We start from the raw sequence: 115,343 nt of genomic DNA on the forward strand, positions 1-115,343 counted from the left end.
TGTACGACAGTGTAATCGCTAAGGGTGCTTTGATAATCGTGCGGCGGCATTTCGCGAAGTTTGACGTACAGTCGCATACGCGCCATGAACGTTCGCGATTTACGAATATCTGTAGGATCACCAGAGCAAATTTTATTTTGCCATCCCATAGCGATAATTTGCTCTGGCGTATACATGTCAATTTTTTTACTGTCGATACATTGGTTAGTATCGATACGGCTTTTTCCGAGGCTGGCGTCATAATCAGCGCCGTTATAGGTTACACCGAGCTGATAGTACCGATCCTGCATGCCGGGGTAAGGGTTTACCCAAGCGTACACATGCTCACTTTCGAAATCACCGTTGGTATTGTTATCACAATAGACGGGGATTTTAATATCATCGGATTCCCAGATTTTATCTCCCGGTTTGGCGTTAGCCGGGACGGCGAATGGCATAATCGTTTCTGATTTTTCCACTGCGCCGCCTGAGGCGCCAAAATAACAGTCCAGCGCCAACGCGTTTTTTAAGGGCAGAAATAACAAGCAGGCAATGAGTAACAGTCCTTTGCTTATACTCATTGTTTATCCTCCACCACGCGCTGCATTTTGCATTGCCCCTGACAGTTGAGCGTCGTCATACGTAACGCGCCATAGTCATCCATATAGCCAAGATAAAACTGGTTGCCGTTATAGTTACCCGTACTGGCGATTGCCGAAGCAAAAGGCGCTATGAGCGTACTTTTAAAGCCGGGCAGAATGCCTTTTTGATCGCGGCCAAGATAGGCGATGGTCAGGTAATAAGGGGTCGGGTTTTTCAGGGTAAGCTGATTATTCTGCTGGCTGACCTGTAACTGTAATTCCACATGCTCGCCCGATTTTTTGCGTAATCCGGCGGGCCGCCAGAACAACTTTATACGGCTCTGGATAGCAACCTGAAGAATGGCATGACCGGTTGCTTTTTCCGGGGCAGGGGGGATCTCGCGCAGATTATAGTAAAACAGCGACTCACGATCGGTCGGCAATTGGCTGGTGGAAGATTGCTTGACAATACGCGCCTGCGATGTCGCTTTCGCTTCCAGACGTTGGATTGGCGGCAAGGCTACGAGGAAATCATCGCTTTTATCCCCTTTGTCATTTTCTATCCATGAGTATGCGAGATAGGGAAGTTTATCGCTGCGATTTTCTATCCGCAGGCTGGTCGCTTTATCTTTGGCGTTAAACACGATACGAGTGCGATCGGGCTGTAAGGCGGCATTGCTGCATAAGCTCGCGATCAGCAGAATAAGGGGCATTCCTTTAAAAATTGTCATTGTCTTTTCCTTAATTAATGACAGGGGAGAATCAAACGTTTACTCATATCTTCCAGGTGCTGAGGAAGCTGAATTAAACAACGCTGTTTATCACCCCAAAGTATTGTGAATCGCTGACTTTCACCCACACCACTTAACCAGGCGTGGCCATCTTCCCCCACCATTCCGACGCTGATTCCGCTTCCTTCTTGCCGGATATCGGCGCCGAGTGGCGGGAAATGACCGCTGGAGTCGCGGATGATGACGTTGACATCTTTTCCAGAACGTGAAGCCAGCGCTTTATAGCCGATTGCTCCTTCCGTCCAGGTTTCTTTGACCACGTTTTCGGATACTGTCACGCCGTCGGGCAAGTCGTTCATATTGACCGCGACAGTCGAGGGTTGGTAGCTGGAGACAAACGGTACGACCGCAATGCCAAAGCGGTTGGTGTAGTCGAGATTACCCTGAATCGGAATGTCGGCAACACCGTCTGTACTAACCATAAGACGAGGTTCGTTGGTGGAGCTACGGCGATGAAACGCAGCGCCAAAGCGTGTAGCAGTAAAGGAACCACTCCAGCTGGTGCTGGCAGAGCTGTAATCATTAGCGGCGTACGTGCCAGACAGATCCCACTCGCCCGCAGAACTAAGATGCTGATAATTGCCGCTAACCTGTGCGCCATTGTCAGGGCGGTCAGATTGCAGGCCGGTTGATATTCCCCAACTGTTACGGTCATCCAGGGTATCGTTCCACGACATGCGGTGCGAGGTGCTATTTTTACTGTCCTGCATGTCATAACCAATGCGGCCACCGTTACCAATAGGCAATGAAATGGACAGGTAAATCTGGTTATCACGAGCTTTGTCTTCGTAATGCGTGGTGTTAAATGAGGTTGAGACGGAAATATCTTTCCAGTCACCGATATCGACGTTGAAGCCAGCGGTAATATTGGCGGTGGTGGAAGACTCCGCATTCCACCAGGTTTGACGCAACACGTTGACGTACAGGTTGAGATTCAGCGGTGTAATGGGTTGCCCGGCGGAAAGGCTGATTGTCTTTTTTTCATCCTGAGCATCAGCGTCATTGTATTTATGGTCGATATAATTGGCGTAGCTATGGAAATGGCGATCGGAGAAACGATACGCCGCTATCGAAAGAAGACTGTCGGTGGCATCTATCCGTTTACTGTAGTTGAAGCGATAACTGTAACCTTTCTCGTCCGGTTGATTATCAAAACGACTTTTAGCCCAGGTGACGTCAAAGGAGAGCGCCCCCAGCCACAGCATATTTTGCCCGATACCCAGCGCGCCAGAATGATAATCGTCCCCGGCGAGAATCAACCCGCCATACAGTGAAGTATTGGAGAGCATCCCCCAGGAAACTTCATTACTTAAAAACGTTTCGTTTTCAGTATGATGAGACAAAGAAGGACGCGGACGACCCGCAGCAAGTTTATAACGTACCTGCCCCTGGCGGGTCAGAAAAGGCGTTGACGCTGCGGATACCTGGAAATTATTAACCCGGCCATCTTCCTCCGTCACTTTGACATCCAGTGTGCCTTGAACTGACTGATTCAGGTCATCAATGATAAACGGGCCTGGCGGGACTTTTTTCTGATAAATAACGCGTCCGGTATGGCTTATGGTGACGGTGGCGTTAGTTTGCGCCACGCCGCTAATTTGTGGTGCGTATCCGCGTAATTCCCAGGGAAGCATTCGGTCATCGCTGGTCAGGGCTGCACCGGTATACGAAAAACCGTCAAAAATATTGGAGCTGAGATCGGTTTCGCCAAGGGTTAATCTGGAGCCTATTTGTGGTAGCGGGCGAAACAGATAGGTTCGGGAAATAGCTCCGGATTGATTGTGCACATCACCATTGTCGGACTGGTTGAGCTGGTAATCGCTACGCAACCGCCATGCTCCGACGTTAATACCCGTTGTACCGTAAGCATTCAGATTGGTATTACTGCTCCCTTCCTGCGGGCGATAAGTACTGGCAAACAGGTTGTAGTCCAGCAAGATACCCGAAACTCCGGCATCCCATGTTTCAGGCGGCGCCCAGTTGTCGGAATGCCATGCCAGCCAGGCTTGTGGAATCGTGATGTTAAGTTGTTGGTTGGTCTGATCAAAAGTAAAGTTGATTTCCGGCAGGTCGCTAAAATCGAAACACTGATTAACCTGCGGCAATGTCTGGCGGATTTTTTCTTTAAGGCCAAATTTACCCAACAGGGAATCATTGATACAAGGAATTGTTTTGTCATTGGCTTTTTGCCAGTGAATAGTTTGCCCACTGCTGATTTGAATATTATTAACAACGACGCTAACAAAATAATCACCGGGAACGATAGCGCCTTTTTCATTGAGCAGAGAAATATCAACGCTATCGCGCATCGATTTATCAAGGACATTAAGGTTAAACTCCACTGCCAATGCAGAGGGGATAGCCATTGTCAGGCAGGATAAAACAGTAAGTCGGTAAATATTCACGGCATCCATACCTGGTAAATATTTGAAGAAAGGCGGCTAACTTGCCGCCGTAATACATTTAATCACTCAAGCAGTCATATGCATAGATTAAAATATGACGACACTATGATTATTTATAATCCAGAACATAGGTTGCGTTAGCGGTGACTTCACCAGCAGTCACAGGAGTACCGTTATCAATCTGCTCCATCCAGGCGAAGAAGTTCAGGGTTTGTTCTGTGGCTGTTGGTTCCAGCCCAATATCTGGACTTGCTGTGCCGAGGACAATAGGGGATTGATCTTTGTTCATTAAGCGTACGCCAACACCTGTGGCTTCACCAGCGCTGGTGTTACTGAGCATCGGGGAGGCTCCCGTGGTTTTCGCCGAACTATCAAAGGTTACTGCGACTTTTGATATCGGGGAACCTGAACCGTTATCTGAGTTAGGCAGGTCACAGTTAACTAAATGAATATCGACGGGCGTCAATGCGCTGTGATGATCCTGGTTGATGCGGTTTTTGGTCACCTCACCAAGATTTACTTGTTTATCAAGGTCTTCCTGTTTAATTTCACAAGGCGCTTCAATAACTTCGCCTTTAAAGTGAATTTCACCAGAGCCTTCATCGGCAGCATAAACAGGCGCAGTGAACAGCAGAGATACGGCCAATGCGGCCAGTGTTTTTTGTCCTTTAAACATAACAGAGTCCTTTAAGGTAATAGAAAAATAGTATAGCTCTACCAGATTATCTGATTTTGCGTGCGGAATGTTTTTAGTTTTGCTTAAAAATATATTTAGTTTTATTAAATGCAAATGCAATTAATTGGTGCGGTGAATTAATAAGGCGTAGAAAACAGAAGTGAATTATGGATATGCATAATATTCAGTGAATTATAAACAGGGCGGAGAGGCTAATTATTATTAAAAAGATATTCCATTGGTTGCTATTTGAGCTGTTTGTTTTTTATTCTGTTTCCGGTTTTTGATTTTATTTTTACAATTTTTTATGCTTAAACCAACAAAAAATAACCCGCCATATAAAAGGCGGGTTAAATGATTTACTGCTCAGCAATCAACGATTAACGCTTGATATCGCTTTTAAAGTCGCGTTTTTCATAACCGGTGTAAAGCTGACGCGGACGTGCAATCTTCATGCCGTCACTGTGCATTTCGCTCCAGTGAGCGATCCAGCCGACGGTACGGGCCATAGCGAAGATGACGGTGAACATGGAAGACGGAATGCCCATCGCTTTCAGAATGATACCAGAGTAGAAATCGACGTTCGGGTAGAGTTTCTTCTCGATAAAGTACGGGTCGTTCAGCGCGATGTTTTCCAACTCCATGGCCACTTCCAGCAGGTCATCTTTGGTGCCCAGCTCTTTCAGGACTTCATGGCAGGTTTCACGCATTACGGTGGCGCGCGGGTCGTAATTTTTGTATACGCGGTGACCGAAGCCCATCAGACGGAAAGAGTCATTTTTATCTTTCGCACGACGAACAAATTCCGGAATGTGTTTAACCGAGCTGATTTCTTCCAGCATTTTCAGTGCAGCTTCGTTGGCGCCGCCGTGAGCTGGCCCCCACAGCGAAGCAATACCTGCTGCGATACAAGCAAACGGGTTTGCGCCCGAAGAACCTGCGGTACGTACGGTAGAAGTAGAGGCGTTCTGTTCGTGGTCAGCGTGCAGGATCAGAATGCGGTCCATTGCACGTTCCAGAATTGGATTGACTTCATACGGCTCGCACGGCGTGGAGAACATCATGTGCAGGAAGTTACCGGCGTAGGAGAGGTCATTACGCGGGTAAACAAATGGCTGCCCGATGGAGTATTTGTAGCACATTGCTGCCATTGTCGGCATTTTCGACAACAGGCGGAACGCGGCGATTTCACGATGGCGCGGGTTATTGACGTCCAGAGAGTCATGATAAAACGCCGCCAGCGCACCGGTAATACCGCACATTACCGCCATCGGATGCGAGTCACGACGGAAAGCGTGGAACAGACGGGTGATCTGTTCGTGGATCATGGTATGACGAGTTACTGTAGTTTTGAATTCGTCATACTGTTCCTGGGTTGGTTTTTCACCATTCAACAGGATGTAGCAAACTTCCAGGTAGTTAGAATCGGTTGCCAGCTGATCGATCGGGAAGCCACGATGCAGCAAAATACCTTCATCACCATCAATAAAAGTAATTTTAGATTCGCAGGATGCGGTTGAAGTGAAACCAGGGTCAAAGGTGAATACGCCTTTTGAGCCAAGCGTACGGATATCGATAACATCTTGACCTAGCGTGCCTTTCAGCACATCCAGTTCAACAGCTGTGTTCCCATTGAGGGTGAGTTTTGCTTTTGTATCAGCCATTTAAGGTCTCCTTAGCGCCTTATTGCATAAGACTGCCGGAACTTAAATTTGCCTTCGCACATCAACCTGGCTTTACCCGTTTGTTATTTGGCTCGCCGCTCTGTGGGAGAGAGGAAACCTGGGTACAGAGCTCTGGGCGCTTGCAGGTAAAGAATTCATTGATGACGAATAAACGGCGAATCAAGCACTTAGCAATCCGAATTGTTAAACCTGTCTATCACTAATAACTGTCTCGAATGGATTGGTCAATACTTCCACACTGTTACATAAGTTAATCTTCGGTGAAATAGTGACCCCATAACTTTTACGCATTATATGCTTTTCCTAGTAATGTTTGTAACAACTTTGTTGAATGATTGTCAAATACGATGGTTAAAAATTAAATAAATGTTGTTATCGTGACCCAGATCACTGTTCTGGATAAAACCAGACAAACTATATGTAGGTTAATTGTAATGATTTTGTGAACAGCCTATACTGCCGCCAGGTCTCCGGAACACCCTGCAATCCCGAGCCACCCAGCGTTGTAACGTGTCGTTTTCGCATCTGGAAGCAGTGTTTTGCATGACGCGCAGTTATAGAAAGGACGCTGTCTGACCCGCAAGCAGACCGGAGGAAGGAAATCCCGACGTCTCCAGGTAACAGAAAGTTATCCTCTGTACCCGTAGTCCCCAGGGAATAATAAGAACAGCATGTGGGCGTTATTCATGATAAGAAATGTGAAAAAACAAAGACCTGTTAATCTGGACCTACAGACCATCCGGTTCCCCATCACGGCGATAGCGTCCATTCTTCATCGCGTTTCCGGTGTGATTACGTTTGTTGCAGTGGGCATCCTGCTGTGGCTTCTGGGTACCAGCCTCTCTTCCCCTGAAGGTTTCGAGCAAGCTTCCGCCATTATGGGCAGCTTCTTCGTGAAATTTATCATGTGGGGCATCCTTACCGCTCTGGCATATCACGTCGTCGTAGGTATTCGCCACATGATGATGGATTTTGGCTATCTGGAAGAAACATTCGAAGCGGGTAAACGCTCTGCCAAAGTCTCTTTTGTCATTACTGTCGTGCTTTCAATTCTTGCAGGAGTCCTCGTATGGTAAGCAACGCTTCCGCATTAGGACGCAATGGCGTACATGATTTCATCCTCGTTCGCGCTACTGCTATCGTCCTGACGCTTTACATCATTTATATGGTCGGTTTTTTTGCTATCAGTGGCGAACTGACATATGACGTCTGGATTGGTTTCTTTGCCTCTGCGTTCACTAAAGTCTTCACTCTGCTGGCACTGTTTTCGATTTTGATCCATGCCTGGATCGGCATGTGGCAGGTGTTGACCGACTACGTTAAACCATTGGCCGTGCGCCTGATTCTGCAACTGGTAATTGTCGTTGCACTGGTGGTTTACGTGATTTATGGATTCGTTGTGGTGTGGGGTGTGTGATGAAATTGCCAGTCAGAGAATTTGATGCAGTTGTGATTGGTGCCGGCGGCGCAGGTATGCGCGCGGCGCTACAAATTTCCCAGAGCGGCCAGACCTGTGCGCTGCTCTCTAAAGTTTTCCCGACCCGTTCCCATACCGTTTCTGCGCAAGGTGGTATTACCGTGGCGCTGGGTAATACCCATGAAGATAACTGGGAATGGCATATGTACGACACCGTAAAAGGGTCGGACTATATCGGTGACCAGGACGCGATTGAATATATGTGTAAAACCGGGCCGGAAGCGATTCTGGAACTGGAACACATGGGCCTGCCATTCTCGCGCCTTGATGATGGTCGTATCTATCAACGTCCGTTTGGCGGCCAGTCGAAAAACTTCGGCGGCGAGCAGGCGGCACGTACTGCGGCGGCTGCCGACCGTACCGGTCACGCACTGCTGCACACGCTTTATCAGCAGAACCTGAAAAACCACACCACTATTTTCTCCGAATGGTATGCGCTGGATCTGGTGAAAAACGCCGATGGCGCGGTGGTCGGTTGTACCGCACTGTGCATCGAAACTGGTGAAGTGGTTTACTTTAAAGCTCGCGCGACTGTGCTGGCGACTGGCGGGGCAGGGCGTATTTATCAGTCCACCACCAACGCCCACATTAACACTGGCGACGGTGTCGGCATGGCTATCCGTGCAGGCGTACCTGTGCAGGATATGGAAATGTGGCAGTTCCACCCGACCGGTATTGCCGGTGCGGGCGTACTGGTCACCGAAGGTTGCCGTGGTGAAGGCGGTTATCTGCTGAACAAACATGGCGAACGCTTTATGGAGCGTTATGCGCCGAACGCCAAAGACCTGGCGGGCCGTGACGTGGTGGCGCGTTCCATCATGATCGAAATCCGTGAAGGTCGCGGTTGTGATGGTCCGTGGGGGCCACACGCAAAACTGAAACTCGACCACCTGGGTAAAGAAGTTCTTGAATCCCGTCTGCCGGGTATCCTTGAACTCTCCCGCACCTTCGCTCACGTTGATCCGGTGAAAGAGCCGATTCCGGTAATCCCAACCTGTCACTACATGATGGGCGGTATTCCGACTAAAGTAACCGGTCAGGCGCTGACCGTGAACGAGAAAGGCGAAGATGTGGTGATCCCTGGGCTGTTCGCGGTAGGTGAAATTGCCTGCGTATCCGTACACGGCGCAAACCGTCTGGGCGGCAACTCGCTGCTGGACCTGGTGGTCTTTGGTCGTGCGGCAGGTCTGCATCTGCAAGAGTCTATTGCCGAGCAGGGCGTACTGCGCGATGCCAGCGAGTCTGATGTTGAAGCTTCTCTCGATCGCCTGAACCGCTGGAACAACAACCGTAACGGTGAAGATCCGGTGGCGATCCGTAAAGCACTGCAAGAATGTATGCAGCATAACTTCTCGGTCTTCCGTGAAGGTGATGCGATGGCGAAAGGGCTTGAGCAGTTGAAAGTGATCCGCGAGCGTCTGAAAAATGCCCGTCTGGATGATACTTCAAGTGAGTTCAACACCCAGCGCGTTGAGTGCCTAGAACTGGATAACCTGATGGAAACGGCGTATGCAACGGCTGTTTCTGCCAACTTCCGTACCGAAAGCCGTGGCGCGCATAGCCGCTTCGACTTCCCGGATCGCGATGATGAAAACTGGCTGTGCCACTCCCTGTATCTGCCAGAGTCGGAATCCATGACGCGCCGAAGCGTCAACATGGAACCGAAACTGCGCCCGGCATTCCCGCCGAAGATTCGTACTTACTAATGCGGAGACAGGAAAATGAGACTCGAGTTTTCAATTTATCGCTATAACCCGGATGTTGATGATGCTCCGCGTATGCAGGATTACACCCTGGAAGCGGATGAAGGTCGCGACATGATGCTACTGGATGCGCTTATCCAGTTGAAAGAGAAAGATCCCAGCCTGTCGTTCCGCCGCTCCTGCCGTGAAGGGGTATGTGGTTCCGACGGTCTGAACATGAACGGTAAGAATGGTCTGGCCTGTATTACCCCAATTTCGGCACTCAACCAGCCGGGTAAGAAAATTGTAATTCGCCCGTTACCTGGTTTACCGGTTGTCCGCGATTTGGTGGTAGACATGGGACAATTCTATGCGCAATATGAGAAAATCAAACCTTACCTGTTGAATAATGGGCAAAATCCGCCAGCTCGTGAGCATTTGCAGATGCCTGAGCAGCGCGAAAAACTCGACGGGCTGTATGAATGTATTCTCTGCGCATGTTGTTCAACCTCTTGTCCGTCTTTCTGGTGGAATCCCGATAAGTTCATCGGTCCGGCAGGCTTGTTAGCGGCATATCGTTTCCTGATCGATAGCCGTGATACCGAGACTGACAGCCGCCTTGACGGTTTGAGTGATGCATTCAGTGTATTCCGCTGTCACAGCATCATGAACTGCGTCAGTGTATGTCCGAAAGGGCTGAACCCGACGCGCGCCATCGGCCATATCAAGTCGATGTTATTGCAGCGTAATGCGTAAGTAAAAACGCCTTATCCGGTGCAAAGTGCCGGATGCGGCGTAAACGCCTTATCCGGCCTACAAGTCATTACCCGTAGGCCTGATAAGCGCAGCGCATCAGGCGTAATAAAAAAATGCAGGAAATCTTTAAAAACTGCCCCTGACACTAAGACAGTTTTTAAAGGTTCCTTAGCGGACGCAGAAAACACGACAAGTCCGCAACAAGTGAACCCCGGCACGCACATCTGATGTGAAATGTGCGTGGTAGTATCCACGGCGAAGTAAGCATAAAAAAGATGCTTAAGGGATCACGATGCAGAACAGCGCTTTGAAAGCCTGGTTGGACTCTTCTTACCTCTCTGGCGCAAACCAGAGCTGGATAGAACAGCTCTATGAAGACTTCTTAACCGATCCTGACTCGGTTGACGCTAACTGGCGTTCGACGTTCCAGCAGTTACCTGGTACGGGAGTCAAACCGGATCAATTCCACTCTCAAACGCGTGAATATTTCCGCCGCCTGGCGAAAGACGCTTCACGTTACTCTTCAACGATCTCCGACCCTGACACCAATGTGAAGCAGGTTAAAGTCCTGCAGCTCATTAACGCATACCGCTTCCGTGGTCACCAGCATGCGAATCTCGATCCGCTGGGACTGTGGCAGCAAGATAAAGTGGCCGATCTGGATCCGTCTTTCCACGATCTGACCGAAGCAGACTTCCAGGAGACCTTCAACGTCGGTTCATTTGCCAGCGGCAAAGAAACCATGAAACTCGGCGAGCTGCTGGAAGCTCTCAAGCAAACCTACTGCGGCCCGATTGGCGCCGAGTATATGCACATTACCAGCACCGAAGAAAAACGCTGGATCCAACAGCGTATCGAGTCTGGTCGCGCGACTTTCAATAGCGAAGAGAAAAAACGCTTCTTAAGCGAACTGACCGCCGCTGAAGGCCTTGAACGTTACCTCGGCGCAAAATTCCCTGGCGCAAAACGCTTCTCGCTGGAAGGCGGTGACGCGTTAATCCCGATGCTTAAAGAGATGATCCGCCACGCTGGCAACAGCGGCACTCGCGAAGTGGTTCTCGGGATGGCGCACCGTGGTCGTCTGAACGTGCTGGTGAACGTGCTGGGTAAAAAACCGCAAGACTTGTTCGACGAGTTTGCCGGTAAACATAAAGAACACCTCGGCACGGGCGACGTGAAATACCACATGGGCTTCTCGTCTGACTTCCAGACCGATGGCGGCCTGGTGCACCTGGCGCTGGCGTTTAACCCGTCTCACCTTGAGATTGTAAGCCCGGTAGTTATCGGCTCTGTTCGCGCTCGTCTGGACAGACTTGATGAGCCAAGCAGCAACAAAGTGCTGCCAATCACCATCCACGGTGACGCCGCAGTAACCGGGCAGGGCGTGGTTCAGGAAACCCTGAACATGTCGAAAGCGCGTGGTTATGAAGTTGGCGGTACGGTACGTATCGTTATCAACAACCAGGTTGGCTTTACTACCTCTAACCCGCTGGATGCCCGTTCGACGCCGTACTGTACTGATATCGGTAAGATGGTTCAGGCACCGATTTTCCACGTTAACGCGGATGATCCGGAAGCCGTTGCCTTTGTGACCCGTCTGGCGCTTGATTTCCGTAACACCTTTAAACGTGATGTCTTCATCGACCTGGTGTGCTACCGCCGTCACGGCCATAACGAAGCCGACGAACCGAGCGCAACCCAGCCGCTGATGTATCAGAAAATCAAAAAACATCCGACGCCGCGCAAAATCTACGCTGACAAGCTGGAGCAGGAAAAAGTCGCGACGCTGGAAGATGCTACTGAGATGGTTAACCTGTACCGCGATGCGCTGGATGCTGGCGATTGCGTAGTGGCAGAGTGGCGTCCGATGAACATGCACTCTTTCACCTGGTCGCCGTACCTCAACCACGAATGGGACGAAGAGTACCCGAACAAAGTTGAGATGAAGCGCCTGCAGGAACTGGCTAAACGCATCAGCACGGTGCCGGAAGCCATTGAGATGCAGTCTCGCGTTGCCAAGATTTATGGCGACCGCCAGGCGATGGCTGCCGGTGAAAAACTGTTTGACTGGGGCGGCGCGGAAAACCTCGCTTACGCCACGCTGGTTGACGAAGGCATTCCGGTTCGCCTGTCGGGTGAAGACTCCGGTCGCGGTACCTTCTTCCACCGCCACGCGGTGATCCACAACCAGTCTAACGGTTCAACTTACACGCCGCTGCAACATATCCATAACGGCCAGGGCGCGTTCCGCGTCTGGGACTCCGTACTGTCTGAAGAAGCCGTACTGGCGTTTGAATACGGTTATGCCACCGCAGAACCACGCACTCTGACTATCTGGGAAGCACAGTTCGGTGACTTCGCCAACGGTGCGCAGGTGGTTATCGACCAGTTCATCTCCTCTGGCGAGCAGAAATGGGGCCGGATGTGTGGCCTGGTGATGTTGCTGCCGCACGGTTACGAAGGGCAGGGGCCGGAGCACTCCTCCGCGCGTCTGGAACGTTATCTGCAACTTTGTGCTGAGCAAAACATGCAGGTGTGCGTACCGTCTACCCCGGCACAGGTTTACCACATGCTGCGTCGTCAGGCGCTGCGCGGGATGCGTCGTCCGCTGGTCGTGATGTCGCCGAAATCCCTGCTGCGTCATCCGCTGGCGGTTTCCAGCCTCGAAGAACTGGCGAACGGCACCTTCCTGCCAGCCATCGGTGAAATCGACGAGCTTGATCCGAAGGGCGTGAAGCGCGTAGTGATGTGTTCTGGTAAGGTTTATTACGACCTGCTGGAACAACGTCGTAAGAACAATCAACACGATGTCGCCATTGTGCGTATCGAGCAACTCTACCCGTTCCCGCATAAAGCGATGCAGGAAGTGTTGCAGCAGTTTGCTCACGTCAAGGATTTTGTCTGGTGCCAGGAAGAGCCGCTCAACCAGGGCGCATGGTACTGCAGCCAGCATCATTTCCGTGAAGTGATTCCATTTGGGGCTTCTCTGCGTTACGCAGGCCGCCCGGCCTCCGCCTCTCCGGCGGTAGGGTATATGTCCGTTCACCAGAAACAGCAACAAGATCTGGTTAATGACGCGCTGAACGTCGAATAAATAAAGGATACACAATGAGTAGCGTAGATATTCTGGTCCCTGACCTGCCTGAATCCGTAGCCGATGCCACCGTCGCAACCTGGCATAAAAAACCCGGCGACGCAGTCGTACGTGATGAAGTGCTGGTAGAAATCGAAACTGACAAAGTGGTACTGGAAGTACCGGCATCAGCAGACGGCATTCTGGATGCGGTTCTGGAAGATGAAGGTACAACCGTAACGTCTCGTCAGATCCTCGGTCGCCTGCGTGAAGGCAACAGCGCCGGTAAAGAAACCAGCGCCAAATCTGAAGAGAAAGCGTCCACTCCGGCGCAACGCCAGCAGGCGTCTCTGGAAGAGCAAAACAACGATGCGTTAAGCCCGGCGATCCGTCGCCTGCTGGCTGAACACAACCTCGACGCCAGCGCCATTAAAGGCACCGGTGTGGGTGGTCGTCTGACCCGTGAAGATGTGGAAAAACATCTGGCGAAAGCCCCGGCGAAAGAGTCTGCTCCGGCCGCTGCTGCTCCGGTGGCTCAACCGGCTCTGGCTGCACGTAGCGAAAAACGTGTCCCGATGACTCGCCTGCGTAAACGTGTGGCAGAGCGTCTGCTGGAAGCGAAAAACTCCACCGCCATGCTGACCACGTTCAACGAAGTCAACATGAAGCCGATTATGGATCTGCGTAAGCAGTACGGTGAAGCGTTTGAAAAACGCCACGGCATCCGTCTGGGCTTTATGTCCTTCTACGTGAAAGCGGTGGTTGAAGCCCTGAAACGTTACCCGGAAGTGAACGCGTCTATCGACGGCGATGATGTGGTTTACCACAACTATTTCGACGTCAGCATGGCGGTTTCTACGCCGCGCGGCCTGGTGACGCCGGTTCTGCGTGATGTCGATACCCTCGGCATGGCAGACATCGAGAAGAAAATCAAAGAGCTGGCTGTTAAAGGCCGTGACGGCAAGCTGACGGTTGAAGATCTGACTGGTGGTAACTTCACCATCACCAACGGTGGTGTGTTCGGTTCCCTGATGTCTACGCCTATCATCAACCCGCCGCAGAGCGCAATTCTGGGTATGCACGCTATCAAAGATCGCCCGATGGCGGTGAATGGTCAGGTTGAGATCCTGCCGATGATGTACCTGGCGCTGTCCTACGATCACCGTCTGATCGATGGTCGCGAATCCGTGGGCTTCCTGGTAACGATCAAAGAGTTGCTGGAAGATCCGACGCGTCTGCTGCTGGACGTGTAGTAGTTTAAGCCTCACCTGCACTGTAGAACGGATAAGGCGCTTGCGCCGCATCCGACAAGCGATGCCTGATGCGACGCTTAACGCGTCTTATCAGGCCTACGGGGATCACCGATGTAGGTCGGATAAGGCGCTCGCGCCGCATCCGACAAGCGATGCCTGATGCGACGCTTAACGCGTCTTATCAGGCCTACAGGTGACCGACAATGCCCGGAAGCGATACGTCACATTCGGTCTACGGTTTAAAAGATAACGATTACTAAAGGATGGACAGAACACATGAACTTACATGAATACCAGGCAAAACAACTTTTTGCCCGCTATGGCTTACCGGCGCCAGTGGGTTATGCCTGTACTACTCCGCGCGAAGCAGAAGAAGCCGCTTCAAAAATCGGTGCCGGTCCGTGGGTAGTGAAATGTCAGGTTCACGCTGGTGGCCGTGGTAAAGCGGGCGGTGTGAAAGTTGTAAACAGCAAAGAAGACATCCGTGCTTTTGCAGAAAACTGGCTGGGCAAGCGTCTGGTAACGTATCAAACAGATGCCAATGGCCAACCGGTTAACCAGATTCTGGTTGAAGCGGCGACTGATATCGCTAAAGAGCTGTATCTCGGTGCCGTTGTAGACCGTAGTTCCCGTCGTGTGGTCTTTATGGCCTCCACCGAAGGCGGCGTGGAAATCGAAAAAGTGGCGGAAGAAACGCCGCACCTGATCCACAAAGTTGCGCTTGATCCGCTGACTGGCCCGATGCCGTATCAGGGACGCGAGCTGGCGTTCAAACTGGGTCTGGAAGGTAAACTGGTTCAGCAGTTCACCAAAATCTTTATGGGTCTGGCGACCATTTTCCTGGAGCGCGACCTGGCGCTGATCGAAATCAACCCGCTGGTCATCACCAAACAGGGCGACCTGATTTGCCTTGATGGCAAACTGGGCGCTGACGGCAACGCATTGTTCCGCCAGCCTGATCTGCGCGAAATGCGCGACCAGTCGCAGGAAGATCCGCGTGAAGCACAGGCTGCACAGTGGGAACTGAACTACGTTGCGCTGGACGGCAACATCGGTTGTATGGTTAACGGCGCAGGTCTGGCGATGGGTACGATGGACATCGTTAAACTGCACGGCGGCGAACCGGCTAACTTCCTGGATGTTGGCGGCGGCGCAACCAAAGAACGTGTAACCGAAGCGTTCAAAATCATCCTCTCTGACGACAAAGTGAAAGCCGTTCTGGTTAACATCTTCGGCGGTATCGTTCGTTGCGACCTGATCGCTGACGGTATCATCGGCGCGGTAGCGGAAGTGGGTGTTAACGTACCGGTCGTGGTACGTCTGGAAGGTAACAACGCCGAACTCGGCGCGAAGAAACTGGCTGACAGCGGCCTGAATATTATTGCAGCAAAAGGTCTGACGGATGCAGCTCAGCAGGTTGTTGCCGCAGTGGAGGGGAAATAATGTCCATTTTAATTGATAAAAACACCAAGGTTATCTGCCAGGGCTTTACCGGTAGCCAGGGGACTTTCCACTCTGAACAGGCCATTGCATACGGCACTAAAATGGTTGGCGGCGTAACCCCAGGTAAAGGCGGCACCACCCACCTCGGCCTGCCGGTGTTCAACACCGTGCGTGAAGCTGTTGCTGCTACTGGCGCTACCGCTTCTGTTATCTACGTACCAGCACCGTTCTGCAAAGACTCCATTCTGGAAGCTATCGATGCAGGTATCAAACTGATTATCACCATCACTGAAGGCATCCCGACGCTGGATATGCTGACCGTGAAAGTGAAGCTGGATGAAGCAGGCGTTCGTATGATCGGCCCGAACTGCCCGGGCGTAATCACTCCGGGTGAGTGCAAAATTGGTATCCAGCCGGGTCACATTCACAAACCGGGTAAAGTGGGTATCGTTTCCCGTTCCGGTACGCTGACCTATGAAGCGGTTAAACAGACCACGGATTACGGTTTCGGTCAGTCTACCTGTGTCGGTATCGGCGGTGATCCGATCCCTGGTTCTAACTTTATCGACATTCTCGAAATGTTCGAAAAAGATCCGCAGACCGAAGCGATCGTAATGATCGGTGAGATCGGCGGTAGCGCTGAAGAAGAAGCGGCTGCGTACATCAAAGAGCACGTTACCAAGCCAGTTGTGGGTTACATCGCTGGTGTGACTGCACCGAAAGGCAAACGTATGGGCCACGCAGGCGCCATCATTGCCGGTGGTAAAGGGACTGCGGATGAGAAATTCGCGGCTCTGGAAGCCGCAGGCGTGAAAACCGTTCGCAGCCTGGCTGACATCGGTGAAGCACTGAAAACAGTTCTGAAATAAATATCTGTAATAAGAAATAGCCCTCGCCGCTTCCCTCTACAGGAATGGCGAAGGGCTGTCGGTTTCGACATGGTTGGCCATCGTATGATGGCCTTTTTTATGCCTTAAACGTTAACCACGGTCGAAATCTGACCGCAGGCAGCTTTCTGCTGGGCATCGATAACCGTACCAATATCGCTTATAAGCGACTGGCACTTCCTCACGTTGCCATTTTGTAGAAAATGGAAATTCATATTCTCCAGATTCCATATTTTAAAATTTTATATGCATGCCTGTTTTTTCTGCTTTGAATTATCTGCTACGCTCTGTTTTTATTATTTTAAGGATAATAGAAACTGAAGGTATATTTATGATAATAAGACATATCCTTATGCTGTCTTATTAAGAACCGTTTTTTCAATGTCATTATCTATCAATGTATCATGCTCTCGGTTTGCGGCAGCCTTATCGGCTATTACGCTAATGATTAGCTATCGTGAATACGTTCCTGCGGATAATTAAATTACAGACATCTTGCAATCTCATCATATTCATATGTTCAAATGAGAAAATATTTTGCCAACAATATCACTTTTTCCAAAAGTTAAATTAAGCATATTGAAATCGCATACAAAGCGTTGGCAGTTTTTTTGAATTTACATTCAGGGTGAATATTCCATAACAAATGAAATTCACCAGATGAATTGATAATGAGAAATTATAAACGGAGATTATATAAACCGTTTCTGTATTCCTTCGCTCATTTTTTCTGGGCGATGACAGCATTTAATTTTATCCAGTAACAGGAGAAGATTCATGAGTAAGCCTTCAGACCCTCGTATTGATACCAGTCGCGTCATCCATGCGCCACAAGGAACTCAACTGCATTGCAAAAACTGGCAGATCGAAGCTGCCTATCGGATGTTGCAGAACAACCTTGACCCCGACGTAGCCGAAAATCCACAGCATCTGGTGGTATACGGTGGTATTGGCCGCGCGGCGCGTAACTGGGAATGTTTCGACCAGACCCTCGAATCACTAAAAAATCTCGAGCCTGATGAGTCGCTGTTGGTACAGTCCGGTAAACCCGTGGGCGTGTTTAAAACTCATACTGATGCGCCCCGCGTGCTGATTGCCAACTCTAACCTGGTACCGCAATGGGCCAACTGGGATCACTTCAATGAACTGGATCGCAAAGGTCTGTTCATGTACGGCCAGATGACCGCTGGCTCGTGGATCTACATCGGTAGTCAGGGCATTGTGCAGGGAACGTTCGAAACTTTTGTCGAAGCAGGTCGCCAGCACTACAACAATTCGCTAAGTGGAAAATGGATCCTGACCGCGGGGCTCGGTGGTATGGGCGGTGCACAACCGCTGGCGGCGACTCTGGCAGGGGCTTGTTCATTAAATATCGAGTGCCAGCAAAGTAGCATCGACTTCCGTCTGCGTACCCGTTATGTCGATAAACAAGCGAAAGATCTTGATGATGCACTGGCGCTGATTAAATACCACACCGAACGAAAAGAAGCCGTTTCTATCGCGCTGCTGGGCAATGCGGCGGAAATTGTTCCTGAGTTGGTGAAACGTGCGCATCAGGGAGCGATCAAACCGGATCTGGTGACCGATCAGACCTCCGCTCACGATCTGGTCTATGGTTACCTGCCAATGGGCTGGAGCGTAGAACAATGGCGTGCTGCACAGCAGGATCCACAACAGCACGCCAGACTGCAAAAAGAAGCGGCACAGAGTTGCGTGGCGCATGTTCAGGGGATGCTGGACTTCCAGGCGATGGGGATCCCGGTTGTCGATTATGGTAACAACATCCGCCAGGTGGCTTTCAATGAAGGTCTGCAAAATGCCTTCGATTTCCCGGGTTTCGTTCCTGCTTACATTCGTCCCATGTTTTGTGAAGGCAAAGGCCCGTTCCGTTGGGTGGCACTGTCTGGTGACCCGGAAGATATCTATAAAACCGATGCCAAAATTAAAGAACTATTCCCCAATAACGTACTGACCCATCGCTGGCTGGATATGGCGCGTGAGCGTATCGCCTTCCAGGGGCTTCCTTCACGTATTTGCTGGCTGGGGCTTGGTGAGCGTCACCTGGCGGGGCTGGCATTCAACGAAATGGTGCGCAACGGTGAACTAAAAGCACCGATTGTGATTGGTCGCGATCATCTTGATACCGGTTCTGTCGCCAGCCCGAACCGCGAAACTGAAAGCATGCTCGATGGCAGTGATGCGGTTTCTGACTGGCCGTTGCTCAATGGTCTGCTCAATACCGCAGGTGGCGCAACGTGGGTGTCTCTGCATCATGGCGGCGGCGTCGGGATGGGGTATTCACAACACGCCGGGATGGTTATTGTTGCCGACGGTAGCGAAGAAGCCGAAAAACGTCTGGCGCGTGTGCTGGTGAATGACTGTGCTTCCGGGGTTATGCGTCATGCGGATGCGGGTTATGACGCGGCAATTGAATGTGCCAAAAATTATGGTCTGAAATTGCCGATGATTCGCTAAATATTAACGTTGTTATTTAATATTTGCGCTAATACAGGCGGGAAGTCATCCGCCTGTATAACAATAATTATCAAAAATATTTATTACATCGTCGAGAGAAATATCTCTCGACCCTCTATTGCTGTTTCAAAAAATGACCTCTCATTTTGCAGGAGACTTTTTCATGGAATCAAGCAGCCCTATCCGCAGTAAAAAACCAGTATTAGAATCAAATACGATTAACGCCGTTCCTGAGTCCGCTCGCCACGGCGCGCCCTCCAGCCAGTTTACTTTGTGGCTAAGTGCTAACTTACAAATTACCGCCGTGGTGGACGGCGCGTTAGCGATTATTTTTGGCTCTGAAGCCATGTCAGCAATTATTGGTTTATTAATCGGTAATATTATCGGCGGCGCGGTTATGGCATTGCACTCGTCACAGGGGGCAAAGCTGGGATTACCACAGATGATCTCCAGTCGTATCCGCTTTGGCGTCAAAGGAGCGGCGCTACCGTTACTGATGGTGATTATTATGTATCTCGGATTTGCCGCGACGGGTACGGTATTATCCGGTCAGGCGATTAACCGGATATTTGGTTTTGAGTCAGCATCGACCGGAATTATTATTTTCGGCATGCTTACCGCGATGATCGCATTGGTCGGTTATAAACTTATTCACGTCGTTGGCCGTGTTGCAGGGATATTAAGTATTCTGGGGTTTATTTACCTGGCCACTCAACTTAGCGGTCACTACGATGTGGCTGCGGCATTTGGTCAAAAGCCATTTAGCTTATCGGTGTTCTTATTAACGATTGCACTCTCAGCCGGATGGCAATTAACGTTTGCACCATACGCCTCTGATTATTCCCGCTATTTACCCTCTGATACACCAGCAAAATCAATCTTCTTTGCCACCTTTCTGGGAACCACGCTTGGCGCGCAATGTGCCATGACTTTTGGCGTTCTTGTTGCTGCTTGCGGTGCTAACTTCCTGAAAGATCAGGTTGGTTTTATGGGCGATTTAGCCGGACCGACGTTTGCCATTCTGATTTATACGGTGATTGTTTGCGGCAAACTGACGGTTAACTGTTTGAATGCCTACGGCGGCTTTATGTCAATTCTGGCGACCGTCAGCGCCTTTAACAATCGCAGCCAGGTTTCACAGCGTGTTCGTGCTGCCTACGTTGTAGGGTTCGTGCTGTTGTCGATGGTCGTCGCGCTGGCGGCAAGCGCAGACTTTTTGAATAATTTCAAAAATTTCGTTCTGCTGCTGTTGACGGTATTTGTGCCGTGGAGCGCCATCAATCTCATCGACTACTACTTCATTTCACAAGGTAAAACCGATATTCCGGCACTTTATACCCCGGAGGGACGCTATGGCGCGTACAACAAAACCGCGTTGGTTTGCTACGGAATTGGTGTGCTGGTGCAGATCCCCTTCCTGAATCAAAAACTGTATCAGGGACCCATTTCTGTACTGATGGGCGGGGCGGATATTTCCTGGATTATCGGCTTGTTAATTACTGCCGTTATTTATTACCCGTGGGCAAAACGTACTACCAGCGTTCCTGCCCAGACTATTTATCCCGAGTCGTAATATGGAACCAATGCTGATATCTGCAATGGATAAGCCCTTGCAACCGTGGCGCAACGGCGGGGGTTTTACGCGACAACTACATGCCTGGCCTGATGATGAAAACTGGCTGTTACGCATCAGTATGGCCAATGTCAGCCAGGACGGTCCTTTTTCGGCGTGGCCTGGCGTGGTACGTGGCCTCGCCATTCTCGATGGGGAAGGGGTAAGGCTGACGTTTGCCGATTCGATAATCAACCTGCAACGTCACGATCCCGCCTTAATTTTTCCCGGAGAAGCCATGCCAGATTGCCAGCTGCTGGGCGGTGCAGTTCGCGATCTCAATGTCATGGCGCGGGAAGGCGATACGGGGATGTTGCGGGTGCAAAGTGCCGTTGACTGGCTTCCTCCGTCACTTGCGCAAGCGGGCCTGTTCACGCTGTGTGAAGGGGAGTGGATAAGCGGCGAGAAAAGGGTGTTTGTCGCGGCAAATATGTTGTTATGGCTGGTTGCGCCTGATGGCAAGCCCTGGCGTTTCGTACCACGGAAAAAAGTCTCCGTCGGTGAGCTGGCGGGCTGGTGGCTTTATTATCTACGAGGGGAAAAATCTTTATGAGTGCATTAACGCTCTGGCGAAATACCACGCTGGCGACACTTTCCGCTAACGATTGGGGAGTGATTGAAAATGGTGCATTAATCAGCCGTGGCGACACTATTGTCTGGCTTGGCAAGGCCACGCAGATCCCTCGCGAACTGACGGTTGACATTACAGAGGAACACGACCTGCAGGGTAAGTTGCTGACCCCCGGTCTGGTGGATTGCCATACGCATCTGGTGTATGGCGGCCAGCGGGCGAATGAGTTTGAGATGCGGCTGCAAGGCGTGGCTTATGAAGATATCGCCAGAGCGGGCGGCGGGATCTTATCTACCGTTAATGCCACGCGGGCGGCCAGCGAAACACAACTGTTTGAACTGGCGGCGCAGCGACTACAAAACTGGTTGCGTGAAGGCGTCAGCACGCTTGAAATCAAATCCGGTTATGGCTTGACGCTGGAAGATGAAGCGCGCTGTTTGCGCGTTATCCGCCGCTTACAGGAATCTACAGGATTACGTATTCAGTCTACGTTTCTTGGGGCGCACAGCTTGCCGCAAGAGTTTGCCGGGCGCAGTGATGATTACATTACGGCGCTTTGCGACTGGATGGGCGTCTTACATGAACAGGGGCTGATTGATGCGGTTGACGCTTTTTGTGAAAACATCGCCTTTAGCCCAGACCAGGTACGGCGCGTTTTCAGTAAAGCGCAACACTATGGATTGCCTGTAAAACTGCATGCCGAACAGCTTTCTGACCAGCAAGGCGCGGCGCTGGCGGCGGCGTTTTCTGCACTCTCCTGCGATCATCTGGAATACCTTAGCGAGTCGGGGATCGCCGCCATGAAAATGGCTGGAACGGTGGCGGTACTGCTCCCCGGTGCTTATTACTTCCTGCGCGAAACCCATCTGCCGCCGATTGCCGCTTTGCGGGCAGCGGGCGTGCCGATTGCAATCTCCACAGATCATAACCCCGGAACGTCTCCCAATACGTCATTGCCATTGATGATCAATATGGCCTGTACGCTGTTTCGCATGACGCCGCTGGAAGCCGTTCAGGGCGTTACGCGTCATGCGGCAAAGGCACTTGGACTTATTGACCGGGGTGAACTTGCATCGGGATTACGGGCGGATATGGCGGTCTGGGATCTTAACCATCCACGTGAACTGGCTTACTGGTTTGGGCATCAGCCTTGCCAGGGGCTTATTGTCGGCGGAAAAAGGAGTTGGTAATGAAGGAAACATTTTTACCGTGGAGCGGGCGTGTTGACTCGCAGGAAACCGGCATCAGCACTCGCTGGCATCAGCATGTGCAACCGTTTAGTGAACAAAGCCACGGCGGTTGTACGCTGATTGGATTTTCCGTTGATGACGGGGTGCAACGTAATGGTGGGCGAGCGGGTGCAGCAGGCGGACCGGGCGCGTTGCGCAGCATGTTGGGAAATATGCCGGTGCTCTGTGAAGGCGCTATTTTCGATATGGGCGATGTACAAAGCGAGGACCACGCGCTGGAGTCCGCACAAAATCGTCTGGCGGCCAACGTATCTACAGCCATTGCGCGCGGCAGTTTACCGGTGGTTCTGGGCGGTGGTCATGAAGTGGCGTGGGGAACGTTTCAGGGGATTATGCAGTCGCGTCCTGATATTCAGCGGTTACTGATTGTGAACCTTGACGCGCATTTTGATTTACGGATGGCGGAAAAAGCCAATTCAGGTACGCCGTTTCGTCAGATGCAAGAGTGGAACGCGCAGAATGGCAAACCGTTTAATTATCGCGTGCTGGGAATAAGTCGTTTTGCCAATACTCAGGCGTTATTTGATCGCGCTGATTGTCTCGGTGTGCGTTATTGGCTGGACGAATCTCTGCAATTTGAACGTGGTTTGCATGAGGTCGCTAATGCGCTCTCGGCAGATATTCAGGCGTGTGATGCCATTTATTTAACGATTTGTCTCGATGTTTTACCAGGTTATCAGGCGCCCGGCGTTTCTGCACCATCACCGTTAGGCGTGCCGTTAAATATTACTGAAGCCATTGTGAATTTAATCGCCGGTAGCGAAAAGTTGATTGCTGCGGATATTGCCGAACTTAACCCGGACCTGGACCGCGATAATTTAACCGCGAAAGTTGCCGCTCGCCTGGTGACCAGTATTGTCCGGCGGGGGAAAACAGATAGAACAAATTAAAACGTTGTCGCAGTAACCCGTTGTTAAACTCATCATGATAAGGAAACACAATGAAAGGATTGATACGAAGAGTCACTGTCACCGTTGTGCTCTGGAGCGTTTGCTCCATCGCGATTGCGAAATCAACCATTACTCTGGATGGCGAACATCTTTCCATTGACCAGGCCTGGTCAATTGCGTTAGGTGATAACGACGTCAAAATCGCGCCGAAAGCTCTGGACAGAATGGAAAAAAGTTATGAACTGGTGATGACCGCCGCGCATTCTGGAACACCCGTTTATGGTTTAACCGTAGGCGTGGGGCTAAATAAAGACCAGCCGATATTTGATGCCAAAGGAAATTTAACGCTAGAGGTGATTGATGCGTCGAAAAAATTTAATGCTGCCGCGCTGCGCGCCCATTCTGCGGGCGTTGGTCCGATGTTACCGGATTATCTGGCACGCCTTTCAATGGTATTACGTTTAAATACCATGCTGCATGGGCAAACCGGCGCGCAGCCTTATATTGCCGAGTTGTATGCTGAATTTATTAATCGCGGCGTTACACCGTTAATTCCGGCGCGGGGAAGCATCGGCGCAGCGGATATTATGCTCGCTTCGCACGTTGGTCTGGTGATGATGGGGGAATGGAAAGCCCGAGTAAATGGCGTGCAAATGAGCGGTGGTGACGCGCTGGCGAAAGTGGGACTTAAGCCACTGGTGCCACAGGGTAAAGATATGCTGGCGATTTTGTCGAACAACAGCGTCGGGACAGCCTACGCTATCGAAGCTGTTCGTTCGGCACGTCAGTTGCTGAATGTCAGCCCGGTGGTTTTCGCTATGAGTCTGGAAGCGTTGAATGGTAACGTCGCACCAGTACTGCCGCAGTCAATTGCCGTGCGTCCTTTCCCGCAGTTGGCTGACTCAGCAAAAGAGATTCGCGATGCGTTAAACGGTTCATATTTATGGCATAAAGATGACAAACGTGCATTGCAAGATCCGTTATCGTTCAGAACTACGGTATATACCATTGCTGAATCAGTACGCGCTTTGCATGATGCTGAAGAGATCATAACCGTACAAATCAACAGTTCCGATGACAACCCAGCAACGGTGCTGAATGCTGACAAGGCGTATCAGGACTCCAGTCAGGTCGCGCAATATTTTGTTAAAGATGGCGCAGTCAGCGGCGGGATCTTCCCGACGGCGAACTTCGAATCGTTACCTGTTGCGCTTGCCACTCAGCGTCTGACCGTGGCGTTGGTACATGTTTCGCATAACAGTATGCGTCGCTCGCTGCACCTGGAAGATGAGCACTTTACCGGTTTAACGCGCTTCCTGTCGGCACCCGGTAATAAAGGTCACGGCTTCGGTTCGCTGCATATTCCGTTTGTCGCGCTGCATGCGGAAAACGTCGATCTCGCGAATCCTGTTTCTTTCGATATTCAACCGGTTGCCGGAGGTATAGAAGATACAGGCGCCAATAACGACCACGCGGCCAGAAGATTGAAACAGGTTGTCGATAATCTGAACGTGATTTATGGCATTGAACTGATGCATTCCGCACAGGCTCTCGATTTACGGTTGCAGACCGATCCACAACTGGCATTAGGAAAATCCACCAAAGCAATGTTTACCGAATACAGAAAGGTCGTGCCTTTTGTCATTCAGGATCGGGTCTTTACCCCAGATATTGCAGCTTCGCAAAAATTCTTAGAAGGATATGCTATAAATCAAAAATAAAATTTTAGTTGATTGTTTATCATAATATCCATAGATATGATAATTGCCATCAATTTAATAATCTTCACTTAACTTGAATCATAATAATCCGAAGGGCGATTTGCTTTTCGGATTATTATTATCTGATTGAGACAATTGTCACGCCGGGCTTGCTGGGTTATAAATATCGATCATGATTTTTATAAAATATCTATTGCTGCTTTGGTTGCCATTACTTAGCAATAAGTAATGGTTTTTTGATAGTTTAAACTATTTTTAAGGGACGGCATTATGAGAGGAAAAATACCTAAAACGGAACTGCTGGTAACTTTTGAGGTAGTCGCACGCCATGAAAGTTATACCAGAGCGGCAGAGGAGTTAGCGTTAACCCAAAGCGCAGTATTCAGGCAAGTTAGCGCACTGGAAGAGTTTCTACATATATCATTATTTGCGCATTCTAAAAAAAGAATATTTCTTAATGATGCCGGAAAGCATTATCTGGGAATTGTTAAAGAAACTTTGAATAAACTTGAACGTGATACAAATACTATAATGACCTGGCAGCCTATGGTTCAGGTTATTGAGCTTGCTGTCAATCCTACTTTCAGCACGCACTGGTTGATCCCCAATTTACGTGAGTTCAATAAATTGTATCCCGATATTATTGTCAATATTCACTCATTAGCTAATAACGGGGATTTTCTTAATCGGGAATACGATGCCGTCATTATGCGCGAAAATTTTTGTGCGCCCTGGTCGGAGGTAGAATATCTCTTTGAGGAAGAGATCCTGCCGGTATGCAGCGGCAGTTTACTTTCACTTCCTGACCAAAAACTGTCTGTTGCAGAGCTATTAAGTGAGCTACCACTGCTGCATCAAAGCACCCGTATTACTGGTTGGGAAGAGTGGTTTGCATTGTCTGGCGTTAGTAGTCCGTTGGTGAATAACGGGCCACGTTTTGATTTACTTTCAATGTTGATTGCCGCCGTGCGATCTAATCTCGGTGTGGCGCTCCTGCCCCGGTTTGCAATTCAACACGATTTAGACAGCGGTGACATGGTGATTCCGTGTGATGTGCCTATTCGTACCGGCAATCGCTTTATTATGACGTGGCGGGAAGAGAAGGCTGATTATCCGCACTTGCAACTCTTTCGTGAGTGGTTGCTGGCAAAATCGGTCGTACCGGAGGAGATGTAAAACCTGCGCCTGGCGAGATGCCAGGCGCAGTCATTACCAGTCGATACCAGGCTGTGCCTGAATACCGTTATCAAAAGCATGCTTGACGGGGCGGATTTCGCTTACCGTATCCGCCATTTTTACTATCTCATTATGGCAGCCGCGTCCGGTGACAATGACGTTTTGCTGCGCCGGGCGATTTTGTAGCGAAGCGATCACATCTTCGGTATCCAGATAATGGTAAGCCAGCATGTAGGTCAGCTCATCGAGCACCACTAAATCGTAACGCTCATCAGCCAGCATCCGCTTGCATTCAGACCAGACCTCTTTCGCCGCGTCGATATCCGCTTGCCGATTCTGTGTCTCCCAGGTAAAACCTGTTCCCATAATATGAAATTCAACGCCCAGTGGATGGAGAAGGTTATATTCGCCGTTGTCCCACTGTCCCTTGATGAACTGCGCAACGCCAACCGTTTTGCCATGACCTACGGCGCGCGTCACGGTACCAAAAGCGGCGGTGGATTTTCCTTTTCCGTTACCAGTGAAAACAATCAATATTCCTTTTTTCTCCGTCGCCGCCGCGATGCGTGTGTCGACCTGTTCTTTCAGTTTCTGCTGGCGCTGAATATGCCGTTCAGTTGAAATCCGCGCTTCCATTCACTTTCCTTAATGCCCGGCGGAGCAATTGGCGCAACGGTGTTGCTGCTCAAACTGACTAAAGAAATTATTGCCTTTATCATCCACCAGAATGAACGCAGGCAAGTTTTCAACCTCCATCATCCACACTGCTTCCATGCCCAACTCCGGATATTCCAGGCAATGCAGGCTTTTGACATATTCTTGTGCCAGTAACGCCGCCGCACCGCCGATACTTCCCAGATTAAAGCCGCCATGTTTGTGACAGGCATCGGTAACCTGCTGGCTGCGGTTGCCTTTCGATAACATCACCAGACTGCCGCCAGCCGCCTGGAAGGCGTCGACATAACCGTCCATTCGACCGCCCGTGGTGGGCCCAAGAGAACCACAGGCCATATTTTCCGGTGTTTTCGCGGGGCCAGCGTAATAGACAATATGATGTTTCAGGTAATCCGGCATCGGTTCGCCGTTATCCAGTCGTTCTTTTATTTTGGCGTGGGCGATATCACGCGCCACTACGATGGGGCCGCTTAGCGACACACGTGTGCCGATCGGTAATGTGGCGAGATCCTGCATTACCTCACGCAATGGACGAGTTAGATCAATCTGTACGTTATGCGTGTGATTGTCTTCCCGCATTGAGGCTGGAATATGTTGCCCCGGATTATGTTCGAGTTTTTCCAGCCAGATGCCGTGCTTGTTAATTTTGGCTTTAATATTTCGATCGGCGGAACAGGAGAGTGCCATAGCGATTGGGCAGGAGCCGCCGTGGCGCGGTAGACGAATAACACGAATATCATGAGCGAAATATTTGCCACCAAACTGAGCACCAATACCAAATTGTTGGCTGGCGTCGAGCAAGGTTTTTTCCAGCTCAACATCGCGGAAGGCTTGTCCCTGCTCGTTTCCACTGGTGGGCAGATTATCGTAGTATTTTGTCGACGCTAGTTTGGCGACTTTTAGCGCCTGATCGGCAGAAAGTCCCCCGACGACAAAGGCGATGTGGTAGGGCGGACAGGCGGCAGTTCCCAGCGATTTCATTTTTTCGATTAAAAATGCAGTCAGTTTTTCTGGTTGCAGGAGAGATTTAGTTTCCTGGTAAAGCGCAGCTTTATTGGCGGAGCCACCCCCTTTATTGACACACAGAAAATGGTACTCGTCGCCGGGGACGGCGCTGATATCAATCTGCGCCGGAAGATTGGTTTGTGTATTGACTTCGGTATACATATCCAGTGGCGCATTTTGTGAAAAGCGCAGATTATTTTCCTGGAAAGTGGTGTAAATACCTTTGCTTAAGGCTTCTGCGTCGTTACCTCCGGTCCAGATGTGTTGCCCTTTACTGGCGACAATGGTGGCGGTGCCGGTGTCCTGGCAGTTGGGTAATATCCCTTTTGCTGAGACTTCGGCATTGCGTAGTAGCTGCAAGGCCACATATCTGTCATTACTGCTGGCCTGCGGATCGTTCAGAATGCTGGCGACTTGTTGCAGGTGAACGGGACGTAAGAAAAAAGAGGCTTCATAAAATGCCTCCCGGGCAAGCAACGTTAATGCTTCCGGAGCGACTTTTATCACTTCTTCGCCGTCTATTTCCGTTACTGTAATATATTGATCGCTGATTAATTTATATTCCGTTGCGTCTTTATATTGTAAAAACGGTTCTTGCCAGATAAATGGTTTGGACATGATGTGTTCTCACATTGTGGTTATTTTTACCGAATGATAAGGTAGTCTTTTTTCCAGCAGAGACTGGATGAGTTATATCACGATGTCATTCGGTATTGGTTTAAGTATTTTTTGTTTAATTACGTGTGGTTGTTGTATGATTTTTAGGGGAACGTAGGCCACCAGTTATTCCAGTTGTGATAATGCTGGCAGCTTCGTAATCTATTTTATTGATATGTTTAGATAAATGTACCTGACATAAAGAAATCTGTGCAGGTACATTTATGGGATTGATAATCTAAACAGTATTAATTATTAAATGTCAAAATGAATGCTTAATAAAGGTGCGTGCTGCTGCGCACCATAAACATCATTATCGCCCACATTCCCGGAGATAATATCTCGTGGCATGACGATTTTTACTGCATTAGAAGGATCAAACCAGACAATACGATGAATAAAGTCAGGTTCAACATGATATAAGCGCGCAATCAGCTCTGGAGTTAATTGCCCTGATGATTTAACTCGCTCATAGTTTTCTTTCGTTTTAAATAAAATATCTAACACCAGTTCGTAGGGGCCAGCATTTTTCGAACGAATGACTTGCGCCAGTGAGACAATTGACTGTTTCATGCCTGAACTCCTTCTGGCGTCACCTGTTCAATATGGAAATCAAACCGCAGTGCGTCGTTGGCTTCAATCAGGTGATAGATAGAAAACTCGTATACGGGTCCGCTCTGGATATCAGAAGGGGAGAATGGGAACGCCAGGTTGCCCGCAGTGGCGATGCGATTTTCATAACCGTAATGCAGCATAGTGGAGCGCACCAGTGAACAAACACTGTTGGCGATTTCTTGCGTCGGCGCGACCACATCCAGGACGATCCCCAGTTCATGTCCGGCAGTTTCCATGGGCTCGTGGTCGCCCATGACCCCATTTTTACCGTACAGGTGGAATGTCATTCGAATGCTGTCATCGGTCAGCGACAGGTTGCGCGTTACGCTGGCTTTGACATCTTCAATGATTTTGTCGATCCCGGCGATCATTATTGGGTCGCGAGTGCCTGCGATGGTCAGGCAGCGGAAGCCCACCTGCCGTGCACCTTCCAGTTTCAGGGCATATGGCGTTTCTTCATGCTTAGAACCGCTGACATAAACTTCACCGTCGTTTACGGCTTTGAAGGTGCAGCCTTTCAGATTCAGAACACCACCTGGTCCCGGCAGGAAGTACGGGTCCGATTTCTCATACAGCGTATGCGCGGCTGCGGATGTTTCGGTGAATTTACGCTGCGGATTGAACGTCTTCAGCGTGAAGCCATTATCGTCGATGATGCCCATCGCACAGTCAGAGCCGGAGCCTGGCGTCGCGGCAATTGCTGCACATTCGAGAATTTTCCCACAGTGCAGCGCCAGCCCTTCGTCAAAGCCTTGCATGATGGGTAGCGCGGCAAAGCAGGCCGGATCATAAGCCCGGCCGCCCAGCACCACCTGTGCGCCTTCTTTCAGCGCCCGCTGGAAGGGCTCGATGCCCATTTGCGCGACGATATAGGTACTTTCGTCAATCGCGTCGTGTGTTAACGGCGGGACAAAATCCAGCGCCGTTATTTTGCCGTTATCCAGTGCCTGGTGGACGATGGCTTTGTCAACGTCCGCCGGGATCAGCGCCATCGAAAACGAAAGTTTTTCCTCTTGCGCAATCTCGTGAATAATTTGACGACACCACTCCAAATGCGGGGCTGCGCCAGAACCACCGGCCGTCCCGATCACCACTGGAATATTATTTTGCACGCCTGCGGTTATCATATAGCGCAGGTCGCGTTTAACTCCCGCGCGGTCGGTAAAGGGCTTACCCGCCCCCAGATAGTGCGGGCCAGGATCGGAAGATCCGGCATCAACGGCGATCAGATCGGGAGATTCCGCCATCGCTTTGCGGAAGCTCTCTTCAGGGAAGCCGTAACCGAGGATCGCAGTAGGTGATAAGACTTTAAAAGAACGAGCCATCTGTTAATCCTTAGCCAGCATCAGCGCGATAGTACGATTCATTTCGTTGAACACGATGTCGAGGCCTTCGTCAAACCCCATCCCCGGTTTCACCAGCATCCGCATGGGACGCGCGGCAAGAGCTACGTGGACACAAGTTCGGGCGCTGACATCGGTTTCGTTACAGGTGCCACCCTGATAAGCTTCCATTCCGTGGCTGTTGCAGTACAGAACCGCATCGACGATGTTATGAATACTGCCCAGATCAGGCGTTTTGATTTGCACCATGTGGCAACTGGCTGCATCAGTGAAATCAACGATATCCTGGTAGGTGTTACACCATTCGTCGGCGACAATTTTCACGCCGGAACCGAGGCGCGTCAGCTCTTTGGTGATGGCAGTCAACAGGCGAATTTGGTCAGGTTTGTTACCGGCATCGACCGGACCTTCAATGTACAGCGGCAGACCTTGTGTTTCTTCTTCCAGGCTGGCGATGTATTGCGCGCAGCGAACAGGATCCATGTCGAAGATCAGACCGATGGTGCCGTATACATCGATGTGCAGCGTAGGGTGGTAGCGAGCGCTGGTGCGTTTGCTCAGAATGCGATCTGACAACCAGCGGATATATTCGCGCAGTTTTTCGCCCTTAAAGCCCAGCTTCTCTTCGACGTTATTAATCAGCGCATGGGGCAGTACGTCGATCCCTTTAAGGATCATCTTATCGACGGCGATATACCGATCGTCGCCGCTCTGACCAAAGAAAGGAATGGATTTTGCCACGCGCGGTAGCTGCCATTCATCGCAAACGACTTCAGTTTTCAGACGGCCCGTTGCCAGCGCGGTAGCGTCAAGCAACGCCTGCGATAATCCATAGCGCACGGCGGTATGCAGCAAGTTGCCGTCAATACGTAGCTTGTCGAAAAAACGGGCGTTCGGCACAAACGCATCCACATCGCGGCCTTCCAGTAACGGTTTGATATGGTCATTAAGGAACGGAATAAAATGCTCGGCGAGGAACAGCGGATCGCGACCGCCTGCCCCGGAGTACTGTACCGCAGCACAGTCACCAACCGCGACCGCGCCATTTTCCAGAATCAACTGAACTGAAACGCACTCCCCGGCCTGACGTACTGCGCTAAAACCAGACGTAACCGGCTCCCCGGTATAAAAAAATCCGTCGTGGCCCGCTCCGTTTTTTATCGCCTGCTGGTCATCGAAATAGAATGAGGAGTAGCCAGCGGTGAACAGGGCCTGTTTTATTTTCATTATGGTCTTCCTATTAATTTACTGTGGGATACAGCATTGATGTCATCTACAACCATCTGGAATGTCGGTTGGCGTCCTTCAAAGCGTGCGCGTTCGGCAACATAATCGTGGTGAAGGTCGAGAATGTCTTTTGGCAACGGAACGGCGCCGGCTTCCAGCACGCGTATCGCGCCGGTGTTGTCACGGACCGGAAGAATTTTGCCCGCGTTGCAGGCAGCTGGCGCAAACGGCACATCCAGTACGCCCGCTTCAAATGCCAGCACCGTACCGCGCGCGATATCCCCATTCCCCAGTTCGAACACTTTATTCAGCACGGCGCGAACTTCACTCTTAATCAGCTCAACTTCCAGTTCCACCGCAGGACACGGTGGGAATTTCTGATCGCTAACCATATTTAGCATTTGTCGGGAGGCTTTCAGTCCCTGCACGTTGGCGGCAGCGGTAGGGATGCCCCAGGCTTCATGCGGACTCTTGGTGATTACTTTGGTCGCGCCCGACATTCCGGCAACCGCCGCGCCCCAGGAGATAATCGCGAACGCTTTTGACTCGTCTTCCGGAAAACCGCCCATCCACTGGTGGAACACCGTACTTAATTCGTACTCTGCATAGCCATGATTCTGGAAGTATTCGTGAGCGAGTTCCCGCAGAGACTGGATCGCCGCAATATCTTGCGTCAGGCTTCCGACCTGACCATAACCGACAGTGATAGATTTCACGCCCTGTTCCAGTGCCAGCAAGCCTTCGATTATCGCAATAGAGTGCGAGATAAACGGTGGAATCAAGGTACCTGTAAGCGGGCCAAACGGTTCGCGGTTGATGCGAATTCCGTGCTCTTCATACAGCCCCATTAAACGGTCGCAGTACTGCCAGTCGCGGATCGATTTTTCCAGCGTTACGCGTTTGGCATACGGAATATTGTAGGAAATGCCGCCGCCTTCATAGCTGGTGAAGCCGCTGGCCATTGAGATTTCAGCCAGCAGCCGCGCATCTGGTGTGCCATGGCGGATCTGTAACGGTTTTTGCAAGGTTTCGGTCAGACGACGGCATGCTGCGACGCCGTGGTTAACCACCGGTAAACCGTTCAGTTTAGAGGTTCCGGCTTCGATGGATTTTTTAATCCCTACCGCGGCTTCTTCGTAACGATTCAGACGGGTATAGGCATCGATGGTGCTCGGCAGCAAATCGCACTCATCTTGCAGTGTTTTCAGTAGCTCGATGTGTTCGTCCATCAACGCCACGCCTGCGCGCGGTTGGCTAAGCGTTTTACCTTCCAGGTCTGCTTTCAGTAGGGCAAGGGAGAAGCGTTTGTGATCAGGAATAGTTTGTTGATATTTAACGCCATCTTCGAAGTTTTCAACATCCTTGCCGGTTTCCCAGGTTTTCAGTACCTGTTGCCGCTCGGTCATGAATTCGTCATGGGTTAATTTCTTATTTCGAAGTTCCATTGATTGCTACCTTAATTGTTATAGGGTTAAGCATTGAATACTGGTACGCGCGGCGGCCTGCGGATCGACTCTGGCGACGTTTGCCAGCAGTGGAAATAGCCCCCGTGAATCGCGGTAATATTCAAATTCGGTCGGTAAGAGAATGCGTTTGCCGTCGTCGTTTAACTCGCGGTACTTCAGCCAGTGATGAATATCAAACTGGCTGGCGCGCGACAGCCATCCACCGGAACCAACGACTTTGCGCACGGTGGTCAGGTCGCGTCCCATCTGTAAATCGACATTGCCGACGCAGGTGCAGACCTCTTTTTTGGTGCCAGCATGACGTTCAGTGGCGTAACCAACACACAGCCCAGCCAGCACAGTATCGAAATATTTTTCTTCTGCGTTAGTGGGTAAATGGTCGGGATGTGCAACCAAATGACGGAGATAATGATAAAAAGCGTCCTGCTGCGTGGGGTGCTGAGAAAAGATCACATTAACTAAGTCTTTTGCGCTTTCACCAACCACCATGGCTGAGACGCGCATTCCCAGATCGCCTTCAACGGTCCGTTTTACGAAGGGTTCCGGTACGCCGTGTAAAACGGTGTCGGGTGAGAGATTATTGGCACAGGCAGAATACATATCGGTGGTTGCGCCGCCCATGTCGATCAGCATGAACTCTTTCCAACTGCTATCGACATTACTGATTGCCTTAACCAGTTCAAAAACTGTCCACGGCGTTGGCATCGGCTCTTCGCCCGTTTCATCAACAATGACATCCAGCCCTTTTCCTTTAACAATGCGTTTGAGGAAAATGTCGCAGATGGCCTGTCGCGCGGCGAAAGGGGAGGGATTTTCAAGGTCAGGCAGGACGTTATCGACGATAGTCAGATCTTTATGCCCGAGGATGTCCTGTATATTGTCCTGAATGTCCCTGTTTCCGGCATAAATAATGGCGCACTCGAGTTTTGATTCCGCCAGCATACGGGCGTTATTTAGCCCGTAACTCTCTTCTCCGCCATCGGTGCCGCCCGTGAACAAGAGGATATCGGGGGGTGACTCTTCCAGTGCCTGAATATCACGGCGGTTCAACTTGTAGGAGTAATGTTGTGCAATTTTAGCGCCAGCAGAGTGAGCGGTTACTTTCGCGGATTCCAGGGTAATAGAAGGCACTAATCCCATTGCGGCAACCGCCAGTCCACCTTTGGCTGAAGAGGAGTACTTCAATGCGACTTCGCCGCTTTTTAACAGAGGGAGGGCGTTATCTACGTTTAACACCTGATTCAGGCTTGAGAAAAAACCATCGGCCAGATGATGCGTGGTGGTTGGGGTCAGAACGTGGTTAACCAGCGTTAACGCGTCCCCCTCCCGGGTAAAGAGGGCAGCTTTGGTCCACGTCGATCCAATATCGACAGAGACGATTTGCATCAGATGGCCTCTTCGAAAATACGTGTTTTAACACCATGACGCTGGTTGATATCGTTGGCCATCAGCTGGCAGACATCTTCTAAGTCATGACTGGGGGCGAAGACGCGGTCAAAACCCATCTCTTTGAATTTGATTTCCACGTCAGCGAAGTCATGTTTACCCACCACCAGGTTTCCTCCTACATAGAGCAGAATGTCGCCCAGCCCACGTTCGATGCAGCGTTCACGCATGCCCAGACAGTCGATATCTCCATGCCCATAGATAGAAGAAACCACTATCGCGTCAGCGCCAGTTTCAATGGCAGCATCAATATATTCATCCTGGCTGACCATTACGCCCAGGTTTATGACTCTGAAGTCATGAGAAGTAAAAACGCGATCCAGAACTTTATTGCCAACTGCATGGCAGTCGGCACCAATAACGCCAAGCACTAGTGTTGCTTTCTTCATGGGTAATCCTTTGTAAGACAGAGAGTAAAATAAGTTACACACGTCGTATTTATGGCCGTTTTCTGTGGCACATGATTAATAACACTGGAGTGTCTGTGTCCTGTCGTCAGGTTGCAATTGATCTATTTTCAAAATATCTTTCGGAAAATGCTTGTTTATGTGGTTACTTTAAATATGACGGCTATTTCAATAGGTTACGTATATGGTTGTTATTGATTTTAATTTTTCAAATTATATTGATTTAATGTATTGATATATTTGTGATCAACATCTGATTTGTATTTTTTAGGGGAGGCTGGTTATAAAAGTAGTTCATAAAGTTTAGTGTGCATTATTAATGCAATTTACTGCCGTCTTAACATGAAATTGTAACGGTAATGTTTAAAGTAACAAATGGTTAATAACTCATTTGGGGTTGTGCTATTCATTGGACCTAATTAATCACTTCTACTCAAATGATTATTCTTGAGCAGTGGAACGTATTACTTAGAGTGGGCTGGTGTTCAATAACGTCCAGATATAATACCGTTTCATTGTCTCGTCTTGCTGCTGGGGTAATAAAGATAATTTACATATACCAACACAGGATAAACTTAGTTATTGAATCTCATGTTGTTTGATGTTGGCTCACTGAGCCGTTCATTGAATATAAAGAGGAGAAAAATATTTATATCAGATGCAATTTAGCTTAAAAGCTCTCTTTCCCTTCTTCCTGCATTCTACAAATCCATCCTTCAATGTGATTATTAGCAAAGCAACAATAACATTCCGGGGTAAAGATTGGTGCTCATAAAGACAACAATCAATTAACTTTGATAAAAATATGTTATGTAAAATGACAACAAATTGGCTAATCTAATCAATTAGTCTTATAAAAAGTAGGTAAGGCGGTTCTGTTAAATAAAATACTGGTTTTTTATCTATGCATTTTCATAGCGGTAATTTTGCTGCGCTATTTAGTTACAATAAATTAACAATAAAATTACTAATGATCTATAGATTATACATGGTTAACATATCTGATTGATTTTGATATAAATCAATTTTTAATTCTTGAAAAAAATCTGCAAAACGCGATAAATTGTCGTAGATCAAATTGGTGGGATGGTGACAATTTCGCTATAAATTGATCACTGTCGAAAAATGCAAATTTGCTCAATAAAAACCTGTTTATTGTAAGGATTTTGCGGCGTAATATAATTACGGGATCAATTTGGTTTATTCATTAACATATTTGTAACTTTTTTATCATTGTCTTTCCTCTTTTGATGAAATGGCAACGATAGGGGCGAGCAAATAATTTTGTATTGGGGCATGCGTGTGACCCTTTCTAACGGGGTTCACTCTCGGAGTCTTCATGCGATGAGCAAGGAGTCATGATGTTAGATATAGTCGAACTGTCGCGCTTACAGTTTGCCTTGACCGCGATGTACCACTTCCTTTTTGTGCCGCTGACGCTCGGTATGGCGTTCCTGCTGGCCATTATGGAAACGGTCTACGTCCTTTCCGGCAAACAGATTTATAAAGATATGACCAAGTTCTGGGGCAAGTTGTTTGGTATCAACTTTGCTCTGGGTGTGGCAACCGGTCTGACCATGGAGTTCCAGTTCGGGACTAACTGGTCTTACTATTCCCACTATGTAGGGGATATCTTCGGTGCGCCGCTGGCAATCGAAGGTCTGATGGCCTTCTTCCTCGAATCCACCTTTGTAGGTCTGTTCTTCTTCGGTTGGGATCGTCTGGGTAAAGTTCAGCATATGTGTGTTACCTGGCTGGTGGCGCTCGGTTCAAACCTGTCCGCACTGTGGATTCTGGTTGCGAACGGCTGGATGCAAAACCCAATCGCGTCCGATTTCAATTTCGAAACCATGCGTATGGAGATGGTGAGCTTCTCCGAACTGGTGCTTAACCCGGTTGCTCAGGTGAAATTCGTTCACACTGTAGCCTCTGGTTATGTGACTGGCGCGATGTTCATCCTCGGTATCAGCGCATGGTATATGCTGAAAGGCCGTGACTTCGCCTTCGCTAAACGCTCCTTTGCTATCGCTGCAAGCTTCGGTATGGCTGCCGTTCTGTCTGTTATTGTTCTGGGTGATGAATCCGGTTACGAAATGGGCGACGTGCAGAAAACCAAACTGGCTGCAATTGAAGCCGAGTGGGAAACGCAACCTGCGCCTGCTGCCTTTACTCTGTTCGGTATTCCTGATCAGGATGAGCAGACGAACAAATTTGCGATCCAGATCCCTTACGCGCTGGGCATCATTGCAACGCGTTCCGTGGATACGCCAGTTATCGGCCTGAAAGAGCTGATGGTTCAGCATGAAGAACGCATCCGTAACGGGATGAAAGCGTACTCTTTGCTCGAACAACTGCGTTCTGGTACTACCGACCAGGCGGTTCGTGACCAGTTCAATAGCATGAAGAAAGACCTCGGTTACGGTCTGCTGCTGAAACGCTATACACCAAACGTGGCTGATGCGACTGAAGCTCAGATTCAACAGGCAACCAAAGACTCCATTCCGCGTGTAGCGCCGCTGTACTTCGCGTTCCGTATTATGGTGGCGTGTGGCTTCCTGCTGCTGGCAATCATTGCGCTCTCCTTCTGGAGTGTCATCCGCAACCGCATTGGCGAGAAAAAATGGCTGCTGCGCGCCGCGCTGTACGGTATTCCGCTGCCGTGGATTGCTGTAGAAGCGGGCTGGTTCGTTGCCGAATATGGTCGCCAACCGTGGGCTATCGGTGAAGTGCTGCCTACCGCCGTGGCGAACTCGTCACTGACCGCAGGCGACCTCATCTTCTCGATGGTGCTGATTTGCGGCCTGTATACCCTGTTCCTGGTGGCAGAATTGTTCTTAATGTTCAAGTTTGCACGCCTCGGCCCAAGCAGCCTGAAAACCGGTCGCTATCACTTTGAGCAGTCCTCCACGACTACTCAGCCGGCACGCTAAGACAGGAGTCGTCAAATGATCGATTATGAAGTATTGCGTTTTATCTGGTGGCTGCTGGTTGGCATTCTGCTGATTGGTTTTGCAGTCACTGACGGTTTCGACATGGGGGTGGGCATGCTCACCCGTTTCCTCGGTCGTAACGACACCGAGCGTCGAATTATGATTAACTCCATCGCCCCACACTGGGACGGTAACCAGGTTTGGCTTATCACCGCAGGCGGCGCACTGTTTGCTGCCTGGCCGATGGTCTATGCTGCTGCGTTCTCCGGCTTCTATGTGGCGATGATCCTTGTGCTGGCGTCTTTGTTCTTCCGTCCGGTCGGTTTTGATTATCGCTCCAAGATTGAAGAAACCCGCTGGCGTAACATGTGGGACTGGGGCATCTTCATTGGTAGCTTCGTTCCGCCGCTGGTGATTGGTGTAGCGTTCGGCAACCTGTTGCAGGGCGTACCGTTCAACGTTGATGAATATCTGCGTCTGTACTACACCGGTAACTTCTTCCAGCTGCTTAACCCGTTCGGCCTGCTGGCTGGTGTGGTGAGCGTAGGGATGATCATTACTCAGGGCGCGACCTACCTGCAAATGCGTACCGTGGGCGAGCTGCACCTGCGTACCCGTGCAACGGCTCAGGTGGCGGCACTGGTGACGCTGGTCTGCTTCGCACTGGCGGGTGTATGGGTGATGTACGGTATCGACGGTTATGTCGTTAAATCGACAATGGACCATTACGCAGCATCTAACCCGCTGAATAAAGAAGTGGTTCGTGAAGCTGGCGCATGGTTGGTGAACTTCAACAATATGCCGATTCTGTGGGCTATTCCGGCGCTGGGTGTTGTTCTGCCGCTGCTGACCATCCTGACTGCACGTATGGATAAAGCCGCGTGGGCGTTTGTGTTTTCCTCCCTGACGCTAGCCTGCATCATCCTGACTGCCGGTGTCGCGATGTTCCCGTTTGTGATGCCGTCCAGCACCATGATGAATGCAAGTCTGACAATGTGGGATGCAACTTCCAGCCAGCTGACGCTTAACGTCATGACCTGGGTTGCGGTGGTTCTGGTTCCGATCATTCTGCTCTACACCGCCTGGTGTTACTGGAAAATGTTCGGACGTATCACCAAAGAAGATATTGAACGTAACACCCACTCTCTGTACTAAGTAAGGAGCTAAAAATGTGGTATTTCGCATGGATTCTGGGAACGCTTCTTGCCTGTTCGTTTGGGGTAATCACCGCGCTGGCGCTTGAGCACGTCGAATCAGGTAAAGCCGGTCAAGAAGACAGCTGATGAGTAAGATTATCGCAACCTTGTATGCGGTAATGGACAAGCGCCCCCTGCGGGCGCTTTCCTTCGTGATGGCGCTTCTGTTAGCAGGATGTATGTTTTGGGACCCATCACGTTTTGCCGCGAAGACCAGTGAACTGGAAATCTGGCATGGTTTATTGCTGATGTGGGCCGTCTGTGCTGGCGTAATTCACGGCGTGGGTTTTCGTCCGCAGAAGGTTCTTTGGCAAGGGATTTTTTGCCCACTGCTTGCCGATATCGTTCTCATTGTCGGGCTGATTTTCTGCTTCTTTTAAATCAGAATTCTCTTTAAAAATTTATGGACCTTCAACAGTCCATAAATTTTTACGCTCCCTTAACTTGCCCTCATTCCCAAACCTCAATCGCGCGCGTATAGTAGCAGCGTTTAAAAGTTCTAACTTTTGTTGCATTACCGGGATGTAAAGTGAATACAACGCTGTTTCGATGGCCGGTTCGCGTCTACTATGAAGATACCGATGCCGGTGGTGTGGTGTACCACGCCAGTTACATCGCTTTTTATGAAAGAGCACGCACAGAGATGCTGCGTCATCATCACTTCAGTCAACAGGCGCTGATGGCTGAACGCGTTGCCTTCGTGGTGCGTAAGATGACGGTGGAATATTATGCGCCTGCGCGGCTCGACGATATGCTCGAAATACAGACTGAAATAACATCAATGCGTGGCACCTCTTTGGTTTTCACGCAACGTATTGTCAACGCTGAGAATACTCTGCTGAATGAAGCCGAGGTTCTGATTGTTTGCGTTGACCCACTCAAAATGAAGCCTCGTGCGCTTCCCAAGTCTATTGTCGCGGAGTTTAAGCAGTGACTGACATGAATATCCTTGATTTGTTCCTGAAGGCGAGCCTTCTGGTTAAACTTATCATGTTGATTTTGATTGGTTTTTCAATCGCATCCTGGGCCATTATTATCCAGCGGACCCGTATTCTTAACGCCGCGGCTCGCGAAGCCGAAGCGTTTGAGGATAAATTCTGGTCTGGAATCGAACTTTCTCGCCTCTATCAGGAGAGCCAGGGAAAACGAGATAATCTCTCGGGGTCGGAACAAATCTTTTACAGTGGGTTCAAAGAATTTGTGCGCCTGCATCGTGCTAACAGCCATGCACCGGAAGCCGTAGTGGAAGGCGCGTCGCGCGCGATGCGTATTTCCATGAACCGTGAGCTGGAAAATCTGGAAACGCACATTCCGTTTCTCGGCACTGTGGGTTCCATCAGCCCGTATATCGGTCTGTTCGGTACAGTCTGGGGGATCATGCATGCCTTTATCGCTCTCGGCGCGGTGAAGCAGGCAACATTGCAAATGGTTGCTCCAGGCATCGCAGAAGCGTTGATTGCTACAGCAATCGGTCTGTTCGCCGCTATTCCGGCGGTTATGGCCTACAACCGCCTCAACCAGCGCGTAAACAAACTGGAACTGAATTACGACAACTTTATGGAAGAGTTTACCGCGATTCTGCACCGCCAGGCGTTTACCGTTAGCGAGAGCAACAAGGGGTAAGCCATGGCCAGAGCGCGTGGACGAGGTCGTCGCGATCTCAAGTCCGAAATCAACATTGTACCGTTGCTGGACGTACTGCTGGTGCTGTTGCTGATCTTTATGGCGACAGCGCCAATCATCACCCAGAGCGTGGAGGTCGATCTGCCAGACGCTACTGAATCACAGGCGGTGAGCAGTAACGATAATCCGCCTGTGATTGTTGAAGTGTCTGGTATTGGTCAGTACACCGTGGTGGTTGAGAAAGATCGTCTGGAGCGTTTACCTCCAGAGCAGGTGGTGGCGGAAGTATCCAGCCGTTTCAAGGCCAACCCGAAAACGGTCTTTCTGATCGGTGGCGCAAAAGATGTGCCTTACGATGAAATAATTAAAGCGCTGAACTTGTTACACAGTGCGGGTGTGAAATCGGTTGGTTTAATGACGCAGCCTATTTAAGCATCTGCGTTTCCCTTGCTTTTAGAGAGCGGGTAACAGGCGAACAGTTTTTGGGAACCGAGAGTGTCAAAGGCAACCGAACAAAACGACAAGCTCAAACGGGCGATAATTATTTCAGCAGTGCTGCATGTCATCTTATTTGCAGCGCTGATCTGGAGTTCGTTCGATGAGAATATAGAAGCTTCAGCCGGAGGCGGCGGTGGTTCGTCCATCGACGCTGTAATGGTTGATTCAGGTGCGGTAGTTAAGCAGTACAAACGTATGCAAAGCCAGGAATCAAGCGCGAAGCGTTCTGAAGAGCAGCGCAAGATGAAGGAACAGCAGGCTGCTGAAGAACTGCGTGAGAAACAAGCGGCTGAACAGGAACGCCTGAAGCAGCTTGAGAAAGAACGGTTAGCTGCTCAGGAACAGAAGAAACAGGCTGAAGAAGCCGCTAAACAGGCCGAGTTAAAGCAGAAGCAAGCGGAAGAGGCAGCAGCGAAAGCGGCGGCAGATGCTAAAGCGAAGGCTGAAGCGGAAGCCAAAGCTGCCGAAGAAGCAGCGAAGAAAGCGGCTGCGGACGCGAAGAAAAAAGCAGAAGCAGAAGCCGCCAAAGCCGCAGCCGAAGCGCAGAAAAAAGCTGAGGCCGAAGCCGCCAAAGCTGCAGCGGCGCTGAAGAAGAAAGCGGAAGCGGCAGAAGCTGAAGCAAGAAAGAAAGCGGCAACTGAAGCTGCTGAAAAAGCGAAGGCAGAAGCTGAGCAGAAAGCGGCTGCTGAAAAGGCGGCTGCAGATAAGAAAGCCGCCGCTGAAAAAGCAGCAGCCGACAAAAAAGCAGCAGAAAAAGCGGCTGCTGAAAAGGCAGCAGCTGATAAGAAAGCAGCGGCAGAAAAAGCCGCCGCAGACAAAAAAGCCGCCGCAGACAAAAAAGCCGCAGCGGCAAAAGCAGCAGCTGAAAAAGCGGCTGCAGCAAAAGCTGCCGCGGAGGCAGATGATATTTTCGGTGAGCTAAGCTCTGGTAAGAATGCACCGAAAACGGGGGGAGGGGCGAAAGGGAACAATGCTTCGCCTGCCGGGAGTGGTAATACTAAAAACAATGGCGCATCAGGCGCAGATATCAATAACTATGCCGGGCAGATTAAATCTGCTATCGAAAGTAAGTTCTATGATGCATCGTCCTATGCAGGTAAAACCTGTACGCTGCGCATAAAACTGGCACCGGATGGCATGTTACTGGATATCAAACCTGAAGGTGGCGATCCCGCTCTTTGTCAGGCTGCGTTGGCAGCAGCTAAACTTGCGAAGATCCCGAAACCACCAAGCCAGGCAGTATATGAAGTGTTCAAGAACGCACCATTGGACTTCAAACCGTAATCGCGATGTTGGTCGTCACGGCGGTCAACATCAGACATCGGTTGGCGCAGGGTTCTGGTAGTTTTGTGTATTTGAGTTTGTTAACATTCTGCTAAATTATCGTGGGCTATCTGTCCAGATAAGGGAGATATGATGAAGCAGGCATTACGAGTAGCATTTGGTTTTCTCATACTGTGGGCGTCAGTTCTGCATGCTGAAGTCCGCATTGTGATCGACAGTGGTGTAGATTCCGGTCGTCCTATTGGTGTCGTTCCATTCCAGTGGGCGGGTCCAGGTGCGGCACCTGAAGATATTGGCGGCATCGTTGCTGCTGACTTGCGTAACAGCGGTAAATTTAATCCGTTAGATCGCGCTCGTCTGCCTCAACAGCCAGGTAGCGCGCAGGAAGTTCAACCTGCTGCATGGTCTGCGCTGGGCATTGACGCTGTCGTTGTAGGTCAGGTCACTCCGAATCCGGACGGTTCTTACAATGTTGCTTATCAGCTGGTTGATACCGGCGGTGCACCGGGTACTGTGCTTGCTCAGAACTCATACAAAGTAAACAAACAATGGCTGCGTTACGCTGGCCATACCGCCAGTGATGAAGTGTTTGAAAAACTGACCGGCATTAAAGGTGCGTTCCGTACCCGTATTGCCTATGTTGTTCAGACCAATGGCGGCCAGTTCCCGTATGAGTTGCGTGTGTCTGACTATGATGGCTACAACCAGTTTGTGGTTCACCGTTCTCCGCAGCCGCTGATGTCTCCGGCGTGGTCACCGGACGGTTCTAAACTGGCATATGTTACCTTCGAAAGCGGTCGTTCAGCGCTGGTAATTCAGACGCTGGCAAATGGCGCTGTACGTCAGGTGGCTTCCTTCCCGCGTCACAACGGTGCGCCTGCATTCTCGCCAGACGGCAGCAAGCTGGCATTCGCTCTGTCGAAAACTGGTAGCCTGAATCTGTACGTAATGGATTTAGCCTCTGGTCAAATCCGTCAGGTGACAGATGGCCGCAGCAACAACACTGAACCGACCTGGTTCCCGGACAGCCAGAACCTGGCCTTCACTTCTGACCAGGCCGGTCGTCCGCAGGTTTATAAAGTGAATATCAACGGCGGTGCGCCGCAACGTATTACCTGGGAAGGTTCGCAGAACCAGGATGCGGATGTCAGCAGCGACGGTAAATTTATGGTAATGGTTAGCTCCAATGGTGGGCAGCAGCACATTGCCAAACAAGATCTGGTAACGGGAGGCGTACAAGTTCTGTCCTCAACGTTCCTGGATGAAACGCCAAGTCTGGCACCTAACGGCACTATGGTAATCTACAGCTCTTCTCAGGGGATGGGATCCGTGCTGAATTTGGTTTCTACAGATGGGCGTTTCAAAGCGCGTCTTCCGGCAACTGATGGACAGGTCAAATTTCCTGCCTGGTCGCCGTATCTGTGATAATAATTAATTGAATAGTAAAGGAATCATTGAAATGCAACTGAACAAAGTGCTGAAAGGGCTGATGATTGCTCTGCCTGTTATGGCAATTGCGGCATGTTCTTCCAACAAGAACGCCAGCAATGACGGCAGCGAAGGCATGCTGGGTGCCGGCACTGGCATGGATGCGAACGGCGGAAATGGCAACATGTCTTCCGAAGAGCAGGCTCGTCTGCAAATGCAACAGCTGCAGCAGAACAACATCGTTTACTTCGATCTGGACAAATACGATATCCGTTCTGACTTCGCTCAAATGCTGGATGCACACGCAAACTTCCTGCGTAGTAACCCGTCTTACAAAGTCACCGTAGAAGGTCACGCGGACGAACGTGGTACTCCGGAATACAACATCTCCCTGGGTGAACGTCGTGCGAACGCCGTTAAGATGTACCTGCAGGGTAAAGGCGTTTCTGCAGACCAGATCTCCATCGTTTCTTACGGTAAAGAAAAACCTGCAGTACTGGGTCATGACGAAGCGGCATACTCCAAAAACCGTCGTGCGGTACTGGTTTACTAAGAGAATTGCATGAGCAGTAACTTCAGACATCAACTATTGAGTCTGTCGTTACTGGTTGGTATAGCGGCCCCCTGGGCCGCTTTTGCTCAGGCACCAATCAGTAGTGTCGGCTCAGGCTCGGTCGAAGACCGCGTCACTCAACTTGAGCGTATTTCTAATGCTCACAGCCAGCTTTTGACCCAACTCCAGCAGCAACTCTCTGATAATCAGTCCGATATTGATTCCCTGCGTGGTCAAATTCAGGAAAATCAGTATCAACTGAATCAGGTCGTGGAGCGGCAGAAGCAGATCTTGTTGCAGATCGATAGCCTTAGCAGCGGTGGTGCAGCGGCACAATCAGCCAGCGGCGATCAAAGCGGGGCGGCGGCGGCAACGACGCCAACAGCTGATGCAGGTACTGCGAATGCTGGCGCGCCGGTGAAAAGCGGCGATGCAAACACTGATTACAATGCAGCTATTGCGCTGGTACAGGATAAATCCCGCCAGGATGACGCGATGGTGGCATTTCAGAATTTCATCAAAAATTATCCTGATTCAACTTACCTGCCCAACGCCAATTATTGGCTGGGTCAGTTAAACTACAACAAGGGTAAGAAAGATGATGCGGCGTACTATTTTGCTTCGGTAGTGAAAAACTATCCGAAGTCACCGAAGGCTGCAGATGCGATGTTTAAGGTCGGCGTCATCATGCAGGACAAAGGTGACACTGCGAAAGCAAAAGCCGTGTACCAACAGGTTATCAGTAAGTACCCTGGTACTGATGGCGCCAAACAGGCACAAAAACGTCTGAACGCCATGTAATGCATAACACGCGACCAGAAGTCGCATTATTTCTGGTCGTGTCGTGCGATTCATAAGCAGTTGAGTGATCTACATCGAAATTTTTGTTGCGCTCAAGTCTGAAATCAGTAATATATGCCGCCGTTGCCACGGGATATCAAACAAACCGTAAGCAACGAAAAAGTGGGTCGTTAGCTCAGTTGGTAGAGCAGTTGACTTTTAATCAATTGGTCGCAGGTTCGAATCCTGCACGACCCACCACTTTAAGTAGTATCCAGCGTAGTATCGGGTGATTAGCTCAGCTGGGAGAGCACCTCCCTTACAAGGAGGGGGTCGGCGGTTCGATCCCGTCATCACCCACCACCGGGTCGTTAGCTCAGTTGGTAGAGCAGTTGACTTTTAATCAATTGGTCGCAGGTTCGAATCCTGCACGACCCACCACTAATTACGGTGGGTTTGGTGGAAGTAGTTTGTAGTATCCAGCGCAGTATCGGGTGATTAGCTCAGCTGGGAGAGCACCTCCCTTACAAGGAGGGGGTCGGCGGTTCGATCCCGTCATCACCCACCACTCGGGTCGTTAGCTCAGTTGGTAGAGCAGTTGACTTTTAATCAATTGGTCGCAGGTTCGAATCCTGCACGACCCACCAATTTTAATATTGGCACCGAGTAAAAATCTTTCAGGTAACACCCGTATGGGTCGTTAGCTCAGTTGGTAGAGCAGTTGACTTTTAATCAATTGGTCGCAGGTTCGAATCCTGCACGACCCACCATCCTGAATGATTAAAGCAGCATAATCCCGCAAGGGGTCGTTAGCTCAGTTGGTAGAGCAGTTGACTTTTAATCAATTGGTCGCAGGTTCGAATCCTGCACGACCCACCAATGTAAAAAAGCGCCCTAAAGGCGCTTTTTTGCTATCTGCGATACTCAAAGATTCGAACCTGCAGCAGGTTCGAGTAGAGCGCAGCGAAACAACGGAGCCGCTCGCGGCGACGGCCCGAAGGGCGAGCGAAGCGAGTCATCCTGCACGACCCACCAATGTAAAAAAGCGCCCTAAAGGCGCTTTTTTGCTATCTGCGATACTCAAAGATTCGAACCTGCAGCAGGTTCGAGTAGAGCGCAGCGAAACAACGGAGCCGCTCGCGGCGACGGCCCGAAGGGCGAGCGAAGCGAGTCATCCTGCACGACCCACCAATGCAAAAAAGCGCCCTAAAGGCGCTTTGAGACTGATGACAAACACAAAAACTGCCTGATGCGCTACGCTTATCAGGCCTACGTGGTTTATGCAATACATTGAATTTGCATGGTTTTGTAGGCCGGATAAGGCGTTTACGCCGCATCCGGCATGAACAAAGCGCACTTTGTGAACAATCTGAAAAGCGCCCTAAAGGCGCCTTTTTGCTATTCAAGCATCCCAAAATTCCAATTCTTAACCCTGATGACATACTCTGCGCTTGCTGCGTAAGCAACTCTACGTCGGTGGAATTAGGCGTAAAATGATGCATCCTGCACATCAGGCGTAATACGTGTGACTTTTCCTCACCATTCGGCTATTTTGTTTAGCATATAAAACAACTGAGGCCGATTGCAGCGGGTTGAACGCTTCATGTCGGTATAAACGTTAAGCCTGTAAAACGAGATAGCCAAATGAGCATGATGTTTGATCCTGAAACGGCGATATATCCTTTTCCACCGAAGCCAACGCCGTTAAGCATTGATGAAAAAGCGTACTACCGCGAGAAAATAAAACGTCTGCTAAAAGAACGTAATGCGGTGATGGTCGCCCACTACTATACCGATCCTGAAATTCAACAGCTGGCGGAAGAAACCGGTGGCTGTATTTCTGATTCTCTGGAAATGGCCCGCTTCGGTGCTAAGCATCCCGCTTCTACGCTGTTAGTTGCTGGGGTGAGATTTATGGGGGAAACCGCCAAAATTCTCAGCCCGGAAAAAACAATTCTGATGCCAACACTTCAGGCTGAATGTTCACTGGATCTCGGATGTCCGATTGAAGAATTCAACGCATTTTGCGATGCCCATCCCGATCGTACTGTCGTTGTCTACGCCAACACTTCTGCTGCAGTAAAAGCGCGTGCAGACTGGGTGGTGACTTCAAGTATTGCTGTTGGACTCATTGATCATCTGGATAGTCTGGGGGAAAAACTCATCTGGGCACCAGACAAACATCTGGGGCGTTACGTACAAAAACAGACGGGCGCGGATATTTTATGCTGGCAGGGTGCCTGCATTGTGCATGACGAGTTTAAGACTCAGGCGTTAACCCGCTTACAAAAACAGTACCCTGATGCTGCCATACTGGTGCATCCGGAGTCACCACAAGCTATTGTCGATATGGCCGATGCTGTTGGTTCCACAAGTCAGTTGATTAACGCTGCAAAAACATTGCCGCATCAGCAACTGATTGTGGCGACTGACCGGGGCATTTTCTACAAAATGCAGCAGGCAGTGCCAGATAAAGAATTGCTGGAAGCGCCAACCGCAGGCGAGGGCGCTACCTGTCGAAGTTGCGCTCATTGTCCGTGGATGGCAATGAATGGCCTTCAGGCCATCGCAGAGGCGCTGGAACAGGGAGGAAGCAATCACGAGGTTCATGTTGACGAAAATCTGCGAGAGAGGGCGCTGGTGCCGCTCAACCGCATGCTGGATTTTGCGGCTACACTACGTGGATAACTGACAATAAGGCGTCACGCTACGCATTGGGGGAAAGATGGATTTTTTTAGCACACAGAACATTCTGGTTCATATACCGATCGGTGCTGGCGGTTACGATCTCTCATGGATCGAAGCGGTAGGGACGATCGCTGGGTTACTGTGTATTGGTCTTGCCAGCCTAGAGAAGATCAGCAACTACTTTTTTGGTCTGATCAACGTTACCCTGTTTGGCATTATTTTCTTTCAGATTCAGCTTTATGCCAGCCTGCTGTTACAGGTGTTTTTCTTTGCCGCTAACATTTATGGCTGGTATGCCTGGTCGCGACAAACCAGTCAGCATGAAGCTGAGTTAAAAATTCGCTGGTTGCCATTGCCGAAGGCGCTAAGCTGGTTGGCGGTTTGCGTTGTTTCGATTGGTCTGATGACGGTATTTATCAATCCGGTATTTGCGTTCCTGACCCGCGTTGCAGTCACGATTATGCAAGCATTAGGATTACAGGTTGCGATGCCTGAACTGCAACCAGACGCTTTTCCGTTCTGGGATTCCTGCATGATGGTGTTATCTATTGTGGCAATGATTCTGATGACGCGTAAGTATGTGGAAAACTGGCTGTTGTGGGTGATTATTAACGTGATTAGCGTCGTTATTTTTGCACTTCAGGGCGTTTACGCCATGTCTCTGGAGTACATCATCCTGACCTTTATTGCCCTCAACGGCAGCCGGATGTGGATCAACAGCGCACGCGAAAGAGGTTCACGCGCGCTATCTCATTAATGGTGATGATGTGAATGGCCAGACACTCCTTCATTAAGGTGGCAGTCTGGCCCATGACAAGGTTGATATTCCATCTGAATGGTGGCGTGCTCAATCTGATAGTGATCCATCAGATAATGTTGGATCGTATCCAACAAGGCGTCGTGATCGTGTGGCGGGATCACCTGCACATGCAGCGTCATCACCGGCTTCTCGCCTACCATCCATACATGTACATGGTGCACATTGCGGACTTCCGGGATTTCCCGGCACATACGACGCTTCAGTTCAGCGATATCCAGCGATACCGGTGCACCCTCAAGTAATTCATTCACGCTATCTTTCAATAATCGCCACGCGCTGCGCAGAACCAGAAGCGACACCAGTATCGAGAGAATGGGGTCAGCAGGCGTCCAGCCGGTCCAGATAATAATCAACGCGGCAACGATAGCACCAACCGAACCCAGCAGATCTCCCAGTACATGCAGTGCCGCTGCGCGCACGTTAAGGTTTTTCTCTTCACTACCGTGATGAAGTAACCAGAAAGAAAGTATATTTGCCAGCAACCCAGCCACGGCAATTACCATCATCATGCCGCCCTCGACCGGACGCGGCGTGCGGAAGCGTTCTATCGCCTCCCAGACAATCAAAATGGTAATCACCACCAGGGCGATTGCATTCACAAACGCCGCGAGCGTGGTCAATCTTAGCCAACCGAAAGTGTGGCGAATGGTGGGAGGACGACGTGAAAATTGCACGGCGAGTAGGGCAAAAAGCAGGGCAGCAGTATCGGTCAACATATGACCCGCATCGGCCAGCAATGCCAGGGAACCTGAGAGAAAACCGCCAATAACCTCAACCAGCATAAACCCGGCGGTCACGCCGAAAGCATACAACAAGCGACGAGCATTATTATCTTCTGGCAGGTGTGAAGATGTGTGTGAGTGTGAGTGCGCCATGACGAGTCATCCCTTAATTAATCTCACTTAACTTTATGACATCATACCGCTTTTAGAGGGGAAAAATTAAAAGGGAGAGACTCTGCTCTCCCGGTATTGGCTTTTTGGCAGATTACTGCGTGGTACCGTCGGTTTTGGTATCGACATCATTGTTGATGCCATCACCGGTTTGTACTTTTTTATTAATGTCCGGGCAGCGACCATCTTTGCACATCGTATTTTTGTGCTCTTCATCTTTGGTCATGCCGTCATTGTTCATTGAAGAACCATCCGGATGCAACATTGTGCCGCCAGAACCGGTATTTACCCCGTTATTGTCGACGTTATTTGGCGCGACATTTTCACGGGCGTCAGGGGCAACCTGACCCGCATCAGCTGCGGCGTTTGCCTGGCCGTTATTAGTTTGCGCTCCGCTATCGGCGGCCAGTGCGGCACCGCTGGCAAGGCTTAGAGTGGCAGTCAGAAAAAGTGTGGCCAGTTTTGTCATTTTCATAGGATGCTCCTGTTATGGTCGTTATGTCGGATAACCTCTTCCAACAGTGCATTTGCAGGTGAATATCAGGTAATGGTTTAAGATTTCAGCCAGAAGAATAAATCCAGCAGAGAATCTTGAAATAATTAACAAACAAAGGAGTTACAGTTAGAAATTGTAGGAGAGATCTCGCTTTTCGCGACAATCTGGCGTTTTTCTTGCTAATTCCAGGATTAATCCGTTCATAGTGTAAAACCCCGTTTACACATTCTGACGGAAGATATAGATTGGAAGTATTGCATTCACTAAGATAAGTATGGCAACACTGGAACAGACATGAATTATCAGAACGACGATTTACGCATCAAAGAAATCAAAGAGTTACTTCCTCCTGTCGCATTGCTGGAAAAATTCCCCGCTACTGAAAATGCCGCGAATACGGTTGCCCATGCCCGAAAAGCGATCCATAAGATCCTGAAAGGTAATGATGATCGCCTGTTGGTGGTGATTGGCCCGTGCTCCATTCATGATCCTGTCGCGGCTAAAGAGTATGCCACTCGCTTGCTGGCGCTGCGTGAAGAGCTGAAAGATGAGCTGGAAATCGTAATGCGCGTCTATTTTGAAAAGCCGCGTACCACTGTGGGCTGGAAAGGGCTGATCAACGATCCGCATATGGATAACAGCTTCCAGATCAACGACGGTCTGCGTATAGCCCGTAAATTGCTGCTTGATATTAACGACAGCGGTCTGCCAGCGGCGGGTGAGTTTCTGGATATGATCACCCCACAATATCTCGCTGACCTGATGAGCTGGGGCGCAATTGGCGCACGTACAACCGAATCGCAGGTGCACCGCGAGCTGGCGTCTGGTCTTTCTTGCCCGGTAGGTTTTAAAAATGGCACCGATGGTACGATTAAAGTGGCTATCGATGCCATTAATGCCGCCGGTGCGCCGCACTGCTTCCTGTCCGTAACGAAATGGGGGCATTCAGCAATTGTGAATACCAGCGGTAACGGTGATTGCCATATCATTCTGCGCGGCGGTAAAGAGCCTAACTACAGTGCGAAACACGTTGCTGAAGTGAAAGAAGGGCTGAACAAGGCGGGTTTACCGGCGCAGGTGATGATCGATTTCAGCCATGCAAATTCGTCCAAACAGTTCAAAAAGCAGATGGAAGTTTGCGCTGACGTTTGCCAGCAAATTGCCGGTGGCGAAAAAGCTATTATTGGCGTGATGGTGGAAAGCCACCTGGCGGAAGGGAACCAGAGCCTGGAAAGCGGTGAGCCGCTGGCCTATGGCAAGAGCATCACCGATGCCTGCATCGGCTGGGAAGATACCGATGCTCTGTTACGTCAACTGGCGAATGCAGTAAAAGCGCGTCGCGGGTAAGGTTTAATTGTCGGATGCACCGCCAGAGTGGCGTATCCGATTAATCACCGTAGGCATGATAAGACGCGCAGCGTCGCATCAGGCAATGTGCTCCATTGTTAGCAACAAAAAAGCCGACTCACTTGCAGTCGGCTTTCTCATTTTTAAACGAATGACGTTTACTTCGCTTTACCCTGGTTAGCCACCGCCGCTGCTTTTGCCGCGATCTCGTCAGCATTACCCAGATAGTAGCGTTTCAGCGGTTTGAAGTTCTCGTCGAACTCATATACCAGCGGCACGCCAGTCGGGATATTCAGCTCAAGAATCTCTTCTTCGCTCATGTTGTCGAGATATTTCACCAGTGCACGCAGGGAGTTACCATGAGCGGCGATGATCACGCGCTCACCGCTCTTCATACGCGGCAGAATGGTTTCATTCCAGTAAGGGATCACGCGGTCAATGGTCAGCGCCAGGCTTTCAGTCAGCGGCAGCTCTTTCTCGCTCAGTTTCGCGTAACGCGGATCGTGGCCCGGATAACGCTCATCATCTTTAGTCAGTTCCGGCGGAGTCACCGCAAAACCACGACGCCACTGTTTCACCTGCTCGTCGCCATACTTTTCAGCAGTTTCCGCTTTGTTCAGACCCTGCAACGCACCGTAGTGACGTTCGTTCAATTTCCAGGATTTCTCAACGGGCAGCCATGCCTGATCCAGTTCGTCCAGCACATTCCACAGGGTATGGATAGCGCGTTTCAGCACAGAGGTGTAAGCAAAGTCAAAGCTGTAACCTTCCTCTTTCAGCAGCTTACCTGCTGCTTTTGCTTCGCTTACGCCTTTCTCAGACAGATCCACGTCGTACCAACCGGTGAAACGGTTTTCTTTGTTCCACTGACTTTCGCCATGACGAACCAGAACCAGCTTAGTTACAGCCATATACTTACTCCTCAAATCATCTTTTAATGATAATAATTCTCATTATATTGCCGTTGTGAACGTACGGCAATGATTAGTTATAACAATAGCGAAAATGGAGGATAAATGTAAGATAAGTGTAAATTAGTGATTGCAAATTGATATGCTGTTTCTTAACTGAAGAGGGAAAACGCATACCATTCTGTTCGCGTTTTATCCATTTACGACAGCAAACGACCAGAACACTCTGTTTTATTCATTGTAATTATGAATAATAAAAAAACATAAATTCAATAAATGAAATGGAATATATTCTCCGCTATTCATTAGTGGAAATGTGAAAACTGTCATCTTTACAGGTCAAAAAAACGTAATTTGGGTTTCTCATCGATTACCTGTCTCTCAGGTGAACAGGTAAGCTATTCGTCATTGAGGAGAAAAAAGCAGACTTTATTTTCCTGCTCAATGACTTGGAATAACCGTATTGCTGAAGAAATTGATCTTATTTTTACAAGGGATTCTTTGATGAATAAAAAGACGATTTATTTATTCTGTTCTGCCGGTATGTCAACGTCACTTTTGGTTACCAAAATGCGGGCGCAGGCAGAGAAATATGATGTTCCTGTTTATATAGAAGCATTTTCCGAAACTCTCGTGGCAGACAAAGGATTGCAGGCCGACGTGATATTGCTTGGTCCGCAGATCGCTTATATGCATGACGATATTCAAAAGTTACTTCCCAACAAACCTGTAGAAGTTATTGATAGTCAAATGTACGGTAAGATCGATGGCCTGGCAGTATTGAAATTCGCAGTTGCAATTATTAAAAAATATTAATTTATTTTTCCGTCAAAGAGTAATTTCTTTAATCTTTATGTTAAGCAATGTTTGAGGGTGAGAAACATGAACGGCGCAATAAATTCGCTGGAAAGACTAATTTTACCCTTTGCGGTAAAATTAGGTAAGCAGGTCTATGTTAATGCAATAAAAAATGGTTTTATTCGTTTGTTACCATTGACCTTGGTCGGGGCACTGTTTGTTCTGATAAATAATGTCTTTTTAAACTTTGGCGAAGGTTCTTTCTTCTGGTCGCTTGGAGTGCGGTTGGATGCAGACACCATCGCCACACTGGACGGTTTAAAAACCACTGGCAGCAGTGTCTATAATGGTACGCTCGGCATTATGTCGCTGTTAACGCCATTTTTTATCGGCATGGCGCTGGCGGAAGAACGCAAAGTTGATCCCTTGGCTGCGGGATTACTTTCCATTGCCACCTTCATGACGCTGACACCGTTCAGTGTCAATAATGTCGCCGCCATCGGCACCAACTGGCTGGGTGGTACTAACATTATTTCAGGCATCATTATCGGTCTGGCCGTGGCGGAATTGTTCACTTTCGTGAACCGAAGAAAATGGGTTATTACCCTTCCCACGAGCGTTCCTGCATCGGTTTCTCGTTCATTCAGTGCACTGATCCCTGGTTTCATTATTTTGCTTATCGCCGGGCTTTTGTCCTGGGGTTTATCGCTGATGGGAACGCAATTTCACCAGGTGATCATGAACAGTATCTCCACGCCGCTGGCCTCTTTGGGCAGCGTCGTTGGCTGGGCTTATGTCATCTTTAACACATTGCTCTGGTTCTTCGGCGTTCATGGTGGCCTGGCGCTGACGGCGCTCAATAGTGGCATTCTTGGACCGTGGGGTATGGAAAATATGGAAATCTATACCCAGTACGGTTCAGTTGAAGCGGCGCTGGCTGCCGGGAAAACCTTCCATTTCTGGACCGGGCCGATGATGGAATCCTACGTTTACCTGGGTGGAACGGGCGCAACGTTAGGTTTAATTATTGCCATCTTTATCGCTTCCCGCCGCGCTGATTATCGCCAGGTAGCCAAAATGGCTTTACCTTCTGGTTTATTTGAAATTAACGAACCGATCTTATTTGGCCTACCGATCATCATGAACCCGATACTGATGGTGCCTTTTGTTCTGATCCAGCCTATTCTCGCGGGACTTACACTCATCGCTTATTCTTTGGGACTAATCCCGCCGTCAACTAACTTTGCTCCCTGGACGATGCCACCTGGATTAGGCGCATTCTTTAACTCCAATGGCAGTATTGCCGCCTTAATCATGGCCTTGTTTAATCTTGCCATTGCTACGCTGGTTTATTTACCGTTCGTGATTATCGCTAATAAAGCACAAGCTGAAATTGAACAAACCGAAAGTGAAGAGGAAATCGCAGCGGCGCTGAAGTTTTAATGTGAAAATCAGAGGCAGCGTTCCACAATATCAGGAACGTTGCATCATTCACTTAAATTAAGCCAGGCTAAGGATTATACATGGAGATTGTTACTGTTCATGAAAGTGAGTTTCTCAATGGTCGTGATTTTTACAAGTTTATCCTTGATAAAACAGAAAGTAAAAGTGGTTTACATCAACATGAATATTATGAATTTACGATCGTCATGACGGGGAGTTGTTGCCAGGAAATTAATGGAAAACGCGTTGCTTTAGAACGTGGAGACTTTGTTTTTATTCCTGTTGGTTCGTGGCATCAAACATTTTATGATTCAGGTGTTACGCGTATTTTAAATATGGGAATTAGCCGCCGCTATTTTTGCGAGCACTATCTTAAATATTTACCACCTTACTTTGTGGCATCACAGCGTTATCATATCCAGCAAAATTTTTTAACATTTATAGAGGCCAGCATATATTCGCTCAATAAAAATGAAAACGATGTGAATGAGTTCAATAAACTTTTAACCTTCTATATTGTTAATAATTTACAGCATAACCACAACGAAAATCAGGATGATGATATTCCTCGCTGGTTAACGCAACTGATTAAAGAAATGCACAACAAAACAATGTTTGCCGAAAATGCACTACGTAATATGGTTGTACTGTCTGGTAAAACGCAATCTTACTTAACCCGGGCTACCCGGCGTTACTACGGTAAAACGCCAGGGCAAATTATTAATGATATCCGCATAGACTTTTGTAAGAAACAACTTGAAACCACCAATTTTTCAGTTACCGACATTGCCTTTGATGCCGGGTTTAATAGTCCTGGGTTATTTATTAATAATTTTAAGAAAGCGACAACCTTTACGCCTGGCTATTACCGTCGGCGCGCGGGGAAGGTCATTTAACGGGTTGACTGAATATCATCTTGCTCCGTGCTAAAGCACGCTGAGTGGAACATTAAATCTGCGGGAGAAAATATGGAAAAGTTAAAAATAGTCACTATCGGTGGTGGTAGCAGTTATACGCCGGAATTGCTCGAAGGTTTTATTAAACGTTATGCGGAACTGCCTGTTTCTGAATTGTGGCTGGTTGATGTCGAAGAGGGTAAAGAAAAACTCGACATCATCTATCAGCTCTGCCAGCGGATGATCGCCAAAGCGGGTATCCCGATGGTCCTCCACAAGACGCTGGATCGACGTGAAGCCTTGCGCGATGCCGATTTTGTCACTACACAGCTGCGCGTGGGCCAGTTACAGGCTCGTGCGCTGGATGAACAGATCCCACTTTCTCACGGTTATCTGGGGCAGGAAACCAATGGCGCTGGCGGGTTGTTCAAAGGATTACGCACTATTCCGGTTATTCTCGATATTATTAAAGATATCGAAGAACTCTGTCCGCAGGCATGGGTGGTCAATTTCACCAATCCGGCCGGTATGATCACCGAAGCGGTTTATCGCCATACCCAATTTAAACGCTTTATCGGGGTTTGTAATGTGCCTATCGGCATGAAAATGTACATTAGCGATCTGCTATTACTGGCTGAAAATGATGACATTTCTGTCGATTTATTTGGTCTGAACCATCTGGTCTTTATTAAAGATGTCTGGGTTAATGGTCAGTCCCGATTTGAGGAAGTCCTCGACCGCTTAATCTCAGGTCAAATGGTGGGCAGTTCTGTTAAGAATATATTCAGTTTGCCGTTTAATCCTGCCCTACTGCGTGGTCTGAAATTATTACCCTGCTCTTATTTATTGTATTACTTCAAGCACAAAGAGATGCTGGCAATAGAGCAGGGTGACTTTTATAAAGGTGGTGTGCGGGCGAAAGTTGTCCAACGACTGGAAAAGAAATTGTTCGAGCTTTTTAAAGATCCTCAACTTGATACCAAACCAGTAGAGCTTAATGAGCGTGGCGGGGCCTGGTATTCGGATGCCGCTTGTGGCGTGATTAACGCTATTTATAACGATCAGCATTCTGAGCATTACATTAATATTCCACATAGTGGAGAAATAGAAAACATCCCCGCTGACTGGACAGTGGAAATGACCTGTCTGTTGGGGCGAAACGGTGCTACGCCGCATCCGCGTATACATCAGTTTGATAGCAAAGTGCTCGGGCTTATCCATACCATTAAAACCTTTGAAATTGCCGCTGCGCACGCGGCGCTGAGCGGTAAACTTGAAGACGCCATACTGGCGTTGAATTTAAACCCGATGGTTAACTCCGATGACGACGCCGAAGTATTGGTCAAAGAGCTGTTACTGGCGCACCGACGCTATCTGCCGCAATTTGCCGATACCATCGCGGAGTTAAAGGAATAATGGGGGAGATATGCAGCGATTATTAATTGTTAATGCTGATGATTTTGGCCTGAGTCCGGCGATTAATTACGGCATCATTGATGCCCACCGCTGTGGCGTGGTGACCTCTACCACCGCAATGATGACGGCAGATGCCATTGAACATGCCGTGAAAGTGTCTGCCGACCTCCCTTCACTGGCGGTAGGGTTGCATTTCGTTTTGAGTTACGGCAACCCCCTGACTGTGATGTCCTCGCTACAGCGAGACGGAAAACTGGGCAAATGGATATGGGATGTCGCCCGTGACGGTTTGCTTGCACAACAGGAAGTGGAAAATGAATTAGAAGCGCAATATCAACGCTTTGTTGCGTTATTTTGTCGTAAACCTACGCATATTGATAGCCATCACCATGTTCATTTTATTCCCCAGGTGTGGCCGATAGTTTCGCGCTTTGCTCAGCAAAAAGGGTTGCCTGTACGCTTCGATCCTGAGGCTGCCGCGCCGCATGATATTGGACGAGAAAATATCATCTCAACAGAGGGTTTTACCGCCCATTTTTATGCTGATAACGTCTTGCAGGCGGAATTTTTGCGGATGCTTGATGAATCGGCTGAGCGAGGAGAGAAAGCCTTTGAACTCATGTGTCATCCTGGTTTTGTCGATAGCATTGTGCAGCAGAGTGCGTACTGTTTTGAAAGACTGACAGAGCACGAGGTGTTGACGTCTGAAGCCTTGCGTTGGGAAATTGCCGAAAGAGGATATCGACTGGGGGCGTTCAGGGATCTTTAAACAACACGCGCCTCCACACAGAGAGGCGCGAATATCATAACAATTACTCAGCAATAAACTGATATTCCGTCAGGCTGGAATACTCTTCGCCAGGACGCAGGAAGCAGTCCGGTTGCGGCCATTCAGGGTGGTTCGGGCTGTCCGGCAGAAACTCGCTTTCCAGCGCCAGGCCTTGCCAGTCGGCGTAAGGTTCCGTTCCTCTTGATGGCGTGCCGCCGAGGAAGTTGCCGGAGTAAAATTGCAGAGCCGGAGCGGTGGTGTAGACCTTCAGCTGCAATTTTTCATCTGCTGACCAGACATGCGCCGCCACTTTCTTGCCATCACCTTTGGCCTGCAACAAGAACGCGTGATCGTAACCTTTCACTTTGCGCTGATCGTCGTCGGCAAGAAACTCACTGGCGATGATTTTGGCGCTGCGGAAATCAAAAGACGTTCCGGCGACAGATTTCAGGCCGTCGTGGGGAATGCCGCCTTCATCAACCGGCAGGTATTCGTCCGCCAGAATCTGCAACTTGTGATTGCGCACGTCAGACTGCTCGCCGTCGAGGTTGAAATAGACGTGATTAGTCATATTCACCGGACAAGGTTTATCAACCGTGGCGCGATAAGTAATGGAGATACGGTTATCGTCGGTCAGACGATATTGCACCGTCGCGCCGAGATTACCCGGGAAGCCCTGATCGCCATCATCTGAACTCAGGGCAAACAGCACCTGACGATCGTTTTGGTTCACAATCTGCCAGCGACGTTTGTCGAACCCTTCCGGGCCGCCGTGCAATTGGTTGACGCCCTGACTTGGTAACAGCGTCACGGTTTCACCGTCAAAGGTATAACGACTATTGGCGATACGGTTGGCATAACGACCAATAGAGGCCCCGAGAAACGCGGCCTGATCCTGATAGCATTCCGGGCTGGCGCAGCCAAGCAGAGCCTCGCGGACGCTGCCATCGGAAAGCGGAATACGGGCTGAAAGTAAAGTCGCACCCCAGTCCATCAGCGTGACTACCATCCCTGCGTTGTTACGCAAAGTTAACAGTCGGTACGGCTGACCATCGGGTGCCAGTGCGGGAGTTTCGTTCAGCACTGTCCTGCTCCTTGTGATGGTTTACACACGTAAAAAGTCTCTTTAATACCTGTTTTTGCTTCATATTGTTCAGCGACAGCTTGCTGTACGGCAGGCACCAGCTCTTCCGGAATAAGCGCGACGATACAGCCGCCAAATCCGCCGCCGGTCATGCGTACGCCACCTTTGTCGCCAATCACAGCTTTTACGATTTCGACCAGAGTGTCAATTTGCGGCACGGTGATTTCGAAATCATCGCGCATAGAGGCATGAGACTGCGCCATCAACTCGCCCATACGTTTCAGGTCGCCTTGCTCCAGCGCGCTGGCAGCTTCAACGGTGCGGGCGTTTTCAGTCAGGATATGACGCACGCGTTTTGCTACGATCGGATCCAGTTCATGCGCAACAGTGTTGAACTCTTCAAGGGTGACATCGCGCAGGGCTGGCTGCTGGAAGAAACGCGCACCGGTTTCGCACTGTTCACGACGGGTGTTGTATTCGCTGCCAACCAGGGTACGTTTGAAGTTACTGTTGATGATGACCACAGCCACGCCTTTCGGCATGGAAACTGCTTTGGTCCCCAGTGAGCGGCAATCGATCAGTAAGGCATGATCTTTCTTGCCGAGCGCGGAAATTAGCTGATCCATGATCCCGCAGTTACAGCCAACAAACTGGTTTTCGGCTTCCTGACCATTAAGCGCGATTTGTGCGCCGTCCAGCGGCAGATGATAAAGCTGCTGCAATACGGTTCCGACCGCTACTTCCAGTGAAGCGGAAGAACTTAACCCGGCACCCTGCGGCACGTTGCCGCTGATCACCATGTCCACGCCGCCGAAGTTGTTGTTACGCAGTTGCAGATGTTTCACCACGCCACGAACGTAGTTAGCCCATTGATAGTTTTCATGAGCGACAATGGGCGCATCAAGGGAAAACTCGTCAAGCTGATTTTCATAATCGGCTGCCATTACGCGAACTTTACGGTCATCGCGTGGCGCACAGCTAATGACGGTTTGATAATCAATCGCGCAGGGCAGAACGAAACCGTCGTTGTAGTCGGTGTGTTCGCCAATCAAATTCACGCGGCCAGGCGCCTGAATGGTGTGAGTGGCGGGGTAGCCAAATGCGTGGGCAAACAGAGATTGTGTTTTTTCTTTCAGACTCATTTCTTACACTCCGGATTCGCGAAAATGGATATCGCTGACTGCGCGCAAACGCTCTGCTGCCTGTTCTGCCGTCAGATCACGCTGGGTTTCTGCCAGCATTTCATAACCGACCATAAATTTACGTACGGTGGCGGAGCGCAGCAGAGGCGGATAAAAGTGCGCGTGCAACTGCCAGTGTTGATTCTCTTCGCCATTAAACGGCGCGCCGTGCCAGCCCATAGAGTAGGGGAAGGAGCACTGGAAGAGGTTGTCATAACGACTGGTCAGCTTTTTCAACGCCAGCGCCAGATCGCTGCGCTGGGCGTCGGTCAAATCGGTGATCCGTAAAACGTGGGCTTTGGGCAGCAGTAGCGTTTCGAACGGCCAGGCAGCCCAGTAAGGCACTACGGCTAACCAGTGTTCGGTTTCGACAACGGTACGGCTACCGTCTGCCAGCTCGCGCTGAACATAATCCACCAGCATTGGCGATTTCTGCTCGGCAAAATATTCTTTTTGCAGGCGGTCTTCGCGCTCAGCTTCGTTAGGCAGAAAGCTATTTGCCCAAATCTGTCCGTGCGGATGCGGGTTAGAGCAGCCCATCGCCGCGCCTTTGTTTTCAAAGACCTGCACCCATGGGTATGTTTTCCCCAGTTCTGCGGTTTGCTCCTGCCAGGTTTTGACGATTTCCGTCAATGCGGCAACGCTTAACTCTGGCAGGGTTTTACTGTGATCCGGTGAAAAACAGATCACCCGGCTGGTGCCGCGAGCGCTCTGGCAACGCATCAGCGGATCGTTGCTTCCCGGGGCGTCTGGCGTGTCGGACATCAACGCCGCAAAGTCATTGGTAAAAACGTAAGTCCCGGTGTAATCGGGGTTTTTATCGCCTGTCACCCGCACATTACCTGCGCAGAGAAAGCAATCTGGATCGTGCGCAGGCAACACCTGTTTGGCTGGCGTTTCCTGCGCCCCCTGCCAGGGGCGCTTAGCGCGGTGCGGTGAAACCAGAATCCATTGCCCGGTGAGCGGGTTGTAGCGGCGATGTGGATGATCAACGGGATTAAATTGCGTCATGGTCGTTCCTTAATCGGGATATCCCTGTGGATGGCGTGACTGCCAGTGCCAGGTGTCCTGCGCCATTTCATCGAGTGTGCGCGTTACGCGCCAGTTCAGTTCGCGATCGGCTTTGCTGGCGTCCGCCCAGTAGGCCGGAAGGTCGCCCTCGCGACGCGGTGCAAAATGATAGTTAACCGGTTTGCCACAGGCTTTGCTGAAGGCATTAACCACGTCCAGCACGCTGCTACCTACGCCTGCGCCGAGGTTGTAGATGTGTACGCCTGGCTTGTTCGCCAGTTTTTCCATCGCCACGACGTGGCCGTCTGCCAGGTCCATTACGTGGATGTAATCGCGCACGCCAGTACCGTCTTCGGTCGGATAATCGTTACCAAAAATAGCCAGAGAATCGCGACGGCCTACGGCAACCTGGGCAATGTACGGCATCAGGTTATTCGGAATGCCTTGCGGATCTTCGCCCATATCGCCCGACGGGTGCGCGCCAACAGGGTTGAAGTAGCGCAGCAGGGCAATGCTCCAGTCCGGCTGGGCTTTTTGCAGGTCGGTGAGGATCTGTTCCACCATCAGCTTGCTTTTGCCGTAAGGGCTTTGCGGTGTGCCGGTCGGGAAGCTTTCAACGTATGGAATTTTGGGCTGATCGCCATAGACGGTGGCGGAGGAGCTGAAGATAAAGTTTTTGACGTTAGCGGCGCGCATGGCGCTAATCAGGCGCAGAGTGCCGTTGACGTTGTTGTCGTAATATTCCAGCGGTTTTTGTACCGATTCGCCAACGGCTTTCAGCCCGGCGAAGTGGATCACGGTGTCGATAGCGTGATCGTGCAGGATCTCGGTCATCAACGCTTCGTTACGGATATCGCCTTCAACAAACGTTGGATGTTTGCCGCCTAAACGCTCGATAACAGGCAATACGCTGCGCTTACTGTTACAGAGGTTATCAAGAATGATGACATCATGACCGTTTTGCAGTAATTGCACACAGGTATGACTTCCAATGTAACCGCTACCACCGGTAACCAGAACTCTCATAATTCGCTCCATTAGGCTTATGGTATGAAATAACCATAGCATAACAAAGATGCGAAAAGTGTGACATGGAATAAATTAGTGGAATCGTTTACACAAGAATTTAGCCGTTTTTTATGCGCGATTAAGTGATTATAAAACAGAGGGTTTGTGAATGATTGCGCTTTTTATCTGAAAAAAAGATGCGGTTTCATACCTAGATGCGTCTAGCCCTGTGCCGGATAAAGCGTTTACGCCGCATCCGGCACAGTCAGCATTACCGACTCAGTTTATTTTTGTCAGCGCATAGCGATAAAGGTCACCGTCCGGCACGAACTCCAGACGATGGGTAATACAGGCTGGCGCATCTTCAGCGTGGTGCGAAACAAACAACAATTGCGTTTCACCTTCGCTAATCAGCACATCAACAAAACGGCGGATAAGCTGGCGATTGAGCGGATCAAGCCCCTGCAATGGTTCATCAAGAATAAGCAACGTCGGATGTTTCACCAGCGCGCGGACGATCAGCGCCAGGCGTTGTTGCCCCCAAGAAAGACTATGGAAAGGAGCGTCTGCGGTGCGTTTATCAATGCCGAGAATATCCAGCCACTGCTGCACCAGTTTTTGCTGGCGATCCGAAACGGCCTGATAAATGCCAATCGAATCAAAATAGCCAGAAAGGATCACATTACGCACGGTAGTGCTGACCCGGTAATCCAGATGCAAACTACTGCTGACGTAACCGATATGCTTTTTAATATCCCAGATGGTTTCGCCGCTGCCGCGACGTCGTCCGAAAAGTGTCAAATCGTTGCTGTAACCTTGCGGATGATCGCCAGTAATCAGGCTTAATAATGTTGATTTTCCCGCGCCATTTGGCCCGATAATTTGCCAGTGTTCGCCAGGATTCACCTGCCAGCTAAGGTTATTAAGAATGGGGCGATCGTTATAAGAAACCACACCATTGTTCAGCACAATGCGCGGTTCGTTGGCGGGTAAGGCGTGACGTGCTGAAGGTTCATCCGGCTCCGGCAGTTGCACACCTTCAAGCTGTTCGCTATGCGCCAGTTGCGCGACGAGTGTTTGCTGGAGCAGTTCCTCTTTAGCGCCAGTTTCCGCTAACGTGCAATCCGCCAGCACGCCAGCAAACTGGACAAATTCCGGGATCTCATCGAAGCGATTGAGCACCAGTACCAGAGTAATACCGGACTGATGTAACGAGGCGAGTAGCTCAGCCAGCTGCTGACGTGAGGCAACATCCAGGCCATCGAACGGCTCATCAAGAATCAATAAGTCAGGCTCCGACATCAGCGCCTGACACAACAGGGTTTTTCGCGTCTCGCCAGTGGAAAGATATTTAAAACGTCGGTCGAGCAGGGCGGTAATGCCGAACTGCTGCGCCAGTTGCGCGCAACGCGGTGCATCCTTAGCTTCATCCTGAATGATCTCAGCCGTGGTGCGCCCGGTGTCATCTTCGCCAGGGCCGAGCATATCGGTGTTATTCCGCTGCCATTCGTCACTGACGAGCTTTTGCAATTGCTCGAAGGAGAGACGAGTGATGTGGGAAAACTGGCTTTGCCGTTCACCTTTCAAAAGCGGAAGTTCACCGGCCAGCGCGCGGGCCAGCGCCGACTTCCCGCTTCCATTCGAACCGACAAACGCCCAACTATCGCCCGCGTTTAACGTTAGCTGAGGCAATTGCAGCGTTTTTGTGTCGCTAAGACGAAACGTGCCTTGCAAAATTCGCAACGATGACATTTTATATCCCATTTTTTGCAGCGATTACTGACAGGGATACGTGTTTCATAACAAATTGTCAACACGCTTAGCACAGTGTGGCGATAATCACGCTGTCGGCATTAAAGTAGGCCGTGACATTCTGTCCTTGCTCAAGAGAAGCCGCTTCATTTACCGGCACCGTGGCGCACAGGGTTTGCCCGTCGGGTAGCGCCATTAATACTTCGCACTGTTCTGCGCCGCGCTCTATATGGCGAATAATGCCCGGCAATTGGTTGTCGGCACTCTGGGCTACGGTGTCATCCTGGGTAATGTTCACCCACGGCGCTTTCAGCAGAATCAACACTTCTTTACCTTCATCCAGCCCCAGACGCGCGCCACTTTGCGCGGTAATCGCGACTTTCAGACGTGTTTTACCATCGGCCAGTAAGACATCAACATGCTGTTGAACGTCATCATGATCGCGGGCGGTGATGGTGCCGAACCACTGGTTGCGGGCGCTGGTCTGCAGTGAAAAACGTGAGATAGCTGCCAGCAGGCTGTTCAGCGGCAGGGCGTCATCGTCACTTAATACATCAAAGGCTTTTTGCTGGATCTGGGCGAGCAGATCGTAAAGCTGAATCAGTCGTTGACCATAGCGAGTCAGCATCGCGCCGCCGCCGCCTTTCCCGCCTGTTGCGCGCTCAACCAACGTATGTTCGCTTAACTGATTCATTTCGTTAATGGCATCCCAGGCGCTTTTATAGCTGATACCGGCATCTTTCGCTCCCTGGCTAATGGAACCGGAAAGCGCAATGTGTTTTAGTAGCGAAATGCGGCGTGGGTCGGCAAAGAGCTTTTGTTGAAGCTTAAGGGTGAGAAGGATTTCGGCCTGCATAACAATGTCCTGGCAAAAGTCTTATTGTGACGGAAAACGAACGCCACGCAAAGCTGACCGCACAAAAGGGGAGTGCTTTTCTGTGCTTAACGGTTAGAATAGTCACAGGACTACATCTGGAGTTGACCATGTTAGAGTTATTAAAAAGTCTGGTATTCGCCGTAATCATGGTACCTGTCGTGATGGCCATCATCCTGGGTCTGATTTACGGTCTTGGTGAAGTATTCAACATCTTTTCTGGTGTTGGTAAAAAAGACCAGCCCGGACAAAATCATTGATTCCCTGAATGCCCGCTTAGTCGGGCATTTTCTTTTTTCTCAACTTCCTGCTTTTCCTGCCGATATTTTTTCTAACTACCTCTCAAAGGTTAACAATAACTGCTGGGAAAATTCTGAATCAGTCGTTATATTGTTGCCTACATAACGTCACATGAAGGGGTTACCAATGGCTCGTAAATGGTTGAACTTGTTTGCCGGAGCGGCGCTCTCTTTAACTCTTGCAGGCAATGCGCTGGCAGACGAAGGGAAGATTACAGTTTTTGCGGCAGCATCACTGACCAACGCAATGCAGGACATCGCTACGCAGTATAAGAAAGAGAAAGGCGTGGACGTCGTTTCTTCTTTCGCCTCGTCTTCTACCCTGGCTCGTCAGATTGAAGCGGGTGCGCCTGCGGATCTGTTTATTTCTGCCGATCAGAAATGGATGGATTATGCGGTTGATAAAAAAGCGATCGACACCGCCACGCGTCAGACATTGCTCGGCAATAGCCTGGTCGTTGTAGCACCGAAAACCAGTGCACAGCAAGATTTCACCATCGACAGTAAAACCAACTGGACTTCACTGCTGAATGGCGGTCGCCTGGCCGTTGGTGATCCGGAACATGTTCCCGCTGGCATTTATGCGAAAGAAGCACTGCAAAAACTGGGCGCATGGGATACGCTTTCTCCGAAACTGGCTCCGGCGGAAGATGTTCGTGGGGCGCTGGCGCTGGTCGAACGCAATGAAGCGCCGCTGGGCATTGTTTACGGTTCTGACGCGGTTGCCAGCAAAGGGGTAAAAGTGGTCGCCACCTTCCCGGAAGATTCGCATAAAAAAGTGGAATATCCGATTGCCGTCGTGGAAGGGCATAACAACGCGACAGTGAAAGCATTTTACGATTATCTGAAGGGACCGCAGGCTGCGGAAATCTTTAAACGTTACGGATTTACAACTAAGTAATGATACTGACCGATCCAGAATGGCAGGCGGTTTTATTAAGCCTGAAAGTTTCTTCCCTGGCTGTGCTGTTTAGCCTGCCGTTTGGGATCTTTTTTGCCTGGTTACTGGTGCGTTGCACTTTTCCGGGCAAAGCTCTGCTCGACAGCGTACTGCATCTACCGCTGGTGTTACCGCCCGTGGTTGTCGGCTACTTGCTGTTAGTTTCGATGGGACGGCGCGGATTTATCGGTGAACGTCTGTATGACTGGTTTGGCATTACCTTCGCCTTTAGCTGGCGCGGTGCGGTTCTCGCTGCCGCCGTCATGTCGTTTCCGCTGATGGTGCGAGCAATCCGTCTGGCGCTGGAAGGCGTTGATGTCAAACTGGAACAGGCCGCAAGAACACTCGGGGCTGGGCGCTGGCGCGTTTTCTTTACTATCACGTTACCGCTGACGTTGCCGGGAATTATCGTCGGTACAGTACTGGCTTTCGCCCGTTCGCTCGGTGAATTTGGCGCAACCATCACCTTTGTTTCTAACATTCCAGGTGAAACGCGGACCATTCCTTCTGCCATGTATACCCTGATCCAGACCCCTGGCGGCGAAAGTGGCGCGGCGAGACTGTGCATTATCTCTATTGCGCTGGCGATGATCTCCCTGTTGATTTCAGAATGGCTGGCCAGAATCAGCCGTGAACGGGCGGGGCGCTAATCATGCTGGAACTGAATTTTTCCCAGACGTTGGGCAACCATTGCCTGACCATTAATGAAACGCTACCCGCCAATGGCATCACTGCTATCTTTGGGGTCTCCGGTGCCGGAAAAACTTCGCTGATTAACGCCATTAGTGGACTGACGCGCCCGCAAAAAGGGCGGATTGTCCTCAATGGTCGGGTACTAAATGATGCCGAAAAAGGGATCTGTCTGACGCCAGAAAAGCGTCGCGTTGGCTATGTGTTTCAGGATGCACGGCTGTTCCCGCATTACAAAGTGCGTGGCAATCTGCGCTACGGCATGTCGAAAAGTATGGTCGATCAGTTCGATAAGCTGGTGGCGCTTTTAGGCATTGAACCGTTGCTTGACCGTTTACCTGGCAGCCTGTCCGGTGGCGAAAAACAACGTGTGGCGATTGGTCGGGCATTGCTGACAGCACCGGAATTGCTGTTACTGGATGAACCACTGGCGTCGCTGGATCTTCCGCGCAAACGCGAGCTATTGCCTTATCTGCAACGGCTGACGCGGGAAATCAACATTCCGATGCTGTATGTCAGTCATTCGCTGGATGAAATCCTCCATCTGGCGGACAAAGTGATGGTATTGGAAAACGGCCAGGTGAAAGCTTTCGGGGCGCTGGAAGAAGTGTGGGGCAGTAGCGTGATGAATCCGTGGCTGCCGAAAGAACAACAAAGCAGCATTCTGAAAGTAACAGTACTGGAACATCATCCGCGTTACGCAATGACCGCGCTGGCGCTGGGCGATCAGCATTTATGGGTTAATAAGCTGGATGAACCGCTGCAAGCCGCGCTACGCATCCGCATCCAGGCTTCCGATGTCTCGCTGGTTTTACAACCTCCGCAGCAAACCAGCATTCGTAACGTGTTGCGCGCAAAAGTTGTTAATAGCTATGACGACAACGGCCAGGTGGAAGTCGAACTGGAAGTTGGTGGTAAAACGCTGTGGGCGCGTATCAGCCCGTGGGCCAGAGATGAACTGGCGATCAAACCTGGCCTGTGGCTATACGCGCAAATTAAAAGTGTGTCGATAACCGCCTGATTAAATCAGGTGGCTATAAATGAACTGGGCAATGCTGTCGGTGGTGTTATCTCCAATCACAATATTGGCGCGTGCTTTTACCGCGTCATCGGCATTGCCCATCGCTACACCCGTTCCAGCAGCCTCCAGCATACTGATATCATTGAAGTTATCGCCGAATGCGACTACGTTTTCCATCGACCAGCCTTGCGCCTCAACCCATTTCGTCAGGCGTTTGCCTTTACTGTTGCCGCCGCGCGCAATATCAACCTGATCGTGCCAGGACCATTCACACTCCAGACCCAACTCATGTTCAACATGCTTACCAAAATGCTGTAACTGTGGCAGGTCATCGTGCGTCAGAGCGAACTTCCACACGGCGTTAACTTGTTGCGCCGTTTCAGCCAGAGACGCGACTTGTGTGAAAGTCGGGCGTTGTTCCGGCGGCAAAGTCTGCGCCCAGTTAGACGTGCGAATGACATGTCCGGTCGGATGCTCATAGACCATTGCGTCATCCACATACATCAGACCGTGAATGTGGTGTTCATTCAGCATCTCAATGAGTTGCAGGGCTTTCTTAACGGGCATAGGATCAGCTTCCAGCACGGTTTTTGCATGATAATCATACAAATAGGTGCCATTACAGCAAATAGCAGGTGTATCCAGCGCCAGCGCCTGATAAAAAGGATGAATAGCGACGTGATGGCGACCCGTGACGATAATCAATTGATAGCCAGCCTCGCGAGCGCGAGCCAGTGCTTCTATCGATGAGGGAAGCAGGGTCTTTTTCGGGGTCAATAAGGTGCCGTCTAAGTCGAGAGCAATCACGCGTGTGGTCATGGCGTTTTCCAGATTAAGGTTAAGAATTTTCGTCTAAGCGAATGGTACACCGATACCACTATCGGACAAAATTCTGCGCTTTAATTCAGCATTCACCGCCAAAAGCGACTAATTTTAGCTGTTACAGTCAGTTGCTAAATGCAAAGGAGCATTCATGAAGCAAACAGTTTATATCGCCAGCCCTGAGAGCCAGCAAATTCACGTCTGGAACCTGAATCATGAAGGCGCACTGACGCTGACACAGGTTGTCGATGTGCCGGGGCAGGTGCAGCCGATGGTGGTCAGCCCGGACAAACGTTATCTCTACGTTGGCGTTCGCCCTGAGTTTCGCGTCCTGGCGTATCGCATTGCACCAGATGATGGCGCACTGACATTTGCCGCAGAGTCGGCGCTGCCGGGTAGCCCGACGCATATTTCCACCGATCACCATGGGCAGTTTGTCTTTGTCGGCTCTTATAATGCGGGTAACGTGAGCGTAACGCGACTGGAAGATGGCCTGCCTGTGGGCGTTGTCGATGTGGTTGAGGGGCTGGACGGCTGTCATTCCGCCAATATTTCACCAGATAACCGCACCCTGTGGGTTCCGGCATTAAAGCAGGATCGTATTTGCCTGTTTACGGTCAGCGATGACGGTCATCTGGTGGCGCAGGACCTGGCAGAAGTGACTACCGTTGAAGGGGCCGGTCCGCGTCATATGGTGTTCCATCCAAACGAACAATATGCATATTGCGTCAATGAGTTAAACAGCTCAGTGGATGTCTGGGAACTGAAAGATCCGCACGGCAATATCGAATGTGTCCAGACGCTGGATATGATGCCGGAAAACTTCTCCGACACCCGTTGGGCGGCTGATATTCATATCACCCCGGATGGTCGTCATTTATACGCCTGTGACCGTACCGCCAGTCTGATTACCGTTTTCAGCGTTTCGGAAGATGGCAGCGTGTTGAGCAAAGAAGGTTTCCAGCCAACGGAAACCCAGCCGCGCGGCTTTAACGTTGATCACAGTGGCAAGTATCTGATTGCCGCCGGGCAAAAATCTCACCACATCTCAGTTTACGAAATTGTCGGCGAGCAGGGGCTACTGCATGAAAAAGGTCGCTATGCGGTCGGGCAGGGGCCGATGTGGGTGGTGGTGAACGCACACTAACCGTTGAGTTACCCGGCGCAGTATTTCCTGCGCCGGGGTATTACCCCATCTCCTGTAACGCATGTCTCTGGCGTTCGACGATATTGGTCCACAAATTGTCTTTATCGTCAGTCCATAAATTAATCAGCAAGGCAAAAAAGCGTTCTGCTGCTGGAGAAAGTACGGCATCTTTACGGCGAATTATTCCCAATGTCCGACGTATAACGGGTTCCACCAATGGGATACCAATAATCGAAGAATAGGGCGCATGAGGCATTGCCAGGCCAGGAAGCGCCGAAATCCCCAGTCCCGCTTCCACCAATCCTAATGACGTCGAAAGATGACGCACTTCATAAAACCAGTCCAGTTTCCAGGGCTTATCGGACAATTTTTGCTCAATTAGCAGTCGGTTGCCGCTGGAGGAACGCACGCCAATCATTTTGTAACCTACTAACTCCTGCCATTCCACCAGCTGCTTTTTGGCCAATGGATGGTCACGCCGACAGGCCAGCACGAACGGCTCATTGACCAGTGGGGTAAAGTCAATGGATGAATTTGTGACATTGTTCATGTTTATGCCAAAGTCAGATTCATTGCACAGCACCGATTCCATGCAATTATTCGTGCCTTGTTCCAGAATCCGCACTTTAATATTGGGATACAGCTCATTAAATTTACCAATTGCCAGTGGTAAAAAATAAAATACCGCGGTCGGAATACACGCTAATGTCACCATACCACGATGATAAATATTCATATCGCGAATATTAAAAAGCGTTTCATCGAATTTTTTTATTAATTCCCGCGCCTCAGGAAGCAACATTCTCCCCGCTTTTGTTAAAGTAACCTTGCGAGTTGTACGCTCAAAGAGTTGAATATGTAAATCCTCTTCCATCTTTTTTATTCTGCGCGTTAATGCAGGTTGCGTAATATTAAGTAATTTAGCAGCATTGTTAAATGAACTGGACTCTGCCAGCGTGACAAATGCTTTCATACTTGATAACTCATGCTTCATTATTACTCCGGAAAATGGAAGCGGTGCTTTTTAGTGATTTGCAGTTAAACCAGTTTAACTGCCTTTTAATCACTTAAATTAATGAAAAAATGTTATTAATCGTGAAGCTAAAGTCATTAGAGATGCTTTGCCCTTAATGTAACCATATCGCAATAAGTTATGTTTTTAAATTGAGGGCATTATTATGAAAAAAATACCCTGCGTGATGATGCGAGGTGGAACCTCGAGGGGCGCGTTCCTGTTAGCGGAACATTTACCCGAAGATCAAACGCAGCGCGATAAAATATTGATGGCAATTATGGGTTCCGGTAACGATCTGGAAATAGACGGTATCGGCGGCGGTAATCCGCTGACCAGTAAAGTCGCCATTATTAGCCATTCCGACGATCCGCGTGCTGATGTCGATTATCTGTTTGCTCAGGTTATTGTCCATGAGCAGCGTGTCGATACAACACCAAACTGCGGCAATATGTTGTCTGGGGTTGGGGCATTCGCCATTGAAAATGGTTTGATTGCAGCGACTTCGCCAGTTACCCGCGTGCGTATCCGCAACGTCAATACTGGTACGTTCATCGAAGCTGATGTGCAAACGCCAAATGGTGTTGTCGAGTACGAGGGTAGCGCCAGAATTGACGGCGTGCCAGGGACAGCTGCACCGGTTGCTCTCACTTTCCTGAATGCCGCAGGAACGAAAACCGGAAAAGTCTTCCCGACGGATAAACAGATTGATTATTTTGACGATGTCCCGGTGACTTGTATCGATATGGCGATGCCAGTCGTTATTATTCCGGCTGAATATCTGGGCAAAACAGGCTATGAATTACCGGCGGAACTGGATGCCGACAAAGCATTATTAGCCCGCATTGAATCTATCCGTCTGCAAGCGGGTAAAGCAATGGGCTTAGGCGATGTCAGTAATATGGTTATCCCTAAACCTGTGCTTATTTCTCCAGCGCAGAAAGGCGGGGCAATTAATGTGCGTTATTTTATGCCTCATTCTTGCCATCGCGCACTGGCGATAACTGGCGCTATTGCCATTTCCAGTAGTTGTGCATTGGAAGGCACCGTCACCCGACAAATCGTCCCTTCTGTGGGGTATGGCAATATCAATATTGAACACCCCAGTGGTGCGCTTGACGTTCATTTAAGTAATGACGGTCAGGATGCCACAACGTTACGTGCATCTGTTATTCGGACGACCAGAAAAATATTTTCCGGTGAAGTTTATCTTCCCTGAAAAATTTCGTTGTCGTGATAAGGACAATCAATAAAGGACTTCTGTATGAGTCATACAGAAAGAACAGGATTTTAAATGAATAAGAAATCGTTATGGAAGCTAATTCTGATATTAGCGATCCCATGTATTATTGGCTTTATGCCAGCCCCGGCAGGATTGAGCGAACTGGCATGGGTACTTTTTGGTATTTACCTGGCGGCGATTGTGGGGCTGGTTATCAAGCCTTTCCCGGAACCTGCCGTACTGTTAATTGCCGTTGCTGCCTCGATGGTGGTGGTCGGTAACTTATCCGACGGTGCGTTTAAAACCACCGCCGTATTAAGCGGTTACTCTTCAGGTACCACCTGGCTGGTGTTCTCGGCGTTTACCTTAAGCGCCGCGTTTGTGACCACCGGCTTAGGCAAACGTATTGCCTATTTGCTGATTGGTAAAATTGGTAGCACTACCCTGGGTCTGGGTTACGTTACGGTATTCCTCGATCTGGTACTGGCTCCGGCAACACCGTCTAACACCGCGCGTGCGGGCGGTATTGTATTACCGATCATCAACAGCGTGGCAGTGGCTTTGGGGTCAGAACCTGAAAAAAGCCCGCGTCGTGTCGGACATTACTTGATGATGTCCATTTACATGGTCACCAAAACCACCAGCTATATGTTCTTTACCGCAATGGCGGGGAACATTCTGGCGCTGAAAATGATCAACGACATTCTGCACCTGCAAATTAGCTGGGGGGGATGGGCGCTGGCCGCCGGATTGCCGGGCATCATTATGCTGCTGGTCACTCCGCTGGTGATTTACACCATGTATCCGCCAGAAATTAAAAAGGTGGATAACAAAACTATCTCCAAAGCGGGTCTTGCCGAACTTGGGCCGATGAAAATCCGTGAAAAAATGCTGCTCGGTGTCTTTGTGCTGGCGCTGCTGGGCTGGATTTTCAGTAAAACGCTCGGGGTTGATGAATCCACCGTGGCAATCGTTGTTATGGCGACCATGCTGCTGCTGGGTATCGTTACCTGGGAAGACGTGGTTAAAAATAAAGGCGGCTGGAATACCTTAATCTGGTACGGCGGTATTATCGGCTTAAGCTCCTTATTATCGAAAGTTAAATTCTTCGAATGGTTAGCTGAAGTCTTTAAAAATAACCTGGCATTTGACGGTCACGGTAACGTTGCTTTCTTCGTTATTATTTTCCTCAGCATCATCGTGCGTTATTTCTTCGCTTCTGGTAGCGCCTATATCGTTGCTATGTTGCCGGTATTTGCCATGCTGGCGAACGTCTCCGGCGCACCGTTAATGTTAACCGCGTTGGCACTGTTGTTCTCCAACTCCTATGGCGGCATGGTTACTCACTATGGCGGCGCGGCAGGTCCGGTCATCTTTGGTGTGGGTTACAACGATATTAAATCCTGGTGGTTGGTCGGTGCGGTACTGACGATATTAACCTTCCTGGTGCATATCACCCTCGGCGTATGGTGGTGGAATATGCTGATCGGCTGGAACATGCTGTAAATATACTCGTCATACTTCAAGTTGCATGTGCTGCGTCTGCGTTCGCTCACCCCAGTCACTTACTTATGTAAGCTCCTGGGGATTCACTCGCTTGTCGCCTTCCTGCAACTCGAATTATTTAGAGTATATCCATTTATTATCTTTCTGCGCACTTTACGGTGCGCAGATATCTGGAGCATTTGATGATCAAGTTATCTGAAAAAGGCGTGTTTCTCGCCAGTAATAACGAAATAATTGCCGAAGAATATTTCGGCGGCGAAATTAAAAAAGAAGAAGCAAAAAAAGGCACTATTGCCTGGTCAATACTCTCTTCTCATAATACGTCCGGAAATATGGATAAACTTAAAATTAAGTTTGATTCATTAGCCTCTCACGATATTACCTTTGTTGGTATTGTACAGACCGCTAAAGCGTCCGGCATGGAACGTTTCCCGCTGCCGTATGTACTGACCAACTGCCATAACTCACTGTGCGCTGTGGGCGGTACCATTAACGGTGATGACCATATTTTTGGTTTATCGGCGGCCCAGCGTTATGGCGGTATTTTTGTTCCTCCGCATATTGCGGTTATCCACCAATATATGCGTGAAATGATGGCGGGCGGCGGCAAAATGATCCTCGGGTCAGACAGCCACACCCGTTACGGTGCATTAGGGACAATGGCAGTCGGTGAGGGCGGCGGCGAGCTGGTAAAACAACTGCTTAATGACACCTGGGATATCGACTATCCGGGCGTGGTTGCGGTGCATCTGACCGGAAAACCTGCTCCGTATGTGGGTCCGCAGGATGTGGCGCTGGCGATTATCGGCGCCGTGTTTAAAAACGGCTACGTCAAAAACAAAGTGATGGAGTTTGTTGGTCCGGGGGTTGCTGCGCTCTCTACGGATTTCCGTAACAGCGTTGACGTAATGACTACCGAAACTACCTGTTTAAGTTCTGTCTGGCAAACTGATGAAGAAGTGCATAATTGGCTGGCGCTGCACGGTCGCGGCCAGGATTACTGCCAGCTTAATCCTCAGCCAATGGCGTACTACGATGGCTGCATCAGCGTTGATTTAAGTGCCATCAAACCGATGATTGCGCTGCCGTTCCACCCGAGCAACGTTTATGAAATCGACACGCTGAACCAGAATCTGACTGACATTCTGCGTGAGATTGAAATTGAGTCCGAGCGCGTGGCGCACGGTAAAGCCAAACTCTCGCTGCTGGATAAAGTGGAAAATGGTCGCCTGAAAGTGCAGCAGGGGATTATCGCGGGCTGTTCTGGCGGTAACTATGAAAACGTTATCGCCGCAGCAAATGCGCTGCGTGGTCAATCCTGTGGCAACGACACCTTCTCGCTGGCGGTTTACCCGTCATCACAGCCGGTGTTTATGGATCTCGCCAAAAAAGGTGTGGTAGCAGATTTGATTGGCGCAGGCGCAATCATCAGAACCGCGTTCTGCGGCCCATGCTTTGGCGCGGGCGATACGCCAATCAACAACGGTTTGAGTATTCGCCACACCACGCGTAACTTCCCGAACCGCGAAGGCTCTAAGCCAGCCAATGGGCAGATGTCAGCGGTGGCGTTGATGGACGCTCGTTCTATCGCTGCGACTGCGGCAAACGGTGGCTATTTAACCTCTGCCAGCGAACTCGATTGCTGGGACAACGTGCCGGAGTACGCCTTCGATGTAACGCCGTATAAAAACCGTGTTTATCAGGGCTTTGTGAAAGGGGCGACTCAGCAACCGCTGATCTACGGACCGAACATCAAAGACTGGCCGGAATTGGGCGCGCTGACTGACAATATCGTCCTCAAAGTGTGCTCGAAGATCCTCGACGAAGTGACCACCACTGACGAATTGATTCCTTCCGGTGAAACCTCTTCGTATCGTTCAAATCCGATTGGTCTGGCGGAGTTTACCCTGTCACGCCGTGATCCGGGTTATGTTGGCAGAAGTAAAGCCACTGCCGAGCTGGAAAATCAGCGTCTGGCGGGGAGTGTCAGCGAACTGGCAGAGGTGTTTGCGCGCATTAAGCAGATTGCTGGTCAGGAAAATATTGATCCGCTGCAAACTGAAATTGGCAGCATGGTCTATGCGGTCAAACCAGGCGATGGTTCTGCGCGTGAGCAGGCGGCGAGCTGCCAGCGTGTGATTGGCGGTCTGGCGAATATTGCCGAGGAGTACGCGACCAAACGCTACCGTTCTAACGTCATCAACTGGGGAATGTTACCGCTGCAAATGGCAGAAGTGCCGAACTTTGAAGTGGGGGATTACATTTACATTCCTGGCATTAAAGCGGCACTGGATAATCCGGGTACGACCTTCAAAGGTTATGTGATCCATGAAGATGCGCCGGTAACGGAAATCACGCTTTACATGGAAAGCCTGACGGCCGAAGAGCGCGAGATTATCAAGGCGGGTAGTTTGATTAACTTCAATAAAAACCGTCAGATGTAAAAAGCGCCATGTGAATGTAGGTCGCATCCGGCACTTATTGTCGGATGCGATGCTTGCGCATCTTATCCGACCTACAAATCGCATCGAACTGTAGGCCGGATAAGGCGTTTACGCCGCATCCGGTACTTATTGTCGGATGCGATGCTGGCGCATCTTATCCGACCTACAAATCGCATCGAACTGTAGGCCGGATAAGGCGTTTACGCCGCATCCGGTACTTATTGTCGGATGCGATGCTGGCGCATCTTATCCGACCTACAAATCGCATCGAACTGTAGGCCGGATAAGGCGTTTACGCCGCATCCGGTACTTATTGTCGGATGCGATGCTGGCGCATTTTATCCGACCTACAAATCGCATCGAACTGTAGGCCGGATAAGGCGTTTACGCCGCATCCGGCACTTATTGTCGGATGCGATGCTGGCGCATCTTATCCGACCTACAAATCGCATCGAACCGTAGGCCGGATAAGGCGTTTACGCCGCATCCGGCACTTATTGTCGGATGCGATGCTGGCGCATCTTATTCGACCTACAAATCGCATCGAACTGTAGGCCGGATAAGGCGTTTACGCCGCATCCGACAAATAGTTAATAGCTCTTACTTCTTCGCTTCTGCAACCACTTTGCTACCCACGCCGCGGTTATTGTATTCCCACATGCGGTTGTAGTTAGTGTCATTCAGATTGCGCTGTACTTCGTCGCTATCGTCAACGCTGCCGGTATTACCCGCAAATGGACGATTGGAAATCACCGCATCGGCCCACGGTTTAGCCGTGTTAAAACCTTCGTTGATGGCGCTATCACGGATCACCACCTGACCGTTGGTATTGGCATCAACATCCAGCGAGCGGCCCAACTGCGCGACGCCATCACCGGAAGCAGTGAAACGGCTGTTTACCGCGAGGAAACCGTAATAGATGTTAGACAGCGTAGCCGGTGCAAACACATACGCTTCTTGCTGGGTACGGGAGTTCACCACGCGGAATTCGGTGTTATCGAACACCACCGCGCCGCGACCAGAAACGATATCCACATCCCCTTCAATGTAGCTGTTGGTCACCAGAGTACGCGGTTGACGATTGGTTTCCAGACGGTTTTGCACACCGCTGTTGGTGACAAAAAAGGTGTTCTGACGACCGAGAATGTTGACGTTATTGATCTGCACTTTGTCGCCATCAGTACGCAGTGCCACCGCTGGATGGTTACCCGCATCTACGCTATCGCCCAGCGTGTTTTCGATGGTCAGGTTTTGCAGTTGCAGGCCATTGTTTTGTGACCAGAAGACCGCAGAACAGAGCACGCCAATGCTGTCGCTGCGTTTGCTCTGGCAGCTATCGTACATATACCACGCTGGTTTACCTGGCATATATTTGCCGCGTGGGTTGACGTCGTGACGCCAGTCGGCTGGGCTCATGCCCCCATCAAGGGAAAGCCCAATCTTCACATCAATCGGTTTTTCACCTGTACCGTACAGAGTAATTCCACCCGGAGCGGCAGGGACATAGACCGTGCCTTCATACTCACCAGGCATCACGGCAATATACTGGCGCTTGTTGGTACGCTTGATAATTGCCGCATCCACCGCTGCCTGAATCGTGGTATGCGTTACACCTTGAGTACCCGCCGGGCCGACAACAAAGTCAGGTTGCGCAGGCAGGGTAATCGGGGAAGGATTCCACGCTGCAGCACCTGGTGTCAGGGACGCAAAATAGTGTTGAGCATCGAAATTCTGCGCTTCTTTTGCCGACAGAATCGGGCGAGAAGAGGTACCAGGCGCGGTTTGATCAGAAGGACGTTGATCGGGCGGTGTTGAGCTACAGGCGGTCAGCGTCACGCCAAAAGCCAATGCCAGCGCCAGACGGGAAACTGAAAATGTGTTCACAGGTTGCTCCGGGCTATGAAATAGAAAAATGAATCCGTTGAAGCCTGCTTTTTTATACTAACTTTAGCGAAACGGGAAGGTAAAAAGACAAAAAGTTGTTTTTAATACCTTTAAGTGATACCAGATGGCATTGCGCCATCTGGCAGAGTGATTAACTGAACATCGCGGTAATCGAGGCGCTGGCCAGAGAGTGGAAATGGACGTTAAACCCGACCATCGCGCCGCTGGCGCCTTCATCGACATCAATACGTTCTACATCCAGCGCGTGAACGGTAAAAATGTAGCGATGGGTTTCGCCTTTCGGCGGCGCAGCGCCATCGTACCCGGTTTTACCAAAGTCGGTACGCGTCTGCAAAACGCCGTCTGGCATTGCTACCAGACCAGAGCCAAACCCTTGCGGTAATACGCGGGTATCAGCGGGTAAGTTAACAACTACCCAGTGCCACCAGCCGGAGCCGGTTGGCGCGTCCGGGTCATAGCAGGTGACAACAAAACTTTTGGTTCCCGCAGGAACATCATCCCACGCCAGATGCGGCGAAATATTATCGCCATCGTAACCCATGCCGTTAAAGACATGACGATGCGGCAGCTTATCGCCATCGCGCAGATCATTACTGATGAGTTTCATGAACCCTCCTTTCTTGTTTGCAGAAAGTGTAGCCAGAAACCTTCAGGCTGACTGCTCGTTATTGGCAAAAAAATGTTTCATCCTGTACCGCTCGGTTAACTGCTGCGGTCAGGCGCTGCAACTGTTCCGGGCGAATAATATAGGGCGGCATCAGGTAAATCAGTTTGCCAAAAGGTCGGATCCATACCCCCTGTTCGACAAAGAATTTTTGCAGCGCCGCCATATTCACCGGGCGAGTGGTTTCGACCACACCAATTGCTCCCAGCACACGCACATCGGCAACCATTTCGGCATCACGGGCGGGGGCAAGTTGCTCGCGCAGCTGTACTTCAATAGCTGCCACCTGTTGCTGCCAGTCGCCAGATTCGAGAATCGCCAGGCTGGCGTTTGCTGCCGCGCAGGCCAGCGGATTGCCCATAAAAGTTGGCCCATGCATAAAGCAACCGGCTTCGCCGTTACTGATGGTTTCCGCAACCTCGCGCGTGGTGAGCGTGGCGGAAAGGGTCATTGTGCCGCCGGTTAAGGCTTTACCGAGGCACAAAATGTCTGGCGCGATTTCTGCATGTTCACAGGCAAACAGTTTGCCGGTACGACCAAATCCGGTGGCGATCTCGTCAGCAATCAGCAAGATACCTTCGCGATCGCACATTTTGCGGATTCGTTTTAACCATTCCGGATGGTAGATGCGCATCCCGCCTGCGCCCTGGACAATCGGTTCAATGATCACGGCGGCGATTTCATGACGATGTGCCGCCATCAGGCGGGCAAAGCCCACCATATCCCGCTCATCCCATTCGCCATCTATGCGGCTTTGCGGGGCCGGAGCAAACAAGTTTTCTGGCAGATAGCCTTTCCACAGGCTGTGCATTGAGTTGTCCGGATCGCACACCGACATCGCGCCAAAAGTATCGCCATGATAACCATTGCGGAAGGTCAGAAAACGCTGGCGCGCTTCACCTTTGGCCTGCCAGTACTGCAATGCCATTTTCATCGCCACTTCCACCGCTACGGAACCGGAGTCCGCGAGAAAAACGCACTCCAGCGGTTGCGGCGTCATTGCCACCAGTTTGCGGCACAGCTCAATGGCGGGCGCATGGGTGATACCACCAAACATTACATGCGACATGGCATCAATTTGCGACTTCATCGCCGCATTAAGCTGCGGGTGATTGTAACCGTGGATCGCCGCCCACCAGGACGACATACCGTCAACCAGGCGTCTGCCGTCAGACAAAATCAGCTCACAACCTTCGGCACTCGCCACTGGATAAACCGGTAGCGGGGAGGTCATGGATGTGTATGGGTGCCAGATATGGCGTTGGTCAAAGGCAAGATCGTCCGTTGTCATAATCGACTTGTAAACCAAATTGAAAAGATTTAGGTTTACAAGTCTACACCGAATTAACAACAAAAAACACGTTTTGGAGAAGCCCCATGGCTCACCGCCCACGCTGGACATTGTCGCAAGTCACAGAATTATTTGAAAAACCGTTGCTGGATCTGCTGTTTGAAGCGCAGCAGGTGCATCGTCAGCATTTCTATCCTCGTCAGGTACAGGTCAGCACTTTGCTGTCAATTAAAACCGGAGCTTGTCCGGAAGATTGCAAATACTGCCCGCAAAGCTCGCGCTACAAAACCGGGCTGGAAGCCGAGCGGTTGATGGAAGTTGAACAGGTGTTGGAGTCGGCGCGCAAAGCGAAAGCGGCGGGATCGACACGCTTCTGCATGGGCGCGGCGTGGAAGAATCCCCACGAACGCGATATGCCGTACCTGGAACAAATGGTGCAGGGGGTAAAAGCGATGGGGCTGGAGGCGTGTATGACGCTGGGCACGTTGAGTGAATCTCAGGCGCAGCGCCTTGCGAATGCCGGGCTGGATTACTACAACCACAACCTCGACACCTCGCCGGAGTTTTACGGCAATATCATCACCACGCGTACCTATCAGGAACGTCTCGATACGCTGGAAAAAGTGCGCGATGCCGGGATCAAAGTCTGTTCAGGTGGCATTGTTGGCTTAGGCGAAACGGTGAACGATCGCGCCGGATTATTGCTGCAACTGGCAAACCTGCCGACGCCGCCGGAAAGCGTGCCAATCAACATGTTGGTGAAGGTGAAAGGCACACCACTGGCGGATAACGATGATGTCGATGCCTTTGATTTTATTCGCACCATTGCCGTAGCGCGGATCATGATGCCGACCTCTTACGTGCGCCTTTCTGCCGGACGCGAGCAGATGAACGAACAGACTCAGGCGATGTGCTTTATGGCTGGTGCAAACTCGATTTTCTACGGTTGCAAACTGCTAACCACGCCGAATCCAGAAGAAGATAAAGACCTGCAACTGTTCCGCAAACTGGGGCTAAATCCGCAGCAAACAGCCGTGCTGGCAGGCGATAACGAGCAACAGCAGCGTCTGGAGCAGGCGCTGATGACCCCGGACACCGACGAATATTACAACGCGGCAGCACTATGAGCTGGCAGGAGAAAATCAACGCGGCGCTCGATGCGCGGCGTGCTGCCGATGCCCTGCGTCGCCGTTATCCGGTGGCGCAAGGAGCCGGACGCTGGCTGGTGGCGGACGAGCACCAGTATCTGAACTTTTCCAGCAATGATTACCTCGGTTTAAGCCATCATCCGCAAATTATCCGCGCCTGGCAGCAGGGCGCAGAAAAGTTTGGTGTAGGTAGCGGCGGTTCCGGGCATGTCAGCGGTTATAGCGTGGCGCATCAGGCGCTGGAAGAAGAACTGGCCGAGTGGCTTGGCTATTCGCGGGCGCTGCTGTTTATCTCTGGTTTTGCCGCGAACCAGGCAGTCATTGCCGCAATGATGGCAAAAGAGGACCGTATTGTTGCCGATCGGCTTAGCCATGCCTCCTTGCTGGAAGCTGCCAGTTTAAGTCCGGCGCAGCTTCGCCGTTTTGCTCATAACGATGTCGCTCATCTGGCGCGACTGCTTGCTTCCCCCTGTCCGGGGCAGCAACTGGTGGTGACAGAAGGCGTGTTCAGCATGGACGGCGATAGCGCGTCGCTTACGGAAATCCAGCAAGTCACGCAACAGCACAACGGCTGGTTGATGGTTGATGATGCCCACGGCACGGGCGTTATCGGTGAACAGGGGCGAGGCAGTTGTTGGCAGCAAAAGGTGAAGCCGGAACTGCTGGTAGTCACTTTTGGCAAAGGATTTGGCGTCAGCGGCGCGGCGGTGCTTTGTTCTGATAGCGTGGCGAATTATCTGCTGCAATTCGCCCGCCATCTTATCTACAGCACCAGTATGCCGCCCGCTCAGGCGCAGGCATTACATGCGTCGCTGGCGGTCATTCGCAGTGATGAGGGTGATGCACGGCGCGAAAAACTGGCGGCACTCATTACGCGTTTTCGTGCCGGAGTGCAGGGTTTGCCGTTTACTCTTGCGGATTCATGCAGCGCCATCCAGCCATTAATCGTCGGTGATAACAGCCGTGCGTTACAACTGGCAGAAAAACTGCGCCAGCAAGGCTGCTGGGTCACGGCGATTCGCCCGCCAACCGTACCCGTCGGCACTGCGCGACTGCGCCTGACGTTGACTGCGGCACATGAAACACAGGATATCGACCGCCTGCTGGAGGTGCTGCATGGCAACGGTCAATAAACAAGCCATTGCGGCGGCATTTGGTCGGGCAGCCGCACACTATGAACAACACGCAGAGCTACAGCGCCAGAGTGCCGATACCTTACTGGCTATGCTCCCGCAGCGGAAATACCCCCGTGTGCTGGACGCTGGCTGTGGACCTGGCTGGATGAGCCGCCACTGGCGCGAACGTAATGCACAGGTGACGGCCTTAGACCTCTCGCCACTTATGCTTGCACAGGCACGCCAACAAGATGCCGCAGATCATTATCTGGCAGGAGATATCGAATCCCTGCCGTTAGCGACTGCGACGTTCGATCTTGCATGGAGCAATCTCGCGGTGCAGTGGTGCGGTACTTTATCCACGGCACTCCGCGAGCTGTATCGGGTGGTGCGCCCCGGAGGCATGGTCGCGTTTACCACGCTGGCGCAGGGATCGTTACCCGAACTGCATCAGGTGTGGCAGGCGGTAGACGAACGGCCTCATGCCAATCGTTTTTTACCGCCAGATGAAATCGAACAGTCGCTGAAAGGCTTGCATTATCAACAGCATATTCAGCCCGTCACACTGTGGTTTGATGATGCGCTCAGTGCCATGCGTTCGCTGAAAGGCATCGGTGCCACGCATCTTCATGAAGGGCGCGACCAGCGAATATTAACGCGTTCGCAGTTGCAGCGATTGCAACTAGCCTGGCCGCAACAACAGGGGCGATATCCTCTGACGTATCATCTTTTTTGGGGAGTGATTGCTCGTGAGTAAACGTTATTTTGTTACCGGAACGGATACCGAAGTAGGGAAAACCGTCGCCAGCTGCGCACTTTTACAAGCCGCAAAGGCTGCAGGCTACCGGACGGCAGGTTACAAACCTGTTGCCTCCGGCAGCGAAATGACAGTAGAAGGCTTACGTAATAGCGACGCACTGGCGTTGCAACGCAACAGTAGCCTGCAACTGGATTACGCCACGGTAAACCCTTACACCTTCGCAGAACCGACCTCGCCGCACATCATCAGCGCGCAAGAGGGCAGACCCATCGACCCCGTGGTTATGAGCACCGGGTTACACGCGCTGGCACAGCAGGCAAACTGGGTACTGGTAGAAGGTGCAGGAGGCTGGTTTACGCCGCTTTCTGAGTCTTTCACTTTCGCGGATTGGGTAACGCAAGAACAACTGCCAGTGATACTGGTTGTGGGCGTGAAACTCGGTTGTATTAATCACGCGATGCTGACCGCACAGGCTGTACAGCAAGCCGGACTTACCCTTGCAGGGTGGGTAGCGAACGATGTCACTCCACCGGGCAAACGTCACGCTGAATATATGGCCACGCTCAAGCGGATGATTTCCGCACCGTTGCTTGGGGAGATCCCATGGCTTGATGAACCTCCTGAAAACGCGCTAACCGGAAAGTACCTCAATCTCACCGCATTGTTGTAGCAATATATTTGGTTAAATTGCGAGCGAGATCGCGTCGTCTGCTGCCTGCAATTCAACCAATTAAATTTTAAAAGAATCGAGAAAAAATATTTACCCCCACAATATGCGGTTAGTGTGGGAATTGCCCAGGCGGCAGGGCATACGGGCTGCAGGCAGTTATCCACTATTCCTGTGGATAACCATGTGCATTAGAGTTAGAAAACGCGATGCAAGCGAGAGAATACGCGGCTTGCACGCGAATTGACGCGAAAGAAGGCTTGATGGAATATTTGTTATTTTTCAATTAATTATATAAAAGCAATGGCAGTCATGAAAGTGACATCTCTTGCCATAAATCCGTCATCAGCCATCTTGACAATTGTTAAAAAAGCCGTTGCTTTGGGGATAACCCCGCAAGCCTGGAGTTTTATCTCGTCACTGAGCAAATTATGCTCATGATTGATACCTTCGTTGACGGTGTAATAGAAATAATGTGGCGTGAAACTGTTTTTTTATCCAGTATAATTTGTTGGCATTATTAAACACGACGAGTAAAATTACATACCTGCCCGCCCACTCCTTCAGGTAGCGACTCATGAGTAAACCGTTCAAACTGAATTCCTCTTTTAAACCTTCTGGCGATCAGCCTGAGGCAATTCGACGCCTCGAAGAAGGGCTTGAAGATGGCCTGGCTCACCAGACTCTACTCGGCGTAACGGGCTCCGGGAAAACATTTACCATTGCTAACGTTATTGCCGACCTTCAGCGCCCGACGATGGTGCTGGCGCCCAACAAAACGCTGGCAGCCCAGTTGTACGGCGAGATGAAAGAGTTTTTCCCGGAAAATGCGGTGGAATACTTCGTCTCTTACTACGACTACTATCAACCGGAAGCCTATGTGCCGAGCTCGGACACCTTCATTGAAAAAGATGCCTCGGTAAACGAACATATTGAACAGATGCGGCTTTCAGCGACTAAAGCTTTGCTGGAGCGGCGCGATGTAGTGGTGGTCGCCTCTGTTTCAGCCATCTACGGTCTGGGCGATCCGGATTTATATCTTAAGATGATGCTGCATCTGACGGTTGGCATGATTATCGATCAGCGCGCGATTCTGCGTCGCCTGGCGGAACTGCAATACACCCGCAACGACCAGGCGTTCCAGCGCGGGACTTTCCGTGTTCGCGGGGAAGTGATTGATATTTTTCCGGCGGAGTCCGACGACGTTGCGCTACGTGTTGAATTGTTCGACGAAGAGGTAGAGCGGTTGTCGCTTTTCGATCCGTTAACAGGGCAGATTATCTCAACCGTCCCCCGCTTTACCATCTATCCGAAAACACACTACGTCACCCCGCGTGAGCGTATTGTGCAGGCAATGGAAGAGATCAAAGAAGAGCTGGCCGATCGGCGCAGAGTGCTGCTGGCAAATAACAAGCTGCTGGAAGAACAACGCCTGACTCAGCGTACCCAGTTTGATCTGGAGATGATGAACGAGCTGGGTTATTGCTCAGGCATTGAAAACTATTCGCGCTTTCTTTCCGGTCGTGGACCCGGTGAGCCACCGCCGACGCTGTTTGATTATCTCCCCGCCGATGGTCTGTTGGTGGTCGATGAATCCCACGTGACTATTCCGCAAATTGGCGGCATGTATCGAGGCGACCGGGCGCGTAAAGAGACGCTGGTGGAGTATGGTTTCCGCTTGCCCTCGGCGCTGGATAACCGTCCGCTGAAATTTGAAGAGTTCGAAGCATTAGCGCCGCAAACCATCTATGTTTCTGCAACACCCGGTAATTACGAGCTGGAGAAATCCGGTGGCGATGTGGTGGATCAGGTCGTGCGTCCAACAGGGCTGCTGGACCCGATTATCGAAGTGCGCCCGGTAGCGACTCAGGTTGATGATCTTCTTTCAGAAATTCGCCTGCGGGCGGCAATTAACGAACGCGTACTGGTCACGACGTTGACTAAGCGGATGGCGGAAGATCTCACCGAATATCTGGAAGAACACGGTGAACGCGTGCGTTATCTTCACTCGGATATCGACACCGTCGAGCGTATGGAAATTATCCGCGACTTGCGCTTGGGCGAGTTTGATGTGCTGGTCGGGATCAACTTACTGCGCGAAGGTCTGGATATGCCAGAAGTTTCACTGGTGGCGATCCTCGACGCTGACAAAGAAGGCTTCCTGCGTTCCGAACGTTCATTGATTCAGACCATTGGTCGCGCGGCGCGTAACGTCAACGGTAAAGCGATTCTCTACGGCGATAAGATCACCCCATCAATGGCGAAAGCGATTGGCGAAACCGAACGTCGCCGCGAGAAACAGCAGAAGTACAACGAGGAACACGGCATTACGCCGCAAGGCTTGAACAAGAAAGTGGTCGATATCCTGGCGCTGGGGCAGAACATTGCCAAAACCAAAGCGAAGGGCAGAGGAAAATCGCGCCCGATTGTTGAGCCGGATAATGTACCGATGGATATGTCGCCTAAAGCGTTGCAGCAGAAAATCCATGAACTGGAAGGGCTGATGATGCAACACGCGCAAAATCTGGAGTTCGAAGAGGCGGCGCAAATTCGTGACCAGTTGCATCAGCTGCGTGAGTTGTTTATTGCGGCTTCGTGACAGGATAACGAAGAAGAGAGATGGCAAAAGCAAAATTGCCTGATGCGTTACGCTTATCCGGCCTACATTTTCTCTGCAATATATTGAATTTGCGCGGTTTGTAGGCCGGATAAGGCGTTCACGCCGCATCCGGCATGAACAACGTGTACTTTGTTTTCAATAGGAAGCCGGAATTTTCTTTCGGCTTCACGTTAACCTAAAGCCTGTAATGCTTTTTCCAGCGCGTTATGTAACAACTGGCGGTCATGACGATAGGGAATATCGCTGGCCTCCAGTACGTCCTGAATGACTAATCTGTCGTTAACTGTAGAAACATCGACCTTCGGCCCGACAATCACCGCATCAATCACCTTTTTACCGACATACTGCTCCATAATCGCCAGCTTGTTTTCAAGCTTCAGATTCGCTGCAGGCAGGCTTAATTCTCTTCCCAAATTGCCAATATAAACCATCGGGGCTGGAGTGCGGCGTAGTGCCTGAGCCATTTCCTCAAGCAGCAGAATTGGCATCAGGCTGGTATAAAAACTGCCTGGCCCGATAATTATCAAGTCAGCCTCATTGATTGCCAGCACCGCTTCACGGGTGGCAGGTACGTTGGGGGTTAAAAGTAGTTCCTGAATCGGCGTAGTTAGCTGGTCGATGTTGACCTCGCCGTAAACTTCATGTCCCTGATCGTCAATGGCCATCAGATCAACGGGATGCTCTGACATCGGAATTAATTGCGCGTCCACTTTCAACAGATTACGAATTAAATTGATGGCTTCCAGAGGCCGCACGCTAAGGTGATCCAGCGCCTTTAACATCAAGTTTCCGAGATTATGACCGGAAAGCTCGCCATTGCCGCCAAAACGGTATTCAAACATCGCGGAGGCGACGCTCGGTTCCGTTATCAGTTGGTTGAGGCAGTTGCGCATATCGCCCCAGGCAATACCGCCTTCCGAGCGACGAATACGTCCCGTCGAGCCACCGTTATCCGTGGTGGTGACGATACCCGTTAAGCGAGAGCCTAAAGACGAAAGTGATGAGAGAACGCGTCCCAGTCCATGCCCCCCGCCGAGAGCAACGACACGATCAAGGTCAGCCAGCGTACGATTGCGCATATACATTCCTGAAGTCAGATTATCCGCGCTACAGTAGCGCAAATTACGGGGAAACAGCAATTAGCCTGCCAATATTGAGGATACAACTCATGGTTTTCTACCCCCAAAGGACAATATTCGCTCTGCATCCCTGATGATGTATATCAAAGTAAAACCGCCATTTTCCCTTATTCTGTAGCGAAATAGGCCGATCATGACGCTATATACATGATTACATAGCGAAAAGGGTGAATGGTAAAAATCTCATTTACGCGCTAGTATCGGCATAACCACTAAACACTCTAGCCTCTGCACCTGGGTCAACTGATATGGTGCTTTGGCCGTGACAATGCTTTGAAAGGTTGCCACCAGGGCGAAGGAAGAAATGACTTCGCCTCCCGTATCTGGAAAGGTGTACATGGCTTCACAACTGACTGATGCATTTGCGCGTAAGTTTTATTACTTGCGCCTGTCGATTACCGATGTGTGTAACTTTCGTTGCACATATTGCCTGCCGGATGGCTACAAGCCGAGCGGCGTCACCAATAAAGGCTTTCTGACCGTCGAAGAAATTCGCCGGGTTACGCGCGCCTTTGCCAGTCTGGGCACCGAAAAAGTCCGTCTGACAGGCGGAGAGCCGTCTTTACGTCGCGACTTTACCGAGATCATCGCCGCTGTGCGGGAAAATGACGCAATCCGTCAGATTGCGGTCACCACTAATGGTTACCGTCTGGAACGCGACGTAGCGAACTGGCGCGATGCCGGACTGACGGGGATTAACGTCAGTGTTGATAGTCTCGACGCTCGTCAGTTTCATGCCATTACCGGCCAGGATAAATTCAATCAGGTAATGGCTGGCATCGATGCTGCATTTGAGGCGGGCTTTGAGAAGGTCAAAGTCAATACCGTGCTGATGCGCGATGTCAACCATCACCAACTCGACACCTTTCTGAACTGGATCCAGCATCGTCCTATCCAGCTGCGTTTCATCGAACTGATGGAAACGGGCGAGGGCAGCGAGCTCTTCCGTAAGCATCACATCTCTGGTCAGGTTCTGCGTGACGAGCTACTGCGTCGCGGCTGGATCCACCAATTACGTCAACGTAGCGACGGTCCCGCGCAAGTCTTTTGTCATCCGGATTACGCCGGAGAGATTGGCCTAATTATGCCGTATGAAAAAGACTTCTGCGCCACTTGCAACCGCCTGCGTGTCTCCTCCATTGGTAAACTCCATCTCTGCCTGTTTGGTGAGGGCGGCGTTAACCTGCGCGATCTGCTGGAAGACGATACCCAGCAACAGGCGCTGGAAGCGCGTATTTCAGCGGCGCTGCGGGAGAAAAAACAGACCCATTTCCTGCATCAAAACAACACCGGTATTACGCAAAACTTATCGTACATTGGCGGCTAAAACGTCAAAAGGAGAGATCAGATGAGTCAGGTAAGCACTGAATTTATCCCGACCCGTATTGCTATTCTTACGGTTTCTAATCGTCGCGGTGAAGAAGACGATACCTCCGGTCACTATCTGCGCGATTCGGCGCAGGAAGCGGGCCATCAGGTTGTCGATAAAGCCATTGTCAAAGAAAACCGCTACGCTATTCGCGCTCAGGTATCTGCGTGGATCGCCAGCGACGATGTACAAGTGGTGTTGATTACGGGTGGTACTGGCCTGACGGAAGGTGATCAGGCTCCCGAAGCACTGCTGCCGCTGTTCGACCGTGAAGTCGAAGGTTTTGGTGAAGTGTTCCGTATGCTGTCGTTTGAGGAGATTGGCACTGCAACGTTGCAATCCCGTGCGGTAGCGGGCGTCGCAAATAAGACACTGATTTTCGCCATGCCGGGCTCGACCAAAGCGTGCCGCACCGCCTGGGAAAATATCATCGCGCCACAGCTGGATGCCCGTACACGTCCATGCAATTTCCATCCACATTTGAAGAAATAAGTATGTCGCAACTGACCCATATCAACGCCGCTGGCGAAGCGCACATGGTGGATGTCTCCGCCAAAGCGGAAACCGTACGTGAAGCACGAGCTGAAGCCTTTGTCACCATGCGTAGCGAGACGCTGGCGATGATCATCGATGGTCGCCACCACAAAGGCGATGTGTTTGCCACTGCGCGGATTGCCGGTATTCAGGCGGCAAAACGCACCTGGGATCTGATCCCGCTGTGTCATCCGCTGATGCTCAGTAAAGTCGAAGTCAATTTACAGGCCGAGCCGGAGCACAATCGGGTACGTATAGAAACCTTATGCCGCCTGACCGGGAAAACCGGCGTCGAAATGGAAGCGTTAACCGCGGCCTCCGTGGCGGCGCTGACCATTTATGACATGTGCAAAGCGGTGCAAAAAGATATGGTGATTGGTCCGGTACGTTTGCTGGCAAAGAGCGGCGGCAAGTCGGGCGATTTTAAGGTGGAAGCGGATGATTAAAGTTCTTTTTTTCGCCCAGGTGCGCGAGTTGGTGGGAACAGATGCAATCGAAGTGGCTGCGGATTTCCCAACCGTTGAAGCGTTACGCCAGCACCTGGCTGCGCAGAGCGATCGCTGGGCGCTGGCGCTGGAAGATGGCAAATTGCTGGCTGCCGTCAACCAGACGCTGGTGAGTTTTGACCATCCGCTGAATGACGGCGACGAAGTGGCTTTCTTCCCGCCGGTAACCGGAGGTTAAGATGGCAGAAACCAAAATTGTTGTCGGACCGCAGCCGTTCAGTGTAGGGGAAGAGTACCCGTGGCTGGCGGAGCGTGACGAAGACGGTGCAGTGGTCACGTTTACCGGTAAGGTGCGCAACCATAACCTGGGAGACAGCGTCAAAGCATTAACCCTCGAACACTATCCGGGAATGACAGAAAAAGCACTGGCGGAAATCGTTGATGAAGCGCGTAACCGCTGGCCGCTGGGGCGCGTCACGGTAATTCACCGCATTGGTGAATTATGGCCGGGTGATGAAATTGTTTTTGTCGGTGTTACCAGTGCGCATCGCAGCAGTGCGTTTGAAGCCGGGCAGTTTATTATGGATTATCTCAAAACCCGCGCACCGTTCTGGAAGCGCGAAGCCACGCCGGAAGGCGACCGCTGGGTCGAAGCCCGGGAGAGCGATCAGCAGGCGGCCAAACGCTGGTAGTTTTTAGCAGGCCGGATACCGCACAGCTGCATCCGGCAATTTCACCGTTCAGTACATGCTTTCACGCCGCGTCGATGCACACCCTCATCATTTGCAGTATCCTTTAGATATTCCTTATATCTTCAGGAGAAAGTCATGGACAGATTCCCACGTTCTGATTCAATCGTACAAACCCGAACTGGCCTTCAAACCTATATGGCACAGGTCTATGGCTGGATGACAGTAGGCTTGCTGCTTACTGCGTTTGTTGCCTGGTATGCGGCCAATTCCGCCGCCGTTATGGAGCTGTTATTCACCAACCGCATCTTTTTAATTGGTCTGGTAATAGCACAATTAGCTCTGGTTATTGTGTTATCAGCGATGATTCAAAAGCTGAGCGCAGGTGTAACGACGATGCTCTTTATGCTTTATTCGGCGCTGACGGGCCTGACGCTTTCCAGTATTTTCATTGTCTATACCGCTGCCTCTATCGCCAGCACTTTCGTCGTTACTGCCGGGATGTTCGGCGCAATGAGCCTGTACGGTTACACCACGAAGCGCGATTTAAGCGGCTTCGGCAATATGCTGTTTATGGCGTTGATCGGTATTGTGCTGGCATCGCTGGTCAACTTCTGGCTGAAAAGCGAAGCGTTGATGTGGGCGGTCACCTACATCGGCGTGATTGTTTTTGTCGGATTGACCGCCTATGACACTCAGAAATTGAAAAATATGGGTGAGCAGATTGATACCCGTGACGCGTCGAACCTGCGTAAATACTCCATTCTTGGCGCGTTAACCTTGTATCTGGACTTCATCAACCTGTTCCTGATGTTGCTGCGAATTTTTGGCAATCGTCGTTAATTCCGTTTCCCCTCCAAATCCCGGCCTGGTGCCGGGATTTTTTCTAATTAAAACGACAACGAATAAAAGCCTGTTATGAAATGCGCCCATGACATGGGGGCACATCCATAAATATAATTTTTTGTATATATGGCTTAAGTAAAGATATCAATAAGATAAATGCTGCCATCGCAGGTGTAATGTATCTGTTTTTAATCTCTTTGGTGGCGATTGTCGTTGCGCTTTTATAGGTGCGTTAACTCTCTATTATTATTTTATCGGCTTCTTTGGGATTCTTGCAGCAATAGCTATAACACTTGTTTGGCAAAGGCATACGCGGTTTTTTCATTAGTCATAGAAAAATAGGTAAATTTCTTTCTTGGGTAAAATTATGAGGAAACGCAATGAGCCCGATGCGCTACGTTTAGCAGGCACAGACTGGAATTGTAATCTATTAATTTAGCCCGGTTTTGTAGGGCGGATAAGGCGTTCACGCCGCATCCGCCATGAACAAATAGCACTTTGCTAACAATCTACAGAAACCAAAAGAACTTAACCGAACTTCACATCGCCGCTTCATTTTTCGCCCGTAGCTTCTTCGCCTGGCTTTCCAGTAGCAGGTAACAGATCAGCGCCAGCAGCAGCGGGATAAAGTAATACAGCACACGGTAAGCGAGCAGGGCGGCGATAATTGTGCCTTTGGATGTATGCTCCCCAGCCAGTAGCGCGATAAACACCGCTTCCAGCACACCAATTCCCGCCGGAATATGCACGATGACGCCAGCAATACTACTAACCAGCAACACGCCCAGTACAAAGAAATAGTTCACGCTTTGACCAAGTAACAGCCAGATAATCGCTCCCATTACCATCCAGTTAACGCTGGAAATCAGCATCTGGGCGAGGGCAAATTTCCATGAAGGCAGCACCAGCTTTTGCCCTTTGATGGTCATATGGCGGTGCTTTGCGAAAGCGCAAAACCACAAATAAACCGCGATAATCATCAGTAAGCCAAGGCCGAGAATGCGCAGCGTGGTTTGATCGACATACCAGTGATCCGGCAGTTCCACCACGCCTGCGGTAAAGATAATCCCTGCCAGTAAAATATAGCCCAGCCAGTTGGTGGTAATACTGAGCGAGAAAATTCGTGTAATAGTGCTGCCCGGTAACCCTAGCCGGGAGTACAAACGATAGCGCATACCAATGCCGCCGACCCAGGTACTGAGCGTCAGGTTGAAGGCGTAGCAGATAAACGACACCAGCATCACCTGGCGCATCGCCAGTTTGTGACCGCAGTAAGAGCGGGCTAGCAGGTCATAACAGCCGTATATCAGATAGCTGATGACCACCAGCCCAACCGCACTGAGCAGCGCAACGCGATTGTAGTCGCGGATGACCTTCCAGACCTCTTCCCAGTCTACCTTTTTGGCGTAGACCACCAGCAACACAATCACCGCAATAAAAAACAGCCAGGTGAGGATCTTCTTTACCCGGCGCCAGCGTGGATGCGATTTACTCATCAGGGTTTTACCCCCGTGTTTTCCGCTTCTACCCGATCCTGCGTTTCCATTGTCGGTTGTGCGGGGGGATCAACCTGTGCCAGACGCGGCGTGTGTGCCGGAAGCCAGCCCACCAGCGCCGGGAAGTGGCGTAAAAAGTGGAACGCCAGCACGCTTTTGGTCAGGTTCCACCAGGTGCGTTTCGGCAGCATGGTCTCATCTACCTGCTGACAATCTGCGGCGATAATGCCGTTAAGATTGTCTCGCAGCGTCTGGTTAAAATTACGATCGTGGATGATGACATTTGCTTCGAGATTCAGTGACAAACTGAGCGGATCGAGATTACTGGACCCTACTGTCGCCCAATGATCGTCCATCAATGCGACTTTGCCATGTAGCGGGCGGCGGCGGTACTCAAACACCTGAACGCCGCCTTTAACCAGATAGTTATACAGCAAGCGCGCGCCGACTCTGACAATGGGCATATCCGGTTCGCCCTGAATAATCAGTTTGATCCGCACCCCGCGCCGTGCCGCTTTACGCAAGGCGTGCAAAAATCGATAGCCGGGGAAGAAGTAGGCGTTGGCGATAATGACTTCCCGCCGCGCCTGAGTGAGCATTTTCAGATAGTGACGCTCAATATCGCTGCGATGTTCTTCGTTATCGCGCCAGACCAGCAATACCTGCGCTTCTCCCGGCTGGTGATTCTCTTCCGCTTTGTGATGACGTCGCCACCAGCGTCGGGCCGCGCTCTGTCCTGGCAGGTTTTCCAGCTCAAACTGGAGAATATCTTCGACAATCGGCCCTTCGAGGCGTACCGCGTAATCCTGTTTAGCCTCTGGACCGTAGCTGGACATATGCTCGGCGGAGTAATTCAGCCCGCCAATAAAGGCGATACGCGCGTCGATCACCACAATTTTGCGATGCATCCGGCGAAACACATTGGTGCGCATACCCAAAAGGCGAGGGCGGGGATCGTAGTAGCGGAACACCACGCCAGCTGCCGTCAATTCATTGACAAACTCATCGCTGAGATCCGGCGAACCGTAGCCATCCAGCAACACTTCCGCTTTAACCCCGCGTTGCGCTGCTGCCAGTAGTGCCGCATGCAGCTGTTTGCCGACGTCATCCTCAAACCAGATAAACGTTTCAAGAATGATGCGTTCTTGTGCCTCGCCAATCGCCTTAAACACCGCGGGATAATATTGCTCGCCGTTTTCCAGCAACTGGATCTTATTGCCTTCGCGCCAGCTACATTTCATAAATGAATCTCCGCACTTAAAGGGGCATGATCAGAAAGGTGTCGCCATGTCCGCAGCGGCAACGCGGTTGGTGCGCTGGCGCTGGCATTTTTGACGTAGATCCTGTCCAGTCGTAGTAGAGGAAATTGCACCGGAAACGTACGCGCCGGGCGTCCGTGGGCGCGGGTAAATATCTCATCCAGCCCGGCCTGCATTTTTAACGGATGACTAGCTTTTTGCCGCCAGTCGTTGAAATCACCCGCTACCAATACCGGTTCGCCGTCCGGCAGCTCATTCACCCATTCGGCGAGCATCGCAATCTGCGCCTGACGGTGCGCCTCACGCAGGCCCAAATGTACGCACATCACATGAATCGCTTTCCCGGTCATCGGCGGCACAATGCGGCAGTAGAGCACGCCGCGCTTTTCCGCACCATCGACAGAAACATCGCGATTTTCATAATGTTCAATGGGATAGCGTGACAGTATGGCGTTGCCGTGATGCCCTTCCGGATACACAGCATTGCGACCGTAGGCAAAATCGCTCCACATGGTGTCGGCAAGAAACTCGTAGTGAGATGTGTCGGGCCAGTTTTCTACACGCAGCGGATGAACTTCGTGCGCGCCCATCACTTCCTGCAGGCAAACAATATCGGCGTTGACGGTGCGCACGGCGTCGCGAAGTTCCGGCAAAATGAAGCGTCGGTTAAACGCGGTAAAACCTTTGTGAATATTGATGGTGAGCACCTTGAACGAAAAGTGTTGTGTTTGATCGGGCATAATTTTCCCGTTTTGGCCTCTTATCTCATTGAAATAGTGTAGTCGGCGTCACAAAAAGGTGCGGTCTTACGGAATTTTCCGTAAAGTTCGGTACTCTGAGTTAGTAGAGATAAATTCTTCAGGAGAGAAGCCATGAAGTGGCAACAACGTGTTCGTGTCGCAACTGGCCTAAGTTGCTGGCAGATTATGTTGCATTTACTGGTAGTGGCGCTGCTGGTGATGGGCTGGATGAGTAAAACTCTGGTTCACGTCGGCGTGGGATTATGCGTGCTGTATTGTGTCACCGTGGTGATGATGCTGGTGTTTCAGCGTCATCCCGAGCAACGCTGGCGAGAGGTGGCGGATGTGCTGGAAGAGCTGACCACCACCTGGTATTTTGGCGCGGCGCTGATTGTGTTGTGGCTGTTGTCCCGCGTACTGGAAAACAACTATTTGCTGGCTGTTGCAGGGCTGGCGATCCTTGCCGGCCCGGCGGTAGTGTCGTTACTGGCGAAAGATAAAAAATTACATCACCTTACGTCTAAACATCGCGTACGCCGCTGACCCTGTCGTGGCCGTTATGACCAATAGCGGCCACAAGCTGTTCCACACAATATCCAGACTCGCATCCTTCAAATAAATCTGCTTGGTAATGTCCGTAAAGTGGCGAATAGGGTTAATCCACGTCAGGTTTTGCAGCCACACCGGCATGTTCTCCACCGGCGAAACGTAACCGGAAAGCAGAATGGCGGGCATCATAAAGACGAACACGCCGATAAACGCCTGCTGTTGCGTTGAGCAGAGTGACGAAATCAACAGACCGAATCCCACCAGCGATAAACCGTAAATCACCATCGTAAAGTAGAACAGCGCCAGCGATCCGGCGAAGGGGATTTGATATGCCCATATACCAATGGCCAGCACAATGGTCGCCTGGAATGTGGCGACAATTAACGCCGGTACGGCTTTGCCGATAAATATCTGCCAGGTGGTGAGCGGCGAAACCAGGAGCTGATCGAGCGTACCTTGTTCACGTTCGCGGGCGACGGAAAGTGAAGTGACGATCATTACGCCAATAGTGGTTATCATGGCAATCAGCGACGGCACCACGAACCATTTATAGTCGAGATTCGGGTTATACCAGTTGCGTACCACCAGTTCGCTGTTGTTTGGCTTCGGTTTTCCTTCCAGCAGCTCCTGCTGATAATTTTTGACGATCTGTTGCAGGTAGTTGGCGGCTATTTGCGCACTGTTGGAGTTACGCCCGTCGAGAATCAACTGCAACGGCGCGGTCTGGAAGGTATCCAGTTTGCGCGAGAAGTCAGCCGGAAAACGTACCAGTAGTAACGCCTTTTGCGTGTCGATTGTCGGGCGGATCTCCTGCGGGCTTTTCAGTAGCAGCACATGGGTAAAGGCGCTGGCGCGGGCAAAACGTTGAGTAAGTTCTACCGAGTGCTCGCCGTTATCTTCATCGTAGATGGCGATGGTGGCGTTAGTCACTTCCAGCGTGGCGGCGAACGGGAACAGAATCACCTGAATCAGCACGGGTAAAATCAGAATTGCGCGGGTTTGCGGTTCGCGCAGCAGCGACTGCAACTCTTTGCGAATTAACGTCCATAAGCGATGAAACATGCTCTTCTCCCTAATCCAGCCGACGTTTGGTTTTAAGCCATGTCAGGCCGATAAACATCACCGCCGAAGCGATCAAAAACAGCACGTTCACCACCAGCACCACTGGAATATTCCCGGCGAGGAACAGGCTTTGCAGGGTGCTGACGAAGTAACGTGCGGGAATAATGTACGTCACCGCGCGGATCACCGCAGGCATACTGTCGATCTGAAAAATAAAACCAGAGAGCATAATCGACGGCAGGAAAGCGGCGTTCAGTGCCACCTGAGCGGCGTTGAACTGGTTGCGGGTAATTGTGGAAATCAGCAGCCCCATCCCCAGGGTACTGAGCAAAAACAGACTGGTAATAAAAAACAGGATCAACAGCGAACCGCGATAGGGCACACCGAGAATAAATACCGACACCAGCATACACAGCAGCATCGCCAGCATACCGAGAAAGTAATAGGGGATTAGCTTACACAGCAGCAGTTCCGTGCGGGTAATCTCCGTAGAGAGCAAAGCCTCCATGGTGCCGCGTTCCCATTCTCGCGCCACCACCAGCGAGGTGAGAATCGCGCCGATGACCGTCATGATAATGGTCACCGCACCGGGGATAATAAAGTGCTGGCTTATCGCCGCCGGGTTAAACCAGTAGCGGGTTTGTACATCAATAAGCGGTTCAAAAGTCTGCCCGTTATCCTCCGCTCGCTGCATTTGCCAGATCTGCCAGATCCCTTCGACATACCCCTGCACAAAGTTAGCGGTATTCGGCTCACTGCCGTCGGTGATCACCTGAATCGGTGCGGTGGCGTTGGCGCGCTCCATCTGTTCGGCGAAATCCACCGGAATAACCACCAGACCGCGAATTTTCCCCGCCTGCATTTTGGCGATCAGTTCCTGACGGTTATCGCTGATGGTGGCGTCGATGTAGGGCGAACCGGTCATGGTGTGGGTGAAATCCAGCGCCGCTTCGCTACGCTGTTCCAGTAAAATCCCGACGCGCAGCTTGCTGGAGTCGAGGTTAATGCCGTAACCAAAAATAAACAGCAGTAGCAGTGGGATCACCACCGCAATCAGCCAGCTACTCGGATCGCGAATGATCTGCCGCGTCTCTTTGACGCACAGCGCCCGCACGCGACGCCAGGAAAGGATCGGGTTACTCATTGCTATGCTCCTTATCCCAGTCGTGGATCAACTGAATAAAGGCTTGCTCCATAGTGGGATCGGGTTGCTCATCGTTGGCCGACTGCGCTTTCAAATCGTCCGGCGTGCCGCTGGCGATTAATTTCCCACGGTACACCAGGCCAATGCGGTCGCAATATTCCGCTTCATCCATAAAGTGGGTGGTGACCATCACCGTGACACCTTTCTCTACCATGCTATTGATATGCAGCCAGAATTCGCGGCGGGTGAGGGGATCAACGCCGGAAGTCGGTTCATCGAGAAACAGAATGTCCGGTTCATGCATCAGCGAACAGGCCAGCGCCAGCCGCTGTTTAAAACCTAATGGCAGTTCATCGGTCGCGTGGGAGGCGATACTTTTCAGGCCGAACGCCTCGCTCATACGGGAGATTTTTTCGTTCTGCGCCCGACCGCGTAAGCCATACACACCAGAGAAAAAGCGTAAATTCTGTTCGACCGTCAGGTTGCCGTAGAGCGAAAACTTTTGCGCCATATAGCCGAGATGCTGGCGCGCTTTACCAGAACTCTCTTTCAGATCCATCCCCAGCACCAGCGCCTGACCAGAGGTCGGCACCAGCAAACCGCACATCATCTTAAAGGTGGTCGATTTCCCTGCGCCGTTTGGCCCGAGCAAACCAAAGATTTCACCGCGTTTGACAGCAAAATTAACATGATCGGTGGCGGCAAAATCGCCAAACTTTTTGGTCAGCTCTTTCGCTTCGATCACTGTCTCGTCGGGTGTACCTTCTACCGTATGCAATATTGCGCCCAGCGGCGATTCCGAGGTTCCAGCGCCGCCCAGCAAATCAATAAACGCATCTTCAAAGCGGGGCGTGGTTTGGCTGATGTCGATTTCCGGCATCCCGTCGGCGCGGCGAATATCGTCTGGCGTGGCCTCTTTTTTGAGGATCAGGCGTACCGATTTCCCCTGAATCATGCCGTCGCTGACCTGCGGCAGTTTTAATGCCCGTTGTAGCAGTTTGCGGTTGCCCTCGTGCGGGCTGGTCATCAGAAAGCTACGTCCGGCCATGGTTTGCGTCAGGGCCGTCGGTTCTCCCTGATATAACAGCTCGCCTTCGTTCATCAGAAGCACGTCGCGGCACTGTTCGGCTTCGTCGAGATACGAAGTACTCCAGAGAATTAACATTCCTTCGCCTGCCAGTTCGTGCACCATCTGCCACAGCTCGCGCCGTGAGATGGGGTCGACGCCGACGCCCGGTTCATCGAGCAGCAACACTTTTGGTTCGCCCACCAGGGTACAGGCCAGGCCGAGTTTTTGCTTCATCCCGCCGGAGAGCTTACCCGCCAGGCGTCCGGTAAACGGGCCAAGAGACGTAAACTCCAGTAGGCGAGCAAAAGTCTGCTTCCGCGCTTCACCGGTGACGCTGCGCAAATCCGCGTACAGATTGAGATTCTCCATCACCGTGAGATCTTCATACAGACCGAATTTCTGCGGCATATAGCCGAGCACGGCGTGCAGCGCAGCGTCGTTTTTGATCGGATCAAAGCCAATCACCGTGGCGCTGCCGCTGTCGGGTTTCAGTAATCCCGCCAGCATCCGCATCAGCGTGGTTTTGCCCGCTCCGTCCGGCCCCACCAGCCCCGTCACATAACCAGCATGAATGGTACAATCGAGCGGCGCGACGGCGGGCTTGTCCATGCCCGGAAAGCGTTTTTCCAGGCCGTTCAGCGTGATAACGGCATCATTCATGTCCTGCCTCGTTACCGAATTGCACCGTCACCGGCATTCCCTGGCGTAACGCATCATCGGCGTCGGTCACCACAATACGCAGGCGATAGACGAGGTCGGTACGCAGATCCGGCGTTTCGACGGTTTTCGGGGTAAATTCAGCAGTCGGCGAAACGAAACCAATCTGCCCGTGATAGGGCTTATTCGGGCGACCATCGGTATAGAGCAGCACTTTGCGCCCCGGCTGGGCCTGGTCAAGATTACGTTCATCAACATAGGCACGCACCCATACCGGACGTGTCAGTGAAACGGTAAACACCGTGCCACCTTCATTAAGCACCGTGCCAGGCTCCACCGCGCGGGTTAACAGCGTGCCATCAGAGGGGGCTACCAACGTTGAGTCCTGTAAATTCAGCTCCGCCTGTGCCAGTTGCGCCTGCGCCTGTTCGAGGCTGGCTTTCGCCTGGGCGATGTCCTGTTCGCGGTTACCGGAACGGTACTGACGCAATTTATCCTGCGCTGATTTCAGCGTTGCCTGGGCCTGGTCGCGCGAGGAGCGGGCATTTTCCAGGTCATTTGCCGAAATGGTGCGGCTTTTCCACAATCCTTGCTGGCGGTTATAGAAGTTCTGCGCATAGTCATAGGCGGCTTGCGCCTGTTTCACCGCTGCGGCGGCCTGAGCGATTTCTTCATCGCGATACCCGGCAAGCATCAGGTCATACTGAGCCTGAGCCACCGAAACGCCCGCTTTCGCCTGCATCAGGGCAATCTCATACGGCTTGTGATCCAGCTCGCCCAGCACCTGACCCGCTTTGATAGCATCACCTTCGTCCACCGCCAGCGATTCAACGCGACCCCCGACACGGAAGCTCAGATTTACGGTGCGAATATCCACATTGCCATACAGCGTCAGGCCGTTATCCTGGCGGCTTTGATACCACCAGTAGCCTCCGGCAATCACGGCGGCAAGAACCACTACCGCCAGTCCAATTACGACAGGTTTTTTCATCACTACAAACTCCTTTGCGATAATCCTTGCAAAATCAGGTCGATATGACAGGTTACCGTCTGGTTAATCAGTTCGGTCTTTTCTTCATCGAACGCGGTCCAGCCGGTACGTAACAGAATCGTTTCTTTGCCGAGACGAAACGCCAGAATCTCGCCAATCAGCGCATGGGTATGGAGGATCATGCGGGTATCGTTGGCGTCGCAGCCGGTCCAGGCGGCAATCAGGCGTGTAAGATGGCTGTGTAGCGGGCTAATCACCTGTTCATGCACCAGATGGTAGGCCGCCGTGGGGGAGAGCTGTTCACGGGAGATAAACTTGCTGAGGTTGACGGTGTCATCCTGGGTGAGCAGTTGGATCATGTTCCTGCAGGCGCGAAGGATCAGTTCGCGGATAGCGGCGCGATCCGGCTGTGGTTGTGCGAACAAGCGTTCGGCCTCTTCGGCGTGCGGACGGAACTGCTCGCCAATAAAATCGGCAATCCACTGGGCGCAGGCGAGGTACAAATCTTCTTTCGAACCGAAGTAATAGGTAATGGCAGCGATATTCTGCCCGGCCTGGGCGGCGATATCACGGGTGGTGGCGTTCATTCCATACTCACCAAACTGTGCCAGTGCCGCAGCAATCAGCTGTTTTTTCGCCTGTTCACCTTTGGTTGTCATGGCAGGACTATTCATAGCACAGCCCATTCTTAATCAAATGATTGATTAAGATTATGACTCATTTTTAGCGTTGTCCAGTATGGTCAGGAATTTTAGCAACGCCAGTCACAGGGATAATTTATGCGCTGCGTCACAAAAACTGCTACACTCCGCTCCCTCATGACATTGTGGTTTTTGTCATTTTCCTTTTCAGTATCTCCCTGAAAACTACACCGGTAACGGTCGGGGCGGTTCGGAGTAGTTATGTCTTTCGATTCTTTGGGTTTAAGCCCTGATATCCTGCGCGCCGTTGCCGAGCAAGGTTACCGTGAACCCACCCCTATTCAGCAGCAGGCGATCCCTGCGGTGCTGGAAGGCCGCGACCTGATGGCCAGTGCCCAGACCGGCACGGGCAAAACAGCGGGCTTTACGTTGCCGCTACTACAACACCTGATTTCCCGCGAGCCGCACGCCAAAGGGCGTCGTCCGGTACGTGCGCTCATTCTTACCCCGACCCGTGAACTGGCGGCGCAGATTGGCGAAAACGTCCGTGATTACAGCAAATACCTGAACATTCGTTCGCTGGTGGTGTTTGGTGGCGTCAGCATTAACCCGCAGATGATGAAATTACGTGGCGGCGTTGATGTTCTGGTGGCAACGCCGGGGCGTTTGCTGGACCTGGAACATCAGAATGCGGTGAAGCTGGACCAGATAGAAATCCTCGTCCTCGATGAAGCTGACCGTATGCTCGACATGGGCTTTATCCACGATATCCGTCGCGTGTTAACAAAACTGCCCGCGAAGCGCCAGAACCTGTTGTTCTCCGCGACCTTCTCTGACGATATTAAAGCCCTGGCGGAAAAACTGTTGCACAACCCGCTGGAAATCGAAGTGGCACGCCGCAATACCGCGTCTGATCAGGTGACCCAGCACGTTCACTTTGTTGATAAGAAACGCAAACGCGAATTGCTGTCGCATATGATTGGTAAAGGGAACTGGCAGCAGGTGCTGGTGTTTACCCGTACCAAACATGGCGCTAACCATCTGGCGGAACAGCTTAATAAAGATGGTATCCGCAGTGCGGCGATCCATGGCAATAAATCGCAAGGTGCACGTACTCGCGCGCTGGCCGATTTTAAATCGGGCGATATTCGTGTACTGGTGGCAACTGACATCGCTGCGCGCGGTCTGGATATCGAAGAGTTGCCGCACGTCGTCAACTATGAACTGCCAAACGTACCGGAAGATTATGTCCACCGTATCGGGCGTACCGGTCGCGCGGCAGCTACCGGTGAAGCGTTGTCGCTGGTATGTGTTGATGAACACAAACTGCTGCGTGATATCGAAAAACTGCTGAAAAAAGAGATCCCGCGCATTGCGATTCCTGGCTATGAGCCGGACCCGTCAATCAAAGCGGAACCAATCCAGAATGGTCGCCAGCAACGTGGCGGCGGCGGTCGTGGGCAAGGTGGTGGTCGCAGTCAACAGCAACCTCGCCGTGGGGAAGGTGGCGCAAAATCTGCAAGCGCGAAACCTGCAGAAAAACCATCTCGTCGCCTCGGCGATGCCAAACCGGCAGGCGAACAACAACGTCGTCGCCGTCCGCGTAAACCTGCCGCTGCGCAGTAATCTTTTGATGCCGGGCTATGCCCGGCATCAGGCTGATGACAAACGCAAAACTGCCTGATGCGCTACGCTTATCAGGCCTACGTGAAATCTGCAATATATTGAATTTCCATGCTTTTGTAGGTCGGATAAGGCGTTTTCGCCGCATCCGGCATTTCACAACAAGCACTTGTCAGCAATTTGAGAACGCGGAAAAAAGATTTCTCTGTTTTACCGCCCATAAGCCACCCGAGACGTTACTTTTCTATAGCCAATTGTTCGCGCAACTCCATTAAAAGGTAGCCCAGTCGATTCTTGCCCTTACCATTACCACCGTCTCCCCAGTAAGCATCATTTTCCGTATGCTCAACCAGTTTTGCGGACGCTGTTGCCAGTAAGAGCACGCGCAGTTCTGCATGCTGTTCGAATTTAGCGCGAAGAGCTTTACGCATCACCTGTTCTTTGACCGACTCCCAGTTTTTACGCAGAGGCTTAGAACGATCGCGACCCAAGCGTGCGGCGACCATGGGGGAAGAAACCCGACGGATCTCTTCGCGGTATTTTTCATCAAGGAATTTTTGTGCCTGGAAATAGTGTTCTGAGGTGGGCCAGGTTTTCCCGTCAACCTTAATGGGCCAGGCGGCAAAGTTAGAAAAATCACCGTAGTCATCGCCGGTGTTGTAGAAATTTATGGTGGTGTCTTGCATGACGTGTTGGGTCCTTTGTGTTCGAACGGGCATTAAACCGCATTATGTTGGTTGTTATTGCGAGCCGCTTTCCAGAAACAGAAAAACCATTACCCCTGAAAACCGAAAAATGCCACAATATTGGCTGTTTATACAGTATTTCAGGTTTTCTCATGGCATTAACCGCCGCGCTTAAAGCGCAAATCGCCGCCTGGTATAAGGCGCTTCAGGAACAGATCCCCGACTTTATTCCCCGTGCGCCGCAGCGGCAGATGATTGCGGACGTCGCCAAAACGCTGGCCGGAGAAGAAGGGCGGCATCTGGCGATTGAAGCCCCCACCGGCGTTGGGAAAACGCTCTCCTATTTGATTCCCGGCATCGCCATTGCCCGCGAAGAGCAAAAAACGCTGGTGGTGAGTACCGCCAACGTGGCGTTGCAGGATCAGATCTACAGTAAAGATTTACCGCTGCTGAAAAAGATCATTCCCGATCTCAAATTTACCGCCGCTTTTGGGCGTGGGCGCTACGTTTGTCCGCGTAATCTGACGGCGCTCGCCAGTACTGAACCCACGCAACAGGATCTGCTGGCGTTTCTTGACGACGAGCTGACGCCGAACAATCAGGAAGAACAAAAACGTTGTGCGAAGCTGAAGGGCGATCTCGACACTTATAAATGGGATGGTCTGCGCGATCATACTGATATCGCCATTGATGATGATCTCTGGCGTCGTTTGAGTACCGATAAGGCCAGTTGTCTTAACCGCAACTGTTATTACTATCGCGAATGCCCGTTTTTTGTTGCCCGTCGGGAGATTCAGGAAGCAGAAGTGGTGGTGGCAAACCATGCGCTGGTGATGGCGGCGATGGAAAGCGAAGCCGTATTACCTGACCCGAAAAATCTGCTGCTGGTGCTGGACGAAGGTCATCACCTGCCGGACGTGGCGCGGGATGCGCTGGAGATGAGCGCCGAAATCACCGCACCGTGGTATCGGCTACAGCTGGACTTGTTCACCAAACTGGTCGCTACCTGCATGGAGCAGTTTCGCCCGAAGACGATCCCACCGCTGGCGATCCCTGAGCGTTTGAATGCGCATTGTGAAGAGTTGTATGAGCTTATCGCCTCGTTAAACAACATTCTCAATCTCTACATGCCTGCCGGGCAGGAGGCAGAGCACCGTTTTGCGATGGGCGAACTGCCTGATGAAGTGCTGGAGATCTGCCAGCGGCTGGCGAAACTCACCGAGATGCTGCGTGGTCTGGCGGAGTTATTTCTTAACGATTTAAGTGAGAAAACCGGCAGCCACGATATTGTGCGTCTGCACCGTTTGATTTTGCAGATGAACCGCGCGCTGGGGATGTTTGAGGCGCAAAGCAAACTCTGGCGGCTGGCTTCGCTGGCGCAATCTTCCGGTGCGCCAGTGACCAAATGGGCGACGCGGGAAGAACGCGACGGGCAGCTGCATCTCTGGTTTCACTGCGTGGGGATCCGCGTTAGCGATCAACTGGAAAGGCTGCTGTGGCGCAGTATTCCGCACATTATTGTCACCTCCGCGACCTTGCGATCGCTGAACAGTTTTTCGCGTTTGCAGGAGATGAGCGGGCTGAAAGAGAAAGCGGGCGACCGCTTTGTGGCGCTGGATTCCCCCTTCAACCACTGCGAACAGGGCAAAATTGTTATTCCCCGGATGCGCTTTGAGCCTTCCATTGACAACGAAGAACAGCACATTGCTGAAATGGCGGCGTTCTTCCGTGAGCAGGTGGAGAGCAAAAAACACCTCGGTATGTTGGTACTGTTTGCCAGCGGGCGTGCGATGCAGCGGTTTCTCGACTATGTGACGGATTTACGGTTGATGTTGCTGGTGCAGGGCGATCAGCCTCGCTATCGCTTAGTTGAACTGCATCGCAAACGCGTCGCCAACGGTGAGCGCAGCGTACTGGTGGGCTTACAGTCTTTTGCCGAAGGGCTGGATTTAAAGGGCGAGCTGCTAAGTCAGGTGCATATCCATAAAATTGCCTTTCCACCTATTGACAGCCCGGTGGTGATCACCGAAGGGGAGTGGCTGAAAAGCCTCAATCGCTATCCGTTTGAGGTGCAAAGCCTGCCGAGCGCCTCGTTTAACCTGATCCAGCAGGTCGGGCGTTTGATCCGAAGCCACAGCTGCTGGGGGGAAGTGGTGATTTACGATAAACGCTTGCTGACCAAAAACTATGGCAAGCGACTACTGGATGCATTACCGGTATTTCCGATTGAGCAACCGGAAGTCCCTGAAGGTATAGTTAAAAAGAAAGAAAAAGCGAAATCCCCACGTCGTCGGCGGCGTTAATGATGTGAGTCAGGTAAGGAGTCGTAAATGGACTATCGCAAAATCATTAAAGAGATCGGGCGCGGGAAAAACCACGCGCGCGATTTAGACCGGGATACTGCGCGCGGTCTGTATGCCCATATGCTCAACGGTGAAGTCCCTGACCTTGAGTTGGGCGGCGTATTGATTGCGCTGCGTATCAAAGGGGAAGGGGAAGCAGAGATGCTCGGCTTTTACGAAGCCATGCAAAATCACACCATCAAGCTGACGCCGCCAGCAGGCAAGCCGATGCCCATCGTCATCCCCAGTTACAACGGCGCGCGTAAACAGGCCAACCTGACGCCGTTGTTGGCGATTCTGCTGCATAAACTCGGTTTTCCTGTGGTGGTTCACGGGGTTAGCGAAGATCCAACCCGCGTGCTGACAGAAACCATTTTCGAACTGATGGGTATTACGTCAACGTTGCACGGCGGGCAGGCGCAGGCGAAGCTCGACGAACATCAACCGGTGTTTATGCCTGTGGGCGCGTTTTGCCCGCCGCTGGAAAAACAACTGGCGATGCGCTGGCGGATGGGTGTGCGTAACAGTGCGCATACCCTGGCGAAACTGGCGACGCCATTTGCCGAAGGTGAGGCGCTGCGTCTTTCCAGCGTTTCACATCCGGAATACATTGGACGCGTCGCGAAGTTCTTTAGCGATATTGGCGGACGAGCGCTGTTAATGCATGGCACTGAAGGTGAAGTTTATGCTAATCCGCAACGCTGCCCGCAAATCAATCTGATCGACCGTGAAGGGATGCGGGTGCTGTATGAAAAACAGGACACTGCTGGCAGCGAGCTACTGCCACAAGCCAAAGACCCGGAAACCACGGCGCAGTGGATTGAACGTTGCCTGGCTGGCAACGAACCGATTCCCCAGTCACTAAAAATCCAGATGGCTTGCTGCCTGCTGGCGGTGGGCGAAGTGGCAACCATTAGCGACGGCCTGGCGCGCGTTAATCAGGCATTTTAATTTTTCTCTCCGCCGGATGAGCACTGTCATCCGGCCTTTACCCCACCGCAATATGAAATTCCTGCATCTTTATTGACCTTCCCGCGTCTGGCGCGCAGCATAAAAAAGCAACAGGCATATAACATAAACAGGAGTTAACTATGGAAAGTGGTCATCGCTTTTATGCGCAGACGCTACACCGTTTTATTCAGGCTGTATTTCGTCAGATGGGGAGCGAGGAACAGGAAGCAAAATTAGTTGCCGATCATTTAATCGCGGCAAATCTGGCTGGGCATGATTCACATGGTATTGGCATGATCCCAAGCTATGTGCATTCCTGGCGCCTGGGTTCTTTGCAAATCAACCATCATGCCAAAATTATCAAAGAGGCGGGGGCTGTGGTCACGCTTGATGGCGATCGCGCATTTGGTCAGGTGGCGGCACACGAAGCGATGGCGCTGGGGATTGAGAAAGCGCATCAGCACGGCATTGCTGCCGTGGCGCTACATAACTCGCATCATATCGGCCGAATCGGTTATTGGGCGGAACAGTGCGCGGCGGCGGGGTTTGTCTCTATTCACTTTGTTAACGTGGTCGGTATTCCAATGGTTGCACCGTTCCACGGCCGCGACAGCCGCTTTGGCACCAATCCGTTCTGTGTGATTTTCCCACGTAAAGATAATTTCCCACTGTTGCTTGATTACGCCACCAGCGCCATCGCATTTGGTAAAACTCGCGTCGCCTGGCATAAAGGTGTCCCCGTGCCGCCAGGCTGCCTGATTGATGTTAACGGCGTCCCGACGACAAATCCGGCGGTCATGCAGGAGTCGCCGTTGGGTTCGTTGTTGACCTTTGCCGAACATAAAGGCTACGCCTTGGCGGCGATGTGTGAAATTCTTGGCGGAGCGCTTTCTGGCGGTAAAACGACGCATCAGGAAACGTTACAAACCAGTCCCGATGCCATTCTTAACTGCATGACCACTATCATCATCAACCCGGAACTGTTCGGTGCGCCGGATTGTAGCGCGCAGACCGAAGCCTTTGCCGAGTGGGTGAAAGCTTCGCCGCATGATGAAGATAAGCCGATTTTGCTACCGGGTGAGTGGGAAGTGAACACGCGTCGCGAACGGCAGGAGTTGGGGATCCCATTGGATGCGGGAAGCTGGCAGGCCATTTGTGATGCGGCGCGACAGGTTGGTATGCCGGAAGAGACGTTGCAGGCTTTCTGTCAGCAGTTAGCCAGCTAAAAAAAAGCCCGTCCAGTGTCGGACGGGCAAACAAGGGTAACATAGGATCAATGAGGGTTAGAGCATATGCGTCTGTCGGCAAACAGACAGGGAAATACTTTTGCTGGATGTAGCGTAAACGCCATATCCGACCAACGGTTCGGATTTTGTAGGCCTGACAAGACGGGGTAGCGTCGCATCAGGCATCTGTTGTCGGATGCAGTGTAAACGTCTTATCCTACTTACGAATTACTTATAGATAACCGCAGTTCCGCTTAATTTATTGTTGTTGGTGGCGGAAGTAATGCTGTATCCACTAGCCCCAGCAGCTGCAGCTTTCTCAGCCAGTTTCGCTTCCAGGGCATCGAGGGTGGATGCGCCATCGGCAGAAACTACGCCGATTTTGTTCATGCTCTGTGCCTGGGATGCCGTTACCGGTTCCGCGGCAAATACGCCAAATGACAGAGTTGAAAGAGCCATAGCAGCAACAACAGTATTGATAGTTTTCATAATTAATCTCTCGCAGGTGATTTTTGTTTAAGTGACGTTGTTTCGTCGATGTGATGAGTATCACGTTTTTTTACGAGAGATAAAATCGAAGAGAATTGACCGCCTTGTTCAAATAAATTGATTGATATCTAACATATTGATAAACCATTTATTTGTTGTACTTATGGACCCGTTTTATATCGCATGGTAGTCACGGCAGCGTTAAAGGCACGGAATGCCACGCAAAATACAAATTATACTCGCTATACATTCCGCCTGTTGCAGTTAACGTAACTGGCTGTCTTTCGAACCTCTGCGATTATATCCTGTATAAGCTGGTTTTTGTAAATCTTTCTCCTGCTGACAATGAATGCATAAGCGCACGCCAGGAATGGCTTCCCGACGGGCCTGCGGGATGGGGGTGCCACACTCTTCACATTCATACAGGCTTTCGCCACGCGGAATTTCACCCCGAGCGCGAGCGATCGCATCTTCAATTGTACTGTTGATCTGTTCGTTGACGGCGTCATCGTTAGCCCAACCGGATGCCATATCGTCCTCCCCATATCAATGCTTGTACAGTTAAGTGTAGCTAATATAGGATCGAACTCGGGCAGTTCAAGCATCAGATCTCCGACCATTCCCGCAGCAGATTATGATAAAGATTGAGCAGCGACAGGATCTCTTCACTTTCACCGTAGCGGCTTTTCAGCGACTGAATATTGTTGTCCAGTTCAAACAGCATGGCGCGCTTTTTATCATCGCGGATCATCGACTGGATCCACATAAATGATGCCACTCGCACGCCGCGGGTTACGGGTGTCACGCAGTGCAGGCTGCTGGAGGGGTATAACACCAGATCGCCTGCCGGAAGTTTTACCCGATGTTGTCCGAAGGTGTCATTAACGACCAGTTCGCCGCCGTCGTAGCTTTGTGGATCGCTCAAAAACAGCGTGGCAGAAAGGTCAGTGCGCATCCAGCCGTTTTGCGGGTGACTGCGTACTGCACCATCCACATGAAAACCATAGGTTTCATTGTTCTGATAGCGATTAAACAGTGGCGTGGAAAGGGTACGCGGCAAGGCAGCGGCAAAGAACAAAGCATGTTGGTTAACCGCGTTCAGCACCTCATTTTGCAATTCGGCGTACAGGGCGCTGCGGATATCAACTTGCTGATTGTTCTTAACTTGTGCGCCTTGTGCGCCGGTGGTGACGCGTCCATCAACCCATTCGGCTTGTTCCAGTTGTTCAAGAAAACGCGCGACGTCCTGTGGCGATAACACGCCGGGAATGTGGTACATCATATAGGTTCTCCAAAAAGTGGGGCCTACGCCCCACACCGATTTTTAACAGTCATGCCGGATGCGGCGCAAACGCCTTATCCGGCCTACAAAAGCATGCAAATTCAATATATTGCAGAGTTCACGTAGGCCTGATAAGCGCAGCGCATCAGGCAGTCCTGTTCTCGCCATCAACATTAGTGAGCCCTGCACCCCACATCTGAATCAGAAATGCATATTGGCGGTGAGCAGGAACGTTCTTGGTTCGCCCGGGTGATAACGATAGCCGCTCTTGTTGATCGAGGCGACGTAATCGGTATCAAACAGGTTGTAGACGTTTAGCTGGAAGTCGAGATTGCGATTAACCCGATATCCCAGTTTGGCATCGGCGACCCAATAACCTTCGGTAAACGCTGGCGTTCCCACCGCGCCGTCTGAACCTTTATGCATACTGCCGATGTAACGCGCGCCCGCGCCAACGGAAATATCATCAGTTGCCTGATATTGGCTCCATAAGGTAAAGGCGTGTTCCGGCGTATATGGCAGAGATGATGAACCATCCTGAGCCACATCCGCGCCATTTTTTATGGTCGCTTTTTGCTGGGTGTAGCCGCCAATCACCTGCCACGCGGGCGTGATATTCCCGGCCACGGATATCTCATAGCCTTCGACGCGTTTCTTACCGTATTGTGAGTAAGTCCCGTCATCGTTTTGCTCAACTTCATTTTCGATATCAGTACGGAACAGCGCGGCGGTAAGCAACAGGCGTTTATCCAGCACCTGCCATTTGGTGCCAATCTCAGTGGTGTTGGCTTTTTGCGGTTTAAAGTCGGTGCGGCTGGCACTGTTACCGCTGCCAGACTGCGCAAGGGCGAAATTACTGCCGCCTGGTGGTTGTTGGGAAATGGCATAGTTAATATAGACATTGCCGTTTTCCGTCAGGTGATACAGCGCCCCGGCTTTCCAGTTGACCAGATTGCCCGACTTGGCAGTGTCGACGGTGGTGACCGGAGAACCGTTTGCCACGCCAGCAGGGCAGGTGACTGCGCCGCGTCCACTGCCGCCGCAGGCGGTAGCACTGTCGTATTCAGTATGATAATTGTCCAGCCGAACTCCGCCGTTCAGCTCAAAATCACGGGTGATTTGCAGCGTATCGAAGGCATAAATTGCGAAGGTATCCGTCTGACCATTGGCGTTTGCGCCATTGCGCGTCAGGCCGCCGGGATGAATGCTGCTGTCAGGATGATAAATATTCACCGCCGGTAACGTCACCGGATTAACGCCGTAGTTGGTCTGCGTTTCACGGGTAAATTCCACGCCAGTACTAACATCATGACCGATAGAGCCGGTATAAAATGTGGTAGTCAGGTTGGTCTGGTTGGTGAGAATTTTATTACTCACATCTTTGGTGTTCGCCGTACGTGACCAGGTCCAACTATTCACATCGCTGGTGGGCTGGGTAATATTCGACGCCCCACCCATAATCGCCGTCATCAGGTAATCCTGCTTCACGCGCGACCAACGCGTAGTATTGCGAATGGTGGTGTTATCGTTGATGTCGTGTTCAAAACGCATGGTGGCGGTATCGGTGGTCGAATCGTCGTAATCGGAATCCGTGCCATAAAAGTTATGCGTATCTACTTTTCCGGAATGATTCAGTGCCGCCGTTCCCGCAGATGGGGCGGAATAGCCGGGCAAACCGATGGTCGGAATACCGCCGTCTGGCGTGTTGTGCTGGGTGACATGCAGATAATTAAGATACAAACGATTCGCTGTGCCAAGGCCAAAAGCTACAGAAGGGGCGACGCCGTAACGCTCATTTTTGACTTTGTCGCGTCCGGCATCGTGCGTTTTTTCGCCCATCACATTCAGACGCACCGCGGAGGTATCGCCAATCACCTGATTGACGTCCAGCGTGCCGCGGCGGAACCAGGCGCTGCCAATACTGGCGGAGGCGTCAATGCCGGAATCATTGCGCGGCTGCTTGCTGATCATATTGATCGAGCCCGTCGGCGCGCTGCGCCCGTAGTCGGTGCCGGACGGCCCTTTAATCACTTCGACCTGCTCAGTATTGAAGGTGTCGCGCGAGACGCTGCCGATATCGCGAATGCCATCAATATAAATACTGTTAGAGGTGTCGGCACCGCGCATATAAATGGCGTCGCCAGTGGTGGAGTTACCGTTCTCACCAGCAAAAAATGCGCCTACGCCGGGGACGTTTTTGAGTGCGTCGGTAAGGTTAGTCGCGCCCTGATCTTTAATCACCTGTTCGGAAATCACCGTCATCGTGCGGGTCGTATCCGCTACCGGACGCGAGAATTTCGGATCGGCAGATTGTTGTGGCGCATAAAGCGAAGGCGTTGATGCTTCGACAACCAGCGTGTCATCCGCGTTAGTTTGTCCTTCGGCGGCGAGTACCTGTGCCACAGGCGTGATGCCAATACAAAGACCGGCAAAGAACGTGAGCGAATGAAATTGTCTGGCAGGGAAATTGCGATTGTTTTCCATTTAGCAGGTGACTTTTTCTTATATGTTTAAGTTTTCACTGTCACGAGAAAGCATCTCTGCAGATGCGATGCCACTGTTAATCCCGTAATAGTGTTCGTGAAAGTGATAATAATTTTGATAAGCATTATCACTTGGCGCGATTTTCTATCACCCATTACGCGAAAAAGAAATACATTTATTTACATTGCGTTCATATTTGATGTTTTTTGATTACAAAACAGGCGAAAACTGCATCCAGAGGCGAATGCAGTTACGTTGGTGGGGTTATTTGTAGATGGTTGCAGTACCGAACATCTGGTCATTTCCGCCTGCGGAATTAATGACATAACCTTTCGCGCCTTGTTCGCGCGCTTTTTCTGCCAGTTTATCCTCCAGATCGCTTAGGTTTGATGCGCCAGTTGCTGAAACGGTACCGGCGGGCCGTAGCTGACCGCTGTCCTGGTTACTCAGAGGCTGCGCGGCATAAGCCGTGAAGGTGATTCCGCTCAGGACGGTGGCAATCAGTAGTGCGAGGCACTTTTTCATAATGACATCCTCAGAAATACAACGAGTAGTGCCTGATAAGTGTAGGTCGCCTGTGCGATGCAAATGACGCAAAAAATTGACAGAGATGTGCTTATTTTTTGAACGATATATTTTTACAAAATAAGACAAATCAATGACATGCATGATGCTGATTTTTATGGTGAATTGCTATAAGCCATAGTCATGTTAAGGTCTTTCGAAATGATAAACGCAGCCAGATATTTACCCTGTCGCGTTATGCGGGTATCTTACGCCGCTGCTTAAAGGAGAATGCTATGTCCGCCCAGAAACCGGGGTTGCATCCGCGCAACCGTCATCACAGCCGCTACGATCTCGCCACACTTTGTCAGGTCAATCCTGAACTCAAGCAATTCCTCACGCTTACACCCGCCGGGGAGCAAAGCGTAGACTTTGCCAATCCGCTGGCGGTGAAAGCGCTCAATAAGGCGTTGCTGGCCCATTTTTACGCCGTAGCGAACTGGGATATCCCGGACGGTTTTCTCTGCCCGCCAGTACCGGGCCGGGCGGATTATATTCATCACCTTGCCGATTTACTGGCTGAAGCAAGCGGAACAATTCCAGCTAATGCCAGCATTCTGGATATCGGCGTTGGTGCGAACTGTATTTACCCGCTGATTGGCGTACATGAATATGGCTGGCGTTTTACCGGCAGCGAAACCAGCAGCCAGGCGTTAAGCAGTGCGCAGGCGATCATCAGTGCTAATCCGGGGCTTAACCGCGCCATTCGTCTGCGTCGGCAAAAACAGAGCGGGGCGATTTTTAACGGTATCATCCACAAAAACGAGCAATACGACGCGACCTTGTGTAACCCGCCATTCCACGATTCCGCCGCTGCGGCACGGGCAGGTAGTGAGCGTAAACGCCGTAACCTTGGGCTGAACAAAGACGATGCACTGAACTTTGGTGGTCAGCAACAGGAGTTGTGGTGTGAAGGCGGTGAAGTCGCCTTTATCAAAAAGATGATTGAAGAGAGCAAAGGCTTCGCGAAGCAGGTGATGTGGTTTACCTCGCTGGTATCTCGTGGTGAAAACTTACCGCCGTTGTATCGTGCTCTGACGGATGTTGGCGCGGTGAAAGTGGTCAAAAAAGAGATGGCCCAGGGGCAAAAGCAGAGTCGCTTTATTGCCTGGACCTTTATGAACGACGAACAGCGTCGCCGTTTTGTCAATCGCCAGCGTTAAAGCGTTGGCTCCCCCGGCGGCAGCGGTTCTGCCGGGGCCGCGCCCGGAGCAGGAAGCACCTGATAAGTCTGCACTGGCGCGCGAACACCTGCTAGGTCGAAATGCTTTTTCACCTGGCTGTCGAGGGCAAAGCGTACCGTCCACTGTTTGAGTGGCAGGGTGGTGAACGAAACACGCAGTGTAAATGCGGTATTGCTTAAGCCGACAATCCCGGCAAAGTTCGGTTCACCAATAATCAGCCCGCGAATTTCTTCGTTTTCCATCAATTCCGCTACCGCATCTTTCAGTGCCTGATTGGCTTTATCAGCATCTTCATGGCGATCAACATCGTAATTTGCCACCACCGAACCAATGCCGCGGACGAAGTTAGCAAAGGTGGTTATCGAAGACCACGGAATGATGTGATACGCCCCGGTATCCTGACGCACGCCCACGGAGCGAATCGACATCCGTTCAACAGTGCCGGTCAACGGCCCGATAGTAACCAAATCTCCAGTGTTCATGCCGTTTTCAAACTGAATAAATACCCCGGTGATAATATCTTTCACCAGCGTTTGCGAACCAAACGAGATAGCCAGACCTAATGCCCCGGCACCTGCCAGCAATGGCGCGATATTGACGCCGATTTCCGACAACACAATCATGATGGTGATGGTACTGATAATCACCGCCAGCGCGTTGCGAAACAGCGTCAGCAGGGTACGCGTGCGGGCGCTGGGTAGCGGGCGGCCATGAATATCCGAAGCCAGCCGGTTTTCGATCAAACTGGCGAGCACCGTCCAGCCAACCGCCGAGAAGAAAAGAATGAGTGCGATACGGATCAGGATATCCACGGTTTTCTGCCCCGCGCCGTTTTGCAGCCAGTTCCAGAAATCGAACAATCCCCATGCGCTCAACAGCAACATTACCGCCACGCTGACTGTCAGAATACGCGCCGTTTTCAGCGCCGCCGAAAGCCAGCCATTCAGCCGTTTTTGCAGCTCCGGATAGTTACGTTGAGTATGTGGCGAGAGAGTGATGGTTTTCGCCAGCCAACGGGAAAACATACCGGAAACAAACGCCGCGATACCAATAATCGCCAGGCTGCGCACCGTTGCGCCCATCATAAATTTCAGGCTGTTTCCTGGATCGAACAACGAAAAGAAAAACAGCACGATAAAATAGGCGCTTGCCAGCCAGTGCCACACCAGCGCAAAGGCGCGGATAAACAGGCTGAAAAAGGCCAGCGAATGCTCCGCAAAGTTGAGCAAATGCTGGGTAATCTCTTTTTTATTACGAAAGATCAGGAACAACGCCCAGACGGTCATGCACAGCATAATGATGACGTTCGCCAGCGCGCCAATTTGTACATTCACCTGATTAGAGATAATCGGCACTGCCACAATCAGGCCATAACCTATCAAACTGCTTAACCAGCTAAGGCGGCGACTCCAGTAACGGGCGCTCTCGTCCTGAATCGTGAACGGGCGCAGCTCCGCCACGTTTGGGCAAAAAATCAGGCGTAGTACGGCTTTGAAAAATTCAATCAGGGCAAAGGCGTTGAGAAACAAACTTTGTTGGAAAGCGATGGTGCGACTGCCCGCATTCAGGTTGTCGCTTAATACCTGGCCGACAAATAATGTCAGCGCCAGTAACAGCAGGTCGATAATAAACGCTCCGATAATCATCGCCGGAAGCTGCAACCAGTTACTGCGCTCACGATTTTTTTGCCGCGCCCACTGGCCCA

Annotated in this window: 104 protein-coding genes, 7 tRNA genes, 2 other RNA genes, 1 pseudogene and 1 riboswitch (2 of these 115 running past the window's edge); of the genes and pseudogenes, 69 read left to right on the forward strand and 45 right to left on the reverse strand. The window is 51.0% G+C overall.

From position 1 onward, the window contains the following. The 6 genes from FEM44_RS17985 to FEM44_RS18010 form a co-directional block, all read right to left on the reverse strand. Window positions 1-560: the 5' portion of a fimbrial protein gene (locus FEM44_RS17985; RefSeq protein WP_135523017.1), read on the reverse strand. The gene continues 502 nt to the left of window position 1, outside the view; 560 of the gene's 1,062 nt are visible here — the first part of the coding sequence; the start codon lies at window positions 558-560; its stop codon lies off the left edge, out of view. Further along, a complete protein-coding gene (locus tag FEM44_RS17990; protein WP_135523016.1) occupies window positions 557-1,291 on the reverse strand; it encodes a fimbrial biogenesis chaperone in 735 nt (244 codons plus the stop codon). Before FEM44_RS17990 ends, FEM44_RS17985 begins: the two co-directional genes overlap by 4 nt. 14 nt (window positions 1,292-1,305) lie before the next feature. After that, window positions 1,306-3,765 (reverse strand): fimbria/pilus outer membrane usher protein, encoded by a 2,460-nt coding sequence (locus FEM44_RS17995; protein ID WP_171022607.1) that lies wholly within the window; start codon window positions 3,763-3,765, stop codon window positions 1,306-1,308. A gap of 100 nt (window positions 3,766-3,865) precedes the next feature. Beyond that, a complete protein-coding gene (locus tag FEM44_RS18000) occupies window positions 3,866-4,432 on the reverse strand; it encodes a fimbrial protein (protein WP_135523015.1) in 567 nt (188 codons plus the stop codon). A 380-nt stretch (window positions 4,433-4,812) separates the two neighbouring features. Beyond that, on the reverse strand, window positions 4,813-6,096 hold the full coding sequence (gene gltA / locus FEM44_RS18005) for a citrate synthase (protein ID WP_064528891.1): 1,284 nt from the start codon (window positions 6,094-6,096) through the stop codon (window positions 4,813-4,815). Window positions 6,097-6,300: 204 nt separating this feature from the next. Further along, the gene (locus FEM44_RS18010) at window positions 6,301-6,408 is read right to left on the reverse strand and encodes a hypothetical protein (RefSeq protein ID WP_130209864.1); all 108 of its coding nucleotides are present in this window, start codon (window positions 6,406-6,408) and stop codon (window positions 6,301-6,303) included. A 380-nt stretch (window positions 6,409-6,788) separates the two neighbouring features. On the opposite strand from FEM44_RS18010, the gene sdhC reads away from it, so the two are divergent. From sdhC to sucD, 8 genes are all read left to right on the forward strand, one after another. Then, complete coding sequence (gene sdhC / locus FEM44_RS18015; RefSeq protein WP_165382759.1) at window positions 6,789-7,193, forward strand: succinate dehydrogenase cytochrome b556 subunit; 405 nt, start codon at window positions 6,789-6,791, stop codon at window positions 7,191-7,193. Further along, entirely contained in the window at window positions 7,187-7,534 is a 348-nt protein-coding gene (sdhD, locus tag FEM44_RS18020; RefSeq protein WP_064528887.1) for a succinate dehydrogenase membrane anchor subunit, read from the forward strand. The genes sdhC and sdhD overlap by 7 nt, the downstream gene beginning before the upstream one ends. Then, window positions 7,534-9,300 carry a succinate dehydrogenase flavoprotein subunit gene (gene sdhA, locus FEM44_RS18025; protein WP_130214982.1) on the forward strand — a complete coding sequence of 589 codons (1,767 nt, stop codon included), beginning with the start codon at window positions 7,534-7,536 and terminating at the stop codon, window positions 9,298-9,300. Before sdhD ends, sdhA begins: the two co-directional genes overlap by 1 nt. A gap of 15 nt (window positions 9,301-9,315) precedes the next feature. Continuing rightward, window positions 9,316-10,032, forward strand: a complete 717-nt coding sequence (gene sdhB, locus FEM44_RS18030; protein WP_135523014.1) for a succinate dehydrogenase iron-sulfur subunit SdhB — start codon at window positions 9,316-9,318, stop codon at window positions 10,030-10,032. 292 nt (window positions 10,033-10,324) lie between these two features. Further along, on the forward strand, window positions 10,325-13,126 hold the full coding sequence (gene sucA / locus FEM44_RS18035; protein ID WP_001181468.1) for a 2-oxoglutarate dehydrogenase E1 component: 2,802 nt from the start codon (window positions 10,325-10,327) through the stop codon (window positions 13,124-13,126). A gap of 14 nt (window positions 13,127-13,140) precedes the next feature. After that, a complete protein-coding gene (odhB, locus tag FEM44_RS18040) occupies window positions 13,141-14,358 on the forward strand; it encodes a 2-oxoglutarate dehydrogenase complex dihydrolipoyllysine-residue succinyltransferase (RefSeq protein WP_087891040.1) in 1,218 nt (405 codons plus the stop codon). 276 nt (window positions 14,359-14,634) lie between these two features. Continuing rightward, window positions 14,635-15,801 (forward strand): ADP-forming succinate--CoA ligase subunit beta, encoded by a 1,167-nt coding sequence (sucC, locus tag FEM44_RS18045; protein ID WP_001048602.1) that lies wholly within the window; start codon window positions 14,635-14,637, stop codon window positions 15,799-15,801. Next, entirely contained in the window at window positions 15,801-16,670 is an 870-nt protein-coding gene (sucD, locus tag FEM44_RS18050; RefSeq protein ID WP_000025458.1) for a succinate--CoA ligase subunit alpha, read from the forward strand. Before sucC ends, sucD begins: the two co-directional genes overlap by 1 nt. Window positions 16,671-16,774: 104 nt before the next feature. Here sucD and FEM44_RS25780 read toward each other — a convergent pair whose 3' ends face one another. Beyond that, on the reverse strand, window positions 16,775-16,903 hold the full coding sequence (locus FEM44_RS25780; RefSeq protein WP_276606483.1) for a hypothetical protein: 129 nt from the start codon (window positions 16,901-16,903) through the stop codon (window positions 16,775-16,777). A 562-nt stretch (window positions 16,904-17,465) separates the two neighbouring features. On the opposite strand from FEM44_RS25780, the gene hutU reads away from it, so the two are divergent. From hutU to FEM44_RS18085, 7 genes are all read left to right on the forward strand, one after another. Beyond that, complete coding sequence (gene hutU, locus FEM44_RS18055) at window positions 17,466-19,163, forward strand: urocanate hydratase (RefSeq protein ID WP_135523013.1); 1,698 nt, start codon at window positions 17,466-17,468, stop codon at window positions 19,161-19,163. Between the two features lie 163 nt (window positions 19,164-19,326). Continuing rightward, window positions 19,327-20,736 carry a cytosine permease gene (locus FEM44_RS18060; protein WP_130209878.1) on the forward strand — a complete coding sequence of 470 codons (1,410 nt, stop codon included), beginning with the start codon at window positions 19,327-19,329 and terminating at the stop codon, window positions 20,734-20,736. Window positions 20,737-20,761: 25 nt separating this feature from the next. Next, the gene (locus FEM44_RS18065) at window positions 20,762-21,328 is read left to right on the forward strand and encodes a HutD/Ves family protein (RefSeq protein WP_240731796.1); all 567 of its coding nucleotides are present in this window, start codon (window positions 20,762-20,764) and stop codon (window positions 21,326-21,328) included. Then, window positions 21,325-22,536, forward strand: coding sequence for an imidazolonepropionase (hutI, locus tag FEM44_RS18070; protein ID WP_135523012.1), 1,212 nt, complete (start codon window positions 21,325-21,327; stop codon window positions 22,534-22,536). Before FEM44_RS18065 ends, hutI begins: the two co-directional genes overlap by 4 nt. Continuing rightward, window positions 22,536-23,486, forward strand: a complete 951-nt coding sequence (gene hutG, locus FEM44_RS18075) for a formimidoylglutamase (protein ID WP_135523011.1) — start codon at window positions 22,536-22,538, stop codon at window positions 23,484-23,486. Before hutI ends, hutG begins: the two co-directional genes overlap by 1 nt. Window positions 23,487-23,536: 50 nt before the next feature. After that, window positions 23,537-25,207, forward strand: a complete 1,671-nt coding sequence (locus FEM44_RS18080) for an HAL/PAL/TAL family ammonia-lyase (protein ID WP_135523010.1) — start codon at window positions 23,537-23,539, stop codon at window positions 25,205-25,207. 270 nt (window positions 25,208-25,477) lie between these two features. Then, window positions 25,478-26,383, forward strand: coding sequence for a LysR family transcriptional regulator (locus tag FEM44_RS18085; protein ID WP_135523009.1), 906 nt, complete (start codon window positions 25,478-25,480; stop codon window positions 26,381-26,383). Window positions 26,384-26,416: 33 nt separating this feature from the next. Here FEM44_RS18085 and cobO read toward each other — a convergent pair whose 3' ends face one another. From cobO to glmS, 8 genes are all read right to left on the reverse strand, one after another. Further along, the gene (cobO, locus tag FEM44_RS18090; protein ID WP_135523008.1) at window positions 26,417-27,019 is read right to left on the reverse strand and encodes a cob(I)yrinic acid a,c-diamide adenosyltransferase; all 603 of its coding nucleotides are present in this window, start codon (window positions 27,017-27,019) and stop codon (window positions 26,417-26,419) included. 9 nt (window positions 27,020-27,028) lie between these two features. Further along, window positions 27,029-28,681, reverse strand: coding sequence for a class I fumarate hydratase (locus FEM44_RS18095; RefSeq protein WP_135523007.1), 1,653 nt, complete (start codon window positions 28,679-28,681; stop codon window positions 27,029-27,031). Window positions 28,682-28,975: 294 nt separating this feature from the next. After that, entirely contained in the window at window positions 28,976-29,293 is a 318-nt protein-coding gene (locus FEM44_RS18100; RefSeq protein ID WP_130214960.1) for a DUF4387 domain-containing protein, read from the reverse strand. Next, window positions 29,290-30,660, reverse strand: coding sequence for an acyclic terpene utilization AtuA family protein (locus FEM44_RS18105; RefSeq protein WP_130222233.1), 1,371 nt, complete (start codon window positions 30,658-30,660; stop codon window positions 29,290-29,292). The genes FEM44_RS18100 and FEM44_RS18105 overlap by 4 nt, the downstream gene beginning before the upstream one ends. A 3-nt stretch (window positions 30,661-30,663) precedes the next feature. After that, the gene (locus tag FEM44_RS18110) at window positions 30,664-31,905 is read right to left on the reverse strand and encodes a methylaspartate ammonia-lyase (protein WP_135523006.1); all 1,242 of its coding nucleotides are present in this window, start codon (window positions 31,903-31,905) and stop codon (window positions 30,664-30,666) included. Continuing rightward, window positions 31,905-33,350, reverse strand: a complete 1,446-nt coding sequence (locus FEM44_RS18115; RefSeq protein ID WP_130209900.1) for a methylaspartate mutase subunit E — start codon at window positions 33,348-33,350, stop codon at window positions 31,905-31,907. The genes FEM44_RS18110 and FEM44_RS18115 overlap by 1 nt, the downstream gene beginning before the upstream one ends. 18 nt (window positions 33,351-33,368) lie before the next feature. After that, entirely contained in the window at window positions 33,369-34,757 is a 1,389-nt protein-coding gene (gene glmL, locus FEM44_RS18120) for a methylaspartate mutase accessory protein GlmL (protein WP_135523005.1), read from the reverse strand. Then, window positions 34,757-35,206, reverse strand: coding sequence for a methylaspartate mutase subunit S (glmS, locus tag FEM44_RS18125; RefSeq protein ID WP_135523004.1), 450 nt, complete (start codon window positions 35,204-35,206; stop codon window positions 34,757-34,759). Before glmS ends, glmL begins: the two co-directional genes overlap by 1 nt. A 1,379-nt stretch (window positions 35,207-36,585) precedes the next feature. Here glmS and cydA point away from each other — a divergent pair. The 22 genes from cydA (at window position 36,586) to pnuC (ending at window position 48,961) form a co-directional block, all read left to right on the forward strand. After that, complete coding sequence (gene cydA / locus FEM44_RS18130; RefSeq protein WP_135523028.1) at window positions 36,586-38,154, forward strand: cytochrome ubiquinol oxidase subunit I; 1,569 nt, start codon at window positions 36,586-36,588, stop codon at window positions 38,152-38,154. Between the two features lie 15 nt (window positions 38,155-38,169). Beyond that, window positions 38,170-39,309, forward strand: coding sequence for a cytochrome d ubiquinol oxidase subunit II (gene cydB, locus FEM44_RS18135; protein WP_135523003.1), 1,140 nt, complete (start codon window positions 38,170-38,172; stop codon window positions 39,307-39,309). A 14-nt stretch (window positions 39,310-39,323) separates the two neighbouring features. Further along, window positions 39,324-39,437, forward strand: a complete 114-nt coding sequence (cydX, locus tag FEM44_RS18140) for a cytochrome bd-I oxidase subunit CydX (RefSeq protein WP_000270283.1) — start codon at window positions 39,324-39,326, stop codon at window positions 39,435-39,437. Continuing rightward, window positions 39,437-39,730: a cyd operon protein YbgE gene (gene ybgE / locus FEM44_RS18145; RefSeq protein ID WP_135523002.1), complete on the forward strand. Its 294-nt coding sequence runs from the start codon at window positions 39,437-39,439 to the stop codon at window positions 39,728-39,730. The genes cydX and ybgE overlap by 1 nt, the downstream gene beginning before the upstream one ends. A 149-nt stretch (window positions 39,731-39,879) precedes the next feature. Next, window positions 39,880-40,284: a tol-pal system-associated acyl-CoA thioesterase gene (ybgC, locus tag FEM44_RS18150; protein WP_001098372.1), complete on the forward strand. Its 405-nt coding sequence runs from the start codon at window positions 39,880-39,882 to the stop codon at window positions 40,282-40,284. Then, window positions 40,281-40,973, forward strand: coding sequence for a Tol-Pal system protein TolQ (gene tolQ / locus FEM44_RS18155; protein ID WP_000131310.1), 693 nt, complete (start codon window positions 40,281-40,283; stop codon window positions 40,971-40,973). The genes ybgC and tolQ overlap by 4 nt, the downstream gene beginning before the upstream one ends. A gap of 3 nt (window positions 40,974-40,976) precedes the next feature. Continuing rightward, window positions 40,977-41,405 carry a colicin uptake protein TolR gene (gene tolR, locus FEM44_RS18160; protein WP_000090097.1) on the forward strand — a complete coding sequence of 143 codons (429 nt, stop codon included), beginning with the start codon at window positions 40,977-40,979 and terminating at the stop codon, window positions 41,403-41,405. Between the two features lie 63 nt (window positions 41,406-41,468). Further along, a complete protein-coding gene (gene tolA, locus FEM44_RS18165) occupies window positions 41,469-42,755 on the forward strand; it encodes a cell envelope integrity protein TolA (RefSeq protein WP_135523001.1) in 1,287 nt (428 codons plus the stop codon). Window positions 42,756-42,887: 132 nt separating this feature from the next. Beyond that, complete coding sequence (tolB, locus tag FEM44_RS18170; protein ID WP_010352214.1) at window positions 42,888-44,180, forward strand: Tol-Pal system beta propeller repeat protein TolB; 1,293 nt, start codon at window positions 42,888-42,890, stop codon at window positions 44,178-44,180. 34 nt (window positions 44,181-44,214) lie between these two features. Next, the gene (gene pal, locus FEM44_RS18175; protein ID WP_001295306.1) at window positions 44,215-44,736 is read left to right on the forward strand and encodes a peptidoglycan-associated lipoprotein Pal; all 522 of its coding nucleotides are present in this window, start codon (window positions 44,215-44,217) and stop codon (window positions 44,734-44,736) included. Window positions 44,737-44,745: 9 nt separating this feature from the next. Continuing rightward, window positions 44,746-45,537, forward strand: a complete 792-nt coding sequence (gene cpoB, locus FEM44_RS18180; RefSeq protein WP_130214946.1) for a cell division protein CpoB — start codon at window positions 44,746-44,748, stop codon at window positions 45,535-45,537. A 164-nt stretch (window positions 45,538-45,701) separates the two neighbouring features. Further along, window positions 45,702-45,777: transfer RNA gene (locus FEM44_RS18185), tRNA-Lys, on the forward strand. Window positions 45,778-45,803: 26 nt separating this feature from the next. Further along, a tRNA-Val gene (locus FEM44_RS18190) sits at window positions 45,804-45,879 on the forward strand. 2 nt (window positions 45,880-45,881) lie between these two features. Then, window positions 45,882-45,957 (forward strand) — tRNA-Lys (locus FEM44_RS18195). A gap of 51 nt (window positions 45,958-46,008) precedes the next feature. Then, window positions 46,009-46,084, forward strand: a tRNA-Val gene (locus tag FEM44_RS18200). 3 nt (window positions 46,085-46,087) lie between these two features. Next, window positions 46,088-46,163 (forward strand) — tRNA-Lys (locus FEM44_RS18205). 47 nt (window positions 46,164-46,210) lie between these two features. Continuing rightward, window positions 46,211-46,286 (forward strand) — tRNA-Lys (locus FEM44_RS18210). Window positions 46,287-46,319: 33 nt separating this feature from the next. Further along, a tRNA-Lys gene (locus FEM44_RS18215) sits at window positions 46,320-46,395 on the forward strand. A gap of 30 nt (window positions 46,396-46,425) precedes the next feature. Then, window positions 46,426-46,551, forward strand: a non-coding RNA gene (locus tag FEM44_RS18220) — RtT sRNA. Window positions 46,552-46,581: 30 nt separating this feature from the next. Beyond that, a non-coding RNA gene (locus FEM44_RS18225) (RtT sRNA) lies at window positions 46,582-46,707 on the forward strand. Window positions 46,708-47,160: 453 nt separating this feature from the next. Continuing rightward, the gene (gene nadA, locus FEM44_RS18230; RefSeq protein ID WP_135522997.1) at window positions 47,161-48,204 is read left to right on the forward strand and encodes a quinolinate synthase NadA; all 1,044 of its coding nucleotides are present in this window, start codon (window positions 47,161-47,163) and stop codon (window positions 48,202-48,204) included. Window positions 48,205-48,241: 37 nt separating this feature from the next. Then, complete coding sequence (gene pnuC / locus FEM44_RS18235) at window positions 48,242-48,961, forward strand: nicotinamide riboside transporter PnuC (protein WP_135522996.1); 720 nt, start codon at window positions 48,242-48,244, stop codon at window positions 48,959-48,961. Here pnuC and zitB read toward each other — a convergent pair. Together zitB and FEM44_RS18245 are read right to left on the reverse strand one after the other, a co-directional pair. After that, window positions 48,958-49,899 carry a CDF family zinc transporter ZitB gene (gene zitB, locus FEM44_RS18240; RefSeq protein ID WP_135522995.1) on the reverse strand — a complete coding sequence of 314 codons (942 nt, stop codon included), beginning with the start codon at window positions 49,897-49,899 and terminating at the stop codon, window positions 48,958-48,960. The genes pnuC and zitB overlap by 4 nt on opposite strands. Window positions 49,900-50,011: 112 nt before the next feature. Beyond that, the gene (locus FEM44_RS18245; protein WP_000784348.1) at window positions 50,012-50,392 is read right to left on the reverse strand and encodes a YbgS-like family protein; all 381 of its coding nucleotides are present in this window, start codon (window positions 50,390-50,392) and stop codon (window positions 50,012-50,014) included. Between the two features lie 315 nt (window positions 50,393-50,707). Here FEM44_RS18245 and aroG point away from each other — a divergent pair, with 315 nt between their 5' ends. Next, window positions 50,708-51,760, forward strand: a complete 1,053-nt coding sequence (aroG, locus tag FEM44_RS18250; RefSeq protein WP_001109203.1) for a 3-deoxy-7-phosphoheptulonate synthase AroG — start codon at window positions 50,708-50,710, stop codon at window positions 51,758-51,760. A gap of 158 nt (window positions 51,761-51,918) precedes the next feature. Here the strand turns inward: aroG and gpmA are convergent, their stop codons facing one another. Beyond that, window positions 51,919-52,671, reverse strand: a complete 753-nt coding sequence (gpmA, locus tag FEM44_RS18255; protein ID WP_001295305.1) for a 2,3-diphosphoglycerate-dependent phosphoglycerate mutase — start codon at window positions 52,669-52,671, stop codon at window positions 51,919-51,921. Between the two features lie 504 nt (window positions 52,672-53,175). Here gpmA and FEM44_RS18260 point away from each other — a divergent pair. From FEM44_RS18260 to chbG, 5 genes are all read left to right on the forward strand, one after another. Continuing rightward, the gene (locus FEM44_RS18260) at window positions 53,176-53,487 is read left to right on the forward strand and encodes a PTS sugar transporter subunit IIB (protein WP_135522994.1); all 312 of its coding nucleotides are present in this window, start codon (window positions 53,176-53,178) and stop codon (window positions 53,485-53,487) included. Between the two features lie 66 nt (window positions 53,488-53,553). Beyond that, window positions 53,554-54,912: a PTS N,N'-diacetylchitobiose transporter subunit IIC gene (chbC, locus tag FEM44_RS18265; RefSeq protein ID WP_135522993.1), complete on the forward strand. Its 1,359-nt coding sequence runs from the start codon at window positions 53,554-53,556 to the stop codon at window positions 54,910-54,912. Between the two features lie 80 nt (window positions 54,913-54,992). Further along, entirely contained in the window at window positions 54,993-55,808 is an 816-nt protein-coding gene (chbR, locus tag FEM44_RS18270) for a transcriptional regulator ChbR (RefSeq protein WP_138159126.1), read from the forward strand. Between the two features lie 72 nt (window positions 55,809-55,880). Then, window positions 55,881-57,224 carry a 6-phospho-beta-glucosidase gene (locus FEM44_RS18275; RefSeq protein ID WP_135522992.1) on the forward strand — a complete coding sequence of 448 codons (1,344 nt, stop codon included), beginning with the start codon at window positions 55,881-55,883 and terminating at the stop codon, window positions 57,222-57,224. Between the two features lie 10 nt (window positions 57,225-57,234). After that, window positions 57,235-57,993 carry a chitin disaccharide deacetylase gene (gene chbG, locus FEM44_RS18280; protein WP_135522991.1) on the forward strand — a complete coding sequence of 253 codons (759 nt, stop codon included), beginning with the start codon at window positions 57,235-57,237 and terminating at the stop codon, window positions 57,991-57,993. A 43-nt stretch (window positions 57,994-58,036) separates the two neighbouring features. On the opposite strand, the gene galM is transcribed toward chbG, so the two are convergent. The 6 genes from galM to modE all read right to left on the reverse strand — a co-directional run bounded on the left by galM (window position 58,037) and on the right by modE (window position 64,885). Beyond that, entirely contained in the window at window positions 58,037-59,077 is a 1,041-nt protein-coding gene (gene galM, locus FEM44_RS18285) for a galactose-1-epimerase (protein WP_059321515.1), read from the reverse strand. Further along, window positions 59,071-60,219 (reverse strand): galactokinase, encoded by a 1,149-nt coding sequence (gene galK / locus FEM44_RS18290; RefSeq protein WP_135522990.1) that lies wholly within the window; start codon window positions 60,217-60,219, stop codon window positions 59,071-59,073. Before galK ends, galM begins: the two co-directional genes overlap by 7 nt. Before the next feature lie 3 nt (window positions 60,220-60,222). After that, on the reverse strand, window positions 60,223-61,269 hold the full coding sequence (gene galT / locus FEM44_RS18295) for a galactose-1-phosphate uridylyltransferase (RefSeq protein ID WP_135522989.1): 1,047 nt from the start codon (window positions 61,267-61,269) through the stop codon (window positions 60,223-60,225). 9 nt (window positions 61,270-61,278) lie between these two features. After that, window positions 61,279-62,295: a UDP-glucose 4-epimerase GalE gene (gene galE, locus FEM44_RS18300; protein ID WP_001265443.1), complete on the reverse strand. Its 1,017-nt coding sequence runs from the start codon at window positions 62,293-62,295 to the stop codon at window positions 61,279-61,281. A gap of 261 nt (window positions 62,296-62,556) precedes the next feature. Further along, complete coding sequence (modF, locus tag FEM44_RS18305) at window positions 62,557-64,029, reverse strand: molybdate ABC transporter ATP-binding protein ModF (protein WP_135522988.1); 1,473 nt, start codon at window positions 64,027-64,029, stop codon at window positions 62,557-62,559. 67 nt (window positions 64,030-64,096) lie between these two features. Beyond that, window positions 64,097-64,885 carry a molybdenum-dependent transcriptional regulator gene (modE, locus tag FEM44_RS18310; protein ID WP_130258665.1) on the reverse strand — a complete coding sequence of 263 codons (789 nt, stop codon included), beginning with the start codon at window positions 64,883-64,885 and terminating at the stop codon, window positions 64,097-64,099. Between the two features lie 128 nt (window positions 64,886-65,013). Here modE and acrZ point away from each other — a divergent pair, with 128 nt between their 5' ends. The 4 genes from acrZ to modC all read left to right on the forward strand — a co-directional run bounded on the left by acrZ (window position 65,014) and on the right by modC (window position 67,853). Continuing rightward, window positions 65,014-65,163: a multidrug efflux pump accessory protein AcrZ gene (gene acrZ / locus FEM44_RS18315; RefSeq protein ID WP_000891515.1), complete on the forward strand. Its 150-nt coding sequence runs from the start codon at window positions 65,014-65,016 to the stop codon at window positions 65,161-65,163. A gap of 166 nt (window positions 65,164-65,329) precedes the next feature. Then, a complete protein-coding gene (gene modA / locus FEM44_RS18320; RefSeq protein ID WP_135522987.1) occupies window positions 65,330-66,103 on the forward strand; it encodes a molybdate ABC transporter substrate-binding protein in 774 nt (257 codons plus the stop codon). Continuing rightward, window positions 66,103-66,792, forward strand: a complete 690-nt coding sequence (gene modB / locus FEM44_RS18325) for a molybdate ABC transporter permease subunit (RefSeq protein WP_000604034.1) — start codon at window positions 66,103-66,105, stop codon at window positions 66,790-66,792. The genes modA and modB overlap by 1 nt, the downstream gene beginning before the upstream one ends. Window positions 66,793-66,794: 2 nt before the next feature. Further along, window positions 66,795-67,853: a molybdenum ABC transporter ATP-binding protein ModC gene (gene modC / locus FEM44_RS18330; protein ID WP_130209932.1), complete on the forward strand. Its 1,059-nt coding sequence runs from the start codon at window positions 66,795-66,797 to the stop codon at window positions 67,851-67,853. Here modC and ybhA read toward each other — a convergent pair whose 3' ends face one another. Beyond that, complete coding sequence (gene ybhA / locus FEM44_RS18335) at window positions 67,854-68,672, reverse strand: bifunctional pyridoxal phosphate/fructose-1,6-bisphosphate phosphatase (RefSeq protein ID WP_135522986.1); 819 nt, start codon at window positions 68,670-68,672, stop codon at window positions 67,854-67,856. Window positions 68,673-68,826: 154 nt separating this feature from the next. Here ybhA and pgl point away from each other — a divergent pair, with 154 nt between their 5' ends. Then, the gene (gene pgl, locus FEM44_RS18340) at window positions 68,827-69,822 is read left to right on the forward strand and encodes a 6-phosphogluconolactonase (protein WP_135522985.1); all 996 of its coding nucleotides are present in this window, start codon (window positions 68,827-68,829) and stop codon (window positions 69,820-69,822) included. A gap of 40 nt (window positions 69,823-69,862) precedes the next feature. Here pgl and FEM44_RS18345 read toward each other — a convergent pair whose 3' ends face one another. Next, a complete protein-coding gene (locus FEM44_RS18345) occupies window positions 69,863-70,816 on the reverse strand; it encodes a LysR family transcriptional regulator (RefSeq protein ID WP_138159128.1) in 954 nt (317 codons plus the stop codon). 184 nt (window positions 70,817-71,000) lie between these two features. Here FEM44_RS18345 and FEM44_RS18350 point away from each other — a divergent pair, with 184 nt between their 5' ends. The 3 genes from FEM44_RS18350 (at window position 71,001) to FEM44_RS18360 (ending at window position 76,006) form a co-directional block, all read left to right on the forward strand. After that, entirely contained in the window at window positions 71,001-72,053 is a 1,053-nt protein-coding gene (locus FEM44_RS18350; protein ID WP_135522984.1) for a 4-oxalomesaconate tautomerase, read from the forward strand. Between the two features lie 75 nt (window positions 72,054-72,128). Then, complete coding sequence (locus tag FEM44_RS18355; protein ID WP_138159130.1) at window positions 72,129-73,562, forward strand: anion permease; 1,434 nt, start codon at window positions 72,129-72,131, stop codon at window positions 73,560-73,562. 182 nt (window positions 73,563-73,744) lie between these two features. Next, window positions 73,745-76,006 carry a hydratase gene (locus tag FEM44_RS18360; protein ID WP_135522983.1) on the forward strand — a complete coding sequence of 754 codons (2,262 nt, stop codon included), beginning with the start codon at window positions 73,745-73,747 and terminating at the stop codon, window positions 76,004-76,006. 600 nt (window positions 76,007-76,606) lie between these two features. Here FEM44_RS18360 and FEM44_RS18365 read toward each other — a convergent pair. The 3 genes from FEM44_RS18365 to bioA all read right to left on the reverse strand — a co-directional run bounded on the left by FEM44_RS18365 (window position 76,607) and on the right by bioA (window position 79,866). Further along, a complete protein-coding gene (locus FEM44_RS18365; protein ID WP_135522982.1) occupies window positions 76,607-77,890 on the reverse strand; it encodes a putative acyl-CoA thioester hydrolase in 1,284 nt (427 codons plus the stop codon). Window positions 77,891-78,041: 151 nt separating this feature from the next. Further along, a complete protein-coding gene (locus FEM44_RS18370) occupies window positions 78,042-78,518 on the reverse strand; it encodes a kinase inhibitor (protein ID WP_000767391.1) in 477 nt (158 codons plus the stop codon). 58 nt (window positions 78,519-78,576) lie between these two features. Continuing rightward, the gene (gene bioA, locus FEM44_RS18375) at window positions 78,577-79,866 is read right to left on the reverse strand and encodes an adenosylmethionine--8-amino-7-oxononanoate transaminase (protein ID WP_135522981.1); all 1,290 of its coding nucleotides are present in this window, start codon (window positions 79,864-79,866) and stop codon (window positions 78,577-78,579) included. Between the two features lie 86 nt (window positions 79,867-79,952). On the opposite strand from bioA, the gene bioB reads away from it, so the two are divergent. The 5 genes from bioB (at window position 79,953) to uvrB (ending at window position 86,155) form a co-directional block, all read left to right on the forward strand. Further along, window positions 79,953-80,993 (forward strand): biotin synthase BioB, encoded by a 1,041-nt coding sequence (gene bioB / locus FEM44_RS18380; protein ID WP_135522980.1) that lies wholly within the window; start codon window positions 79,953-79,955, stop codon window positions 80,991-80,993. After that, a complete protein-coding gene (bioF, locus tag FEM44_RS18385) occupies window positions 80,990-82,147 on the forward strand; it encodes an 8-amino-7-oxononanoate synthase (RefSeq protein WP_135522979.1) in 1,158 nt (385 codons plus the stop codon). Before bioB ends, bioF begins: the two co-directional genes overlap by 4 nt. Beyond that, complete coding sequence (gene bioC / locus FEM44_RS18390; protein ID WP_135522978.1) at window positions 82,131-82,886, forward strand: malonyl-ACP O-methyltransferase BioC; 756 nt, start codon at window positions 82,131-82,133, stop codon at window positions 82,884-82,886. Before bioF ends, bioC begins: the two co-directional genes overlap by 17 nt. Continuing rightward, window positions 82,879-83,559 carry a dethiobiotin synthase gene (gene bioD, locus FEM44_RS18395; RefSeq protein ID WP_135522977.1) on the forward strand — a complete coding sequence of 227 codons (681 nt, stop codon included), beginning with the start codon at window positions 82,879-82,881 and terminating at the stop codon, window positions 83,557-83,559. Before bioC ends, bioD begins: the two co-directional genes overlap by 8 nt. A gap of 574 nt (window positions 83,560-84,133) precedes the next feature. Further along, entirely contained in the window at window positions 84,134-86,155 is a 2,022-nt protein-coding gene (gene uvrB, locus FEM44_RS18400; RefSeq protein WP_135384799.1) for an excinuclease ABC subunit UvrB, read from the forward strand. 191 nt (window positions 86,156-86,346) lie between these two features. On the opposite strand, the gene yvcK is transcribed toward uvrB, so the two are convergent. Further along, window positions 86,347-87,255 (reverse strand): uridine diphosphate-N-acetylglucosamine-binding protein YvcK, encoded by a 909-nt coding sequence (gene yvcK / locus FEM44_RS18405; RefSeq protein ID WP_130214903.1) that lies wholly within the window; start codon window positions 87,253-87,255, stop codon window positions 86,347-86,349. Between the two features lie 265 nt (window positions 87,256-87,520). Beyond that, window positions 87,521-87,665, forward strand: a riboswitch (molybdenum cofactor riboswitch). Between yvcK and moaA the strand changes: the two genes are divergently transcribed. From moaA to FEM44_RS18440, 7 genes and pseudogenes are all read left to right on the forward strand, one after another. Continuing rightward, complete coding sequence (moaA, locus tag FEM44_RS18410) at window positions 87,653-88,642, forward strand: GTP 3',8-cyclase MoaA (RefSeq protein ID WP_135522976.1); 990 nt, start codon at window positions 87,653-87,655, stop codon at window positions 88,640-88,642. It overlaps the preceding riboswitch by 13 nt. Window positions 88,643-88,663: 21 nt before the next feature. Beyond that, the gene (gene moaB / locus FEM44_RS18415; RefSeq protein ID WP_135405766.1) at window positions 88,664-89,176 is read left to right on the forward strand and encodes a molybdenum cofactor biosynthesis protein B; all 513 of its coding nucleotides are present in this window, start codon (window positions 88,664-88,666) and stop codon (window positions 89,174-89,176) included. Between the two features lie 2 nt (window positions 89,177-89,178). After that, the gene (gene moaC, locus FEM44_RS18420; RefSeq protein ID WP_000080885.1) at window positions 89,179-89,664 is read left to right on the forward strand and encodes a cyclic pyranopterin monophosphate synthase MoaC; all 486 of its coding nucleotides are present in this window, start codon (window positions 89,179-89,181) and stop codon (window positions 89,662-89,664) included. Then, complete coding sequence (gene moaD, locus FEM44_RS18425) at window positions 89,657-89,902, forward strand: molybdopterin synthase sulfur carrier subunit (RefSeq protein WP_135522975.1); 246 nt, start codon at window positions 89,657-89,659, stop codon at window positions 89,900-89,902. Before moaC ends, moaD begins: the two co-directional genes overlap by 8 nt. Window position 89,903: 1 nt before the next feature. Next, complete coding sequence (moaE, locus tag FEM44_RS18430; protein WP_000852287.1) at window positions 89,904-90,356, forward strand: molybdopterin synthase catalytic subunit MoaE; 453 nt, start codon at window positions 89,904-89,906, stop codon at window positions 90,354-90,356. A 135-nt stretch (window positions 90,357-90,491) separates the two neighbouring features. Continuing rightward, the gene (locus tag FEM44_RS18435) at window positions 90,492-91,196 is read left to right on the forward strand and encodes a Bax inhibitor-1/YccA family protein (protein WP_130214899.1); all 705 of its coding nucleotides are present in this window, start codon (window positions 90,492-90,494) and stop codon (window positions 91,194-91,196) included. A gap of 113 nt (window positions 91,197-91,309) precedes the next feature. Continuing rightward, window positions 91,310-91,527, forward strand: a pseudogene (locus FEM44_RS18440) (hypothetical protein); the annotation flags it as partial. A gap of 211 nt (window positions 91,528-91,738) precedes the next feature. Here FEM44_RS18440 and FEM44_RS18445 read toward each other — a convergent pair. From FEM44_RS18445 to FEM44_RS18455, 3 genes are read right to left on the reverse strand one after another with little or no spacing between them, the layout of a single operon-like run. Continuing rightward, on the reverse strand, window positions 91,739-92,695 hold the full coding sequence (locus FEM44_RS18445) for a lysylphosphatidylglycerol synthase domain-containing protein (protein ID WP_135522974.1): 957 nt from the start codon (window positions 92,693-92,695) through the stop codon (window positions 91,739-91,741). After that, complete coding sequence (gene clsB / locus FEM44_RS18450; RefSeq protein ID WP_135522973.1) at window positions 92,695-93,936, reverse strand: cardiolipin synthase ClsB; 1,242 nt, start codon at window positions 93,934-93,936, stop codon at window positions 92,695-92,697. Before clsB ends, FEM44_RS18445 begins: the two co-directional genes overlap by 1 nt. Then, a complete protein-coding gene (locus tag FEM44_RS18455) occupies window positions 93,933-94,694 on the reverse strand; it encodes an endonuclease/exonuclease/phosphatase family protein (protein WP_135522972.1) in 762 nt (253 codons plus the stop codon). Before FEM44_RS18455 ends, clsB begins: the two co-directional genes overlap by 4 nt. Before the next feature lie 132 nt (window positions 94,695-94,826). Here FEM44_RS18455 and FEM44_RS18460 point away from each other — a divergent pair, with 132 nt between their 5' ends. After that, the gene (locus FEM44_RS18460) at window positions 94,827-95,237 is read left to right on the forward strand and encodes a YbhQ family protein (protein WP_064530095.1); all 411 of its coding nucleotides are present in this window, start codon (window positions 94,827-94,829) and stop codon (window positions 95,235-95,237) included. On the opposite strand, the gene FEM44_RS18465 is transcribed toward FEM44_RS18460, so the two are convergent. Genes FEM44_RS18465 through cecR form a run of 5 tightly spaced genes read right to left on the reverse strand, consistent with a single transcriptional unit; the run spans window position 95,199 to window position 100,840 of the window. After that, window positions 95,199-96,305, reverse strand: a complete 1,107-nt coding sequence (locus FEM44_RS18465) for an ABC transporter permease (RefSeq protein WP_000469031.1) — start codon at window positions 96,303-96,305, stop codon at window positions 95,199-95,201. The two genes, FEM44_RS18460 and FEM44_RS18465, sit on opposite strands and share 39 nt — an antisense overlap. 10 nt (window positions 96,306-96,315) lie before the next feature. Then, on the reverse strand, window positions 96,316-97,449 hold the full coding sequence (locus FEM44_RS18470; protein ID WP_000070112.1) for an ABC transporter permease: 1,134 nt from the start codon (window positions 97,447-97,449) through the stop codon (window positions 96,316-96,318). Further along, window positions 97,442-99,178, reverse strand: a complete 1,737-nt coding sequence (locus tag FEM44_RS18475; protein WP_135522971.1) for an ATP-binding cassette domain-containing protein — start codon at window positions 99,176-99,178, stop codon at window positions 97,442-97,444. Before FEM44_RS18475 ends, FEM44_RS18470 begins: the two co-directional genes overlap by 8 nt. Continuing rightward, window positions 99,171-100,166: a secretion protein HlyD gene (gene hlyD / locus FEM44_RS18480; RefSeq protein WP_135491098.1), complete on the reverse strand. Its 996-nt coding sequence runs from the start codon at window positions 100,164-100,166 to the stop codon at window positions 99,171-99,173. Before hlyD ends, FEM44_RS18475 begins: the two co-directional genes overlap by 8 nt. Before the next feature lie 2 nt (window positions 100,167-100,168). Next, complete coding sequence (cecR, locus tag FEM44_RS18485; RefSeq protein WP_024191852.1) at window positions 100,169-100,840, reverse strand: DNA-binding transcriptional regulator CecR; 672 nt, start codon at window positions 100,838-100,840, stop codon at window positions 100,169-100,171. Between the two features lie 228 nt (window positions 100,841-101,068). Between cecR and rhlE the strand changes: the two genes are divergently transcribed. Beyond that, window positions 101,069-102,433, forward strand: a complete 1,365-nt coding sequence (gene rhlE / locus FEM44_RS18490; RefSeq protein ID WP_130214883.1) for an ATP-dependent RNA helicase RhlE — start codon at window positions 101,069-101,071, stop codon at window positions 102,431-102,433. Between the two features lie 233 nt (window positions 102,434-102,666). Here the strand turns inward: rhlE and ybiA are convergent, their stop codons facing one another. Next, window positions 102,667-103,149 (reverse strand): N-glycosidase YbiA, encoded by a 483-nt coding sequence (gene ybiA / locus FEM44_RS18495; protein WP_135522970.1) that lies wholly within the window; start codon window positions 103,147-103,149, stop codon window positions 102,667-102,669. 119 nt (window positions 103,150-103,268) lie between these two features. On the opposite strand from ybiA, the gene dinG reads away from it, so the two are divergent. From dinG to hcxB, 3 genes are all read left to right on the forward strand, one after another. Beyond that, complete coding sequence (dinG, locus tag FEM44_RS18500; protein WP_135522969.1) at window positions 103,269-105,419, forward strand: ATP-dependent DNA helicase DinG; 2,151 nt, start codon at window positions 103,269-103,271, stop codon at window positions 105,417-105,419. Between the two features lie 27 nt (window positions 105,420-105,446). Beyond that, complete coding sequence (ybiB, locus tag FEM44_RS18505; protein ID WP_135522968.1) at window positions 105,447-106,409, forward strand: DNA-binding protein YbiB; 963 nt, start codon at window positions 105,447-105,449, stop codon at window positions 106,407-106,409. Between the two features lie 140 nt (window positions 106,410-106,549). Continuing rightward, a complete protein-coding gene (hcxB, locus tag FEM44_RS18510) occupies window positions 106,550-107,635 on the forward strand; it encodes a hydroxycarboxylate dehydrogenase HcXB (RefSeq protein WP_135522967.1) in 1,086 nt (361 codons plus the stop codon). Between the two features lie 228 nt (window positions 107,636-107,863). Here hcxB and ybiJ read toward each other — a convergent pair whose 3' ends face one another. From ybiJ to mcbA, 5 genes are all read right to left on the reverse strand, one after another. Then, window positions 107,864-108,124, reverse strand: a complete 261-nt coding sequence (gene ybiJ, locus FEM44_RS18515; protein WP_000849307.1) for a DUF1471 family protein YbiJ — start codon at window positions 108,122-108,124, stop codon at window positions 107,864-107,866. Between the two features lie 264 nt (window positions 108,125-108,388). Continuing rightward, entirely contained in the window at window positions 108,389-108,655 is a 267-nt protein-coding gene (gene ybiI, locus FEM44_RS18520; protein WP_029305370.1) for a C4-type zinc finger protein YbiI, read from the reverse strand. 73 nt (window positions 108,656-108,728) lie between these two features. Beyond that, a complete protein-coding gene (gene ybiX, locus FEM44_RS18525; RefSeq protein ID WP_135486463.1) occupies window positions 108,729-109,406 on the reverse strand; it encodes a PKHD-type hydroxylase YbiX in 678 nt (225 codons plus the stop codon). Between the two features lie 201 nt (window positions 109,407-109,607). Beyond that, entirely contained in the window at window positions 109,608-111,890 is a 2,283-nt protein-coding gene (locus tag FEM44_RS18530; protein WP_135522966.1) for a catecholate siderophore receptor Fiu, read from the reverse strand. Between the two features lie 264 nt (window positions 111,891-112,154). Beyond that, complete coding sequence (gene mcbA, locus FEM44_RS18535) at window positions 112,155-112,415, reverse strand: DUF1471 family periplasmic protein McbA (protein WP_010347475.1); 261 nt, start codon at window positions 112,413-112,415, stop codon at window positions 112,155-112,157. Between the two features lie 275 nt (window positions 112,416-112,690). Between mcbA and rlmF the strand changes: the two genes are divergently transcribed. Beyond that, entirely contained in the window at window positions 112,691-113,617 is a 927-nt protein-coding gene (rlmF, locus tag FEM44_RS18540) for a 23S rRNA (adenine(1618)-N(6))-methyltransferase RlmF (RefSeq protein WP_167850670.1), read from the forward strand. On the opposite strand, the gene ybiO is transcribed toward rlmF, so the two are convergent. Beyond that, window positions 113,614-115,343: the 3' portion of a mechanosensitive channel protein gene (gene ybiO / locus FEM44_RS18545; protein ID WP_135522964.1), read on the reverse strand. The gene runs 496 nt beyond the window's last position; the window shows 1,730 of its 2,226 coding nt (coding positions 497-2,226); the start codon falls outside the window, past its right edge; the stop codon is at window positions 113,614-113,616. The genes rlmF and ybiO overlap by 4 nt on opposite strands.

It is taken from the genome of Escherichia sp. E4742 (assembly GCF_005843885.1).
Taxonomy (GTDB): Bacteria; Pseudomonadota; Gammaproteobacteria; order Enterobacterales; family Enterobacteriaceae; genus Escherichia.

Coding starts and splice junctions, on each gene's coding strand:
- ybiB (WP_135522968.1), top strand. CDS start 105,447: ATGGACTATCGCAAAATCATTAAAGAGATCGGGCGCGGGAAAAACCAC.
- cobO (WP_135523008.1), bottom strand. CDS start 27,019: ATGGAAGCGCGGATTTCAACTGAACGGCATATTCAGCGCCAGCAGAAA.
- moaC (WP_000080885.1), top strand. CDS start 89,179: ATGTCGCAACTGACCCATATCAACGCCGCTGGCGAAGCGCACATGGTG.
- clsB (WP_135522973.1), bottom strand. CDS start 93,936: ATGAAATGTAGCTGGCGCGAAGGCAATAAGATCCAGTTGCTGGAAAAC.
- FEM44_RS18475 (WP_135522971.1), bottom strand. CDS start 99,178: ATGAATGATGCCGTTATCACGCTGAACGGCCTGGAAAAACGCTTTCCG.
- uvrB (WP_135384799.1), top strand. CDS start 84,134: ATGAGTAAACCGTTCAAACTGAATTCCTCTTTTAAACCTTCTGGCGAT.
- sdhD (WP_064528887.1), top strand. CDS start 7,187: ATGGTAAGCAACGCTTCCGCATTAGGACGCAATGGCGTACATGATTTC.
- FEM44_RS18080 (WP_135523010.1), top strand. CDS start 23,537: ATGAAAGGATTGATACGAAGAGTCACTGTCACCGTTGTGCTCTGGAGC.
- FEM44_RS18085 (WP_135523009.1), top strand. CDS start 25,478: ATGAGAGGAAAAATACCTAAAACGGAACTGCTGGTAACTTTTGAGGTA.
- sucD (WP_000025458.1), top strand. CDS start 15,801: ATGTCCATTTTAATTGATAAAAACACCAAGGTTATCTGCCAGGGCTTT.
- sdhA (WP_130214982.1), top strand. CDS start 7,534: ATGAAATTGCCAGTCAGAGAATTTGATGCAGTTGTGATTGGTGCCGGC.
- FEM44_RS18105 (WP_130222233.1), bottom strand. CDS start 30,660: ATGGCTCGTTCTTTTAAAGTCTTATCACCTACTGCGATCCTCGGTTAC.
- gpmA (WP_001295305.1), bottom strand. CDS start 52,671: ATGGCTGTAACTAAGCTGGTTCTGGTTCGTCATGGCGAAAGTCAGTGG.
- galT (WP_135522989.1), bottom strand. CDS start 61,269: ATGACGCAATTTAATCCCGTTGATCATCCACATCGCCGCTACAACCCG.
- sucC (WP_001048602.1), top strand. CDS start 14,635: ATGAACTTACATGAATACCAGGCAAAACAACTTTTTGCCCGCTATGGC.
- pal (WP_001295306.1), top strand. CDS start 44,215: ATGCAACTGAACAAAGTGCTGAAAGGGCTGATGATTGCTCTGCCTGTT.
- glmL (WP_135523005.1), bottom strand. CDS start 34,757: ATGCAAATCGTCTCTGTCGATATTGGATCGACGTGGACCAAAGCTGCC.
- galE (WP_001265443.1), bottom strand. CDS start 62,295: ATGAGAGTTCTGGTTACCGGTGGTAGCGGTTACATTGGAAGTCATACC.
- FEM44_RS18360 (WP_135522983.1), top strand. CDS start 73,745: ATGATCAAGTTATCTGAAAAAGGCGTGTTTCTCGCCAGTAATAACGAA.
- cydA (WP_135523028.1), top strand. CDS start 36,586: ATGTTAGATATAGTCGAACTGTCGCGCTTACAGTTTGCCTTGACCGCG.
- sdhB (WP_135523014.1), top strand. CDS start 9,316: ATGAGACTCGAGTTTTCAATTTATCGCTATAACCCGGATGTTGATGAT.
- moaE (WP_000852287.1), top strand. CDS start 89,904: ATGGCAGAAACCAAAATTGTTGTCGGACCGCAGCCGTTCAGTGTAGGG.
- tolB (WP_010352214.1), top strand. CDS start 42,888: ATGAAGCAGGCATTACGAGTAGCATTTGGTTTTCTCATACTGTGGGCG.
- modB (WP_000604034.1), top strand. CDS start 66,103: ATGATACTGACCGATCCAGAATGGCAGGCGGTTTTATTAAGCCTGAAA.
- bioC (WP_135522978.1), top strand. CDS start 82,131: ATGGCAACGGTCAATAAACAAGCCATTGCGGCGGCATTTGGTCGGGCA.
- FEM44_RS18455 (WP_135522972.1), bottom strand. CDS start 94,694: ATGCCCGATCAAACACAACACTTTTCGTTCAAGGTGCTCACCATCAAT.
- modA (WP_135522987.1), top strand. CDS start 65,330: ATGGCTCGTAAATGGTTGAACTTGTTTGCCGGAGCGGCGCTCTCTTTA.
- FEM44_RS18445 (WP_135522974.1), bottom strand. CDS start 92,695: ATGAGTAAATCGCATCCACGCTGGCGCCGGGTAAAGAAGATCCTCACC.
- moaB (WP_135405766.1), top strand. CDS start 88,664: ATGAGTCAGGTAAGCACTGAATTTATCCCGACCCGTATTGCTATTCTT.
- galK (WP_135522990.1), bottom strand. CDS start 60,219: ATGAGTCTGAAAGAAAAAACACAATCTCTGTTTGCCCACGCATTTGGC.
- mcbA (WP_010347475.1), bottom strand. CDS start 112,415: ATGAAAAAGTGCCTCGCACTACTGATTGCCACCGTCCTGAGCGGAATC.
- cydX (WP_000270283.1), top strand. CDS start 39,324: ATGTGGTATTTCGCATGGATTCTGGGAACGCTTCTTGCCTGTTCGTTT.
- cpoB (WP_130214946.1), top strand. CDS start 44,746: ATGAGCAGTAACTTCAGACATCAACTATTGAGTCTGTCGTTACTGGTT.
- modF (WP_135522988.1), bottom strand. CDS start 64,029: ATGTCATCGTTGCGAATTTTGCAAGGCACGTTTCGTCTTAGCGACACA.
- FEM44_RS17995 (WP_171022607.1), bottom strand. CDS start 3,765: ATGGATGCCGTGAATATTTACCGACTTACTGTTTTATCCTGCCTGACA.
- FEM44_RS18470 (WP_000070112.1), bottom strand. CDS start 97,449: ATGAGTAACCCGATCCTTTCCTGGCGTCGCGTGCGGGCGCTGTGCGTC.
- modE (WP_130258665.1), bottom strand. CDS start 64,885: ATGCAGGCCGAAATCCTTCTCACCCTTAAGCTTCAACAAAAGCTCTTT.
- sucA (WP_001181468.1), top strand. CDS start 10,325: ATGCAGAACAGCGCTTTGAAAGCCTGGTTGGACTCTTCTTACCTCTCT.
- moaD (WP_135522975.1), top strand. CDS start 89,657: ATGATTAAAGTTCTTTTTTTCGCCCAGGTGCGCGAGTTGGTGGGAACA.
- FEM44_RS18115 (WP_130209900.1), bottom strand. CDS start 33,350: ATGGAACTTCGAAATAAGAAATTAACCCATGACGAATTCATGACCGAG.
- bioF (WP_135522979.1), top strand. CDS start 80,990: ATGAGCTGGCAGGAGAAAATCAACGCGGCGCTCGATGCGCGGCGTGCT.
- ybiX (WP_135486463.1), bottom strand. CDS start 109,406: ATGATGTACCACATTCCCGGCGTGTTATCGCCACAGGACGTCGCGCGT.
- acrZ (WP_000891515.1), top strand. CDS start 65,014: ATGTTAGAGTTATTAAAAAGTCTGGTATTCGCCGTAATCATGGTACCT.
- glmS (WP_135523004.1), bottom strand. CDS start 35,206: ATGAAGAAAGCAACACTAGTGCTTGGCGTTATTGGTGCCGACTGCCAT.
- nadA (WP_135522997.1), top strand. CDS start 47,161: ATGAGCATGATGTTTGATCCTGAAACGGCGATATATCCTTTTCCACCG.
- FEM44_RS18000 (WP_135523015.1), bottom strand. CDS start 4,432: ATGTTTAAAGGACAAAAAACACTGGCCGCATTGGCCGTATCTCTGCTG.
- FEM44_RS18100 (WP_130214960.1), bottom strand. CDS start 29,293: ATGAAACAGTCAATTGTCTCACTGGCGCAAGTCATTCGTTCGAAAAAT.
- hutG (WP_135523011.1), top strand. CDS start 22,536: ATGAAGGAAACATTTTTACCGTGGAGCGGGCGTGTTGACTCGCAGGAA.
- FEM44_RS18460 (WP_064530095.1), top strand. CDS start 94,827: ATGAAGTGGCAACAACGTGTTCGTGTCGCAACTGGCCTAAGTTGCTGG.
- FEM44_RS18435 (WP_130214899.1), top strand. CDS start 90,492: ATGGACAGATTCCCACGTTCTGATTCAATCGTACAAACCCGAACTGGC.
- aroG (WP_001109203.1), top strand. CDS start 50,708: ATGAATTATCAGAACGACGATTTACGCATCAAAGAAATCAAAGAGTTA.
- bioA (WP_135522981.1), bottom strand. CDS start 79,866: ATGACAACGGACGATCTTGCCTTTGACCAACGCCATATCTGGCACCCA.
- hlyD (WP_135491098.1), bottom strand. CDS start 100,166: ATGAAAAAACCTGTCGTAATTGGACTGGCGGTAGTGGTTCTTGCCGCC.
- rhlE (WP_130214883.1), top strand. CDS start 101,069: ATGTCTTTCGATTCTTTGGGTTTAAGCCCTGATATCCTGCGCGCCGTT.
- sdhC (WP_165382759.1), top strand. CDS start 6,789: ATGTGGGCGTTATTCATGATAAGAAATGTGAAAAAACAAAGACCTGTT.
- FEM44_RS18110 (WP_135523006.1), bottom strand. CDS start 31,905: ATGAAAATAAAACAGGCCCTGTTCACCGCTGGCTACTCCTCATTCTAT.
- cydB (WP_135523003.1), top strand. CDS start 38,170: ATGATCGATTATGAAGTATTGCGTTTTATCTGGTGGCTGCTGGTTGGC.
- chbG (WP_135522991.1), top strand. CDS start 57,235: ATGCAGCGATTATTAATTGTTAATGCTGATGATTTTGGCCTGAGTCCG.
- FEM44_RS18355 (WP_138159130.1), top strand. CDS start 72,129: ATGAATAAGAAATCGTTATGGAAGCTAATTCTGATATTAGCGATCCCA.
- FEM44_RS18370 (WP_000767391.1), bottom strand. CDS start 78,518: ATGAAACTCATCAGTAATGATCTGCGCGATGGCGATAAGCTGCCGCAT.
- FEM44_RS17990 (WP_135523016.1), bottom strand. CDS start 1,291: ATGACAATTTTTAAAGGAATGCCCCTTATTCTGCTGATCGCGAGCTTA.
- FEM44_RS18060 (WP_130209878.1), top strand. CDS start 19,327: ATGGAATCAAGCAGCCCTATCCGCAGTAAAAAACCAGTATTAGAATCA.
- gltA (WP_064528891.1), bottom strand. CDS start 6,096: ATGGCTGATACAAAAGCAAAACTCACCCTCAATGGGAACACAGCTGTT.
- chbC (WP_135522993.1), top strand. CDS start 53,554: ATGAACGGCGCAATAAATTCGCTGGAAAGACTAATTTTACCCTTTGCG.
- FEM44_RS18245 (WP_000784348.1), bottom strand. CDS start 50,392: ATGAAAATGACAAAACTGGCCACACTTTTTCTGACTGCCACTCTAAGC.
- FEM44_RS18530 (WP_135522966.1), bottom strand. CDS start 111,890: ATGGAAAACAATCGCAATTTCCCTGCCAGACAATTTCATTCGCTCACG.
- chbR (WP_138159126.1), top strand. CDS start 54,993: ATGGAGATTGTTACTGTTCATGAAAGTGAGTTTCTCAATGGTCGTGAT.
- ybgE (WP_135523002.1), top strand. CDS start 39,437: ATGAGTAAGATTATCGCAACCTTGTATGCGGTAATGGACAAGCGCCCC.
- ybiA (WP_135522970.1), bottom strand. CDS start 103,149: ATGCCCGTTCGAACACAAAGGACCCAACACGTCATGCAAGACACCACC.
- FEM44_RS18275 (WP_135522992.1), top strand. CDS start 55,881: ATGGAAAAGTTAAAAATAGTCACTATCGGTGGTGGTAGCAGTTATACG.
- rlmF (WP_167850670.1), top strand. CDS start 112,691: ATGTCCGCCCAGAAACCGGGGTTGCATCCGCGCAACCGTCATCACAGC.
- bioB (WP_135522980.1), top strand. CDS start 79,953: ATGGCTCACCGCCCACGCTGGACATTGTCGCAAGTCACAGAATTATTT.
- moaA (WP_135522976.1), top strand. CDS start 87,653: ATGGCTTCACAACTGACTGATGCATTTGCGCGTAAGTTTTATTACTTG.
- cecR (WP_024191852.1), bottom strand. CDS start 100,840: ATGAATAGTCCTGCCATGACAACCAAAGGTGAACAGGCGAAAAAACAG.
- hutU (WP_135523013.1), top strand. CDS start 17,466: ATGAGTAAGCCTTCAGACCCTCGTATTGATACCAGTCGCGTCATCCAT.
- FEM44_RS25780 (WP_276606483.1), bottom strand. CDS start 16,903: ATGAATTTCCATTTTCTACAAAATGGCAACGTGAGGAAGTGCCAGTCG.
- FEM44_RS18010 (WP_130209864.1), bottom strand. CDS start 6,408: ATGCGTAAAAGTTATGGGGTCACTATTTCACCGAAGATTAACTTATGT.
- ybiJ (WP_000849307.1), bottom strand. CDS start 108,124: ATGAAAACTATCAATACTGTTGTTGCTGCTATGGCTCTTTCAACTCTG.
- FEM44_RS18345 (WP_138159128.1), bottom strand. CDS start 70,816: ATGAAGCATGAGTTATCAAGTATGAAAGCATTTGTCACGCTGGCAGAG.
- FEM44_RS18350 (WP_135522984.1), top strand. CDS start 71,001: ATGAAAAAAATACCCTGCGTGATGATGCGAGGTGGAACCTCGAGGGGC.
- zitB (WP_135522995.1), bottom strand. CDS start 49,899: ATGGCGCACTCACACTCACACACATCTTCACACCTGCCAGAAGATAAT.
- ybhA (WP_135522986.1), bottom strand. CDS start 68,672: ATGACCACACGCGTGATTGCTCTCGACTTAGACGGCACCTTATTGACC.
- pnuC (WP_135522996.1), top strand. CDS start 48,242: ATGGATTTTTTTAGCACACAGAACATTCTGGTTCATATACCGATCGGT.
- FEM44_RS18260 (WP_135522994.1), top strand. CDS start 53,176: ATGAATAAAAAGACGATTTATTTATTCTGTTCTGCCGGTATGTCAACG.
- pgl (WP_135522985.1), top strand. CDS start 68,827: ATGAAGCAAACAGTTTATATCGCCAGCCCTGAGAGCCAGCAAATTCAC.
- yvcK (WP_130214903.1), bottom strand. CDS start 87,255: ATGCGCAATCGTACGCTGGCTGACCTTGATCGTGTCGTTGCTCTCGGC.
- hcxB (WP_135522967.1), top strand. CDS start 106,550: ATGGAAAGTGGTCATCGCTTTTATGCGCAGACGCTACACCGTTTTATT.
- hutI (WP_135523012.1), top strand. CDS start 21,325: ATGAGTGCATTAACGCTCTGGCGAAATACCACGCTGGCGACACTTTCC.
- modC (WP_130209932.1), top strand. CDS start 66,795: ATGCTGGAACTGAATTTTTCCCAGACGTTGGGCAACCATTGCCTGACC.
- odhB (WP_087891040.1), top strand. CDS start 13,141: ATGAGTAGCGTAGATATTCTGGTCCCTGACCTGCCTGAATCCGTAGCC.
- FEM44_RS18095 (WP_135523007.1), bottom strand. CDS start 28,681: ATGTCCAAACCATTTATCTGGCAAGAACCGTTTTTACAATATAAAGAC.
- FEM44_RS18065 (WP_240731796.1), top strand. CDS start 20,762: ATGGATAAGCCCTTGCAACCGTGGCGCAACGGCGGGGGTTTTACGCGA.
- dinG (WP_135522969.1), top strand. CDS start 103,269: ATGGCATTAACCGCCGCGCTTAAAGCGCAAATCGCCGCCTGGTATAAG.
- tolR (WP_000090097.1), top strand. CDS start 40,977: ATGGCCAGAGCGCGTGGACGAGGTCGTCGCGATCTCAAGTCCGAAATC.
- ybiI (WP_029305370.1), bottom strand. CDS start 108,655: ATGGCATCCGGTTGGGCTAACGATGACGCCGTCAACGAACAGATCAAC.
- FEM44_RS18465 (WP_000469031.1), bottom strand. CDS start 96,305: ATGTTTCATCGCTTATGGACGTTAATTCGCAAAGAGTTGCAGTCGCTG.